A 115,343-nucleotide genomic window follows, 5' to 3' on the forward strand; every position below is an offset into this window, starting at 1 on the left:
CTCAGGATGTCCCCAAATCCAGAACAAGTTTGCCCACAGCATTGGCATACCGCCATTTTCAAGAGTGAAAAAGGCTGTGCCAAACAACCGGTCAAAGGACATCAGCGCAAGAGCAACCGTTAATACAGGGAAAGCGAACACGATAATCAAACAAGTGATTAAAGATGTCCAAGTAAACATCGGCATGCGCATAAGCGTCATACCCGGTGCACGCATCTTTAAGATCGTGACCATGAAGTTAATACCTGTTAACAGCGTACCAATTCCGGCAACCTGAAGGCCGAGAAGGTAGTAGTTCTGTCCAGGTCCAGGACTTGCCTCATTACCTGCGAGAGGCGTGTAGCTCGTCCAGCCAGCATCAGGTGATCCGCCGATAACGAAAGAAATGTTAAACAGCATCGCACCAACAAAGAATGTCCAGAAACTTAGTGAGTTCAGATATGGGTATGCCACGTCGCGTGCTCCAATTTGGAGAGGAACAACAACGTTCATTAATCCGATAAGGAACGGCATCGCCATAAAGATAATCATGATTGTTCCGTGTGTCGTAAAGATTTCATTATAATGCTGTGAGTTTAGAAACTCTGAATCCGGCAGTGTTAGCTGAACACGCATAAGCAGCGCGTCTACCCCTCCGCGGAACAGCATCAGAATGGCAGCAATGATGTACATGATTCCAAGCTTCTTATGGTCGACAGTTGTGATCCATTCTGTCCAGAGCCATTTCCACTTTTTAAAATAAGTGAGTACAAAAACAACGGCAATCGACGTTAATAAAATAGAGATTTGCGCTCCTAGAATCAACGGGTCGCCGGTTACAATAAATTCATCCCATTTCATAGTTGGTGTTTCCTCCCTTCTCAGTGAGAATCGTGTGCTGAATGATCTTCAGTCTGTTCTTCTGATTCGTCTTCTGAATGATCTGTTTCATGTTCGGAGTGGTCTTCTCCATGTTCTGAATGACCTTCTGATTTTTTAGAATGATCGATGTTCATTTCTTGATTCGGATCTAATTTCTCTAAATGATCTACTTCATCATGCTTGTGCAATTCATAGCCGGATTGCTCGCGGACTCTAACTGCATATTCTGAATCTTTTGAGTGGTCGACCCAGCCAAGATGAGTGTTAGAGAAAGTCATTTTCCCAGTTGTACCAGGAAGCATTAATTGATCATACTGATCCTGTGTTAATTCAGGAGCAGAGTCTTTCGTTTCCTCTATCCAGTCTTCGAACTTATCTTCAGGCATAGCTTCAACATTGAATGTATGTCTTTCAAAGCCTTTACCTGTAAAGTTTGCATTGCGTCCCGCATATGTTCCAGGCTCATCTGCCTGCAGGTATAGCTTAGTCTGCATTCCTGACATCGCATATTTCTGTCCGCCTAATTGAGGGATCCAAAATGCTGTCATCGTATCAGCTGATGATAGTTTAAATTCAACTGCACGATCTTCAGGTATGTTTAAGTAGTTAACTGTTTCAATCCCCTCTTCTTCATAAGAGAAAATCCATTTCCAGTCAACAGATGTTGCATGTATGACTAAAGGTGCCTTGTCTTTTGATGACTCAGGCGGTTCTTCCAGTGCATAGATTGTTTGCACTGTAGGAATGGAAAGTGCAATAACGATAAGGATTGGAATAACCGTCCATACGATTTCAAGGAATTTGCTTCCTTCCATTTCAGGCGGCTCATATTCCATATTGTCTTTGCGTTCGCGATACTTCACAACAATGAGAGTAAAGAGTACAAAAACAACAGCAAGAATGAATAGCATAAAACCTATCGACAAGAGAATAAGGTCACTTTGTGCAGCTGCAACTGGGCCTTTCGGATCTAGGATGACGAGTTCACTGCATCCGCCGAGTAAAAAAACAGAGAGTAATAGACCTAACGCTAAAAATGGTTTAAACAGCTTGAACACCAGGTTCACCTTCCTTCCTAATTAATAACTGATTCACTATAATCTGGATGCCAAAAAAGCATACCTTTAAATTATTTCAAAAAAACGATGTTTTCGTTTTCTTTTCCTCTATATGCTAGCAGAGCTAGCTTCCTGATGTGATGCCATTTCTGAAATGTCACGAGAATTTCATCAGTCGTTCAAACAAATGTCACATTTTTATCATACTTTAGTCATATTTATGTCATTCCTTTCTTTTATTGGAATTGAAAGTGCTTTTATGCAAATTTTTCTTTTTAAGGATAAGTTATACAATGGTTTGTCAAACCTTTCTTTACCCTGTATTCCCAGTAATAAAACGAACATGAGTCTTCCAAACTGTCATTGTAGATGTCTGCCGATGTAAATTTCTGTGAATGTAAAAAAGGTTCCCAGGTTTTAAACCAGGGAACCTTTTTTTAGTCAAATTTCAATTTAGACAAAGCATCCGCTAAAGCCGGATTAGAGAGCTCATCATTTTGCTTTTTCATATAATTTGCCACTTCTTTTTTGGATACTTTGCTGTTTTGAGATTTTTTCTTTCTTTCTGTAAACGCAGAAAGCTTTTCCCTGTGACCGCATCCGCAGACAAAGATCTGCCCATCGCCCTCGCCTCTGAGTTCAAGCTTTTTATGACAGACGGGACATCTTGCATTTGTTGCCCTGGACACTCCTTTGCGATACCCGCATTCTCTGTCCTGGCATACAAACATCTTGCCTTTTTTGCCGTTTACTTCAAGCAGAAGTTTTCCGCACTCCGGGCATTTACGTCCTGTGATGTTATCATGTTTGAATTTTTTATCACTGTTTTTTACTTCTTGGACGACAGCCTTCGCATAGCCTTTCATCTCCTGAATGAAAGCCTGCTTTGAAAGCTTTCCTTTTGCAATCAGCGTCAGTTTCTGCTCCCATTCCGCTGTAAGTGCAGGTGATTTTAAATCCTGCGGTACAAGATCCAGCAGCTGCTTTCCTTTTGATGTAACGAACAGCTCTTTGCCTTTCTTTTCAACTAGGAAGCTGTTAAATAATTTCTCGATAATATCCGCACGGGTTGCTACAGTTCCAAGCCCGCCCGTTTCACCAATGACCTTCTTTAAATCAGCATTTCCGGACATATATTTAGCCGGATTTTCCATAGCTGACAGAAGAGTTGCTTCGTTAAAGCGGGCAGGCGGTTTTGTTTCTCCTTTTGTCTGGACAAGGGTCTGAACTTTCAGAACGTCTCCTTTATTCAGCGCAGGCAGCTTTTGCTCAGCGAGGCCTTCCTTTTCTTCATCCGCCTCAAACTCGTAAACTTCCTTAAAGCCTTGGGAAAGAACCACTTTTCCTTTAGCAAGGAACGTTTCCTGTCCAATTTTGCATGTAAGAGTCGTTTGTTCATACTCGAAAGGAGGAGATAAAACAGCCAGGAAGCGTTTCACAACCAGATCATATATTTTTCTTTCCTTATCACTGAAGGCAGACGCAATCACTGTTTCCTCAGTCGGGATGATTGCATGATGATCAGATACTTTGCTGTCATCTACAAAAGACGGATTCCCCTTGATCGGCTTTTGAAGAATTTTCATCGCTGCTTTTGCATATGGCTTTACACCGCAGGCTTTTACTCTCTCACTGAGCGTTTCCACAATGTCTGAGCTGAGGTAACGAGAGTCTGTTCTAGGATATGTCAGAACTTTATGCTGTTCATACAGCTTTTGCATAATAGAAAGGGTCTCTTTTGCGGAATAGCCAAATCGTTTATTGGCATCGCGCTGAAGCTCTGTTAAATCGTATAGACCTGGTGAAAATGTCTTTTTGTATGCTTTGTCTGCAGAAACAATGACTGCATCCTTATCAGCAAGTCCTATAGCCAATGAGTCAATTTTTTCTTTATCAAATGTCTTGATATCCTTCGTTTTTGCATCCTGCCAAACTAAATGCAGGCCTGCGCTTGTATTTGCTTTTAATCCGTAATACGCCTTCGGCTGAAATGCCTTAATTTCATTTTCACGCTCGGCAATGATGGCAAGCGTAGGTGTTTGAACCCTCCCTGATGAGAGCTGCGCATTGTGTTTCGTCGTTAAAGCCCGGGTGGCATTCATGCCGACAATCCAGTCAGCCTCTGCCCTAGCTGCTGCAGAATGAAATAAATGTTCATATTCCCGGCCGTTTTTCAGTTTTTTGAATCCATCTTTAATAGCTTTATCCGTAACGGATGAAATCCAAAGACGTTTGATCGGTTTATGGACATGAGCCTTTTCAATAATCCACCTTGCAACAAGCTCGCCTTCCCGTCCTGCGTCTGTAGCAATGACGATTTCCGTCACATCTTTCCGGTTTAATAAAGCTTTTACTGCCTGAAATTGTTTGCTTGTTTTTTTAATCACGACAAGTTTCAGTTCCTGCGGAAGCATCGGCAGGTCTTCCATTTTCCAAGTTTTATAAGAATCACTGTAAGCCTCAGGATCTGCATGTGTCACAAGATGCCCAAGCGCCCAGGTAACAATGTGCGTACTGCCTTCAAAATATCCATTGCCTTTTTTTCCGCATTGTAAAACTCTTGCGAGATCCCTCCCCACAGAGGGTTTTTCTGCAAGAACGACAATTTTTCCCATAGTCACATTCCTCACTTTCATTCGATATTATATGGTATCACAAAATGCTGCCAAAAGAGTTGAACCACTTCGGTTAAATCTGGTCAAACTCAGAGTGATCTTCAGCAATCAAGCTCAGACGCTTCAGCATGCTTTTCATTAAATGCGGAGTCTCTCTGTGCGTCCAGACGACTGCCGAGAAAATGCTCATGGCTGCATATAGAGCATAAAGCCTCCAGAATTCAGCCGGAACTTCATCTTTAAAATAGCCGTTTATCTGGCCAACTGAAAAGGGAATGCTCACTTCTCTGCTGAAAAGAGCTACTTTATAGAAATCATGATAAGGATCCCCATAGTCATAGCGATTAAAATCGATGCAGCCTGCGTACTCCCCATTTCGGACGATGAGATTGGCTGGATGGAAATCATCATGCTGAAGAACCCGGGGCCGATCCTTCATGAAGACTAGGTTTTGATGGATGAACCTGCTTGTTTTCCTGCCATATTCTAAATGAATTCCGCTTTCTCTGTATGCTTTCAAATAGCGTTCATGCTTTGCAGAGGCCGCGTCATACCAGGAAATAGGCGATGATGGCGCTTTAATTGTATGCAGTTTTGAGAGGTCGAGGCCGGCCTCATAGCCAATTTGATATTGTTTTTGTATGGAAAGCTTGGGAAGCTCCTCTAAAGCTTCTTCTCCATCAATGTATTCAACAAGCATGTAGCAGCTATTTAAGGGCTCTATTTTCCCGAATTCAACGGGTATGGAGGATTTGATTTTTCGCTTCTCAATCTCTTTTAAAATCCCAAATTCTTTTAATTTCGCTTCGTACTTTTCCAGTTCAGCCGTACGGAGGACATATTTTTTTCCGCTTTTACAGACAGCTAAGAACTTTAAGTCGCTTGAGAAACCTTTATCTATTATTTCTATATGAGTAAATCTGTCAAAATACTTGATTAAATCTGTATCTCTCATAATCTTTGCCCCTCCGCCTTAAACCAAGTTTTCCCTTTTATGTTACCATAATTAGTGGTGATTCGTGATTTTGACAAGCAGAAAGTGAGGTACCTTGATGCATTCCGAAGTACAGCTTTATTTCCGCAAAGCAAAAGAAGAACATCTGGAGGATATGCACATGCTCCGGACAAAGATTCTCTCGGCCCTTCCAGGTGCAAAAGAAGGATTTGAACATGGTTTTCCCGTTTATTACCTGGACGGTGAGCTGCAGGTCGGCTATGCCGGCAGACAAAAAGGGCTCATGTTTTATGTAATGGACCCGAATATTGTAGCAGCCTACCATGAAGACCTGGCAACCCGAATTACAGGGAAAACCTGTATTATTATAAAAGAAACTTCGCAAACCTCAAAGCAAACCATTTTAAGATGCATCGATCATATGCTTGTAGATTTAATGAAAAAGCATGTCTTGTAGCAGCGGAACCGCTGCTTTTTTTGTTGGTCAGCGAGCATGATGCAGAAAAGGCCTGTGCCATAATGTTCCGGGTTTCCGGTATAGCTTAAAGCAAAAGGTTTTAGTATGATGGAAGAATGAATATTTTAGTATGCAGCGGAGGGTTAAGAAGAATATGAGTTTACTTACAATTGAAAAGTTAAGTCACAGTTTTGGAGACCGCACCTTATTTAAAGACGTCTCCTTCAGACTTTTGCCTGGAGAGCATGTCGGTCTTGTCGGCGCAAACGGTGTCGGAAAATCGACGATGATGAACATTATGACGAAAGAGCTGATTCATGATTCAGGCAAAGTGGAATGGACGCCAGGCGTTCATTATGGATACCTGGACCAGCATACCGTGTTATCAAAAGGAAAAACCATTAGAGACGTGTTAAGAGACGCGTTCTTGCCACTATATAAAAAAGAGGAAGAACTGAACGAAGTCATTGGACTGATGGGCAGTGCAAGTCCGGAAGAACTGGAAGAGCTGCTAGAGAAAATGGGCGAAATTCAGGACCACCTTGATGCCGGCGGATTCTATTCCCTTGATATTAAGGTAGAGGAAGCAGCACGCGGCCTTGGCCTTGATGCAATCGGACTCGACCGTGACGTTTCTGCACTGAGCGGAGGACAGCGTACTAAAGTTCTTTTAGCAAAGCTTCTGCTTGAACAGCCTGAAGTTCTTCTTCTAGATGAGCCTACCAACTATTTAGATGTTGAGCATATTCAGTGGCTGAGCCATTATTTAAAAGAATATTCGAACGCATTTTTGCTGATTTCCCATGACACTGAATTTATGAATGGCGTCGTTGATGTTATTTTCCATTTGGAATTCTCTAAGCTGACTCGCTATACAGCTACTTACGAAAAATTCCTTGAGCTTGCGGAGATCAATAAAAACCAGCACCTTCATGCTTATGAAAAGCAAAAGGATTTCATTAAAAAGCAAGAAGATTTCATCGCAAAAAACAAAGCGCGCTATTCGACTACCGGACGCGCGAAAAGCCGTCAAAAACAGCTTGACCGCATGGACCGGATTGACCGGCCTGAAACGGCGATGAAGCCGACGTTTGAATTTAAAGAATCACGCGGCAGCAGCCGATTTGTGTTTGAAGGAAAAGATGTTGAAATCGGGTACACGCACCCCCTTCTTCCAAAGCTCACCATGACGATTGAGCGCGGAGAGAAAATTGCGATTGTCGGCTGCAACGGAGTAGGGAAATCCACCCTTCTCAAAACAATCTTAGGGAAAATTAAGCCACTCGGCGGCACGATTCAGCTTGGCGATTTCCTTTTCCCTTCATACTTCGAACAGGAAGTAAAAGCGGAAAACATCACGCCGATCGATGACGTCTGGAATGCATTCCCCGGTCTTGATCAGCATCAGGTCCGTGCGATGCTAGCGCGAGTTGGCCTGAAAAATGAACATATATCCCGCCCATTAAATCAGCTGAGCGGCGGAGAGCAAGCAAAAGTCCGCTTATGCAAATTGCTTCAGTATGAAAGCAACTGGCTCCTTTTCGATGAGCCGACCAATCACTTGGACGTAACAGCGAAAGAAGAATTAAAACGTGCATTGAAGGCATATAAAGGCACAGTCATTCTCGTATGCCATGAACCTGACTTCTATGAGGACTGGATTACAAAGGTCTGGAACGTAGAGGAATGGGCAGAACAAGTATAAAAGGTTTATAAAAAGCATCCGGTATGTACTTTACCGGATGCTTTTTATTTTTTTGCTGCTGGTTTGTTTAAGCAGGGATTTCGCACTACTTCTCACGCTCTCTCCTGAAATTGCGGAATCATTCAACAGCTTTGTTTCCACTTTCCAAGCGCTTTCCTGAAATCGTGGAATCATCCATTAGCTTTGTTTCCACTTTCCAAGCGCTTTCCTGAAATTGTGGAATCATTCACTAGCTTTGTTTCCACTTTCCAAGCGCTTTCCTGTAATTGTGGAATCATTCACTAGCTTTGTTTCCACTTTCCAAACGCTTTCCTGAAATTGTGGAATCATTACTAGCTTTGATCATTTCTTAAGTCTGTTTTCGCATATATTGTTGTTTTTCATGCTAAATGTTGTCCGTTTCTTTCCGTTCCAGGAACTTGCTTTCCGCGGGGAGCATGGGAGCTTCCTCGGCGCCTGCCTGTGGAATCTCCCAATTTGCTCTATTTCCCGCAGGAGTCAAGTTTATCCCCTGCCATCCACTAAGGGTTTTTAACATTTAGTTTAATAGCAACAATATTTACGAAAATAGCCTTTCTTAGTGACGTTTTACCGGACAAACTCTGATAAGCTACACCTTTACGGACTCATGCACGGAAGCTTTCGGATGAACGTCAAGACTTCCAGTATATTCAACTGTTCCAATTTCACAGTTTTCCCCAATGTAAATGTCGGTCCCTCTTACTAATTTCGCCTTCGTGTGCTGAAGACGAATCGTATCGCCCTCAATCACTTCAGTATGAAGATACGGATCAGAATTCAAAAACCTGAACAGGCGCCGGAAGAGGTGAAACGACTTCTCGATACTCACGGTGATCGTTTCGCCGCCGATTTCTTTCACTTTTGAGTAATGATCCAAGCAAATCTCAATATTATCGGCACTAAGCAGACCGCCTACGTGAATGACTCCGCTTGAACGAAACGTCTCAGCCCCGCAATCACGAGCTGCTGTCAACATTCCGCTTACGTCGATCCGCTCAGCGTGAAGATTCCCGGATATCTTGGCAGAACCGTTCACCTTTAATTCTCCTGCTTTTACGTCTTTCAGCATTTTGGCGGACCCATTTACAGTAAGTTCATCTGCCGAAACCTCATCCTCAAGCTTTATACTGCCATTGATATTGAGCAGTTTTGTCTCTATTTTCCCCTTTAATGTGGAAGAACCGGAAATTTTGATTGTCTCTGCAAAAACCGCGCCTTCTACTTTGCCAGATCCGCCAATTTTCATGCTCTCGCATTCAATGTCCCCCGCAATTTTACCGCTTCCGCTAATAGAGACTGTCTTGAAATGCCCTCCCCCTGCAGATCCCGATCCATTTATTTTCAAATCATGCAGCTTTGTCATCTGTTCCATCCTCTCATCCCCCTATTAATGAACTGCCGATAGCCGATGCTTTAATTGGTTTACTTTGTCTTCAAGGTTTACTCTTACAAGTATTTCGGAGCTTGAATATACATGCGCAGGCGGGCTAATGATTGCCCAAATAACCACATTCTGTTTTTGAAACGCCAGCAGCTCGCTTATTTGATGCTCTTTTGCCTTATAGCTTTTCTTCATGAAATCAATCATTTCGCAGCAGCTCTCATCATCGATCTTCCCTTTAAGCTCCTCAGCGAGCGACAAAAAAAGGATGGAATGAAAATCATAGTGCTCATCTGAAGAGCTGTTCCCATATGCTTTCAACGTTTCAAGCGTCAGGATTGAACGGGCTGCAAGCACTGCTCCCGATAAGGCAACATCTGCAGGCCGCGGGGAAAAAAAGGCAGATAGATCATCAAGGGAGTATGCATCCTTCATCCCTTTGATCGCTTCAATACGCTCTAAGATTTTCTCTTTTGGGAAAAAGGTTTCCTGTCCGGTAAAGCTTGATTTTTTAATAAACCACTCCTCCGGAATGATGTTTTTCCGTTTCCACCTGTAAAGCTGCCCGTATGATATTCCTGTTGCATCCAGCAGTTCTTTTTTAGAAATAACCTCTTGTTCCACTTAAACCCTCCTTCCAAAAGAACAAAACATTGTTACGTTATAAATTAAATGTAACATAACATTGTTTTATTGTAAATAATCAAGTTGGAATTTTTTCCAATGACAAAAAAGACCGAGCCCATTTAAAGGTGCTCAGTCATCAAATCAGCGCAAGCTCTAATGCTTCCTCCGCGCTCTTCACTAAAACTTCATCCTTTTGATCGATTCCGTAGATAAGGAGAATGGCAAGGGTATAAACAGCTTTAAACCTTGCTAATGCTGCTGTTGTTTCATTTATTCGTCCATATTCTTCAAAAAAAAGCAGTCTTGCTTCGGGTGGAAGAAGGCTGTAAACAGCTGACAAATCGACTGCAGGATCCCCAATATGAGTGTCTCCCCAGTCAATAACCCCTGACAGAGATCCGTTTTCAGTTACCAGGATATTCCGAATGTGCAAGTCTCCATGAACGAGGCATTTTGCAGATGCCCAATCGACAGGTTCGAGCTGATTTGCATAGCTTTGCAGCTGTATTACATGGAGGCTTTCCGGACGAAGCCTGCAAAGCTTCTCTGCTGTTTCGCGAAGAATCGGAATTCGTTTGTTCATATCCAGCCTTCCGAGGGTATCATTTTTGACTCCTGCCAAGAGCGCTTGATCGACAGGAAATGCATGAAGAGTTCTTAAAAACCTCGCTAATGGAACGGCCATGTCAGTGCGCTGCTTCTCTGTCAGATGAGCAGGTGTTTGCCCCTGAAGATAAGAATAGCCAAGGTACGGCCATTGATAGTCTAATCCAGGGGAACCGCTGAAAATAGGCACCGGTATCGCTATTCCCATGTCAGGCAGTATCGGCAGCAAACGCTCTTCTGTTTGCAGTAAATCCACCGCAATCTGCCTTCTCGGAAATCTGAATACAAAAAGCCCATTCACTTCAAATACCGTATTGTCAAACCCTGTTCCTAGAAGCTTGGCACGAACAGGGTGAAGCTTTGGAAAATCGTTTGTGATCAGCTGTTCAGCCAGGGACTCTGTTACCGTTATTTCCGGAGACCAAGGATTTCCCACAGCATTTACCTTGGCCTTCTGCTTGCGTTTCCGCGATTGGATTGTCCTCTTTTTGCTTTTTCAGGGCGGTAAACCTGATCTTTGTTTTTAGGCTGAGATGTGTATTCGGAAGAGGGAATGTCGATTTTTTGTCTCGGAAGCTTTAACGCAATTCCCTTTTCAATTGTATGGAGGTCGTCCATATCCTTTGGCGCAGCAAATGTCACAGCCACTCCTTCATCACCTGCTCGTCCCGTTCTTCCAATCCGGTGGATATACGTTTCAGCATCGAGAGGCATATCATAGTTATAGACATGGGTTACTCCTTCTACATCAAGCCCCCGTGCCGCAACATCAGTTGCAATCAAATATTGAATTTTGGCTTCACGGAAGAGCTTCATCACCTTTTCTCTTTTTGCCTGTGAAAGATCACCGTGGAGCTCTTCAGCTTCATACTTCCGCGCCTTCATCGCATCAAACAGTCTGCCTGCTCTTATTTTCGTGCGGCAGAAAATAATAGCAAGGAAAGGACGCTGTTCGTCCAAAAAGCGGAATAGAGCTGCCTGCTTTGCCCTGTCGTTTGTTTCAACGACGAGCTGTGTTATTTTTTCGACGGTAATCTGCTTTTCCTGCACTGTAATATCTTTAGGATTTGTCATATATTGCTTGGACAAGTCTCTTACTTTATTCGTAATGGTTGCAGAAAACAGCAGTGTCTGCCGGGAATCGAAGGTTTGGGCAATGATTTCTTCAATATCCTTCTGGAAGCCTGCCTGCAGCATTTGATCTGCTTCATCAAGCACAAGCGTGGATACTTCTGAGAGATTGATCGTCTCCCTGCGTATGTGATCCAGAATTCGTCCAGGTGTCCCAACCGCAATGTGAATGCCGCGACCAAGTTTTTTTATCTGGCGCTCTACATCCTGCCCGCCGTAAATGGCGAGAACTCCTGTTTCATTCAGCCTGTCTGTAATCTTTTTTATTTCAGCTGTGATTTGAATGGCCAGCTCCCTCGTCGGAGTGACAATCAGTGCCTGAACAGCTTTTTGCTCCGTGTCGAGCTTTTCAAGGATCGGCAAAACAAATGCAAGCGTCTTTCCTGTTCCTGTCTGGGCCTTTGCAATGATATCGGCACCTTCAAGTACAGCAGGGATCGCTTTCTCCTGAATTTGAGTAGGGCTTGAAATACCCTGGTGTTTAAGGGCTTTAGTTAATCTATCGGAAATTCCTAATGCTGAAAAAGTCATTCGTTTCATGTATCCTCTCTATTATCCGTCATTGCTTAGATTCTTATTGTACACTGTATTTCATGAAAAAACCCGGACAAGTAAACCTCTATTTCCCAGAAAATAAGTTTATCTCTTTAATACAGTCATAGACAGCCCATTTTTAATTCGCAGAGAGACAAGCGGTTCGGGCTTAAGATCGTGTTTTTCACCTGCAAGCTCCAATCGATAATGCTTAAGGACTGCAGCAGAGATCATTACAGCTTCCATCATGGCAAATTGGCTTCCTATACATCCGCGCGAACCTCCTCCGAACGGAAAATAACCGTACATGGGGATTTCATCTTTCTTTTCAATTGAAAATCGGTCAGGGTTAAATTCTTCCGCATCTGCAAAATAAGCTGGATTTCGGTGCATAACATAAGGACTGATCAGAAAAATCGAACCTTTCTTAAAAGGCTCATTTAAGATTTCAGCATCTGCCTTTGCTTCCCTGAGCATAATCCATGCGGAAGGATACAATCTGAGTGTTTCCTGTATCACCTGATTGGAAAAAGGGAGATTTTTTAAATCCTCGAATTTTAAGCCATTTTCAAACAGGGCAAGCTCTCTCAGCATTGTTTCCTCAATATCTGGATGCCTGGCAAGAAGAGCAAAGACCCACGTTAATAAATTTGCGGTCGTTTCGTGTCCTGCTATTAACATTGTGACGATTTGATCCCTTATTTCTTTCTTTGATAATCCCTGGCCGTTCTCGTATTTTGTTTCGAGAAGCAAAGACAGCAGATGATCCTCTGAAGAATGGACCGGGGCTTCTTCCATTAGATAATCAGCCAGTTCATCCAGTGTTTGAACACCCCTTTTATATTTTCTGTTCTGGGAAGTAGGTAGAAAATCTGGCGGAGGAAAGGGTGTCAGCAGGGAGCTTGCTGTTTTTTCAATGATATCGTTAACTGCTTTCGTAATATGACCCGTATATTGGGAAAGTTCAACTCCAAACATGGTTTTGACAATAATCCGAAGCGTCAAATTCATCATATCTTCATGAATTGGCCTCGTTTCACCGTTTTTCCATGAACCAATCATGTCTTCTGTCATTGAATTGACAATTTCTGCATATCCAGCGATTTTTCGCTTGTGAAAGGCTGGCTGCATCATTTTCCTCTGCTGCCTGTGCTCCTCTCCATCGCTTGTTAAAACTCCGTTTCCAAGTGTTTTCCCAAGCGTCCGTGCGGAAGAACCTTTTTCAAAATACTCATCTTTTATAGTCAAAATCTGCTTAACAGCTTCTCTGGAATGAATAATGTAGGATGTGTTCCTGGAATGAGGATTTATGGCAACAATGTCACCAAGTGTATGAGTATTTAAAAGAAATCGGAGAGGGTCTTTTCGAAAAGCTAAATAATTGCTCAGCTGGCTTCCGCCTAAAGATACAGTCATATCCATGCTCCTCTATCAGATTAGTTACCACTATTATACAGCACCTCCGCCTGATTAAGCAGTTTCAAACATGCCAAAAGAGAGAGTTCTATTTTTATTTAATGAATGATAGTATAATGACTGTACATCTTATTTTTAAAGGAGGTTTGTCCTATGTCAGAAAAGAAAATGACACTTGAAGAGGCGATTAAACAAAAGCTTGCCAGCAAAAAGCAGGCACAAGCGAACGGCAATGGCAGTTTGAAAGGTTCCAATCAGACGAAAAACATGAAGAGCCAGGTTTCCAAGAAAACAAATAATCAGCGCAGAAGAATGGGTGTTTAAATGAATGGTCAAAACCGCGAAAACATTAAGCCTGGTACACCTGTTCATATTGTTCTGAAGCAAGATCAGCGCTCTGGAAAGCTTACAGGCGGTGTAGTAAAAGACATCCTGACAAAATCAGCTTTTCACCCTCACGGAATAAAAGTGCGACTTCAGGATGGACAAGTCGGCCGAGTAAAATCAATTGATTCACCTTAAGGTTTTTCAGCATACGTGATTTGCTGATAAGGATCATATACGAGGATATAAACGGTCAGCTGCCCTTTTATCACCTCAATGCTCTGTGATAGCTGGAAGCCGAAGTGTTCGTAAATCCGGACATTTTCGATTGTTTCCGTCTCCAAAACGCAGAATGTCCTCCTGATATCAGCCTCTTTCAGCGCCGCTCTAATCATTTGACTCATAAACTGCCGGCCTCTATATTTCTTATCAACTGCGACCATGTCTAGTACTAGATGTGGTTTTTGTGATTCATAAAAAGCCATTCTCTTTGAAATAATGGACAGCTTTCTCGCTTTTTTAAAAAAAGATACCAGCGGCACGTCTTTTATTAACAGCAAGCTTCTGAACATCGTCTTAAAAATGGCCTTGTAAAGAGCTGGCGTAAAGGCCTGACTTCCTGTTCTCCTTACAGCAAAGATTCCTTCTACCCGATCTGAAGTCACATATACCTCACTGATTGCATCCACAATTTCAACCGTTCCCCGGTATACGTTCTGCAAAATTCTCCGGCGTTTTCTCTCATCAGGGAAAAGGTAAAGAAATAGGGGATTATCAAAGAAAGAGTCTGCAAGCATGCTTGATGCCTTCTGGCGGTGCTTTTTTTGAAGTCTTGTTAACGCTTCGTACATGGGCGATCCCTCCTTTTTCCATGGTATGCAGAAATACGCCGTTTTAGATATCACCCTTATCTTTAAACATAGCAAAAAAGCTAACGTCGGCCGTTAGCTTTTTCAATAGATTTTGGAAAGGATCAAATAATGTGCGCTGATGTGTTGCTTCACGCCCAACTCCACTGCCTGCGCTAAGCGGGCGCTTCGGCTCACTTATTCATCTTAGAAAGAAATCCGCCGATCAAATCATCTGCTGTTTCTTCTTTTTCTTCTTCTGCTGATGAAGCTGACTCCTGCAAAGCTTTTTCCCAATCAAAATCATCCAGCCCTGCATTTTCATCAAAATCTTCTTCAGGTTCAGGTTCCTCCACTGCCGTACGGCGATTAGACGGAAAGGGAGTTTCCTGCAAATAAAGGGCCTCGTCAATATCAAGTGACCTGCTGTTAAATGAGGCAAGAAGGGAAGCTGCCCTTATTGGATCAGCAAGAATCTGATGCACGATGCTTCCAAGCAGCGCTTCAGAGTGCTCATGTTTTAGCCAGTCTCTTTGAGCTTTACTTAGTTTTTGCGGAAGCGGAATTGTGATGCTTTCCTTCTCTTTAACAAAAGAATCACTGACACCTTGTGAGACAAATTCAGCAATTTTGCTTGAGAAGTTCCTTTTTTCCGTTTCTTTCAGCTTTTGCAGCTGTTTTATTATGTGCTCAGGAGTATCGGAGGGGATGCGAAACGTGATCGCCTGCCCCCTCTGAATGCCTGATGAAGCGCCTTTGTTCATAAAACCACCCTATTATTTGGTAGTAGCTGCTTTTTTATCTTCGTTGCTTTTATCTTTGTTTGTTTTGCGGTAAAAGTCAAAAACAAGCTTATAATAAGCATTTGCCATCATCCAGATGCTTTCATTCTCATCTTCAAAGAAGTCAATGTTGTAGCCGTCAAGATTATTATTAAGCGTTTTAAGGTAATCTTTCAGCACAACTGCTCCTCCGCCGACAAAATAGCAGATCTCAGTTTGTGAATTTTTTTGCCAAACATTGCGCAGATGACGATATTGTTTTTTCGCAAGGTCTAAAAGAATGCGGTCCGTAATATCATGAACGCTTGTGCGGCTTCCTCTTACATAGATGTGATTGCGGTCTGTTTTTTTAGTGATGATTTCTACTACATCACGGCGGCTGTCAAGCTCAACACCGTGCTTAGAACGGATCTCTTCGCGGATTGCTTCTAGTGATTCAACTACGCCAAGGTTAAAGCCCTGTGCTTTATCGTCGTCTACGTTGCGGTTTTTAATGACTGCGATATCAGTAGAAAGGCCTCCGATATCCTGGATGATGATTCGCTTATCAATCAAATCTTTGTTGATGATGTTTAAATCCTTGTCCATCACTAAGTTGATATAAGCTGCAAATCCTTCTGGATACACTTTCACTTCATCAAATTTAATATTTACTTTTAAACCTTGATATTTAGGAGTAATTAAAAATTCTACCTGATGAACATTTCCCAATAGCTTAGAACGGTAACCGACATCTTTGCCTTCTTTTGCTTCTCTTAATGGAAGTCCAGTGCCAAGTGTATATGTTGCATCAATGACTTTATTATTTCTGCGGAACACTTTTTCATTTTCAGGTTTTACTGCGTCAAGGGCAATTGAAGCAAACAGCATAATCAGCGTTTGATCTTCTTCAGATTTGCTGCTGCCAGGATCAAGTTCAGAAGCATTGTCGCTTTTTGTTGCCAGTGATCCAACACGGTAAATGGCATTGTTTTCTTTTAAAGCAGGGGAGTGAACTTTAATATGGATGCCATCGAGAGGATCTTTGCTGTCTAATTCCTCAATTCCAATGACCGGACGATCTTCAATGTCTCTTGCAATGACATTCGGTATGTATAGTTGAGAGTCATATTTTCCGAAAATTGCTTTTACTGCATCGTTTCCTACATCGATTGCTGCGATTCTAGAATTACTCATGAACACCATTCCTTTCACTTCATGAATTAGTATAAAAATCCATTCTATTAAAGAGTATTAGAGATTGATAGTTTCGTCAATAGAACCAAGATGATTACATTTCTGTATACATGTATACAAATTCGTTTACATTGAAAACAAATTTGTATACAACATAAACAATTCGTATACATCCTTATATAACGGGATGCGTACACATTTGTATACATGTAAACAAATATCGCATACATCACATTACATTTTGTTTACAAGTATACAAAATCGGTATACTTGTAAACATCTCATTTAATAAGTTAATATCGGCTTTTATCCAACACCAAAATCCTTTTGTTGATCACAAAAATCAGAAGAAGAGAAACAGGGAATCCATCAATACATGTCGAACTGAGACATTTTAAAGGAGATAAACAAAGGAGAACGAAAATGACATCATTTCCGCAATTAGAAACAGACCGTTTAAGGTTAAGAAGTATTGAAAGATCGGATGCTGTAAAATTGTTTGATTATTTCTCTAAAAGAGAGGTAACAGAGTATTATGGAATGGATTCTTTTAAAACATTAGAGGAAGCAGAGACTTTGATTCATTCGTTTCAGATTGGCTATCAATCGAATAAGCTCATCCGATGGGGGATTGAACTCAAAGAAACCAATGAACTAATTGGCACATGCGGATTTCACGCGCTCTCAAAGAAGTACAAACGAGCTGAAGTGGGCTATGAAATCTCCCATCTGCACTGGCAGAAAGGCTATGCATCAGAGGCAATCGAGGCAATACTTGATTTTGGGTTTGAGGAGATGGAGATGATACGCATTGGGGCGGTGGTGATGCTTGCGAATTCCCCTTCCAGGAGCGTTCTTTTACGTTTAGGCTTTAAAGAAGAAGGAAGGCTTAGAAATTATATCATTCAAGACAATATTCCATGTGATGTAATCATGCATTCTCTCCTCAAAGAAGAATGGATAAAAAGCAGCTGCAGATAATTGCTGCTTTTTTATATTGGCTTCATTTCAGGCTGAGGAGGTCTTTCAAGCCAGCCGCTTTCAAACAACAATATAGGGTTTCTTTTAAAACAATTATTATTCTGTCTAGTGCTGTACCAAAAGAAAATCCAGTCATTATCTGACTGGATTCAGCTTTTCTATAAACACGACTTTTAAATAATTCCCCTCTTGGAATTCCTTTTTCGTTTTAAAATCATCCGGCAGGGAAAATTCTTCTTTTATTTTGTACTTTTCTCCTGTTTCTTTAAAGGCTGTGTCGATAAACCCTTTAAACTTTTTCATTGAAAACGTACTGCAGTTTGTGGATGCAACTATTACGCCATTATCTTCCGTTAGAGCAATGGTTTCCTTCAGCAGATCCTTGTAGTCCTTTGCAGCGCTGAACGTATATTTTTTAGATCTCGCAAAGCTTGGCGGATCCAGGATGACAAGATCAAATTTGAGATTTTTTTTCAAAGCATATTTGAAGTAATGAAAAACGTCTTCAACAATAATATCCTGCGATTCATAATCAACCTCATTAATGCTGAATTGTTCGATCGTTTTGCTCAGACTCCGGTTCGCCAGATCAACACTCGTTGTTTTTACAGCCCCGCCAAGAGCAGCAAACACAGAAAAGGCACCTGTATAAGAAAACAGATTCAATACGGTTTTTCCTTTTGCATAACGGTCTTTAATGGTCTTTCTTACATCCCTTTGATCAAGAAAAACACCCACCATGGCGCCGTCGTTTAAATAAACCGCAAAATTCACGCCATTTTCCTTTACGATTAATGGAAATTCCGGTCTATGTCCTTCTACAAATCCGTCCTCCTCAACAAACTTCCCTTGTGAATCGAATCGTTTTTTCTGATAAATTCCCCGTATTTCGACATTATTCTTTAAGGCTTCAAGAATGAAGGGATTAAATTGGTAAATTCCTTTACTGTACCATGTCACCAGATAGTAACCGTCAAAATAATCGATTGTTAATCCGCCGATGCCGTCCCCTTCACCGTTGAAAACCCGGAAGGCAGTCGTAGCTTCGCTTTGGAAAAGGTTCTTGCGGAACTGGATGGCAGCTTGAATTTTCTGATCAAAGAAGGATTGATTCATTTCTTCTCTTTCACTTGAAGTAAGGATCCAGCCAATGCCTTTATTCTGCTTCCCGTAATATCCCCTTCCAATAAACCGCTGCTGTTCATCAACCAGTCTGATGAGCTCGCCTTCATGCTTTAAGTTAGAAAGATTAACGACCGAATCCTTTTGAATCAGCGGGCTGCCGTTTTTCATATCCTTTACGTATTTAGGTTTTATCGTGAGCGTTGTCTCAGTTTTCATAGTTCCGTCCCATCTTTTAAAAATTTTCGTTATCTTATTTTACCCATACTACATGAAACAACTTGCAGATTCTAGAAAAGTCCTTATTCAAGAACGAATTCATACAGATCTGAAGAGCTATTTTAAAGAGATAAAAAAAAATCACAGCAAAATGTTTCTTTTCTAAAAGGCGGGGGAATAACAACGATAGAAACAAAAACCAAACACTATCTTAAGAAAGGCGGAATTTAAAATGGGCTTTATTTTATATCTTATCGTCGGCGGTTTAATCGGCTGGTTAGCAGGAGTTATTTTAGGTAAAAACGTACCTGGAGGCATCATAGGAAACATCATTGCAGGTATTATTGGAGCTTGGATCGGCGGAGAGCTTCTTGGCTCATTCGGACCAACTTTAGCAGGCATCGCCATTATCCCTGCATTGCTTGGAGCTATCATCTTTGTTTTCTTATTAAGCCTCGTATTGCGTACTATGCGCAAAAGAACTTAATCAATAGAACGGAACACCTGCTGATTGTCAGCAGGTGTTTTATTTTGTGAAAAAAACAGCACAAAAAAACCGCAGCCTTTTAAGCTGCGATCTAAGTTTTATTAATATGTTATGTTGTGCGTCCGCCGCTTTTTCGCTTATTAAGCATTTTCTTTACAATAGGATAGACGATTGGAGCGTATTTTATCGCTTTTCGAATCAGTTTCTTCAATGTAAACTCCTCCTCTTTTCTTTCTTTTTATTTTCCCAAAAAGAAAGAAGACTAAACGCCTTAAGAACCGAAGTACAGGTGGTAATGTGTTTTACAGCCCGGATTGAAGGCAGAATCGCACTTCGGACAGGAGCTGCCGCTGTCCATATATTCTTGAATCGTCAGTACATGGCGGCAAGAACCGCAAAGCACGGCTGGTATATCCCGCTCTGATTTATCCCATACTTCCGGAATGTGATCCGCAAGCTGCTCATGGCATTCATAGCAGGCATAAAATGCCTCACAGCACTTAAATTTGATTGCAATAATATCTTTGTCAGTTCCATAGTGACGGCATCTTGTATTTGCATCAAGCGCCACTCCTTTAACGGTCATTAAACGCACACTCCATTCTAAAAAAGCAATAATTTAAAGGATAAAGACCCATTCCGCCCGAAGTATCTACTTAGATAGCAAAGGAGGTATGGAAATGAATCAAAATACGTTGGAAGAAGAGATTTCTTCTCTAGAAAAGGAGCTGCTTGAAAAAAAACAGCGGCTCGCAGCACTCAGGAAAAAAGAGCCGGCGAAAAAGGCGGAAAATTATGTGTTTACGTCATCTAATGGACATTCTGTCACATTAAGTGAGCTTTTTAAAGAGAAAGATGAGCTTATCGTAGTTCACAACATGGGGAAAAACTGTTCTTACTGTACGATGTGGGCAGACGGGTTTAATGGCGTCTATCACCATATCGCCAAAAAAGCGGCTTTTGTTCTTTCCACACCTGATGATCCCCATATCCAAGATGCATTCGCCGCTGAAAGAAGATGGCAGTTTCCTATCGTCTCCACTTCTGGCACTGCTTTTAAACAAGATTTCGGTTTTGAAAAAGACGGACTTTATTATCCGGGTGTCTCAGCCTTCAAAAAAGAGGCGGATGGGTCCATATATCATGTTTCACAGGCTCCTTTTGGACCGGGCGATGATTTTTGTTCTGTGTGGCACCTATTTGACCTTCTCCCATCAGGATCGGATACCTACCGTCCATCTAAAAAAATTAATGAACATACCCCGTTTCAATTGACCGGCAATATTGCTTTTGCTGCGGGAAATTACGAAAAAGCCATTGCGTTTTATGAAACAGTAATCGGCATGACCGCCCAGTTCTCAAATGAATCAGAAACAAAATTCAGCATGAATGGAAACTTTTTTTATATCGAAAACAAAAAGCCTGATGGTGTCTCTTTTGAATTTGCCGTTAATTCTTTTTCAGAAGCTAAAGCTTCTTTGCTGCAAGCAGGCTGTACAGTAACTGAGGAAATAAGTGAAAAAAGCGTCATGGTGATGGATCCGTTCGGCCTTAAATTTCACTTATTCGAATCATAAATACGGCTTTTCACCAGAATGTTTCAGAAACAGGGCTAAATGCGCCGATTTATGGATAATCAGGTTTCCCTATAGCCTATACGAAATGAAAGCTTACAGAGGCATCTGAGCGTAAATTAACAGCATCTGAGGAAAATAGTAAGGAGAGGACAGTTTGAAAGATAAAAAGGTGATCATTACAGGTGCAAATTCAGGTATGGGGCTTGCTGCTGCAATTGAGATGGCTAAGAAGGGCGCTCATGTCATCATGGCCTGCAGGAGTTTAGAACGAGGACAGGCAACACTTGAGCAGGCGAAAAGGGAAAGCAAATCGAATGCGGTTGAGCTTATGAGGTGTGATCTTGGATCTCTTTTAAGCATAAGGGAATTTGCAAAGAAGTATAATGATAAATACCATTCTTTGGACGTATTAATCAATAATGCCGGTGTTGTGACGATAAAACGGGAGCTAACCGAAGATGGATTTGAAAGCATGATGGGCGTGAACCATCTTGGTCATTTTCTTTTGACCAGGCTGTTGCTCCCTGCTTTAAAACAATCACCGCAGGGCCGGATTATAAATGTCTCATCCGGTGCCCATAAAATCGGAAACATTCATTTTGATGACCCTTATTTAACTAAAGGTTTCACAGTTTGGAAGGGCTACTCTCAATCAAAGCTTGCCAATCTTTTATTTACCGCGGAACTTGCAAAGAAACTGCAGGGAACAGGAGTAACGGTTAACGCACTTCACCCCGGGGCAGTAGCAACAAGTTTGGGTGTTAATCGCCAGACTGGATTCGGAAAAGGTGTTTATGCTCTTTTAAAACCCTTCTTTCTGACGCCTGAACAAGGTGCACAAACAGCTATATACTTAGCAGAAAGTCCTGAAGTGGAACATGTAACCGGACACTATTTTTATAAAAGAAAAATAGAGCTTCCGGCTGAGCGCGCCAGAGATATGGATCTTGCCGCTAAGTTTTGGGAATGGAGCGATAAAGAGGCGGGAATATAGAAAAGCGGAGCCTACTGTTTAGACTCGGGCAGACCGATAAGAATTCACTTGAAAAGTTCGGTTTCCGCCTTTTTTGGTGAATTTGTTCTGACCGAGGGGCTAGGAGGTGGAGCTGGACATCGAAGCGCCAAATTTTATCCTTTTTTATATCTTTTAAAAAAAGGCTGCTGAAAAAAGCAGCCTCCACCTTATGGAATCAGCACAATTTTTCCCGTGCTTTTTCTGCTCTCAAGATAACGGTGCGCTTTTGCTCCATCTTCTAAAGCAAAGCGGGAAGGTTCAGCGATCCGCAGTGAGCCTTCTTCAATCCACCCGAATAGCTTATTCGATCTTGAGATGCGCTCTTCTCTGGACGTAAGTACATTCCAAAGATCACCGCCAGTCAGCGTTTTTGAAGTATCCATCAGCATTCTCGGGTCAATATGTACAGGGTCTCCTCCTGCCATACCGTAGAATACGACAGTTCCGCCAATGCGGGTTGCATCAAAGCTGTCCATTAGCGTTGAACCAACGGATTCAAAAACGACATCTGCTCCTTTTCCTGAAGTCAGTTCAAGGACCTTCTGCTTCCAGTCTTCTGTATAAACAAATGCTTCTTCTGCACCTGCTGCTTTAGCAATGTTTGCTTTTTCATGAGTAGAGACAAGGGCGATGACTCTGCCGCCCAAAAGGCGAATGATCTGAACGAGCAACTGGCCTACACCGCCTGCTGCAGCGTGAACAATAGCCGTATCACCCGCTTTAATCTTGTAGCTGTCAGATGTCAGATAGTGAGCTGTCAGCCCCTGCAGAAGCACTGAAGCTGCTGTTTCAAATGAAATCTCATCCGGGAGCGGAATCACCTTCTGGGAGGGCGCTGCAGCAAACTCTGCATTTGAATGAGGAACATCTGCAAACCCAACCCGGTCACCCCGTTTAATGCCGCGTACTTCACTGCCGATTTCTTCAACAATTCCTGCTCCCTCATATCCAAGTATGTACGGAGGCTCTCCCTCTAAGTGGTAGTTTCCTTTTCTGCGGTAGACATCCGCAAAATTCAGTCCTGCTGCTTTCATGCTGATTAAAACTTCGTCCGGTCCCGGAACAGGCTTTTCAAGCTCTGCCGAAGTCAATACTTCTGGTCCGCCGAATTGATTGAATACAAGTGCTCTCATTTGAACATCCCTCTCTGCTGTTTTATGCATTTAGTTTATCAGAAAAGGCCGCCTGCTATTGTTTTACTTCCACGATTACTTTTCCTTTGGCACGGCCCGTTTCAACATAATCAAGTGCTGCCTGTGTGTCTTGAAAAGAATAAGTACGATCGATCACAGGCCTGATTTTTCCGGTTTCAACCAATTCCTTAATCAATCTCAGCTGATCCCCGCTTGGCTTCATAAATAAGAATTGATACGCAGCATCATGTTTTTTTGCCAGGGAAATCAGCTTTCTGCTGACAGCCCAAAAAAGAACTGATTTTACGATTCCCATTTGATGATCCTTCGCATAAGAAGCGTCTGGAACCCCTGAAACGGAAACAATTTTTCCTCCAGGCTTTAGAACTTCGAATGATTTCTGAAGAGCTTCCCCTCCAAGTGTATCAAAAACAGCATCATAGTCATTCAGCACTTCATTAAATTTTTCTTTTTTATAATTGACGATTAGATCTGCACCCAATGACTCGGCAAGATGATGCCCTTTTTCACTGGCGGTTACCGCAACATAAGCGCCCATCTGCTTCGCAAGTTGAATCGCAAATGTGCCCAGTCCTCCAGCTCCTGCATGAATTAAGATCTTTTGCCCATTTTTCAGCTTTAAGATGTCATGAAACGCCTGCCAGGCTGTCAGCCCAACCAGAGGCAGGGAGGCGGCTTCGGTGAACGAGAGGTTCTCCGGCATAAGCGAAAGATCCTCTTCATGTGTAGAAATATATTCTGCAAACGTGCCGATTCTTGTTTTTCGCGGGCGTCCGTATACACTGTCCCCTGTTTTAAAAGCTGTAACCTTCTCTCCTGTTTTTATGACTTTTCCTGAAAAATCATTTCCCAGCACAAGCGGCATTTTATAGGTGAGTAAAGTTCTTACCTTGCCGTCTCTTATTTTAAAATCAATGGGGTTAATACTCGAAGCATATATCTCGACTAGAACATCCTTTTCTCCTATTGCCGGCATTTGCGCTTCTGTTATCATCAATTTTTGATTTTTTCCGTATTTTTTTATAGCCATAGCCTTCAATCTTTTTCCCTCACATAAGTTCTTATGTTTAATCTTTAGAACATATAGTATCTTCTTCTCAATTTACAGTCAAATAAATGGTTTTGGTCTCCTTGTGATATAATAAGCAAATTGAATCGATTATCGGAGGAAAGATATGCTTACTTTTGAACAAAAGCTTGCTGTTATTGAAACATTTAACGAATTGCAAAGAAAGAACGTTTCCCTTGGAAGAATCAACTTTCAGTTTGAGGATAGCATTTACGATAAGAAAAATGTGGTCTACCATCTTCATCCAAACGGAAATGGATTCGTATATGCTGAACATGTAAAAGGATATGCCGCGAATGATAAAGGCATGGTTAACATTCGTGATTTCACGGAAGAAGAATTGCGCAGCATCATCAAAAAATCCATTCATTCGCTTTCTGTGCAAGAAGACGAACAAGCAGAAGAATTTGAAGAAGAAAAATGGACAAATGAGGATGGACAGACTCTTATTTTGATCCAAGAAGATGATATGTGGAATGTGTATGCCGGGTTAAACCTTGATGGCACATTTACCACTTATAAGGAAGCTGCAAATTACTTGCATGAAGAAGGCTTCAAAGCTTAAGAACAAAAGCGCAGCGCCTTGGTCAGATCCGACAGGCAGATAAGAATCCGACAGAAAAGTCCGGGTCCCGACTTTTTTGGCGGATTCGTTCTGACCGAGGATCTAGGCGCCGGAGCTGGACAGAGATACCTTAATTTCATTATCCACAACCTATTTCCTTTTATAATTTCCTAAACGATAAAAAGAACCGCGGTGCACATGTGTTGTGTCCCGCGGTTCTTTCTTTAAACAAGTCTGCTCATCAGTTCTTCGATCTCACCCGGTGTTAACTCGCGCCACTCTCCGCTGCTTAAACCTTCTGCAGACAGATTCATGATCCGCTTTCTTTCAAGCCTCTCCACCCTATAGCCGAACACCTTGCACATTCTGCGGATCTGACGATTAAGTCCCTGTTTAAGAATGATGCGGAATTCAGAATCACTGATCTTCTCAACTGTACACGGTTTAGTTGTCACTCCGAGTATTTCTACTCCCTCTGACATTCCAAGAATAAAGTCATGTTCGAATGGCTTATCTACTTTGACGAGATATTCTTTTTCATGGCCATATTCAGACCTCATGATCTTATTGACGATCGTTCCATCATTTGTTAGCAAAATTAACCCTTCTGACGCTTTATCCAGCCGGCCGACAGGAAAGATCCGTTCCGGGAAAGCCACAAAATCGATGATATTTCCCTTTACATTCTTTGCTGCTGTACATGTAATACCCACTGGTTTATTTAAAACCAGATAAACGGGCATGGCTTTAGACGGGATAGGACTCCCGTCAATTAAAACGATATCTCCTTCAGTAACCGTGTCGCCGGCCTCACAGGCGACTCCATTAATGGTAATTCGGCATTCAGCAATAAGACGGTCGGTTTCACGTCTTGAGCAATAGCCTGTTTCACTTATATATTTATTTATTCTCATAGGATCGTTTCACTTTCATATTCAAAGATTCCCATCATCATAGCACAAAGGATGTTTTTTGCTCTACAGCCAAAATAAGTAAGAAGTTAGCAGTGAAAGGGTCTTTTTGCAATAATCGCCCAGCGCGTGCCTATACATAGCGAAAAAAAAGACAGCTTATAAAAAGCTGCCTCAATCTCTTAGTCTGTTTTTTTACTTTGTGTCATCTTTGGAATTAAAAGTCCGATCATCAGGATGACGCCAATGGCAATCAGGAGAATATACGTCATCATTAAGCCTGAGTTTTGGGTTGTATCAGAATTTACCGTTTCTGTCATACTCAATGATGGTTCTGCACTGCCTGAGAATAAATCCAGTTGTTCAGCTTTGGATTTAATCGTGTTTTTCTCTTTCGTATAATTAGTAAAGAGCTGTTCCTGCAGATCGTCCTTTTCGTCCCTGGACGGCTTTTCAAAGGTCAGATCTTTTTGCTCCTCCGGTATGGTAGTTCTTTTTTCATACAGTGATTCCTCGTGCAGATATTCCGTGTTTTCCTTAAGCTCTTTTTCCTCATAGACATTAGGATCCAGTTCCTCAAGGTTTGTCTCTGTCTCTGCATGTCCCTTTATCCCGCTTGTAAAAACAAAGATGAGCAGGAAAAACGAGAACCATATGACTGTTTTACACTTCATGGACATGTTCCTGATTGGCCTTTTCGTTTGAGTTTTTAAGAGCATTCACAACAAACGGCAGGATGGTAAGAACAAGGATAATGCCAATCAGCACAATCACTCCCTGAGTAAATACGTTATTTGCATCATACTGAATCGAGATGTACACCTTGGACATCGGATCTTCGTATGTGAAGTTTGGCGCGGCTAAAGCAAGCAGCGGACTGACAAAGAAGGCAACAAGACCTACACTTGCAAGCCAGCCTGCAAAATTGCCGAGCAAAAACGAAACTCTTACGATCGTTGATGCTGCAAATAACAGAAGCACCGTAAAGATTGACCATTGAATCGCGCGTTCATCTGTGAGTGTGTAAATATTTAACCCGAACACGCTGATGATGAGCCCCACAATTAAGTTTAATAGACCAAACATAGAGCCTCTTACTAATAATGGTGCTGCTTTGAAATAATGACTGAAGAATCCGATCAGCAAGCTGCTGATCAGGATGATGACAAGAATCACGACCGGCGGAACCGCTTTAGCCTGAGCAGCCGGTGCTTCTCCGCTAATTTGCAGCGGATTGGCAAGATGTTCATAAACATACCCGTTGTTCTGTCCGTCTACAAACGTATTGCCGAGTATACTGAAGACGTCATCTCTGACAAGCTGTGTTGAAGCTACATTTGTTGCCCATTTATCATTTAAAACGTCTGCTTCAGATTGAACTTCATTCACTTTTTGCTGGAGGACATCTGTACTGCTTACAACCGTCTCCTGTCTTTCTCCAAGCGAATTCATCAAGTCTGTAATCATGACTAATTCCTGGCCGATATTTTGCTGATTGACAACAAGGACAGTACCGTCCGAGTTTTCAAGCGGCATTCTGGAAGCAGTATTTTCTGATTTCTGAACTTGGCTCAGTACGCTGTTTGCGCTCTCTTCCATAGAAGCAAGATCCTCTAATATAGCTTCCTGCTGAGCACCCAGCTCCTTCCTGTATTCATCCATGAACGCAAGAGCGGAAGCCTGGACTTCTTTCATTTCTTCTTCAGTTGCCGGCAGCTCCTGATTCAGCTTGTCCCATGCGCCTTGTTCTTCTTCATTGATTGAAAGAATCGATTCTACTTTTGTTTTTTGCATTTCATCTTCAAGGACAGCATCTTTGGCTGAATCTGAAGAGGTATTCATACGCTCGGCGGCTGCCTCGTACTGAGATAAAATCGTATGGTATTTCAGCACATCGTTCATTGATGCATTTCCGATTGGCCCGCTGAACACACTCTCAAGTCTTTGCTTTCTTTCAGGGCTGAGCGAGTTCAGTATGGTTTGTTCTTGTTCAATGATGGCAGCTGAACCTGAGTTCATATTATCTGTCAGCTTGTTTATCTTTTCTGCCAGTTTGCTGTTTTCATCTTTTAGAAGCTGATTTTCTTCTAATAGTTTTGCATTTTCTTCTGTCAGCTTTTCATAAAGAGCAAGCAGTTTATCATACTCGCCTTTCCATGAGTTCTGATTTTCTTTTGACTTGATTGATTCTTCAATTGCGACAAGCTGTGCTGACATGTTTTCTAATTCAGTTATAGCTTGTGTTACTTGCTCTGGTTTAGGATCCGGAATCGTTTCTAGAATGGCCTTGAGATTCTTCAGCTGTTCTGAAACAGCAAGTATGTTTGCCCGCTCCTCTTCCATGTTAGCAGGACTTTCATTTTCACCGGGAGCTTCCGGTTCAGTGACCTCTCCGTCATCTTCAGGCGGCACTTCCTCTCCGCTGCCTGGTTCCTCAACCTGATCCTCCTGCTTAAGGCTCTCCCTAAGAGGGATAAGTTCCCCTTCAAGACGGTTCAGTGTATCCTGATTATCCTTCATAATATACATATCTACATAATTGCGATGAACAGTCTCAAGCTCTCTTGCCTGGCGTTCTGTCTGGCTGAGCCTTACACTGCCAAGGTTTTCTGCTGTTTCCTGATTCTGATCGAGCTGCTGCTGAATGTCCGTCATTCTTGATGCAAGCATGCTTCCTCGTTCGTTAAAGGATTGCTGCGTTTCATTTTGTACTTGATCTACTTCCATGGTGCCGCCCTGAATAGCCGTTAAGCTTTCCTGCTGGGCAAGCGTCAGAAGCTGCTGCTGATCTTCCTGATAGGCCTGATATTCTTCAACATACTTGACAAATGAGGCTAGACTTTTCTCGAATTGCTCAACGGAGTTTTTTCGTTCCGGCGATTCTTCTTCAGCCTGTTTCATTGTCGTTTGAAGCTGCTCAAGCATTTGTTTTTGCTGATCTAATTCCCCAGCCAAATCTTTAGAGCTTGGTTTATAGAAATTCAGCATGGCATTTTGAAACGCAATTTCCTTTTCAAGAATGCGGTCAAACTCTTCTCTTACATTCTCCATGTCCTGCGAGACATAGCTCCAGTAAAGCGAAGACATTTGCTTATTTACGCGGCCTGTAGCGTCTTCAAGTGCCCTGAGCACTCTTTGTCTGTTTTCAGCATTCAGCTGATTTTGGACCACATATTCAAATTCTGCTTTTGAAGGCTGCTGTTCATCATACGTTAAAATGTTGGCAGAAAAATTGGAAGGAATATAAATGACAGCGTCGTACTGCCCGTTTTTAAGCCCGTTAACTGCTGCACTTCTGCTTAAGATTGTCCAGTCGTACTGGGAATCCTTATCAAGAATCGCTGCAACTTCCTTGCCGAATTGAACAGGTTCACTTTCCTTATTTTCCCCTTCAGCCTTTTCCGTTCCGATGTCTTCATTAACGACAGCAATGTTTCTCGTAGCCTTCTCTTTTATTTCAAGCGGGTTGTCCCCGATGAATTGAAAGAATAGGGCAGGCACTGCTAAGATAAGCAGCACCGCAGCTATCATTTTAATCATATGCTTTCTTTGATCTGTCATGTGTAGATCTTCCTTTCAATGGCACAAAGAGGAATTTGTATTTTTGTTTCTTTGCCATTTTCCACATAATATCCAAAGCCTGGGTGTATATCGCTTTCTTTTCGGCTGTAAGGCAAGGTGTATAGGGTTTGCTCTGATTTTTTCATTAAGATGAGCGCCTGGCGGATTTGCTTGATTTCACTTGTGAATGCATCAAATCCTTTTGTCAGCTCATTGTTATTTCCTGAAACAATCACGTTAAAGCCGAGGTGGCTGTAATTTTTCATGAATCGTGTCAATCTCTCCTGCAGCATACTGTCAATAGATTGCTGGAACCTTGAATAACCGTCAACGACAAGCATGACCGGCGAGAAAGCCAGATTATTTACAACACCTTGCTGGATAGCTGTAAGATAGGTTTGTTCTCTGTCTTTAAGAAGTTCTTCAGTTGTATCCAGCCACGACGATATTTGGTCTTTCGTATCTAGATAGGCAACCTTTTCTTCAGAAGCATAGGTTGAGAGACCGCGGTCAATTGAATCGAATACGCCGATTGATTCGGCCGGCTGAAGCAGGGCTGTGTTCAGGATGACTTTAAGCACATTTGTCTTTCCTTTTTGAGTCTGGCCGAGTACGAGGCAGTGCTTCGTTTTGGCCAGATTTACACTGACAGGCTGTACAAGCTCTTCATCAAGTCCGATTGGGATAACCCCTGTTTTCTGGGCATCATCTGTGAAGTGTGTAAAGTTGATCATGGTTAGTTCAGCAGGAAGCATTGGGACCGGACGGGGAAGCTTGGCACCTTTATACTTCTCCTTCAGCATTCCAATATCATCTTTGATGGAATCTAGCAGCTCGTAATCATCCCCGCCGTCAGCAGGGAGGAAAACTTGAGAGAAATAGGCCTGATCCTTTTTAATGATGGCGCGTCCCGGAATAGGTTCAGGGGCAAACGGAACCTTGCCGACAGCCATATATGTTTCAGTCGTATCCATAAGGTAATGAAGGATTTTCGTTTTCATGCTGTTCATCAATGATTGACGGACAGACTGTACTCTTGTCGCGGTAAAAATCATATAGATGCCTAGAGACTGGCCATCACGCGCGAATTGAATCAGCTGCGTTTCAAGCTCCTGCATTTCTTCTTTCACGAGATCAAAATTATCAATGGTTATATACATTAGAGGCAGCTTGTTTTTGCTAAGTGAATTGTACATTTTGATGCTGCTGACCTCTTGCTGCTGGAACAGTTGCTTTCTTCGTGAAATCTCATCTTTTACGATTCTCATAAATTTATCGATTTTCAGCTCTTGATCGAGCTGGAAATAATCCGCTGTATGCGGCAGCTGTCTGAGCGGCAGCAGTGTGCCATTTCCGTAATCGATTACGTAGTAGTGTGCTTCTTCAGGGCTGAGTCTGGAAGCGATGCTTAAAAGCAGGAGCATCACAGTATGTGATTTTCCGTAGCCGGACGAACCGAAGATGGCAATGTTTCCGTCATCCATCAGCTGATACGAGTATGGGGTCTGGCTTTGTTTTTCAGGCTCATCAATTAGGCCAAGATAGATTTCCTCAGGCTGCCCGGAAGCATATTGATGGCGTGAAATTCTGTTTGCAAGCGGCGGCAGCCATGGGCTGTTCAGCCTGCGGATGCCCAAGGACGCCTGCAGTTCCTCAATTTTATCGACAATCACTTCAATCTCTGATTCCGTATCTTTTTTATGCTGTTTAGAAGACGCCACATTAGATAACGGCTGCAGACCAAGGTCTGTCACGATTGCGATCTCATCCTCAGACTCTGATGTTTCTTCTAAATAAGGCGCTCCGCTCCAGGCTGATTGGAAAAGCTCGTACACCTCATTATTGCCTACCTGCAGATAACCCCGTCCTGTAATGGTAATAGAGGCCGCATCTGCATTTTTCAAAATCTCTTTACTGTCGCTTGCATCCTGAACCTTAAGGGCCACTCTGAATCTCGCATTGCTCCAGATTTGGTCATCGATGACTCCGCCGGGCTTTTGTGTTGCCAGGATGAGATGCACGCCTAAGCTTCGCCCTATGCGCGCAGCACTGACAAGCTCCCGGATAAAATCAGGCTCTTCACTTTTCAATTCCGCAAATTCATCGGAAATTAAAAATAAGTGAGGAAGCGGTTCTTCCGCCTGATTGCGTTTATAAAGAGTTGTGTAATCATTTATGTGATTGACCTGATACTGATCGAACAGACGCTGGCGCCGCTTTAATTCGCTTTTGATTGATGCAAGGGCACGGGCACTGAAGTTTTTGCTGCCTTCAATGTTTGTAATGGTGCCAAGCAGATGCGGCATATTTTTAAACGGCTGCGCCATTCCTCCGCCCTTATAATCAATGAGAAGGAAAGCTACCTCATGAGGATGGAAGTGAACGGCAAGTGACAGAATATACGTTTGAAGAAATTCACTTTTACCTGAACCGGTTGTACCCGCTAATAAACCGTGAGGCCCATGAGCTTTTTCATGAAGATTCAACTCCACTACATCTTCTTTGCCTTTTAGTCCTACTGGAACTGCAAGAGACTTTGCCGATTCCCGCGTAAGCCAGTTTTGCTCAATCGGCAGATCATCCACTTCTTTTACATTCACCATCTCTAAGAAAGAAACACTTTTTGGAATCGAATTTGTCATCCCCACTTGGTGATCAAGCGTGCGCAGCATCCGGGCGAACGATTCATTTCCCTCATGCTTATGTATATCAAGCTTAAAAGGAACAGAAACAGCTTTTTTCTCTTGAATGAGAATGTCCCCTTCTTGATCATTTACATATCTCACAAGCGTATGGACGTTATCAGACAGGCTTTCCTTCGCTTCTGCGGCAAAAATAACGGATATGCCTAAATGTGAAAACTCGCCTTCTAAATATTCTAAAATAACATGATCGGAAATAAGCTGCTGATTGGTAATCACAAAAATAATGTGCGGCGCAAACCTTGTATTTTCCTTCTTTTCCTCAAGATCACGCTCACGCAGCATTTCATAAATGGACGTAAGCAGCTGGTCTCTCGTCTGCTCGTTATAAATCATGCCTTTTGCAAAGGCATGCGGAAGCTGAAAGTGCGGAAGCCATTTAAGCCATTCCCAGCTCTTATATTCTTTTTCATTAAAGATAAACACAAAGCGGACATCATGATAGCTGTGGGAAAAAGCAAGCTGACCGATTAATTGATGAAGTTCATTTTTCATGATCGCTTCTTTCCCGATCAGTCCCATTGCGCCTTGTGAAAGGTTAACACTGATTGGAACAGATTCGATTTCCCGGTAGACCTTTTCCATTTGCTGTGACTGTTCTAAGAGATCGTCCACTTCTCTGTTCGCCATATCGTTTGAGCTTAGTGAAATTTCATAGCTCGATTTAACAGTGCCTGTTCCGATTCGAAGCTCAAGAAAGTCATTGCTTTCAGGCGTTCTTTCCCAAATCCGGTCGGAGATTTCCCTCGTCATATACTTCATTTGTTCAAAGGAAGGAAAATGGTAAGACAGAACCTGGCGCTGTTTTTCAGCCACTTCCTGAAGTTCATGGCGCTTGTTTTCAAGGTATTGGGTATAAACTCTGAGTCTTCGTTCTTTCCGCTTCTTGTAATTGCCTTTTTCTCTGAAATATTGTGCGGTTGACGTAATCAGCGTCATTACAAACATAACCATTGAGACGATGATAAAAATGCCCCGGGGAGCAATAAGAGCGACAATTCCCATCGCAATCATCATGACTAGCGGCGGCAGAATAATCAGCCACAGGCTCCGTGATTGATCGTCCCCTTCCTGCGCGGGGAAAGTGAGAGAAATTTTATCTTTCGGCAGCTCATAAATCATCCGCGGCGTGCGGCGGTAGATTGGATATTTTTTGCTCATTTCCGATCTTGGTTTTTCCGAATGCGGCAGATTTGAATGAAACTCCTCTATACTCATAACCTGCAGCAAATCTTCTTCAATAAGACGGACGGTCATAAACGGCCAGAAGAGAATGTCTCCAATCTGCAATTCCGTGAGACCGTCTGCCTTCCTTCCATTCACGTAGACCGTTTCACCCTCAGGCGAAACCATCCAGTGAGTGCCTGTTTTCAGCAGGCTGACAGTTCCCTTTCCAAGAACCGGGAGGGCACTCTTATCTTTATAAATATGTGCCTCTTTACTGGCCGCTGAAAAAGAAATTTCTTTTTGAAAGCCAATATAGCAGGTCTCAGCTTTTTTAGGCGCTGGTGTTACATAAATCGTCAGCTGTTCTGAATGATCCAAAAGACGAAAAGGCACTTTTTCTTCTGCCTTTCCAATGGGTTTGTCATTCTGCAGAATGACAAACTCATCCGTTTCCTCTGCTTTTGCAACGGTAAGCGCTCCTTCAGAAAAAGGGAAATTCCTGATCGTCAGCGTGTGCTGAATCTCAGAACCGATAGAAATCGGGCGGAACGCCTCTCCGTCCGCCTGATATTGCTGATAGGATTCACCGTGAAAAACCCATAAAATACTCATGATATCACCTCCTGTTGCCTATAATGCGTCAGTCAGAACCCGATTTTGCAGGAGCGGCTGGCTTTTTCTCTGCAGCTTTCGCCTGCTCAGCTGCATCATTAGCCTCTTCTTCTGCTTTCTGCTGTTCTTCCACTTGCTCTTTCGCTTTCTGTTCTTCCTCTAACTTCTGTTCTTCTTCTTTCTTCTGGGCTTCTTGTTCTTCTTTAAACTGTTTTATTTCTGCATCTATTTTTTGAAGTTCCTGCTGCTTTTCTTCACTGTTCATTTCGGTATCCGCTTTTATTTGATCCTGGTATTTAATAAGCCCAAAAACGATCAGATCCCGGTCTTCAAGATTTCTTGCAAGATCGAGTGCTTCTTTGGCCTCGCCTCTTCCAATATGAATCCAATACTCAAGGTACTGAGGATCAGACTGGAGGGTCAGCGTGTTTTGCACGCTTTCCTTTTGGTCTTCAGTCAAAGATTCATTCACTATGTAAGACGATGCTAATTGATATTTCACAACGTTTGGCATTTCTTCAATCCTGTAGTTTGAAAGGGTGCTGACCACTTCACTGTAATCATTTTCCAGGTAGTATTCATTGGTCTCTACAAACGCTTCTTGTTTAGGGTGAAGGGAAAAAAGGGAATATGCTGAATAAACAAGTGCGGGAACAAGCAAAACAAGAAATCCGAGAGCTATGTACCGTGTAAGCTTCCATTTCTTTTCCGGAATGGATACTAGGGCTGCATTCTTGTGATCGACTTCCCACATGTTCGTTTCAATCAGGGTTAACAATTCAGAATAAGTTGCCGCTGAAAGCAATTCCCGGGATACTTGAGAAATATCTAAAGTTTCGTTGAATTTCAAATACTGTTCAAATGAATAGGTGGAATCGACAGCAGCTGCAACACAGGCTTTCAGTTCCTGCCACAGCCTGTCACTGTCCTGTTCATAAGGAGGAATGCTTTCCATTACACCGTAATGAAGAAAATAAGGCGTAAAGCTTTGATCAAATGAAATGTTTTCAGGACACACAATCAAATGAAGCCGCGTCAACGAGTGATTTTTTACCTTTTTTACCAGCTGATAGGAAAAATTCCACTTGCTTCGCTCTTCTTTTTTATTTAAACTGGAAAAACCCAAATAAGTCTCAGGCGGCTGAACATGAACCCTTAATTCATCTTCAGTCAGAGTAATTTCCCGCTTAATGGATGGATCCTTTTCTTTCAGCATTTCGATTTCTGCTGCTTGATCGAGTTTCACTTTTTCTGTTTGGAAGATGAAGGTATAGCCCTCTTCCTTCGTTATGACAGCCTCAAGCTGCTGCTCTAAATAGGTCTGTTTTTTTTCTGACATTGAGAATGACTCCTTCATAGGATTTCAAAACGATCTCCTGTTGTAATTCCGCATTCTACAAGCTTATGGTTGCCTGATAGGACAATCTGCTTATTGGGAACGCGCACCCAATACCCTTCTCGAGGTGGGTCAGAAATGCATCTTGCCTGCCATACGATATCTACTACTTTTTTGACAGAGTGATAATTTGATAGACGCAGATCAAATGTTTCTCCTGTGTAATGCTTCAAATCGATTGTCACTTCAATATACATGCCTTTTCACCTCAAAAATGAAGAAGCGCCGTCATCTGATTTAGAATGGGCGCTCCTTTCTGCACTTCATTAGATTGTCAGATCCTATTAACCGCGGATTTGGCCTGCAATGTTTGCATCAGCCTCTTGAAGAGCGTGTGCTGTCTTCTCTAATTGTCTTGAAATATCTTCTACTAAATGCTGCATGTCAACGAAAGAAGGCTTAAGCTGTTCGTATTGATCTCTGAAAGCGTTGCTTGCTTCCCCTTCCCACATAGCCTGTAATTGGCCGATCATGCTGTCAAGGCGGCCGATCATAAGGCCAAGCTCTCCACCCTCATTGTTATAACGTTTTGACATATCGACAAGTTCAGCAGGGGTAACGCGAATAATTCCTGACATTTTCATCTCTCCTTTTACACGAATTTACATTAATTGTATAAACAAAGACCATGAAGGTCAATTGTTACTTCTAGAATACTAGTAAAATGGTACATTCTATCTATTAATATGTAATGAAGGAAGAATATGACTGTATTCCTCAATTCTGTTATTAATTACCCAGTCAATTTACCCTTAAAACCTATAATAAGGAAAAAATTAATAAATTTTCCCATACGTTAAGGGGATAGTCCCATTTCTGATTCCCGGGTTATTTGTGATGGTCCAGTCTGATGAACTTTGGAGGATATATTCTCATATTATATATATGAAGAAAAATGGTGATTTTTGTAGATAAGTGATTGGCTCCGTGAATTTATTTGCCTTTATCCGACCGATTCCTTCTTCTCCTATCGAATCGTCAAATATTGAGCATTCATGTCATTTACAAAATTGGAATACTGATTCGCAAGCATATGATTGCTGTAAGCCTGCTGGCTGATGACTGCTTCATTTTCAGACTGAAGCTTGGTCAGTTGGGTGGATATTTGATCAATGAACTCTGCCGTACTGCCCGCAAGCTCCATTCTAATCATATTAGAAAGCTCAACACTTGCTGAACCAAGCGATTCAAGCTGGAAATTGAGATGATCCGCTTTGTATCTTAAATCCTTAGCAGAATCAAAAACGTGCTCCTTATAAAGCTGGTTCACACTCATTCCTCCTTATCTGAGATCAAAAATAGAGGCAATGTCCTTTTCTTCTTGAAACATCTTTTCAACCGATGTCCGTATAGAAGAAATGAGTTTTCTTCCCTTATCGAACTGATCCTGGAAATGATGGACCGTTTCATCTAAACGGTCTGAGAAAGCTGCAGGCAGCGCTGGAACTTGTTCATGAACATGAATGCTTTTCACTTCATAATCGCTTCCTATAGAAAGCAGCTTCCGATAAGACTGCGGGTTAGATTCCATATCAAATCTTAAAAATAGTTTTCTTCTAAAGTTAATATCAATAAAAGCTAGTTGATAGGCACTTGGTGTGCATCGTTAAAAGCATATACTTTTTCAAATGATCTATTCATTATAGAAATCATCTGAATTAAATTTCCACCTAACGAGTGACCAAGTCCATATTTTTTATTTTCAATTTCTATATGATTTAATTTAATATTTTTTTCCACTTCTTTACTTACTAATGAATCAAATAATTTCGCATCCCTGTATTGATTACTCTCTTTACCCGCATAAATACCTAACGAATTGTAAACCCAGTCTAAGGGACCGCCTTTTCTTCATTATCATCTAAACTTTCTTCATTCTCACTTCCTCTAGTAATAACGTATGTCTGATTAATTCCTTTTTCAGCATCATAAAAATGAATAGCTGTACCATCAAAACCAGAATCTTTGCCTTCATTCTTTAATTCCTTAAATTCTTTAAGAGAATCTGTACTGAAGATTTCAATGTTACTAGGAGGACTTTCACCCGTTTCTTCTATAATGATTTTTCTAACTTCTTCTACAGTGAACTTTTTTTTACCGCCGTATTCAAGCTCAGTCAGCCTGACCCGCAGAATGTCACTATTCAGAACTTCTTCGTTTTGCATTGGTTTCACCTCTAAAACCTACTTTGTAAAATCAATTGACTTCATGATCATCAATGCATTTTCCTCTTCACTCTTTACATCAATTTCACAAGATTGATCTGCGTCCATACAAGTAACCTCATAAAAAAATTGAATTCCTTTTTCATTCTTTTGTGTTTAATCTTTTCAAAAGATGTTTCATATCCTGCATGCTCTGATAACATATCTAAGTTAAATTCAATATTTTTAGTCGTAGGTTTGTCTTCGTAGGTAATAGTTACATATCTTGATAGGTTGCTTTCCTTTACGCCTTCCCCAAAGTTATATGTTTCAAAAAATTCTTCTTGAGAGTCATAGGACGTGGATGATATAGTTGCACTCACAGGAAACAGCATCGTATATCCCTTTGTCTTTGATTGGAATGGATAATACCCTTCTTCAACCTCTTCGCCTGAAGCGATAAATTCCCGTGTGAATTCATCTTTAAAGGCTTCTGTTTCCGGCAGAGTTGAAGCATCTGTTTTACCATTTTCTTTTTCTTTGCTCATTCCGCAACCCCCTGTAAAGATCAGCATAAAAAATAAACCAAGCTGTATTATTTTTTTCAATGGATTGGCTCCTTTCGGATATCTCGTATGTACTCCCTTATTACTACCACAATTTCCCACGAATGTTCAATATGGAACCCGAATAATGAAAAAATCACTTCTTAGTACATGTGAGAGATTCCTTATTAAATTCCAGGTGACCCCTTAATCACAGGCAATAATATGACCATTTTTCTATTAAATCTGAACATTATCTTTTCAAAAAATCACCTCCCCAATTGTTGAAAATGATTTTTTAAAAGCGCTTAATTGTGTACGGAGAAAGAAAGTGTAATATTTTTAAAAATTCTGCTTCGTTTTCTGTTATTAAGGGTAGAAAGTAGGATAACAGAAAGAACACAATGAAAAGGGGAATTCGGGATGGAACAGAATCACACAATGATGCAGTTTTTTGAATGGCATGTAAGACCAACTGGAACACACTGGAACAGGCTGAAAGAGTTAGCGCCGGAGCTTAAGGAAAGAGGCATTGATTCGGTTTGGATTCCTCCCGTGACAAAAGGCCAGTCTGGAGATGATGTCGGATATGGCGTGTATGACTTATATGATCTTGGAGAGTTCAATCAAAAGGGTTCTGTCCGTACTAAATATGGTTTGAAGAAGGAATTACTTGCTGCTATTAAAGCTTGTCACGATAACGGCATTGCCGTTTATGTGGATTTGGTTATGAATCATAAAGCAGGAGCCGATGAGACGGAATTATTTAAAGTGATTGAAGTAGACCGCGAGGACCGAACGGAAGAATTATCCGAGCCGATTAATATTGAAGGCTGGACAAAATTCAACTTCCCGGGCCGAAAAGGAAAGTATTCTTCCTTTGAATGGAATTTTGAGCATTTCAACGGAACAGATTACGATGCGAAAAACGATAAAATCGGCGTCTTTAAAATTGTCGGTGACAATAAAGACTGGAATGAGAATGTTGACGAGGAATTCGGAAATTATGATTACTTAATGTTCGCGAACATTGACTATGATAATGAAGAAGTTCAGGATGAAATGATTTCATGGGGCAAGTGGCTCGCAGATACGCTGCAGTGTGATGGATACCGCCTTGATGCCATTAAACATATCAATCATGAGTTTGTTCAGAGGTTTGCAGAAGAGCTTTATGAAGACCGCGGGGATGATTTCTTTTTTGTTGGAGAGTTCTGGAAATCCGATTTAAAAGAATGTCAGAATTTCCTTGATAAAATTGACTACAAAATGAGTTTATTTGATGTGTCCCTTCACTACAAGCTTCATGAAGCATCCATGGCAGGAAGTGATTTTGATCTCTCCACGATTTTTGAGGATACCCTTGTCGGCTCCCATCCCGAGCATGCTGTCACATTTGTTGATAATCATGACTCCCAGCCTGATGAAGCCCTCGAATCATGGGTTGAAGACTGCTTTAAGCAAAGTGCCTATGCTCTGATTCTTCTGAGAAAGCAGGGTTATCCTTGTGTATTTTACGGCGATTACTACGGAATTGATGGAGACAATCCAATCGATGGCAAAAGAGAAGCAATTGACCCCCTTCTTTATGCCAGACAGACAAGAGCCTATGGTGAGCAGGAAGAATACTTTGACCATCCGAATACAATCGGCTGGGTCAGACGCGGCGTGGATGAGTTTGAGCGTTCCGGCTGTGCAGTTGTCATTTCAAATGGCGACGAAGGAGAAAAACGGATGTGTGTCGGCGAACACCATGCAGGTGAAGTATGGGTGGACTTAACCGGCACCCGCGAAGAGCATATTACAATTGAAGATGATGGCTTTGCAACGTTCCCTGTAAACGGCCAAAGTGTTTCTGTCTGGGCCCGTCCGGATGAAGATGTTGAATAAGTAAATGAAAACAGCAGGTTCCTTGAATACGGGAACCTGCTGTTTTTTATTTAGCTTCCAAGATTATGGTTACTTTAAATAAATCTCCGTCTACATCAATCTCCAATTGCCCTCCGTGAAGCTCAACAATCGATTTGGCAATAGTAAGGCCAAGACCGGAACCTTCTGTATGGCGAGAGGAGTCTCCGCGTTTAAACCGTTCAAATAATTCATCTGTGTTTTCGCTGAGCTCATACTTGGTGACATTTTTAAAAGAGATGATGACATGCTCCCCGATTTTTTTAACGGAAAGGTACACTCTGGTATTCTCTAAAGAATACTTAAGAATATTGCCAATCAAATTCTCAAACACTCTCCACATCTTTTGTCCGTCTACAACTGCATAAACAGGTTCATCCAAGTAAGTCACCCTGAACTGCAGGGAAGACTGGCTGATGGCTTCATTGTATTCAGCAAGCGCCTGCTGCAGGAGCTGTGCAATATCTGCGTTTTGTTTCACTAGATCAATATTGCCGCTCGCCATTTTTGACGCCTCAAACAGATCATCAATCAGGATTTTCAGGCGCTGTGATTTGCGGTCGACAATTTCTACGTAGGAAGCTCTTTCCTCTTCTGAGAGATTCGGATTTTTCAGTAGTTCTGTGTAGCTGATAATGGAAGTAAGCGGTGTCCGCAGATCGTGGCTGACATTTGTGATCAGCTCCGTTTTCAGGCGTTCGCTTTTGACCTGCTTTTGCTGTGAGGTTTTTACCCCATGCTTCAGAGCATTCATATTCGAAGCAAGTGTCGCAAGGGCCGTTTTCCCATTAACCGGCAGGTCTGTTTCTAGATTGCCGAGCATAATATCATTTGAATTCTCCACTATTTTATTAAAATAGCCAATTCGTTTGAACATAAACAGCACAACCGGAAGGCCAATGAGCAAAAAAGCAGGAAAGTAGATGAGCAGGAACGCAGGTTGAACGATCACTACTGCCGCTCCAACCCCAAAGCAGAAAACAATGCCAAGCAATATCAAAAGCTGAATGCCTACCTTCTGAATCAGAAAAGCGTCTGCCACAGCCTTAGCAATCCTGTAAAGTATCGTAGTTTTCCATTCTGCCTTGAAATGGCCTTCTGTTTTAAATAGGTGAATAAGAAGGACTGCCTGAACGATGAGTGCTGCGATAAACAGCGTTCCAATAACCAAAAAGATAAAAGCATAGAGCCATTCGTATCCATACCGGAACGGATAATAGTCGATCACTCCGAACATGCATATAATGCTTCCGACAAACGCAATGCCGGTGAAGAGAATTCTCACATCCAGAGGCAGGCGGAGGTACATTTGCGCCCACTTGCTTTTCAGAATGGGTTCAAACAGCGGACGTCTTCTCAGAAGAAAAACACTGATGAAAAGAGCTGCAAGGCCGCTGAGTGAATGTCCGTAATAGAGAGCCTGTGATTTCTGAAAATCCCGGAATTCAATCATGGTTTCGCTGTCTGCGGGTGCATTTTTTGACAAGGCGATTTGTCCGGTGAATCTTGTTTCGTCCCCTCTGATTAGATCTTCCGTAATATCACTGCTTCCAAAATAATGAAATCCATCTGTTGAATTGATATAGCCTCTTGATCCCGAATAATTTTCAATATAGTACATGTCTTTTTGATTGATAAACTCCTTGGGATCATCTTTCTCAGACAATTGCAAGTTGGTGTGAACTTCTTCAGAACCGGTGCTTTTCAAGTAATAAACAAACTGATTTTTATTTGCTTCATATTCAGACTTAGGATACATATAGATTTCTTCAAAGAATTGATCGATATTCCTTTCTTTTTCTGCGATAAGCTTTTTTCGGACATGCTCATCATCTTTAAAATTCATCGTGATGTCAGCAATTTTTTTATTTTTTTCTTCCGTCAGCACTTTTTCAACTTCGCTGTTTCCATTTTCCTTAGCAGCGAAAATTTCTTCTTCATACTGACTTTCTATGTTCATGATCTGGTCGGATAAACTTCCGTATCTATATCGGTGTTCTTCAATTTCCTCTGCTGATACGGTTATGTTTTCCTTAGCTTCTTCTTTGGTCGTCCCGTTCAATTCATATAAGCTTAAAAGATTTGTAAAGTAGTTTAGCCGTTCTTGAAATTCGTTAGACTGAAAATAGTTTTTAAATAAGTACCTGTCTCCGTTTGCAGCACCTGAAAAGAGACCGCTGATTCCGTATGTCAGCAGCATCATGATGAGAAAGAACGTTAGACTACTTTTCCATTTTGTACCCAATTCCCCATACCACCTTTAAATATCTCGGATTTTTAGGATCAATCTCAATTTTTTCTCTGATTTTGCGGATATGGACGGCAACGGTTTTTTCGGCGTTGTAGCCGGGCTCATTCCAAACCCGCTCATAGATTTCGTTGATTGAAAACACGCGTCCTGCGTTCAGCATCAGCAGCTCTACGATGCTGTATTCAATGCGTGTAAGCTTTACGTTTTCGCCATGCACCGTCACTTCTTTGGCTGTTTGATCAAGGGTAAGACCATTCAGATCTACGGTCTTTTTCACACCTTCGTATGTACCAAGCGTCACATATCGCCTAAGCTGAGATTTCACTCTGGCAATCAGCTCCATCGGATTGAACGGCTTAGTTACATAGTCATCTGCCCCTACCTGCAGGCCGAGGATCTTGTCTGTATCTTCGCTCTTTGCACTCAGGATTATAATCGGAATGTTCTTTTTTTCACGGATTTTAAAAGTGGTTGAGATGCCGTCAAGACGGGGCATCATGATATCCAGCAGAATTAAATGAACAGCGTGCTCATTCAGTTTTTCAAGAGCTTCTATGCCGTCTTTCGCTTTTATGACAGTTATGTTTTCATTCTTTAAATAGATTTCAATCGCATCGCGGATATCTTTATCATCATCCACTACTAAAACGTTATAATTCGTCATTTTCTCACGCTCCTTTCAAAAGTATATCTAACTCGGGCTGATATCTATAGTCTAATAGGAAATTCTTAACTCCTTGTCTGTGTAATGTTTAAGAATTTCTTAATTTTTAAAAGAAAAGCGGAAACGGCTGTTCAGCTTAGATGTGACAATTTCTATTCTTTTCATAAAAAATAGCCCTTTTTTTAAAGGGCGTTATGAAAAGATTATTTTATTATGTTGTTCTTCTTCGTACCCGATACAAACCGGTTCCCGCTCACCCAGAATCTCCAGGGATATTCTCTTGCTTCACCGCTGTTGTCTATTCCAATTCGCGGCCCTGCAGCTGTAAGTTCAGGCTCATTGCCTTCTGCTATATACAGGGGCGCCTCCCATAAAGGACGTCCATAATCTTCTTTTACAATACCCAATGCTTTCGTCAGTTTCCCGGGACCATTTGTCAGGTCCTGCTCTCTTTTCACCGGACCGCGTCTTTGATACATCAATTCCAGCCCTTCAACCGGCTCTACCCCTCTTATTAATATTGCTTCAGGAGAATCAGCCGCTCCGCTAACAACATTTACAAGACAATGGGTATGCATGACATAAGTATACGTATAGCCGGCTGGCCCAAACATAACTTCGGTTCTTGCAGTCCGACGGTTGTTGAAGCTGTGAGCAGCATGATCGCCCGGTCCTATATAGGCTTCTGTTTCAACAATGATTCCTGAAGCAATACCCTCGGCTGTTTCTTTTACCAGTATTTTACCTAGAAGCGCCTGAGCTAATTCCAGTGTAGGCTTATTAAAAAAGGACGAATGAATAGGCTGATGCCTCATGTTGTCCACCTCTTTAAAGATTTGTCTTTAAATCATATCAAATTGAGGACTATCAAGCTAACTATTCAACGCAAAAAGGAGGCAGCCGCCTCCCTTTTCAACCCCAAATAGCGTGCAGAATTCCCAGTAACGAAAACGCAATGACATGATCCAGCACCGCTATTCCATAAACCATTAAACCTGTTAATCCAAAGAGCGCATTTTTCAAATAGGCAAGCGCAAGCAAAATGCCGATGATTAATCCTGTCATCAGCCCTGAAATCACATCGTCCGCTCCAATTGAATGAATGATGATTGCGATTAAAAATGAGCTTAGAAATGCAACGGCAGCAGATCCCGCATACTTTGCAGAATCTTTCACTTCACTTGGATTCATTCGCGTCCAGGTCTTTCCGAATAAAAATGGAGAATAGTATAAAGCTCCAAATGCCATATACAGCAATCCTCCTGCAATGACAGCTAAAAAGTTCAAATCCATAAAATGTATGATCACAATAAGACTTCACTCTCGCATTTCTTTATTTAGGTTCAATTTCAAGTGCAATGGCTGTAATTTTACAGTCCAGTTCAAACGTTCCTGCCCGTGGCACGATCTGAACAATCTCGATGGGATTGCCCAAATAACGGTAGCCGCTTTTTGGCAGCCAGAAGCTGTACAGTTCTGAATAACATTCAATCAGCAGCTTCCGATTCTTGTAATCCACCGGTTCATCAAACTCATAAACCGCATATTTCCCGCCATGAAAGGCTGACTTCTCTGCCCCATCTCCTATACTTCCAAAATCATCAATTGAAATACAGCAGTCATAGCGGCATTTTTCAGCAGGAGTGATGTAGGGGTTGTTCCTTGGAACACCAATCATCATGGTTTTCTCATGCAGCAGATCTCGTGCATGGCAAAACCGGTAGATGCTCTCCCACGTCTGTTCAATCTCTTTTGAATATTCCCCAAGACGATGTTTCAATACAATGGCACGTTCCGGAAATACCACTGTTTTTACTTTTGACAGGTCGACCCACTGAAATTCAGTGTACTCTCTTTTTTGTTTTTCTTCTTTTCTTTTACTGCTATCTTGTTTAGATTTCTTGCTGTCCAGATAGACTCTTGGAAATTTCTCTAAGTATGCACCCTCACGCCAGGCTTTTGGGCTGTGATGAAACGTTTCATGAAATGTGTATGTAAAATAAGACAGGGATGAAAAACCGCATTCGATCGCAATTTCGGTCACCGGCTTTTCCGGCTCATAGATTAACGTATGCGCAGCCTTTTCAAGTCTGTGCCTCTTTACATAATCTGCAGGTGTTTCTCCTGTAAATTCCGAGAAAAGACGATGAAAATGATAGGGAGAATAGGTGGAGACTTTCGCTAAATGAGCCAATGATAACTTCAAATACAAATTTTCTTCGATATAATTTTGAACTCTTGAAATATGGGTGCGCTGCTCGCGGTCAAATACAGTCATGCTCTTAAACTCCAATACTGTTCTTTTTAGTTGTCTATTATTCAGGATACCAGATTATGTGTGTTCTCAGTCTTTCTCTTTTTTAAACGAGTACTATGAATATACTAGATTTCTTAATATAATTAATTATCAGTTTTATTTTCAGAAAGGCGGACATCAAATGATCAGGGCAGCCGTTATCGGATTAGGTGCAATCGGACAGCGATTAATAACGAATTTTACAGACCATCCGGATATCATGATTTCAGCTATATGTGACCGGAATGCTGAAGTTACACGTGAAACATCTGAAAGACTTGGAAATGTGTCTTCATTTACTGATCATAAAAAAATGCTGGAAGAAGCAGATATCGATCTTGTGTATGCAGCAGTTCCGCCTAAATTTCATCATCAGATTGTGACGGATGTGATTGCAAAGGGCAAGCATGTTTTATGTGAAAAACCTTTGGCAAACTCGTTGGCAGAAGCAGAAAGTCTTTACATACAGGCAAAAGAAACAGGAATTATCCATGCAATGAATTTCCCTTTGAATTATAGTGCCGGAAGCAAAACCTTTGCTTCCCTCATAAAAGAGGGTTATGTTGGAAAGCTTAGACGGATTGAGTTAAAGATGCATTTTCCGGAATGGCCGCGGCCATGGCAGCAAAATGACTGGGTGGCAAGCCGTGAACAAGGCGGATTTGTGCTTGAAGTCGGCGTACACTACATTCAGCAAATTCAAAAAATCTTTGGACCTGTTCGTGTTCTGAATAAATCCATTCAGTATCCCGAAGATCCGGCTGCTTCTGAAATTGGCATTCTGGCTCAAATGGAGCTTCAAGACGGTACGCCGATTTTTATCGATGGCATGAGTCAGATTGCAGGAACAGAAGAGATCAGATTTATTGCTTACGGGACAGAAGGAACTCTAGCCTTGCTGAACTGGTCAGCACTTGAAGGAGGCAAGTATGGAGAGCCTATTCAAAGAATTGATGCAGACAGCTCACTTGCCGATTCTTTAATGGATGAGCTTGTAAAAGCACTGAAAGGCGAAGAAGCTGAGATTATTGACTTTGAGGCAGGCTATCAGGCACAGGATGTTTTGGAAAAATTAAGAGGGTAAGAAGGGTTGATAACAATGAAAAATGAAATCATTGAACGATTTGTTTCCTACGTAAAAATCGATACACAATCAAATGACAGCAGCGAAACGTGTCCATCTACTGAAGGGCAGCTGACACTTGCACGTAATCTTGTAGAAGAACTTAAAGCAATTGGTTTAGAGGATGTAAGCATGGATGAGTTTGGTTATGTAATGGCGACTCTCCCATCTAACACAGATAAACAGGTTCCAACGATCGGCTTTCTGGCACACATTGATACAGCAACCGATTTTACCGGGAAAAATGTGAATCCGCAGATACATGAAAACTATGACGGGCAGGACATCCTCCTGAACGAAACCGTTCAAGTAACCCTGTCTCCAAAGGACTTTCCTAACCTTTTGAACTATAAAGGCCATACATTGATAACAACGGACGGAACCACTCTTTTAGGAGCCGATAATAAAGCGGGCATTGCTGAAATCATGACAGCGATGGATTATTTGATCAAGCACCCTGAAATCAAACATGGCAAAATCCGAGCAGCTTTCACTCCTGATGAGGAAATCGGCCGCGGACCGCATAAATTTGATGTTGCTGCATTTGATGCGACATACGCCTACACAGTGGACGGCGGTCCTCTAGGCGAGCTGCAGTACGAAAGCTTCAGTGCAGCCGGAGCCTCTATTACCATTAACGGAACCAACATCCATCCTGGAACAGCTAAAGGGAAAATGGTGAATTCTATTAAAATTGCAATGGAACTCCAAAGCAAGCTGCCTGCTGAACAAGCTCCCGAATTAACAGAAGGTTATGAAGGGTTCTTCCATCTTCTCTCTTTCAGCGGAGATGTTGAACAAACGAAGCTAAGCTACATTATCAGAGATTTTGATAAGGAAGCGTTCCAGCAGAAAAAACATACGATAGCCGCTGTTGTTGATGAATTGAAAGAGAAATATGGAAGCGAACGCATCATCCTTGAGATGAACGATCAATATTACAATATGCGTGAAAAAATTGAGCCTGTTAAACAGATCGTCGACATTGCCTACAAAGCGATGGAAAACCTGGACATTCAGCCAATCGTTGAACCGATCCGCGGCGGCACGGATGGATCTCAGCTCTCCTACATGGGCCTTCCTACACCGAATATCTTTACCGGCGGAGAAAACTTCCATGGCAAGTTTGAATATATTTCAGTTGATAATATGCTGAAAGCAACACAGGTAATTGTAGAAATTGCTAGATTATTTGAAGAGAACGCAGCTGAATAACATGCTGAAAAAGGTAAACGCTTTGGAGAGTCCAAAGCGTTTACCTTTTTCACCTTCTGCATTCATAATGACTGAAACAGCCTTCATAATTCATTTCGTATTCCGGCACTCTTTCATGTATAATTATTCATGTTAAATAAGGCAAAATAGACCGCTTATCTATAAATATTTCTTTGTTCAAATCCGAACAAACTAAGAGGGAGAATGATATGACAAACACAATTATTCAATTTAAGCAGGTTACGAAACAATACGACAATGACCCTGCCGTCCTCAATCATGTCAGTTTTGAAATCGAGCGCGGCAAATTTTATACACTTCTTGGTCCTTCAGGCTGCGGCAAGACAACGATCCTGCGATTAATTGCCGGATTTACCGAAGCGTCTGAAGGGGAAATTCTTTTTAATGGAAAAAAAATAAACGATGTGCCTGCTAACAAACGCCAAGTTAATACGGTTTTTCAGGATTATGCGCTGTTTCCTCATTTGAACGTTTTTGAAAATGTTGCATTCGGACTGCGCATTAAAAAGATGAACAATCGGGATATTGAATCAAAAGTAAAAGAAGCCTTAAGCTTTGTAAATCTTGACGGTTATGAAAAACGGGAAATCAGGGAAATGTCTGGAGGCCAGCGCCAGCGGGTTGCGATTGCACGTGCGATTGTCAATGAGCCTGAAGTTATTCTTCTTGATGAACCTCTTTCCGCCCTGGACTTAAAGCTTCGGACTGAAATGCAGTATGAGCTGCGCGAGCTTCAGCAGCGTCTTGGCATCACTTTTATCTTTGTCACCCATGACCAGGAAGAAGCACTCGCGATGTCAGATGAAATCTTTGTTCTGGACAAAGGGAAAATACAGCAAAGCGGGACACCAACCGATATCTATGATGAGCCGATCAACCGGTTTGTTGCGGATTTCATTGGTGAATCCAATATTGTAAAAGGGACGATGCTTGAGGATTACCTTGTGGAGTTCACAGGCAGACAATTTGAATGTGTCGATCAGGGTCTGAACCCAAATGAACCAATTGAGATCGTCATTCGCCCTGAGGATTTGGAAATCACTTCACTGGAACGGGGAAAACTCCAGGTACGCGTTGATTCCCAATTGTTCAGAGGTGTTCATTATGAAATCAGCAGCTATGACAAGGATGGAAATGAATGGCTCGTTCATTCTACAAAGAAAGCCACTGTAGGAGATGAAATTGGTCTTTATTTTGACCCTGAAGCGATACACGTTATGAGATTCGGGGAGACCGAAGAGGAATTTGACCGACGCTTAGAAGCTTATGCAGATGGAGAAGAACATGGAAACTAAGCTGACCCGAAATTTGTATATGATTCCTTACGCTCTTTGGATTGCTCTCTTTGTAATTGCACCGATTGTTCTTGTTCTTTATTATTCGTTTATTGATATTGAAGGAAATTTATCGCTTGCTAATTACCAGAACTTCTTTACACCGGTCTACATGAAAATGACCTTGAGTTCATTTTGGTATGCCTTTTTGATTACAGCCCTTTCCCTGCTGATTTCCTATCCGACTGCTTATTTGCTGACTTATACAAAGCATAAGCATCTTTGGCTGCTGCTGATTATCGTTCCTTCCTGGATTAATCTATTGTTAAAAGCCTATGCTTTTCTGGGGATTTTCGGCACGTACGGTGTTGCGAACAGCTTTTTAGAAGCAATCGGCATTGGTTCTCAGCAGTTATTGTTCACCGATTTCAGTTTCATTTTTGTATCGGTTTATATCTTTATTCCGTTTATGATTTTGCCTATTTTCAATTCACTGAATGAATTAAATCCAACCCTTTTAGATGCAGCGCGTGATTTGGGGGCATCAAGCTGGACTGCTTTTTGCAGAGTCATTTTTCCGCTGACGATTGATGGCGTTAAGGCTGGCTGCCAGCTCGTCTTTATTCCTGCTCTTTCTCTGTTCATGCTGACAAGATTGATTGCAGGAAACAGAGTCATCACACTCGGCACTGCGATAGAACAGCATTTCCTTGTGACGCAGGACTGGGGTATGGGCTCTACAATTGCTGTCTTCTTGATTATTTTTATGTTTCTGATTATCTTCCTTACCGGAAATCGAAAGCGGGGTATGAAAGTTGGATAAAAAAATATCCCCTCTATCCAGGATCTTTTTAATTTTGATCTTTCTCATCCTTTATACGCCGATTTTTTTCCTTGTGTTTTATTCATTCAACAGCGGCGGTACGATGTACAACTTTGAAGGATTTACGCTGGACTGGTATAAAGAACTGTTTACAGATACAAGGCTGTTGATTATTGTGCTTAACACCCTGGTGATCGCCTTATTGTCTGCTCTTATTTCAACTATCATCGGGGTCCTTGGAGCTCTTGCCATTCACTCGTTTAAAAGCAGACAAACCAAAAACACACTATTGTCGCTGAATAATGTACTGATTGTCAGCCCTGACGTTATTATTGGCGCTTCGTTTTTAATCCTGTTTACGATGGCGGGAATCAAGCTTGGATTTTATTCGGTTCTCTTATCTCACATTGCATTCAGCGTTCCGATTGTTGTCTTGATGGTGCTGCCGAAACTGATGGAGATGAGCCCTACTTTACTTGATGCAGCAAGAGACTTAGGCGCAAGCAGCTGGAATGTCCTGACTAAAGTGACCTTGCCCTTTATTACACCGGGTATTTTTGCAGGATTCTTTATGGCGCTTACATTCTCTCTTGATGATTTTGCTGTTACCTTTTTCGTAACCGGCAATGGATTCACCACGCTGTCAGTTGAAATTTATTCACTTGCGCGACGGGGAATTTCATTGAATATCAATGCTCTATCTACCCTGCTTTTCCTATTCACAGTTCTGCTTGTCGTCGTATATTACTTCATTACGCAGAGAAATAAGCAAAGCGGATTGGGGGTAAGAAAATGAAGAAGCTGGTCCGCGTTTTCTTCGCGATTATTCTCGTGTCAGGCATCCTTTTGTATGCAGTATCCGAACTAAATTCTTCACAGGGCTACTCAAGCGGAAATACGCTTACAATTTTTAACTGGGGAGATTACATCAATTCCGATCTGGTTGACCGCTTTGAGAAAGAAACAGGCATTAAGGTCATCTATGAGACCTTTGATTCCAATGAAGCGATGATGACAAAGATTGATCAAGGCGGAACGACTTATGATATTGCCGTTCCTTCTGAATATATGATTGATAAAATGAGACAGGAAGATTTACTGATCCCTTTAGATCATTCAAAACTTCCGAACTTGAAAAATATTGATGACCGGTTTATGGATTTGCCTTTTGACCCTGAAAATAAATATTCCATTCCTTACTTTTGGGGTACGGTCGGCATCGTCTATAACCCTTCGATGATAGATGGAAAAAAAATCACGAGCTGGAATGACCTTTGGGATCCCGATCTGCGAAATGAGATCCTGCTGATTGACGGCGCAAGAGAAGTGATGGGAATGGGGCTCAACAGCCTCGGCTATTCTCTTAACGATACAAATAAGGATCATTTAGAGGAAGCAAAACGAAAGCTTGATTCTCTCACTCCAAACGTCAAAGCGGTGGTTGGAGACGAAAGCAGGATGCTGCTTGAAAATCAGGAAGCATCAATCGGTCTTGTATGGTCCGGGGTTGCATCAGAGATCATGTATGAAAACGAAGATCTCGAGTATGTCGTTCCAGTGGAAGGCTCAAATTTATGGTTCGATAACATGGTGATCCCGAAAACAGCCAAAAATACGGAAGCTGCCCATCAGTTCATCAACTTCATGCTGGATGCTGAGGTGGCCGCAGAAAACACCGAATATGTCAGCTACTCAACACCGAACAAAGAAGCCTTAAAGTACATGCCTGAAGAGATGGTAAACGATGAGCGCTTCTATCCGCCGCCTGAACTGACGGAAAAACTGGAAGTGTACGAGAACCTCGGCAAAAAGAATTTGGCTTACTATAATGAGCTGTTTTTGAAATTTAAGATGCATCCTAAATAAGAGAAAGGGAGTCCTGATGATCAGGACTCCCTTTCCGCTTTTCTTCACACCATAATCTTGCAAATATCATTCGTAAACTCAACCGGATCCTCGATTGTCAGTCCTTCAATTAGAAGAGCCTGGTTAAATAGGAGGTTCGTGTACAGCGCAAGTTTTTCCTTGTCGTTTGCCAATGCATCTTTTAGGGAAGCAAAGACATCGTGGCTGCTGTTGATCTCAAGGATTTTCTCCGCCTCAATGTTCTGGCTGTTAGGCATGGCTTTCAGGATTTTTTCCATTTCCGTCGTTACTTCGCCTTCAGTTGCGATGCAGACTGGATGAGACTTGAGGCGCTTTGAGATTCTTACATCCTTCACTTTGCCTGCAAGAATCGTCTTCATTTCTTCAAAGAGTTCTTTGTTATCTTTCTCTTCTGATTCTGCAACCTTTTCATTCTCGCCTGCTTCTATGCCTAAATCACCGCTTGAAATCGATTTGAATTCTTTTTCCTGATAGTTCATCAGCATTCTGATCGCAAATTCATCCACTTCATCCGTGAAATATAAGATGTCATAGCCTTTATCAGCCACAACCTCTGTCTGCGGAAGCTTTTCAATTCGTTCATAGCTTTCTCCTGCAGCATAGTAAATGTACTTCTGATCTTCAGGCATGCCTGAAACATATTCATCAAGTGTGATCAGCTTCTTCTCTTTTGATGAGTAGAACATAAGCAGGTTCTGAAGATCTTCTTTATTTGCTCCAAAATCACTGTAAACGCCATATTTAAGCTGTCTTCCGAAAGAGTGATAGAATGTTTCATACTTTTCTCTTTCATCTTTTAATAAGCTTTGCAGCTGGCTCTTAATTTTGTTTTTGATGTTCTTCGCAATCAGCTTCAGCTGGCGGTCATGCTGCAGGATTTCTCTTGAAATGTTAAGGGACAAGTCCTCAGAATCTGCCATTCCTTTTACAAAACTGAAATAGTCAGGAAGCAGGTCTGAGCATTTTTCCATGATCAGTACGCCATTTGAATACAGCTCAAGTCCTTTTTCAAACTCTTTAGAGTAGTAATCATACGGAATCTGCTCAGGGATGTAGAGAATCGCATTGTATCTGACGGCACCGTCCACACTGATATGGATATGTTTTAACGGCTTATCAAACCCGTAATGCTTTTCTGCATAGAAATTCTCGTAATCTTCCGAAGTGAGCTCCTGTTTATTCTTTCTCCAGATCGGAACCATGCTGTTGATTGTTTGTTCTTCGTGAATTTCTTCGAATTCTGTTTCGCTGTCTTCTTTGCGTTTTCGCTCCGTTACATCCATTTTAATTGGATAGCGGATGAAATCAGAGTATTTTTTAATGATGGCTTTTAAGCGGTATTCTTCTAAATATTCATCAAACGAATCGTCTTCTGTGTTTTCTTTGATGCTTAGAATAATCTCTGTTCCAACCTCTTCCTTCTCACAAAGTTCGATCGTATAGCCTTCTGCTCCACCAGAAAGCCATCTGTAAGCTTCTTCACTGCCGATTGTCTTCGTTGTGACCGTGATGGCATCAGCTACCATAAAGGCTGAGTAGAAACCTACCCCAAACTGACCGATAATGTCATGGCCATCCTTCAGTTCATTTTCGCTTTTAAAAGCCAATGAGCCGCTTTTCGCAATAATCCCGAGATTGTTTTCAAGCTCTTCCTTTGTCATCCCAATCCCTGTATCTGAGATTGTTAATGTTCTATTTTCTTTGTCTGCACTTACTTTTATGTAGTAATGATTTTGGTCAAATGATAGGCTGTCGTCTGTTAAAGCTTTGTAATAAATTTTATCAATCGCATCACTCGCATTTGAAATCAGCTCTCTTAAAAAGATTTCTTTTTGAGAGTAAATTGAATTGATCATCATTTCCAATAGTCTTTTAGATTCTGCTTTGAACTGCATTTTTTCCATTGTCATTCTCCTTTCAGACTTCTATTTAGCACTCTTTTTATGAGAGTGCTAACCACTAATTAAATAACATATATTCCCGTTTTGTGTCAATAACCATCTTCAGGAATTCATCAGGTAGACAAACACTGACTGATTTTGTTATATTAGTTACCTAGAGTAACCATTATCTAGGGTAACTATTTATTTGATGAGGTGTTTCCTATAAAAACATACCAAAAGTTTTTTCAGCAGCTTCTGCTGTTATACCGTCCTTTTGAAAACAGACTGAATATCGAGCTTGCCAAGCACGATTTATACAGAGCACAGTGGTCCGTTTTGCATTACTTATCCAATTACGGGACAGCTACGCTTGTTGAGCTTGCTGATTATCAAAGTGTTGAAAAGCCTACCGTGACAAGAACGATCAGCCGTCTGGAGGAACTGGGCTATGTAGAGCATGTTCCCGGCAAGGATAAGCGTGAAAAGAGAATGCAGCTTACAGACACTGGGAGAAAGGTTTACGGCGATGTCCGCGTAACAATCGATGAATATGAGCAGGAGATTTTAAAAGGAATTTCAGAAGAAGAACAGCTTGAAGTCATCCGGATTATGGGAGATATCCGGAACAATATTAGAGAGTAAGGTGATACAAACGTGAATCAGACAGCATCCAAACTATGGACGAAAGACTTTATTGTCGTGTCGTCCATTAACTTTTTCTTAACGTTAATCTTTTACTTATTAATGGTGACTATTGCGGTGTTTGCAGTAGATGAATACAGTGCCTCTACAAGCGAGGCGGGACTTGTAACCGGGATATTCATTATAGGCGCACTGATTGGCCGGCTTTTCATTGGAAGGCTTATCGTAACGTTCAGCCGGAAAAAAATCCTGTATACCGGGCTTATCCTGTTTACTCTGACAACAGCTTTTTATTTCTTTGAATTAGGCCTTGGCTTCCTTCTTATAAACCGTCTAGTTCATGGAATTACACTGGGTATGGCCAGTACAGCAACAGGCACCATCGTAGCACAGATTATTCCCGCTTCGCGAAAAGGGGAAGGCATCGGGTACTACAGCATGAGTGCAACTCTTGCAACAGCCATCGGGCCATTCATCGGACTGTACTTAAGCCAGCACGAAAGCTTTCATACGATCTTTACTTTCTGCGTGGCATTAGGCGCCAGCAATTTAATCATTGCCTTTTTCCTGTATGTGCCCCCGCTTGATGGTTCAGCAAAAAAGGCAGAAGTACGAGGATTCAAACTTTCAAATTTTGTAGAGCCAAGAGCTTTGCCGATTGCATTTATCACCCTTGCGGTGGCGTTTTGTTATTCAAGTGTCCTATCCTTTATTAATTTCTACGCAATGGACATTAACCTTGTCAGCACAGCAAGTTTCTTTTTCATCGTCTATGCGGCAGCTGTTTTGGTATCACGCCCCTTCACCGGCCGTTTAATGGACAAAAAAGGGGCAAACTTCATTATGTATCCTGCTTTCCTCTTATTTGGAGCAGGTATGTTCCTTTTGAGCACAGCTGGCACCAGCTTCATTTTCTTGCTTTCAGGCGTTCTGATCGGCCTTGGATTTGGAAACATGCAATCAACGACACAGGCGATCGCCGTAAAATTAACACCGCCTCACCGCATGGGGCTCGCCACTTCGACATTCTTTATCTTTCTTGACGCTGGTTTAGGATTTGGACCATATCTGCTTGGTTTTGTCATTCCGGTGACAGGCTACAGCACGCTGTATGTGATTTTGGGCTTTGTAGTTCTAGCCAGTTCTCTTCTTTATTACTTCCTGCACGGGAAGAGTGAAAGGACTGCGTGGGCAAAAGTTCATGCTTCTGCATCAGCATGAGAGCAGTGAGAAAAAGGACATCCCGAATGAGGATGTCCTTCTCTGTTCTATTTATTAAACATCAGAATTGACCTTTTCACCAGTCCGCCATTTTTTTGAAATCTTCTCAATATGGCGAGGTGCCGTCCGGCAGCATCCCCCTATTAAGCGAGCCCCTGATTTGTACCATTCTTCCGACTGTTGATCCAGTTCAAGGCAAGATTTCTGCCCATGCCACGTTTTAGTCTCTGGATGATAGGCTTCACCAGAATTCGGGTAAACGATAACCGGTTTTTTTGTCTGGCTGCTGATTACTTTTATGGCTTCATTCACCAATTCCAGTGGTGCACAGTTGATGCCAATTGCAGCAATTTGCCCGTTGTACCCGAAGGTATTGGCACACACCTCGAGGAGGGTGCCATCACTAATCGCTTTCTCATTTTTCAAGGAAAAGGACAGCCATGCATATGTATTGGGAAATTCCTTCAATAAAGAACTTAATACGTTTGCTTCCTGAAGGGAAGGAATTGTTTCAAATGCCAGTAAATCAGCACCTGCTTCAATCAAAGCTGATATTCTTGGACGATGAAATTCTTCTAATGTTTCATCCGTTACACCATAGTTGCCTGTATACTCCGAACCATCTGCAAGATAGGCGCCATAAGGACCAATTGATGCCGCAACCAATGGTTTTGGTCTAACAGCTCCCATTTCTTCCTTCCAAAAATCATCTCTTGCTTTTTTGGCAAGCAGCACCGTTTTCTTCATTAATTGCAAGGCTTCTATTTCTTCGATTCCCCGCTTCAAGAACCCATCAATTGTTGCCTGGTAGCTTGCCGTTATTGCACAGTCCGCTCCCGCACGGAAATAATCTGAATGAACCTGATAAATCAATTCCGGGTTTTCAAGCAAGATTCGGGCTGACCAAAGGGGATCCTCCAAATCACAGCCATGCTGCTCAAGCTCTGTAGCAAGTGCTCCATCAAGAATCATAATGGAATGGTCATGTAAAATAGCGTCAATTGGATTGATTTTCTGCTGCATATCCTTCTCCTCTTTCCTTTACATACTGAGTTAAATAGTAGCTTCCATAACAAATCAAAATAAATGGAATGCCGCAATAGAGTGCAATTCGCTGTGCAGGGTCAAATGCGATTCCAACTAATGATGCGAGACACAGCACAAAAGATGCGATCGGCACCAGGGGATAGAAAGGCGTCCGGTAAACCAGATCCTTTACTGAATGACCTTCTTTGATATATTGTCTGCGAAAGAAAAACTGTGACGCACTAATACTCATCCAGACGACCACCACAGCTAAACCAGAAATGGAGACAAGGACGATATACACTGTATCTGGTGCAATGATACTTGAGAATAAAGCCAAAGTACCGCCCAGCATGCTGAATATCACAGCATATATAGGTACACCTTGTTTTGTCACTCTTGCAAAAACGGGTGATATGGTTTTCTTATTTGAAAGAGACCAGAGCATTCTGGAAGCAGCATATAAACCTGAGTTTGCTGCTGATAAAATAGCCGTTAAGATAACGAAATTCATGATATCTGCTGCAAACGGAAGACCAATTCGTTCAAGAACAGCAACAAAGGGACTCTTTAAAACCCCTGAATCCGATGCAGGCAGCAGCGCCGACAAAACAACAATCGTTCCTACAAAAAAAAGGATCAATCTCCATAATGTTGTTCGAATCGCGATGGGTATTGTTTTTTCAGGCTCTTCCGTTTCTCCGGCTGCGACCCCTATTAATTCTGTTCCCGAATAGGCAAAGTTCACAGCAAGCATCGTCATGATCACGGCAAATGCACCATTCGGAAATAACCCTTCACTTGTAAGATTCGTAAAGAATGGAGCAAAACTAGAGTCCGTCAGCGGAATAAAGCCAACAATTGCGGCTCCTCCTAAAAGAATAAAAATTACTATGGCAACGACTTTAATCGATGCAAACCAAAACTCAGACTCCGCAAAAAACTTAACCGTCACAGCATTTAATAAAAAGATCATCAAGGCAAATACCGCGCTCCAAATCCAAACATTAATGGATGGAAACCACCTTTGCATCAGCAGCCCTGCTGCCGTGAATTCTGAACCTAACGCAACCGTCCAAGTAAGCCAATACAGCCAGGCTACTGTGTACCCTGTTCCCGGACCAATATATTTAGCGGCATAGCTGTGAAATGCACCCGTCTCCGGCATATGTACTGATAATTCCCCTAAACAAAGCATAACGAGATAAACGACCAGCGCCCCAACTAGATACGACAGGATCGTGCCAAACGGTCCAGCCTGCTGAATCGTATAACCTGTACTTAAAAATAAACCTGTTCCAATGACACCTCCAAGCGATAGCATGACTAAATGACGAGATTGCATTTTCCTCTGAAATTGCTGCTGACCTTCCATTTCTACTCCCCTTTTTTCAAATCCAAAAAAATGAAAAGCGCACTCTTTAAAAAGAGTGCGCTGCTGACAAATAAAGGTATGCTTATCTATCAGGTTCATTCACCCGCTGGAATTAGCACAGTGTCTTCTTAGACCTGCTGCTGAGGTTTCAAAGGGCCAGTCCCTCCACCTCTCTGGATAAGAAATTATTTTTTTATTACAATAGCAATCTATCGAAACAATGTCAAGATTAGTATGAATATTCCGTACAAGGCCATCTATAGCACACAAATCTGTTTTCCTATACAATAATTGTAAAAGAAACCTTATAGAGTGGTGAAATTTTTGTTCAAACTCCTTTTAATTGAAGATGATTTAACCTTGTTTAATGAAATGAAAGAAAGATTAAATCAATGGTCATATGATGTTTATGGAATCAATGATTTTAATAAAGTGATGCAGGAATTTTCAGCAGTTAAACCTGATTTGGTGATCATTGATATTCAGCTGCCCAAGTTTGACGGCTTTCATTGGTGCCGAATGATCCGATCCCATTCAAATGTGCCGATCATCTTTCTGTCCTCGCGGGATCACCCGACAGATATGGTCATGTCCATGCAGCTTGGGGCCGATGATTTTGTCCAAAAGCCTTTCCACTTTGATGTGCTGATCGCGAAAATTCAGGCCATTCTCCGCCGTGTTTATAACTACAATACTGAACAAGTAAGTCTGAAAACATGGTGCAATGCTGCTGTTGATTATGAACGAAATACGGTTACAAATGAAGCAGGCTCCGTTGAACTGACAAAGAATGAAATGTTCATTCTCAAACTTTTAATTGAACAAAAAAACAAAATAGTCAGCAGAGACAAACTCATGAACAGCCTGTGGGACGATAAACGCTTTATAAGCGATAATACGTTAACAGTGAATGTCAACCGCCTGCGAAAGCGGCTCGAGGAGATTGACCTTGGCCGTTTTATCGAGACTAAAGTAGGACAGGGCTATCTTGCGGCAGAAGAGGAAACGCTATGACCGGCTGTTTCTTAAAAGAGCGCCGCAGCTGGATTTTCTTTTTCATTTTTATTCATGTCCTGATTCTCTTTGTCTCTTTCATCGACTCAGCCATTCCATTTGAGCCTGTTTTGTATATTGTCTTCCTTTCCATGATCTCATTCTTTGTTTTCTTAACGGTTCGGTACAATAAAGAAACCGCTTTTTATAAAAGTCTGGAGGATCGGGAAAATAACCTTGATTTATCAAGCATTCCAGCTCCGGAAAGTCCATTTGAACAGTTAGTTGAAAAAACGCTCATCGAACAGGCAGAGATGCTGAAAAAAGATGCGCTGCACAGCAGAATTTCACTTGAACAGGAAAAAGATGAACTGTTATCGTGGATTCATGAAGTGAAAACCCCGCTAACTGCCATGCATTTAATGATTGAGCGCATGGAAGACGATGCAATGAAAACGCAATTGACGTATGAATGGCTGCGGATTCACCTTCTGCTTGATCAGCAGCTGCATCAAAAACGGATTCCGTTTATAGAAAACGATTTGTATATTGAAACAGTCGACTTGGAAACGGTGGTTTTTAATGAGATTAAGACGCTGCAGTCATGGTGTATTCAAAAAGGGATTGGTTTTGACATTCAGCTTGATCAAAAGGAAGTCCTTAGTGATGCGAAATGGCTGGCATTTATTATTAGACAGCTCTTAACGAATGCAGTGAAATACAGCGAGGCCTCTGACATTTCCATAAAAAGCTGGAGGCAGGACGATCACACATGGCTTGAGGTGAAAGACTTCGGCCGGGGCATTGATCAAAAGGACCTGCCGCGCATATTCGATAAAGGCTTCACATCGACCGTCAACCATCAAGATCACGCCGCTACAGGTATGGGGCTGTATCTCGCTAAAAAAGCAGCCACTCCCCTTCTGATCGATATTCACGCACAGTCAATCGTCAATGCAGAAACAGCATTTGCGTTAACTTTTCCAAAAAGGAATGACTTTGCGGCCATCATTAGCGTGTGACAAGAATGTCACATGCTTTTCTATTTTGTTCGCACAATAAAAGGAAAAGGACCTTTCTCCTTTTTATAATAAAGGTAATGAATGAAGAGGAGGAAGCAAGTATGGCGATATTAGAAGCATCAAAGCTCCATAAAAGCTACGGAAATAAGTTTAATAAACAGGAAGTCCTTAAAGGGATTGACCTTTCGATACAAGAAGGCGAATTTGTAAGCATCATGGGTGCTTCCGGCTCAGGCAAAACAACACTGCTGAACGTCCTGTCTTCGATTGATAAAGTAAGCGGCGGGAGCATTCAAATTGAAAAGAAAGAAATGACGGGCATGAAGGAAAAGGAGCTCGCTGAATTCAGAAAGCATCATCTCGGATTTATTTTTCAGGATTATAACCTTCTGGACACACTGACAGTGAAGGAAAATATTCTGCTGCCGCTTTCCATTTCTAAGGTTCCCAAGAAAGAAGCGGACCGAAAATTTCAGGCATTGGCAAATGAACTCGGCATCTGCGAGCTGAAAGACAAGTATCCGAACGAAATTTCCGGCGGCCAAAAACAGCGTACTTCTGCAGCACGGGCCTTTATACATGAACCCAGCATTATTTTTGCCGATGAACCAACAGGCGCACTCGACTCTAAATCCGCTGCTGACCTGCTGAATAAATTGACCGAGCTTAATGAAAAACGAAAAGCAACCATTGTCATGGTCACGCATGACCCTGCTGCTGCAAGCTACTGCAGCAGAGTCATCTTTATAAAAGACGGACAGATCTATACTCAGTTAAATAAAGGCGGCCAAACAAGGCAGGCATTCTTCAAAGACATCATGAAAACGCAAGGCGTTCTGGGCGGTGTTCAGGATGAACGTTAATCAGCTGATTATCAAAAATCTGAAAAAGAATATTAAGAACTACTATCTCTATATCTTCGCTCTCATTTTCAGCGTGGCGCTTTATTTTGCTTTTGTCACGCTGCAGTATGACCCTTCTATGGACGCGGTAAAAGGTTCCATCAAAGGAGGGGCGGCCATCCGGGCTGCATCTGTCCTGCTGATTGCCATTGTCACAATTTTTTTGCTCTACGCCAATAACATTTTCATTAAACGCCGCAGCAAAGAGATTGGACTGTTTCAGCTGATCGGCATGACAAAGAATAAGATTTTCCGCCTTTTAACGGCAGAAAACTTCCTGCTGTACTTTGGATCTCTTGTACTTGGTATTTTCGCAGGTTTTGCGGCATCAAAATTAGTGATGATGATCTTATTCAAAATTACTGGCGTGGATGACGTAGCTAAACTCCACTTTTCCGCCCAGGCCTTCATGCAGACACTGATTGTCTTCATCGTCATATACCTCCTCATCATGCTGATGAACTATCTGTTTATTAAAAGACAGAGCATCCTCTCGCTGTTCAGAGTGCTCTCATCAGCAGAAGAGAAAGTCAAAAAGATGTCCTTTTTCGAAATGGCCATTGGCATCCTGGGCATCATTATGATTGCGGCCGGGTACTATGTTTCCTCTAAACTTTTTGGCGGAGACTTTAAATCCATGATGGCCCTATATGGCGCCATGCTATTTATTCTTGGTTCTGTTATCCTTGGAACCTATCTTTTTTACAAAGGGTCCGTGAGCTTTATTTTCCATCTCATCAGAAAGAAAAAAGACGGCTATTTGAAAGTTGGCGAGGTTTTGTCTCTTTCATCCATCATGTTCCGGATGAAATCAAATGCCCTGCTGCTGACAATCATTACGACGGTCTCAGCACTCGCGATCGGATTGCTGTCGTTGAGCTACATCTCTTATTACTCAGCTGAAAAAACCGCTCAGAATCAAGTGCCTGCTGACTTTTCCTTTACTGAAAGCAAAGATGCTGCACAGTTTAAAAAAGCTTTGGATTCTGCTCAGATAGCATACGAGGCGGAATCTATTGATATCGTAATGGCAGAAGTGGATATCAGCGACATTTTCAGCGCCAAACTTGAAGGACTGAATTATGATCCGAGCAAGATGACACTCCCTGTCATCAGTGAAAAAGCGGCAGGAAAAGAACTTTCTAAGGATGAAACGATTTTCACAGGGTACAGCGACCTGCTGCAAAAATTCATGCCGCTTGATGATCGCGGAACCGTTACTCTTCTTGGAAAAACAACAACAATCCCGCAAACTTACTTGGGTATGGAAAAAGATTCTCCAGTGTCCTGGTATTTCACATCCGGGGGAATGCCGACAGCCATTGTCGATGATTCGGTCTTTAAGCAGCTGAAGAAGGATATGAATCCTAATGTTCAGCTGCCGGCGTCTACTTATACTGCTGTTGAAATATCGGACCAGGAAGAAGTAAAAGAAGCCAACACCATTTTCACCTCTTTAAAACTTGGTGAAAACGCCCCAAACGATTCCCAGCTTGAAGTGCTGAACAGCCAGAAGCGCAACATGGGAATGGCCATGTTCATCGTCGGCTTCCTTGGGCTGTCCTTCCTTGTCACATCAGGATGCATCCTATACTTTAAACAAATGGGCGAGAGTGAAGAAGAAAAACCGAATTACACCATCTTGCGAAAACTCGGCTTTACACAGGGAGACTTGCTGAAAGGCATACAGGCCAAACAGCTCTTCAACTTTGGAATTCCGCTAGTAATTGGATTGCTGCACAGTTATTTCGCCGTGCAGTCTGGATGGTTTTTATTTGGAGCTGAAGTTTGGACTCCGATGATTATTGTTATGGTTTTATATACGGTGCTTTACTCGATCTTTGGAGTGCTGTCTGTGCTGTATTCTAAAAAAGTGATTAAAGAGGCATTATAAGAGAACCTCCAGCTGATTGGCTGGAGGTTCTCTTATTCGTTTTGAGGTGGTCAATCATCAACTGACAGATACTTTCTCTTATTCCTTAGCTCTTAAAAACACCAAAAACCCAATTCCCGCCAATAAACAAGAAACGCCCGCCCAAGAAACAAAATCAAGCTGCTCCCCAACAAGCAGCACACCCAGCAAAGCAGCGGTTAAAGGTTCTGCCAATGCGAGCGTGACCGCTGTTGAGGACGGAACGCAGTAAAGGGCTTTAGCAAAAAGAAGGTAGGCAATGCCCGTCGCCATAATGCCCAAATGGAGACTTACCGCCAGCCCCTCAGGCTCCGCAATCCAACTCATGTCATATAGAAAGAGAAACGGAGATAAAAAGACCGCACTGAGAGTAAAAACAACCGCTACAACCGATAAAGAAGGATAATTCTGCACAAGCCGCCTGCTGACCAGCGTATAAACAGCAAAGGATAAACCGGCCCCGAGAGCCATGACAATCCCGGATGGGGCAGCACTCATTGAGTCACTATTCGTAAAGAGCAAGATACATCCAAAGATTGATAGAAAGGTTGAGTACCACCAGCCTCTTGATGGATTTTTCTTCAGCACCAGCCACTCCAGGGCACCTGACAAAAGTGGCGCGCTTCCAATAGCGATAACAGTACCGACTGCCACTCCGGTCAGTTGAACCGCTGTGAAAAATAACGGCTGATAGGCAGCCATACATAAAGCTGCCGCGAATGTCACTTTGATTGGCCAATTACGCAGATTTAACTGACCGAACATTAGAACAATAATCAATAAGGAGATACCTCCGACCGCAAGACGCGCCGCCCCGACAGCAATTGGATGGGCAGCTTCTGGAGCATAAGTCTGTGCCGTACCGGTCGTTCCCCATAATACGCCTGCGAGCAGGACCAACAGCGGAGCCATTTTTTCCTTCATCGTTTTCACCCCAATAAAAAAGAACCTATATCATCATCATAAAGAAGAACAGACCGTTTTTCTTTACCATGTTTAAGGTTCTTTTTATCCGATATTCATTTTTCTGTAGGCTTTAGGAGAAATGCCCTCGCTGCTTGTGAACCATCTCGTAAAGGAAGAAACATTCTCGAACCCTACCTCTTCGCTGATGCTTGATATTGACCAGGAAGTCCCTATTAACAGCCGCTTTGCTTCATTCATCCGCAGCTCAGAGATATAAGCCTTTGGACTTTTTCCAGTTTTCTCTTTAAACCAGGCTGAATAATAGACAGGATGATAATGTTCGATCTCCGCCAGAGTTTCCTTTTTGATCGGACGCTTATAATGCTGATGAAGATACGTAATGGAAGGAGAAAGGGACTTCTGCAGTTTTTGAGCTACATATCTTGTGAGTTCGTTCAATCCTCCCTGATGGCTGCCGGCCTCTTCCAGCAGCAAAAACCGGATGGAGGACCATTGCTGATCAAGCTTTAGGTACATACTCTCCGTTTTGCCTTGCAAATAATGAGTTGGAATGTCCAAGATCAGAAATTCATTCCTGTCCGTGGAACGATAGAGATGAGTGAAGTCTGGCGGTATGTAAAAGAATGTATCTTCACTAAGGTTGAGCTTCTGCAGGTCTGTATGAATCTCCAATGAGCCCTGCAATGGGAAGAGAAACTGCCCAAAATCGTGCTGATGCGAGTGAAATTCTCTGGAATAGGTTCTTTTTTCGCAAATGACCTGACGGCTGCTCTCCACTTTGGCTCCCTCCTTTTTATCTTATTATATAATGAACATCCAAATTGGAGTCCCCTGTAAACCAATTTCTATTAAACCTATTCAATAGATGAGGTGTTCACTCATGCAGCTTCAGCAAATTGGATATCATATTCATATCCTTCTCTTCCGATTGGCCAGGAAGAAAACATGCCTCTTCATCTGCTCGTGCAAATCCTGAAAGGAGCAGCCACAAACAAGATCCAGCGCAGCGGCTTCCATGAAGCGGATATCTGTGGACTCCTGAATGATTGGCCGAATAAGTATATTACAAAAACAATGTTAAAAAGCTGCTGAGAGATCTCAGCAGCTTTATGTGAAAAGGTGTCACTTGTATTTCCTTAACTATAAACCAGTTCTTTTTGACTTAGACCAAGCGTCTGAGCTGTTGAAGTATGAATTTCTTCAAAAAGCGCCGGGTTGTCCACTAGTGACACGCCGTAAGAAGGAATCATTTCTTTAATTTTCGGTTCCCACGCTGTCATATGCTGAGGGAAGCATTTTGCAAATACCTCAAGCATCACGTGAACGGCAGTAGAAGCACCAGGAGAAGCGCCGAGCAAGGCAGCGACTGAGCCATCAGCGGCACTGACAACTTCCGTGCCGAATTGCAGCGTTCCTTTACCGGCCTCAGTATCTTTGATTACCTGTACACGCTGACCCGCTACCACGATATCCCAGTCCTCGCTTTTGGCAGTAGGAATAAACTCCCGCAGTTCATCCATGCGCTTTTCATTCGATAACATCACCTGCTGGATCAGGTATTTGGTCAACGCCATCTCTTTTACGCCTGCCGCAAGCATCGTGACGACATTATTCGGTTTTACAGAACCAATCAAATCTAAATTTGAACCTGTTTTTAAAAACTTCGGCGAGAAGCCGGCGAACGGTCCAAACAGCAAGGATTTTTTGTTGTCGATATACCGTGTATCAAGATGCGGAACAGACATTGGAGGAGCCCCAACCTTCGCTTTCCCGTATACTTTTGCATGATGCTGCGCGACTACCTCCGGATTTTTGCATACTAAAAATAGTCCGCTTACCGGGAATCCTCCAATATGTTTTGACTCAGGAATACCGGTTTTTTGCAGCAGTGGCAGACTTCCGCCCCCGCCGCCGATAAAGACGAATTTGGCAGTGTGATGCTCGACGGTCCCGCTGTCGATATTCCGCACTTTCAATTCCCACGAACCGTCACTGGTCCGTTTCATATCCTCAACACTATGGTTGTAGTGCATTTTAACATTTTTTCTCTTTAAGTGATCAAACATCATGCGAGTTAGAGCACCAAAGTTAACATCCGTTCCAGAGTCGATTTTTGTTGCCGCTATCGGCTCTTCAGATGGACGGCCACCCATCATAAGCGGAATCCATTCCTTCAGTTTTTTAGGGTCATCGGAAAATTCCATTCCTTGAAACAGAGGATTTCCTGACAACGCTTCCAATCTCTTTTTCAAGAACGCTACATTTTTTTCCCCTTCGACAAAACTCATATGAGGAATTGGCATGATAAAGTCCTGCGGATTGCGTATCAGATTTCTGCTGACAAGATACGACCAAAACTGTCTTGAAAGCTGAAACTGTTCATTCACCTTTACAGCTTTGCTAATATCTACCGATCCGTCTGATTTCTCAGAAGTATAGTTAAGCTCACACAGTGCAGCATGGCCCGTACCCGCATTATTCCATTCATTAGAGCTTTCTTCCCCTGCGCTTGCGAGCTTCTCAAACACCTTGATATCCCATTCCGGTGCCAGCTCTTTCAGTAACGATCCCAAAGTCGCACTCATGACTCCGGCACCAATCAAGATCACATCTGTTTTGTTTTGTATGCTGCTCATAATACCCATCCTTATCCCCTGTATTTGCAAAAAACGAGCAGGCGCCTGCGTACGCATCACAAAAAGCCAGGCACCACCTTAGAACATACCTTCACTTATAACCATATCATAGTCTATTAATTATAGATTAAATTTTACTATTATCTGATAATTATAAACTATTTTATGCTTTTAAAAAAGGAAGAAGTTCCTCGAATAGGTCCCAGCTGCAAAAAAACAAGGCCGCAACTCCGCTTCTAGCATGGGTTAAGGCCTTGTTTTGCGGTTATCAGTGAACCGATTTATGTAAAATACTAACTAGACTATCATCTCTGTACAAAAAAGACTTACCTTTTAGGCAAGTCCAGCGCCTGATAATCAAGCTGATATTTTCCGCCTTCTGCAACCTCTGCATGGTAAAGAGCTTTGAGTGCAAAGTTTTTCTCAAGGCTGAGGTCTTTCATCAGTCCATTCAGCTTGTCTTGCAATTCCGGGTTTTCTTTAATCAGCTGTTTCATCTGTGATTTGAAATATTTCATACACTATTCACTCCTTTTTATTTCAGGCTGTATTCGCATAGATGGTTGTTTTCGATTTTGAATGTTGTCCGTTCCTTTCCGCTGCAGGAACTTACTTTCTGCGGGGAGCATGGGAGCCTCCTCGGCTTTTTGCCTGTGGGGTCTCCCAATTTGCTCTATTTCCCGCAGGAGTCAAGTTCCTTCCGCTGCAATCCACATAAGTTTTTAACATTTAGTCTTACAGCAACAATTTATACGAAAGGAGCCTTATTTTTTCTCAAAATCCATTCTTACATACAGTTCTTTCAGAAATATTCTGATTTATATAGAGCTGCCTTATAGGAAAATTTCATTATTAGTGAATCTGAACACAATCATAAGTCATTAATTGAAAACAAACAATATCAAAGAACAGCATTTGCAGTTATTCAAGTCGGTACTTGAGAACATGGTGATAGTTGAGGTATTCTTAACTATACAATTCTCACTTAAGGCTGTGATTAGTATGCGTATTAATAAATTTATTAGTGAATCCGGAAAAGCGTCCAGACGAGGCGCCGATAAATTAATTGAAGAAGGAAGAGTCACGATCAATGGAAGAAAAGCGAAAATAGGAGACCGGGTTGAGCCAGGGGACGATGTCCGGGTGAGCGGGAGCGCTATCCAAGTGTCTAGAAATAATGTTTACATCGCGCTCAATAAACCTGTAGGCATTACCAGCACAACAGAAAAAAACGTAAAGGGAAATATTATTGATTTGGTTAATCACCCCTTGCGAATTTACAATATTGGACGTCTCGATAAAGACTCAGATGGGTTAATCCTCCTCACAAACGACGGAGATATTGTAAACGAAATTCTGCGTGTCGAAAATGCACATGAAAAAGAATACAACGTTTCGGTAGACAAGCCGATCACTCCTGAATTTCTGGAGAAAATGGCAAGCGGCGTGAAAATCTTAGGGACTAAAACACTTCCTTGTGAAGTAGAACAGCTTTCCAAATATGACTTTAAGATCATCCTAAAACAAGGACTGAACCGCCAAATCCGCCGTATGTGCGAAGAACTCGGATACCAGGTTTTAAGACTGCAGAGAGTCAGAATCATGAATATCCATTTAGGAAACCTTCCGCCCGGCCAGTGGAGAGATCTATCGAAAAAAGAACGCACTCAACTATTCAGTGAATTAAACTACGAGCCAAAAGAATGGTAAAAACAGAGGATGAGCTGAAGCTTATTAAAAGCCCTGCTCATCCTCTAATTTTTTGCATTCGATTTGTTAGTCTTGTTACTTCTTATTTAAACGAGCGTTTAAGAATGCTCTAATTACTATTTTCCATAGATGGAAATAATAAATGGCACTTACCTTATTAAGCGTAAAAATGAATTATGGTATGATAGTTAAATTGTTTATTTGCCATGCAACACATTTATGTACATCTAAGAAAAGAGGTAATTATGGACACCATAGAATTGACTAAGCGGCATTGGCTGCTCATATTAACACTTGCTTTATTAACATTTGTACTCGGGACAAGCGAATTTGTTATCGTCGGAATCTTGACCGATATTTCCTCGAGTCTTCATATAACAAATTCAAAAGCAGGCACACTTGTTTCTGCATTTGCGATTACGTTTGCCGTTGCCACACCACTCGTCATGTCAGCAACAAGCCATTTTCCAAAGCGCAAATGGATGTTGTTTTTGATAGGAGCCTTCATCATTCTGAATGCTTTGTGCGTCATATCCTCAAGCTATATCCTGCTCCTTGGACTTCGAATGATGACTGCGATTGTAACAGGGGTTTTAATCTCACTTGCCATGATTGTTGCCAGTGAAACCATGCCGATCGCAAAACGCGGCCTTGCCATCTCATTTGTTTTTGGCGGTTTTACTCTAGCAAACGTGGTCGGAGTTCCAATAGGCACTGTCATCGCTGATTGGTACGACTGGAATGCAACCTTTTTGTTAACCACTCTTCTTGGGGTAGTTGCATTTTCAGCATCTTTCTTCGTCTTGCCTGATTTGCAAAGGCAAGCCCGAAGTTCGATGCGCGATCAATTCTCTCTGTTGACACACCCGCGAATCTTAATGGCTTTTTTCATCCCGTCTCTTGGATTTGGAGCAACGTATGCCGTTTTTACCTATCTCGTTCCAATCCTGAAACAGATGGAAGCGCCAAGCGGTTCAATCAGTCTGATCTTGTTCGGCTACGGATTTATTTCGATTTTCAGCAACATACTTGCCGGTAAAATTGCCAGCCACAATGCAATCGGACGACTCAGGTTTGTTTTTATCGTGCAAGCCATTGTCTTGATCAGTTTATATTGGACAACAAACAATTTGATTTTCGGATTGGTTAACATTGGCCTGATGTCATTAATGGCCATTCTTTTAACAACATCCACCCAGCTTTATTTGATAGACCTTGCCGGTATTTATCAGCCAAAAGCAACAGGACTCGCCGCTTCATTGATGCCAGTCGCAAGCAATGTCGGTATCGCTTTTGGCTCCGCATTAGGCGGAATCGTTTATCATCAAGGGGATTTGATGAATGTGACATGGGTCGGCGGACTGGTTGCCATCTCCGCAAGTCTCCTGACTTTCCTAAGCCATCGCTTAGACCAAAAACAAAAAGACACCACCAGTAGACAGAAGCTGCGGACGTCTTGATAGATTTGTCTAAATAAAATCAAAAAAAGAAGTACCAAGAACGGTGAGATGTTCTTTGGTGCTTCTTTTTTGATTCATTCTAATTGCCTTTTAATAAAGGAAGAATTTACATTGGAGTCTGAGCCTCAGTTCACGGATTAGATCACTTCCGGTCTCCCGCTCCAGTCAGGATGTGCGATTAAACGCGGATTAGAACACTTATATTCTCCTGCTGCAGCCGGGATGTGCGATTAAACTCCGATTAGAACACTACACATTCCTTCTACATCCTAGAAAGTGCGCTTAAATTCAAATTAGCACTTGCGCCCCTTTCGTTATGCTCTATTAATGGATTTTCTTTTAAATTGAAACAAAACATACAGCAAAATAAACCATACAGGTGTCAGCATCATCGCCGGACGGGTAGCATCCGCAACGAGCATCACGATCAGAATCAGCCCGAACAGCGCCAGCACCGCGTAGTTGATGAACGGTGCAAACGGAGCTTTGAATGCTGATGTGGCATGCAGGTCCTCACGTGTTTTCCGGTATTTAATATGGCAGATCAAAATCACGCTCCATACCCAGATAAAGCAGATGGCACTGATTGTTGTCACGATGCCGAAGGCCTGCTCGGGAATCAGCTTGCTGAGAAGTGCACCCGCTGATACGACTGCAGCTGACAGCCACAGCGCATTGCCGGGCACATGCTGCTTCGTCAGCTTCCTGAAGGAGGACGGCGCCTGGTCACGTTTGCTTAGCGTAAACAGAATCCGGCTTGTCGAAAACAGCCCGCTGTTGCACGCAGACGCGGCAGACGTCAAAACAACAAAATTAATGATTCCCGCCGCAAGCGGAATGCCGATCAGGCTGAACGTTTTCACGAAAGGACTCTCTGAAGCATTCAATTCGGTCCACGGATTGATGCTGAGCAGGACAATCAGAGCGCCGACGTAGAAAAACAAGATCCGGAGCGGAATTTTGTTGATGGCAGACGGAATGTTCTTTCTCGGATTGGACGTTTCCGCCGCCGACACACCGACCAGTTCCACCCCGACAAACGCAAACACAACCATCTGGAACGAAAGCAAAAATCCGCTCATTCCGTTTGGAAGCAGGCCGCCGTGCTCCCACAAATTGCTAACCTTAACGGTTCCTGCCTCTGTCTGGAATCCCATCACAAGCAAAATTATCCCGGCCACAATCAGCGCGAGAATCGTCACCACTTTAATCAGCGCAAACCAGAACTCCAATTCCCCAAAGAGCTTCACCGTCAGCAGATTGAGCCCGAGCAAAAGAAGCAGGCACACAAGCGCCGGAACCCACTGCGGAATGTTATACCAATACTGCACGTATACACCAACCGCAATCACATCGGCCATCGCCGTCATGATCCAGCAGAACCAATACGTCCAGCCTGTCACAAACGCCGCCCACGGCCCAAGATAATCTTCCGCAATATCCGTAAACGACTCATAGCCCGCCTTTGACAGCAGCAGCTCCCCAAGCGCCCTCATCATAAAAAACAATGCAACCCCGACAATCAAATAAGCGAAGATAATCGACGGTCCCGCAAGCTGAATCGCCTTGCCCGAACCCAAAAATAACCCCGTCCCAATCGTACCGCCAATCGCAATCAGCTGCACATGGCGGTTCGCCAAATCCCTCTTTAATTCCTGCTGTGCCATTCTGAACTCCTCCTTCTAAGATGTAAAAAATCCAATAAAAAAAGAGACTGGAAGAATCCCAATCTCTTTTTGAAGAATACCAAAATAGCATTTGCCGCCCCGTAAAAACGAGTACCCCAAACCCCAATTCCATACTCTTCTGTCCTTTTGCCTGAGATTGTGAACCCTTCGGCGCCGCCGCGGCGGTCTCTCCAGAAGCTGCTCCGGCTGTAGTGTGATCCACAGCCATCATAGCTTGCTTTATATTAAATTTGAGTATTTCTGAATAATGATTAATTGTAGGGGGTGGGGGTGGGTTTGTCAATGAATATAGGTTATCTTCCTATTAGCAGGTTTACCCACCCATTCCGCCCAGCTCATCATACGTCTTCTTACTAAATTCCTTATAAGGCGAATCCGGCATCGCCTTAAACTGTTTCACCGCTGTCCCCGCTGCCGCCAAAGCTTTTTCTGAATCCCCAAGCTTTTCATAGCAAAGAGCTTTGTACGTATTGCTCAAATAAAACTGGGACAAATCAAACGGGTGGTGATGGTAAGGCGGAACTCCCGCCTGATCCAAATAGCGGATCGCTTCTTCATATTCCCCAAGTCCGTGCAGAGCTTTCCCTTTTTCAAGATAGAACCATTCCTTGAACTTCAGGGTGGACTCAGCATCCGCCAAGTACGAATCGATGATCTCCAGGGCGGAATGGTAATCGCGCTTGACCGAAATGAGGGATTCGATGGTAAAAATGTGATAGCTCAGCCAGGAGCCTTCATCCTCTGAGAATTCAGCATACTGCTTCAATTTCAGGATGTAGTAGTTATACAGCTCTGCGTCCTCAGACATTTGGGCGGAAGCAGCCGCCAGCCGGTACAGATCATCGATCAGGTAATACGTTTTATTCTCTTTTGAAAAGGCGATCGCATCATTCATCACGCGCTTTGCAGACTCTGTGCTGCCGACTGCAAAGTAAAAAACCGCTTCATGATAATCGAGATCAAGCCGCGTAATCGGGTCGATATAGGCAAACCTTCCTTCGATCATTTTCCGCTCCAGAAGCAGAACCTCCAGCGCTTTTTCATAATGGTGACGGATAAAATGAACAATACTCCGGAACAGCCCGATGCTTGCCCGCTTTTGAGTAAGGTTCATCTGCTCATACAGGGCCGCCGCTTTATCAATTGAATTCTTCCAGTCTTTCTTCTCACGGTACAAACTGCGCCCGTAAAGGTCAAGCAGCCTTGCCGCTTCATATCCCTGATTGAGTTTATGGATATGAGGCTCAATAAGCTGAATGAGTTTTTCATACTTATCGGCTGGATCTTCCATGTTCATGCTGTATCCTTTCTCTGCCTCATTCAGCACTTCTCTCAGCTCAACCACATTCACCTCATTCACAAGCTGAGACACATCCACCTCAAGGCGCTTCGCGATATAGGCCAGGCTTTCCATGGACGGATTCGCTTTATTGTTCTCAATCAGGCTGAGCATCCCTTTCGTAAGTTCGGATCCCGCAAGCTCTGCAAGTGTCAGCTTTTTCTGCTTCCGCAGCTTTCGTATTCGTTCCCCAATCATGGTTAACACCCCAATTTTTCTAATTAGTTTAATTTTATTAAACTTTTGCTTGAAATGGAAGAGCAGAGTGCGGTATAATTTGTTTAATTAAATTAAACTTTTTTTATTTTTGGAGGGTTTTTAATGGATGAAATAAGAAAATTGAAAATGGCGACCTACCATTTGTTCACCTTCACCATCAGCAAGCTCATCTCAACGTTCGGCGCACAGGTATATGCCTTTGCCATCAGCTTCCACATTCTGCAGATCACAGGATCGGCCACAAGCTTTGCCGCAAACCTGCTCTGCAACATTCTGCCGCGGACGCTGATTTCACCCATTGCAGGCTATGTCGCAGACAAATACTCACGGAAAAAAATCGTCATCCTCGCACAGATCTCGACTACCCTTGCCATCAGCGGACTTCTTTACGTAAGCCTGATACACGGGCTCTCACTGACCGCCATCTACATCACAACCAGCATCCTTGCCATCGCATCCACTTTTTCTTCCGTCACATTCTCGTCCTCCATCACCGGCTTAGTCGACGAAGCACGCATCCAGCGGGCAATGTCACTGAACCAGATGGCCATGTCCTTCGCCTCCATTGGAAGTCCTGCAGCCGGAGGATTGTTGTATGGAGCCGTCTCAATGGAGACCTTTCTGATCATTTACATCGCCGCTTCCATCGTAGCCGTACTTCTTGAATCCACCATGAATTTCACCCTTTATGCAAAGCGAAAAACAGAAGGAAAGGCCAAAGAATCCATGTGGCAGAGCATGAAAGCGGGCGTAAGCTATTTGAAAACGAAGCAGGTGCTGATGACCCTGATCTGGCTCTGCCTAATCGTCAATTTCCTGTTCGGTGCCTTTGAGGTAGGCTACTCCTACGTCCTGATTGAAAAGTTGAACCTTGCGTCCCGGCATTTTGGATTTACCCAGGGAGCCTTCGCCGCCGGCATGCTCGTCCTATCTATCTACTTCTCAGTCCGAAAAGAAGTTAAGTACCCGTTTCTCGTCTCAAAACGCGGCATACTCGCCATCGGCATCATCCTCGGAGCCACTGCGCTGCCATTGATGATTGATCTGTCCTACTGGGCCATCTTCACCTTTTACATGATTCTCATGTTCAGCTTCGGCGCCATGATTATGATCATCAACACTCCGATTCAGGTCATGATTCAAAAAATGATCGAAGACGACTACAAAGGCCGCGTCTTCTCCCTTATCGAAACGATGGCCATGGCCCTCATGCCGCTCGGAATGATCCTATTCGGATTCCTGTACGACGCCGTACCGGGGCAGTACATCCTGATTGCCTCTGCAGCAATTCTGATCGGTGTGGTTGTCACCCTGGCAAGGCCGAGTGTGGTAAGGAAGGTGCATCCTGAGCTTGCCGGGGGAAAGAGAGTATTGTCTGAAGCTGGGACGGCTGTGTGATAGAATAACAAAAATCCAAAAATAGATGTCTATTTTTGGATTTATTGAGTGGTTCAAGGTATCTCCCGCTTTATTATCCATTAACTCCCGCCAGTTCGCGGGCATGATCTGCAAGTATGCCCTCGTTCATGTAAAAGATGCGGTCGGCAATGGCTTTTGCATCGGCGACGTCATGTGTCACAAGAATAGAAGGGATACCGGTCTTCTTTAGTTGGCGGGGAAAAGCTGCGAGTTAGTTAAGAGAAGGGGTTAGGTGTAATACAAAGTAAAAAGAAGTACCAAGAACGGTGGGGAGTTTTTGGTACTTCTTTTTTTGTATTTTTTGTATTAAGGCTATTTTGGTATTCAGGAGCAGATTGAGAATAACATAACAAAAATCACCTTTCAAACTCCAGATAAAGCATTTTGGGTGACAGGGACTGCTTAAAACTCTTCTGATTCCGCTTCCTTTACAATCTTCAGGAAGGAAGCGGGAGCAGATGCAAACGTTAATCCGTTCCAAGCATCTGAAGACAAGTAATCCTTCATAATTGGCAAACAGGCATCCAAATCGTTTATCCGATGTCCAATAACCGGGTCTGTAAGCAAGGAAAAACCAATATCACTGTACAGCTTGATGGCCCGCAGGCTACCGGGGTGTGTATGAAGAAAAACAGGATAGTCTTCTTTTCCTGCTTGTTGTTTCATCACAGCCGTCAACAATGCTCTTCCAAGACCTTTCCCTTCCTGTTCTTTCACTATTTTAAACCAATGGATAGTGGAAATTTTTCCGTAAGCTTTCCAGATGAAACAAGTTCCGACCGGACGATTCTCCTTGTCACAAATGAAGAGGCATCGTTTAAAAAATTGCTCTTCCTTTCCTCCATAAACTTGTTGAAAAAATTGATTCATAAATCCGTCATAGCTTGCAGCATCTTCTGCAGAATCAAACTGCATCCTTTTCCAAATCGCTAATTCCTCCGGCCTGCAGCATCGCAAAGTATAATCAGCAGGTATATCTGAAAAAGCCTCTCGGCGGACCTCTTTGCATATCATAAACAAACTCTTATCTTCAATTTTTTCCAGCAAGTACTTTTCTCCTTTCTCGTTTTTTATTCATTTTATCAGTAATGACCTAGTAGATGTTCAGTATTTTTTTCGGCGGTTTTCTTGAACTATCACCCGAAGAATCGGAAAAAATAATAAGTGGGAATGTAATGGGCGTTTACAATGTCACACGTGCTGTTCTCCCTGAAATGACTGAAAGAAAAACAGGGGATATTGTGAATATCTCATCCTCAGCCGGACAAAAAGGAGCACCTGTCACCAGCGCCTACAGCGCTTCAAAATTTGCAGTATTAGGTTTGACTGAATCATTAATGCTAGAAGTACACAAACACAATATCCGTGTTACTGCCCTTACTCCGAGCACAGTAGCCACTGATTTAGCCTATGATACTAACCTTATCAATGGAGATCCGGAAAGGGTTATGCATCCAGAGGACCTCGCTGAACTCATTGTTTCCGGATTAAAACTAAACCGCAGAGTATTCGTAAAAACAGCTGGATTATGGTCGACGAATCCATAAAATATTTATTCATATAAAATAAAAAGGATAGATGAACAGGAGCGTGATAACTGTTTTAATCTATCCTTTATGTATTTATCCCAATGTGACCTTGGATTTGGAACAAGGTAAGCCGCCTTTACGGATCTGTCTCAATTCTGAAACTGATTTTTCTTTTTAAAACACACGGCGCACCAATCACTGTGATCCTTATAATTCCCCCTCTACACTCGGTTTGAATTTATAGCTGTTGAAATGCAGGATTTGTGCGCTGACTTTTACCTCTGTAAGAGATTCCCGATCAAGGTAAAAGGCGGGGTTCTCCTTTAATTTTTGAAACTGCTTCGGGTGCTTTCTGTACCATTTCTCTCCTGCATTCAGGATATCCAGTTTGTTGTCCAACCCTTCATAGTAGACGGCTTCGACTTTTGCTTTTACAGCTTCTTCTATCTGCTTTTTCAGAGATTTCAATGTCAGGTCCTGCTGTATTTTTTCCAGGAGATCCGCACTGACGGAAACTTCTATAGAGAACTTTGGCATTTCTGCCGTTTCATCGTACTTGATTTTCATCTTCGGCTCCCCTAGCTTGACGGCAGCTAGAAGCTTCCCATCCTTTTCCACCCTTTGATCAATAGAGATTCCCTTCTCCGTCAGCCAATTAATGATGACTGCATGCTCTAAAGGAATGTCTTTTTTATATTCCTGGTGCTGAAAGGCGGAAAATCCATTGAGATACAAGACCGGATAGTCCTTATCGGCTTTCCAGCTGCTTTCATCAATTTTTACAGATGGAATTTTTGCCGTCCCCATCGGTTCATAATAGTCCCGCAGAAAATCCATCATCGTAATCGCTTTTAATTCATTCTCTGCCATTTGACTGAGTTTCTCCTTAAAAAGAACGGTGTAAATGGCAGGGTAATTGAAAAGAGCCGGTATATTTAAGACTTCCTCAATTTTCTCTTCCGTTGTAAGTACCTTCATGGTCGGCCGCAGGGAACGGTTTCTTCCGACTTCCTCCAGTATTTCGGCTGACTTGCTCTGAATGAGGCGGTTTGTTAACAACAGGGTATTGACATGGCCGAAGTAAAGGGGCGGTTCGGATTTCCCGTAGAGCTTGCTAACGGCCAGATTCATGGTTTCTCCTCTTGCCGTGGCGATAAAAATAGGAACTGGATCCACCGACTTTGCACCCTCCTGCTTTGCGACATTGGCAAAATTCAGCCCTTGTAGGTATACCACATATTCGTTCTCTGCCTCATCAAAATCCATGCCAATTGCCACAATGTAGGTAAGATCTTGGATATTTTTCACCCCTGTACATCCTGTAAGAAATAGTACACAGCTGAGAATGACTGCTTTCACCTTGGCCATTATGACTGGTCCCCCCTTGTGGGATCGTTCGGACTGGTGGAGGTCGTTCGGGCTTTATAAAACTGGATGGGTGCCTTAAGGAATGATTTAATGCCCTCCTTCAAGCTAATAGGAGCCAATGAACCAAAGTATGGTGCGCCAAAGGACGTCAGGGTTGAAAAATAAAATACGATTAAAATAAACCCTAACACTACGCCAAACAATCCCAGGAAGGTACTAAGGATGATTGCGCCGAATCTTACGATGGTAATGGCAGAGCTAAGCGATTGATTTACCAGGGTGAAGGAGGAAATATAGGTAATGGCCGCAACGACCAGCATTGTCGGCGAAGTCAAACCAGCCCTGATGGCAGCATCCCCCACAATCAAGCCTCCCAGAACGGCGACTGTCTGCCCAATTGCGCGCGGCAGACGCACTCCCGCTTCGTTAAACAGTTCAAAAAGAAAGAGAATGACAAACATTTCAATGGGTGCTGATAATGGCAGTCCGAACCTTGAGACAGAGATGGTTGCCACAAGAAGATAAGGAATCTGCTCAATGTTAAAGGCGGAGAACGCAATCCAGATGCTCGGCAAAAAGCCGGATACGGTGATTCCTATGACTCTGATGATTCGCTCCAACGACACATAAGCGTAGTTGATATACGAGTCTTCAGGAGATTTGGTCTGCAGCAGCAAATTGATTGGCGCATACGAGACAGTGGGATTGCCATCGACCAGTAGGGCAAATCTGCCCTGGTTTAATACCTGTACCACAAAATCTGGTCTTCCAGTAAAATCCATCGTTGGAAAAACAGAATATGGCGTGTCCCGGACGGTGGATTCCAGTTCATGAATACTTGTCAAAAGATCTAACTCTACCTGATTCAATCTTTTACGAACTTCATCGAGTACGTTTGGATCAATGACATCATCCAAGTACATAAGGGCCACTTTTGTATTGCTTCTTTTTCCGATTGTAAACTTCTCAAGGCAAAGCGAAGTTGTATTGAGCCTTCTTCTGATTAGGGAGATATTCGTTCGGATATCTTCTACAAACCCATCCTTTGGTCCTCTGATGGACGTTTCCAGCGACGATTCCTCCGGCTGGCGCTTCGGGAAATCGCCTGCTTGAATACTTAAAATCCTATCTTCGATAAGGAACAGCACTTTGCCTTCAAAAAGCAGCTGAGACAGGTCGTCTTCCGCCTGACAAGTAACATCCTCTGCCTGAAATCGTGCCTTGATCGTCTGCACTACGGTTCCTTCATGGGCTTCTCCAAGTTTCGGCAAGATCGATTGGTTCATAAAATTGCTGTCAATTAAGGTATCCAGATAAATGAGTTCAAAGCTGCCGATAACCGTTTCGTGCTGCTTCCAAACCAGATCCTGACTTTTCGAGAATTTCTCCTTCAGTCCCGCTGCTTTCTCTGCTATGCTCTCCTCACCCTGAGGAGTCGATCCTTGTGTCATTGCCATGCTTTTCATCCCTTTTTTTGATTACGAATATGAGTAGCGCTGATAGTAGTATCTGGATTAAAAAGAATGCCATGCATGCCGGTAAAAAGTAGTGATAAATGACTTGAGTAAACGAATAAGTGTCCACATCGATCATAATCGCTGCAAATAAGATCAGATACATGATGATGACTAGCTTGGCATTCAGGCGGTAATGCTGTTTTTTCTTTGTTAAAAAAACTCCAAGCAAATACATGAACAAGCCTATACGGATGACAGCTCCGCTCAGCCACTGATACAAAGCAAAAAAATCAAGATGGGAGATGTAGTCCCCAATTTTCAGGATACGCCACTGTTCATAGGCTGGATAGCGGAAGGTGACTGCTTCCGTTGGCCCGAATTCCATAATGGCAGCGGTAAGAGGACCGAGAATCAACCCGATCAGGATGATCAGAAGCACAAGCAGCTGATAGAACTTGATCCGTGCTTGGGAAAAGGGCTGCAGGAGGATGACCAGGTAGATTTCAAGCAAACCTGACAGCGTGTAGATTGTCCCTTTTATAACAGGCTCATAACCATCTGCAAGCAAAGGAAACAGAAGCTGCGGGTCCTTCACACTGGTGTTTGTAATGGCTATGAAAATGCCAAAAAGAATGACCAGCGGCAGAAGAAAGCCGCTGGATATCGCCATCGTTTTTATTCCGGCCCAAGTAACGGCACAGCAGACAATAATAAGCATGATATTAATCATCAATAAAGAGGCATCCGCGAGAAAATAAGCGTTCAGCCAAATGACAAGATCCTTAAAGGTCAAATACGAACTGCAAAACAAAAAAAGAACGACCGGAAGCGATAAAATGGCGGAGAATACCTTGCCAAATCGATTCCTGACCATACTGAAAAAACCTTCATCCGGACAATTTTTCACAATGTAGGAAACAAGCCATAAAAAGAATAAGGCCACCGGACAGCACAAAAGGACACTCAACCAGCTGTCCCTTCCTGAAGCGGTCAGCAGATTTGGGATGAGAATCACATGATTAAGAAGGCCAGTGGATAATATCAGGAGCGTAAACAGCTGTCTCGGTATAAGGATTTTCGTTAAACTTTGCATAGGCATCTCCAGGTTATACAGATTTACCTTTTTATGGTTGCCGAAGGGTTGGTTTATTATGTGAAAAAGAAGAACTAAGAACGTTGGAGTGTTCTTTGGTCCTTCTTTTATCATCACTATTCTTACATAAATTTCCTCACTATCTGCTTCTCCTATTTACAACATGGTTTTTCGTGAGCCACATAAATGAGTTTTTCTACTAAAGCCAATTAATTGTCTATAGCGAATAAGTTTATAATGATTTTTTTGGAGGATATAGGAGTTTGAGTGGAATAACTTTAAATGATTTAGAAAAAAACTTAAAAGTGTAAGAGTTGAAGGCTTTATTATTAAACAGGGGAATAAGCAAATATTGAAAACTTGATGATTAAGAAGGTTCAAGACAAACCCGCTAAGGTATATTCTATTACCAAGAGTATCATTTCTATTTTTTCTCTAGATATTTCTGGATTAATAAATTTTAAGAAAAATACAATTTAGCCGTATGTTATTCCTATGTACAAGTGAACTACGGCTTACCTCCATCGCCTTTCATAATAAATCAGTTTCCCATAACCCAAGCCGGCCTTTTGCTGGGATACGTTCATTCAAGATCTTCATGTCTTGAACCTCCCAAGCATATCCTCCCACATTAAAGTCTCCCAAAAAATAATCATTTCCTGATACGATTTGTCCATTTTCCAGGACTGCTGATGTCTGATTATTTTCAGTTATCTTCAGACAATTTTCAAGCCGGCCTACAGCAATGATCATTCCGGTCGGAAGGGTTTCTTCTGTATATCCATGCTTACCGAGCAGCGAACGGATGGCCACATGCCTGCAGGCAGCCTTATCTATTTTTTTACTTGTATGAATGGCCAGCGGCCCGCGATAATTTGTTTTCCATGACCTTGTTTCAAATTCATTCTCTCGAAGCACAAAAAGACTTGCCCAAGGCTGAATCATAGATAATACCTTCATTCTCCCGGCCACCAATCTATAAAGTTTCGTTTGTCTTATCGTGTCCGTAGAGAAGAATATTATTAGCAAAAAGGTTTAATTGGAATTCGGAAACCAGATTTATTGAAATTTCACATTTTCCCGTCCTTCAATATTTGGTTTTAAGTGAACTGGTCATAAAACCTAACCACTAGTCCAGTAACAAATATCGTTTTTTAACTAGATATTATCACTCAAATGAGGCTGATTATATTTGCACCTGACCCTCAGCGCACTAATACGTTAACGTGGTGAGGGTCAGGCCCTCACTATCACGTTTAAGATTATTATGAAAAGGTAGGAGCAGGGAATTCATCAATTCTCATACGAAGTAAACTATATGGTTTTTCCCGCAGGTCTCTTCCATAATGAAATCTCGCCTGCCGGTGTAATTGATTCACAATGACATATAAGTATTGATCGGGGCCAATCGAAAAAGTATCCGGCCATAAAATTCTCGGGTCATGTGCGATGGTTTCCATTGCGCCATTCGGCAATATCTTCCGGATACTGTTGTTTTCATAGTCTCCCGCATAAACGGTTCCTTTTGCGCCGGTGATCATTCCATCAGACGCACCTTTTTCCCCCCAATACTGCACATATTGGGATAAATTCATGTCCTGTATCCTACTGTCTCTTAGGGCTTCTGTTGAAATTGAGAACAGTTGACGGCTGGTTAGCGGAGCATAAAATAAAACCTTTCCATCAGGAGAAATCGCTAAACTATCGGAAGCCAATCTAAATGGGAAAGTCGAGCCGTCCGGGTTTCGATTCATCAAAATTTCACCTTCTACTTTCGGTAAAAAATAGGGATCAGGTGAAGTTGATATTGCCCCATTTAACCGTCTAAACGCGTCCCCATTTTCTAAATCTACGACGATAATAGCCCCTGGCCCTCTGGAAGAAGAATCCGTTATATATGCATAGCCTGCTCTTCCAACCCGAAAATCCAAACGGACATCATTCAGATAAGTTGTTGGCAAGACAACATCTTCTGTAAAGGTATATACTCTCCTTATTGTATTCGTGCTTAAATCAACAGCAACTAATTTTGCTCCCCCTTGAATAGGTTCAGAAAAATTTGGTGCCCCTGTATCTAGTACCCAAAGTGTTCCTCTTCCATCAGCAACGATACTTTGGACACTGACGAAAGACATCGTAATATTTCCAGTGTTAACCAAATTTGTTTCTAAACTGGGATAAGGCTGCAATTCACCCTCAACAATTTCCGTCACAGTAAATTGAACGTCGTCTCCCCATTTCGGAAAGCAAACAAAAATACGACCGGTTTCGGAAACGCTGACACCTGTAGGCATAGCCCCATAAAAAGCATGCACCAGTTCAAACTGCCCAAAATATTTTTCCATAGGTAACATAGGTTGCATGATATCCTCCTCATCAAATCCGAACGGATATCAACTATATATGATGAAATTTTTTTGTAGTGCCTGGTTCTTGATAAATTTTTCTATCGTGATGGATGCTGTGGATTTCAACTTCCCATTATTAAAAATGCTGGTTTTATTAACGCTAGAATGAAATTATTTAAGAACCTCATTCACTTATGATACGGTTCACCCCGATTAATCCGAAAAGCCCTATAAACTTGCTCCACTAAGATAAGTCTCATTAATTGATGCGGAAACGTCATCTTCGAAAAAGACAGCGTATCATTCGCTCTCTTCATAACCTCATTACTCAACCCCAGCGATCCACCAATCACAAACGCCACTTTACTCTTACCATATGTAGCTAAACGATCTAAATCAGCAGCAAGCTGCTCAGACGATTTCATTTTCCCTTCTATCGCCAGCGCAATGACATGAGTGTCATCCGAAATCTTCGAAAGGATGCGCTCGCCTTCTTTTTGCTTCACCATTTCCATTTCGGATTCGCTGAGGTTTTCAGGTGCTTTTTCGTCCGGGAGTTCGATGATATCTACTTTTGCGTATGGTGTTAAACGCTTTAAAAATTCGTCGATTCCTTGTTTTAGATATTTCTCTTTTAACTTTCCGATTGTACAAATTGTTATATTCACAGGCTATCCCCACTTAAGAACAGATTACCAACAGATTTTATCCACATTTGTGCACAACTTATCCACATTTAGTGTGCGAATATTAGTTCCCCACTATATATACAGCAGGGTTTGTGCACAATTCACAGGTTGTGGATAACTTGTTGATTTCTCTGATTTTTTCGATTTCTGGCGCAATTTCATGCTCGTCTACATACATATCTATCGCTAATTCGATGTGTTCTTCACAGCATTTCATAGTATTCCTCCGTTTATCCACAATGTGGATTTATTCGTACAAAGAAAAAACAGGAGAAACTTACCCCTCCTGTTCTTCTCCAAGCTTCAGCTTCACTGATTGTTTTTTCCCTTCGCGGTAAAAAACAAGTTCTACACTTTCTCCAACAGCTTTCTTATATAACTGTTTTCGAAGGTCGATGATATCTTTTAATTCTTTACCGTCAAATTCCGTTATGACATCCATCTCTTTCAGTCCAGCCTGGCCTGCCGGTGATACTGGATTCACACTCATGACCACTACACCTGACTTTACTTTTTCCGGAAGCTTCAGCGTTTGCTCCCAATGGTAGCTTGATACTTCATTCAATGATCGCATGCCGATGCCAAGGAATGGGCGTCTTACTTCACCATACTTTTCTAAGTCATCAATGATTGGAGCAGCAAGATTAATTGGAATCGCAAGCCCGATGCCTTCTACGGCTGATTGAGCAATTTTCATTGAGTTGATGCCGATTAATTTTCCGTCAATATTCACGAGCGCTCCGCCGCTGTTTCCAGGGTTGATGGCTGCATCTGTCTGAAGAACTTCTGCGTTCCAGTCAACCTCGCCGTCATTATTGGAATCAACGGGAATCGCTCTTTCTGTACCGGAAATGATGCCCTGTGTGACAGATCCTGAAAATTGAAGGCCTAAAGGATTACCGATGGCAATGACGGGTTCTCCAGGCTTCACATTGTCTGAATTTGCAAATTCCGCAACCTGCTCCACAGGTTTGCTTTCTGTTCTGAGAACAGCCAGATCCATCAGCTCATCGCTTCCAAGGACTTCAGCAGGTACACGGGTTCCATCACTTAAGCTAAGTTCAATCTGAGTGGCTCCGGCGATGACATGATAGTTGGTGACTACGAAAGCATTGCCGCCTTCTTTTTTGTAAATGACACCTGATCCTGTTCCCGCTTCGCCTTTTTCATTCCAGAAGCCGGCTTCCTGTATATTCACCACGCCAACAACTGCTTTTGAGACTTTGTCGACAGCCTGCGTAACAGCTGTGCTTACATCGACTGAAATGTTTTTGGAAGGTTCGGTTTCGTTCGGAGTCTGGTCCTCGCCAGTTTCCTCGTCGTCATCTCCTAAAGCCAGGTCATATGGAAGGATGTCCATATTCGCAAGCACCGGAATGGAGAAAATGACGAGAAGCCCTCCTAAAATAGCGCCAAGGAGGCCTGGCAGGAACTTTCCGCCCCGGTTTCCTTTTTGTTTTCGACTATTCTGTTCATAGTCCTGATCGTAATACCCCATCGCTTTTTCACCCATCCTTTCACACAAACAAACCCTGTATGAATAGTGTGTATATCTTAGCAATATTATACTCAAGGATATCCAAAAAAATCTATTTTTATATCAGACAGTCACGAGGGGTGTTGGGTTTTTAGGATCTGTATCGTACAGTTCAAACTGTTCGCCGGACATGAACCCTTTGCTTGCAAGCGTCTGCTGTACAGACATTTTGGCTAGCTCTTTCATATTGTTGTCTTTACTTAAATGTGCCAGGTAAATTCTTTTTGTTTTGTCTCCGATCACATCAGTCATTGCAAGGGCAGCATCTTCATTTGATACATGGCCGACATCACTCAGAATCCGGCGTTTTACACTCCACGGATAGTGACCCATTCTGAGCATGTCCACATCATGGTTGCTTTCAAAAACAAAGGCATCCGCGTTATCAATGATCCCCTTCATTCTGTCACTGACGTATCCTGTATCCGTAATTAATGCCAGCTTCTTGTCTTCATGATGAAAAGCATAAAACATCGGCTCAGCAGCATCGTGTGACACGCCAAACGATTCTACATCGAGTCCTCCAAATGATTGAACGGTGCCCGTCGGGAAAATAAACTTCTGATCGGGATGAATGGCTCCGATCAATCCTTCCATTGCATGCCACGTTTTCTCATTTGCATAAATCGGCAGCTTGTACTTTCTTGCAAGAATCCCTAAACCTTTAATATGATCGCTGTGCTCGTGGGTAACAAGAATACCGGATAACTGATTGATCTTTTTTCCAATCAGCTGAAACAGCACTTCCATTTGTTTACCGCTGAATCCCGCATCAACGAGCAATGAATGCTGATCTGTTTCTATATAAGTGGCATTGCCCGTGCTTCCGCTTGCGAGAACACTGAATTGCAAGCTCATCGTTTCTCACTCCAATTTTTCATTAGAACGGATCACTTGTCCTTCTAATGCATTTACGTAATAATCCTCTTTTTCATTCACAACGATATGCCATGTCGGTGCCAATATCTGTTCTCCTGATAAGGGAAAAGGTGTATAGTAGCCAAATTGCACATCTGTTACTTTGCTGTTTGGCTTTAAATCATTTTTATTGTAGAGAGCCTCCAGTGCCTTAAGGGCAGGGAGGGTGTCCTGTCTTTCTTCCAGATCCTCAATATTTTCAAGCATGGTCTGCTCATAGCTGACAATCTGATTCTTATCATTTAGATAAAGGGTCAGCATTCCGATGTTCTGATCGGTAGAAAGATCCTGAAAGACCATTCTATCATTATATGTTTGAATGTAGACGATTGTATTTTTTACCTTATCCGTCTTCCATAGCGCATATTGATCTCCGTAAAGGATGTTCTCGCGGACAATCTGATTCAATTTACTCTGGGTATTGGTCTCAGGCAGTCCAATCGGCTTTTCAAATTCAGCTTTTAATCCGGTGAGGTTATTTTCAACATTAAGAATCTCCTGATTGGATAAAGACTTCAGTTCTTCTTCAGAGAAAACCTTGCTTTCAGCTGAAATGTAAGCACCTTTTTCATTTCCTTTAGGAAGCTCTACATAAGTAATTCCTTCGGCTGCAAGCTGTTCTTCAACTGTTGCTTTTTGAATCACATCATACCTGCTGTTTGTAATGATAATATTAAAATATTGAATCGCTAAAAACGTATTCAGAACGAGAAATGCCAGTATAAAAATGGATTTCGTCTTACTCCAATCCATCGCTGTTACCTCCAAGCGTATCATTTCCTGCCTGCAGCTTAACAAATTGGCCGCTTTCGGTTTCTACGTACCAGTACGGCTTAACGGCAACAATTCTCGGCTCTGCTGTTGCAGACATTTCATAAGCAGGAAATACCCGCTTCACATTTTCTTTTTCAATTGTCTTTCTCTGCTCAAGCAGATTGATGACTTCTTTGCCATTTGGCATTTTCACTGCATTTGGAACAAATTCTGCATCCAAATCATATAGAGGGCGCAAATAGGTCGCAATTTCATTGTTTCCCCATCGCATCGAAATCTCAGTAGGTCCAAACGTGTTAGTGTTATTTTCAAACACGGGAACAGAGTCAACCATCAGACGGAATGAGACGAGCTGGCTGTCGGAATCCATGTTGAAAAACTGATAATCATCTGTCCAGCCGCCATGATTATTTAAGAACTCTATGCTTTGTTTCATAGCTTTTCCCCGTTCAATAAACATGCTCGGATCAATGGTCGGATTAACAAATCTTAATCTCTCCTGGCTTGGATAAACGGTCAGCAGGCTTGTTCCATCTGTATAGACGTTTTGGGTAGGTTTCATTTCTCTTCTTACATAGCTTGGATTTGTAAAGAGCGCCTGTTTAAAATCCTCACCGCTGATCGAATTAATAATATACTTCATCTGGTTCAATTCAATCTTGCCCTCTGGCAAAAGCAAGTTCTTATCTTCTGAAAAATCGATTGAAATGTATGGATCCAAGTTTTCCTTTTTTTCAATGATGGAAGCAATGATGGTTCTTGCATTTTCATTGCTGATAGATGCCTCATATACGAGTCTTTGTTCGACAGAAACAAAAATGATTTTTTGCGGCTGATTGGCTTTTGCCTGAGGCAGGACAATCCGGTCAAAAGAAGAGTAGATGGTTTTCTGCGATTTATATTGAAAGATAGATTGAAAGATTTCAAACGGAATTTTGTCACTGAAAACAAATTCTATTTTTTTCGATTCGCTTTTCCCATTCAGCCACTCATCAAGCTGATCAGACGTGTATCTGCTTGAAACATTTTTCACTTCGCTGATATTCCAGTTACGCAGCTGATTCCACAGGAAATCAATATTTTCAGCTTTAAACGTTCCGTAATGTTCGGCGTTTTGATGGACGAACATCTGATAAGGGCGGATCACGTTAGCCGGCTCATTTTTCACTTGACTGATAGGTGCATTTTCTAGATACTGGCTATTTTGTATGAAGTCATAGTTAGGCTTAAAGGTCCACAGGTTATAAGTAAAAAACACACTGCAGCAGACAAGCAGCACTAATATGACTGTTTTTGCTTGTTCACGTTTCATCCCAATCATCCTCTTGATCCCGGGTAAATGGAAGAGTAAACAAGATCGTTGTTCCTTTGCCTTCCACACTTTTTGCCCATATTTCCCCATCATGCGCGCCAATCATCTCTTTTGCTATAGCAAGGCCGAGACCTGTTCCCCCGAGCTTTCTTGTCCGCGCTTTGTCCACACGGTAAAACCGCTCAAATATTTTGTTCTCGGTTCCTTTTGGAATTCCCATTCCCTGGTCTGTTACGCTGATTTGAAGCTTATCCTCTTGCACTTCAACCTTAAACGTAATCAGACCGCCCTCTGGCGAATATTTGAGGGCATTTGAAATAATATTATCCAGCACTTGTGTAATCTTATCCGGATCAATGTCCACATACAGTTTTTCGTCAGGGAGCTTGCGCAAGAAGGTCACGTGCTGTTCCTTTGTCATCTCAAACCGGTCAATAATTTGATTAAAGAAATTAGTAAAGTTAATCCATTCTTTATTGATGCGGTAATCTTTGCTGTCCAGTTTTGAAAGCTGCAGCAAATCATTTACAAGACGAATCATCCGTTCTGTCTCATTTTGAGTGACGTTTAAAAACTGAGGAGCAATTTCTTTATCTTCCCAGGCTCCATCGGCAAGTGCTTCCAGGTAGCTGCGCATCGTCGTAAGCGGCGTTCTTAGTTCATGAGATACGTTAGCTACAAATTCGCGTCTTTCCTCATCAATTTTTTCCTGTTCCGTAATATCATAAATGACAGCAATCAGACCATTATTTCGTTTCTGCTCTTTTTGAATAACAGAGAAGTTTACTCTCAGGATGTATGGCTTATCCTCAGTGCTTGCATCTAAAATAAGGGAGTCCTGCTGCTCAATTAAACTATCAAACGTATACTCGTCTTCAATTCCGAGTATTTTCGTAATCGGCACCTCATAAACGGTTTCACGTGAAACGTTAAGCATTTCCAAGGCCGGATTGTTGACCAAAATGACTTCCCCGGTCCGGTTCGTTGCGATGACGCCATCCGTCATATGCGCAATAACAGATGCTAGCTTTTTACGTTCTCCTTCAGTAGAGGCCTGAGCTTCTTCAAGTTTATCTGTCAGATTATTAAACGTAACTGCAAGCTGGCCAATTTCATCCTCGCCGTAAACTCTGACTTTCCTTGAAAAATTACCCTTGGATAACTCAATTGCCTGCTTTCTCATATCAGACATTGGCCTGGTAATCGTACGCGCAAGAAAAACACCTAATGCTGCGGTGATTGCCAAGGAAATACCGGTTCCTGTGGCTAAGATTCCATTGATAACCCTCATCTGGGAAAATACTTCTTCCATCGAAGCTACAAGATACAGTGCTCCGATGGTTTCTTGGTCAATATTTTTAATAGGAGTTGAGGAAACCCATACACGCCTGCTTGTGTCACGTTCTATATAGACTTTTTCATCCGGTTTTTCGAATACAAGCGTCCGTTTTACAAGAACTTCTGTCGTCCGTTTTCCAATAATATCGCTATTATTAGGATCAGACGTAGCAATCACACGGCTATTTTTATCAATGACTCTGATTTCCTGGATTTCATCCTTTGCAAAGTCCTTTAATATCGCAGTGATGTCTTCCTCAAGTGTAGGAAGGGTGCCTGATGGATCTTCTGTCCGCTCTTTCGTCATTTCCTGTTCAATGCTGTAATTAATAAAATTGATTCTTTGCGTAATGGAGGTATTGAAGTTCTCTGTTAAAGATCTTTCTAGCTGCTGCACAAAATAAACTCCGATGATCTGCATAGCAATCATAATCAGGAGCACATAAACCATTACAAATTTGAAATGGATCGATCTAAAAAAACCTACTTTATTCATGAAACCTACTCCTGTTCAGGGTTTCGCAAGTAATACCCGACACCTCTTCGTGTCACAATCCAAGTCGGATGACTCGGGTTATCTTCGATTTTCTCCCTTAGTCTGCGCACGGTCACATCTACAGTGCGGACGTCACCAAAATAATCATAGCCCCAAACGGTTTGAAGGAGGTGTTCACGCGTCATAACTTGTCCAATATGTTTAGCTAAATAATGAAGCAGCTCAAACTCACGATGAGTCAGTTCAATCGTTTCACCGCGTTTAGAGACGACATAGGCATCCGGATGAATCGTCAATGAGCCGATTTCAATTTCATTTTTATCTGATTGCTGTTCTGGAGGAAGAGCCTGCAACCTTCTTAAATTCGCTTTTACACGCGCTAAAAGCTCTCTCGTGCTGAAAGGTTTAGTAACATAGTCATCTGCCCCCAGTTCAAGTCCAAGCACTTTATCGATTTCAGAGTCTTTCGCTGTGAGCATGATAATGGGGATTTCATATTTTTTTCGGACTTCACGGCATACTTCCATTCCGTCCTTATTCGGGAGCATAATATCTAAAAGGATGAGATCAGGCTGAATTTCTTCTACCATTTCAACTGCTTCATTTCCATCGTAGGCACAAAATACTTCATAGCCTTCTTTTTTTAAGTTAAATTGCAGAATGTCTGCAATCGGCTTTTCATCATCAACAACTAAGATCTTCTTTTCCATGGCCAATCGCCCCTTTTACATTAGGTGTTTCTTTCCTTATTCTTAATTTACCACTTCTACTAAACAGATTCACCTTTTCAAGGCGTATTTCTTTTTAGCTATTTCCTAAATGTGCTGCGGTAAAACAGCTGCAGCGTGAAAAGAGGTTCATCATGAACTATTGAAAACTTACTGCTAAAAATTATTTCATGCAGTAAAGACAAAAACCCGGCATTTTGCCGAGCTGAAATAAGGAAAACCTCTAGCAAAGCTAGAGGTTATTTTTTCAAGTAATTAAGCGGATTTTTCAAGCTTCCATTTTGGTAAACTTCGAAATGCAAATGAACGCCTGTTGAACGTCCAGTAGATCCCATTACACCAATTTTTTGGCCTTGGGATACAGTTTGACCTACAGAGACAGAAATAGAGTTTAGATGTGCGTAAACTGTTTTCATGCCATTGCCGTGGTCAATCTCGACTTTGTTTCCATATGCGCCTGAATTTGCTGCATAAACAATTTTCCCATTATCGGCAGCTTTAATCTTACGATCACTTACACCTGCGATATCTATTCCTTTATGCATTTTGCCCCAGCGGGTTCCAAGCTTGCTTGTTACAGTTCCGCCGACAGCAGGCCATGCTAAAGATCCGTTGCCGCGTGAAGGAACGACTTTCGTGCCTTTAACGATAATTTCTTTTACCGGCTCAGTCAGTGTTTCATCCTTTGTTGTATCACGTTTCACTTCATTGCCGTTTTCTTTATAAACAATATAATTTAAGAGCTTTTGACCGTCTTTGCCTTCTTGTTTCGTTTTCTTGTCGCCTTTGAACATAGAAGAATCTTCGATCACTTCTGTTTCATAGGCAATTGCTTCTTTCTTAGATACTTCTTCTTTTACAAGAACATTTGTAAATGGTTTATACTCTTTTACATTCAGTTCGTCACCAGGTTTAATGACATCTTCATCTTCTAAACTTGGATTGAGTGCAAGAAGTTCTTCTACAGTAAGTTTATATTCAGAAGCTACTGTACTGAGTACATCGGCACCACCGACTTTGTGTTTTTTCTCTTCAAGTGTTCCTTTTTCTAATAGCTTTAAGCCTTCCTCGGCCGTAATCAGCTTATCGGGAGAAACTTTTTCTTCTGAAACTGAAACTTTATCAGAAAAGGAAACGTCTAATATACGAGATTGATTTTCTTTAATAGGCTGCAGAGGCACGGTGGAATCTTTCATCGTATCAAGCTGCTTTAAAACGTCCTCGGAAACATATTTGCCTTTAAATTTATTCAATACACTTTCGGCTTCTTCTTTATTTTTGAAGTAAGCAACGTTTTGATCGTCTACTTTAATGGCTGCAGCTTCTGCTACAACATCCATTTCTGCATTGAGCTTATTTACTGTTTCTTCGTTGTTTGAAACAGGACGAAACATTTGCTCAGGGATCATTTCAATTTCTTCAACCGTTAATTGATAATCTTTATAGTTCTTTTTGGCCTCTTCAACTTTCTGCTTTGAAAGGTCATCAATTAACTGCTGACTGTCGACTGTACCAATTCTTTCTCCATCTAAATAAACATGATATACCGTTTCAAGCTTTTCTTCCGCAGATGCAGATCCAATGCCAAATGACAGTGCTCCGGCAATTCCCAAACTAAAAAAAGCCTTCTTCATTATGCTGTTTTTTGTATACTGAACGTTGTTTCCAACGAATCCATTTATGCGCTTAAACACGATTTAATTTCCTCCCAATTAACCACTGCTAAGTACTTTATCTATCATTTTATAAGCAAATAGTTCTATTTCGACAAAATTCTATTTTTTTACCACTATATTAAATTAGCATATTATCAGAAAATTACCTAGTCATTTTGCAAAATGTAACATTTCTGTATTATTGGTGACATAATTTACTGTTTCCTGTAAATATATGCCCATACAAGCAGGATTTCTCATACTGCAAAGGTAACAAAATAAAAAGACATGCATCCTAAAAGGATCATGTCTTTTTTGAGTGGCTCGGGACGGAATCGAACCGCCGACACAAGGATTTTCAGTCCTTTGCTCTACCGACTGAGCTACCGAGCCATGTTTATGTAATCTTTTCACAATGTTATGTAAAACGTTGTTTAACACCGGACCTTTATTATTATAATTCATGATTCGCGGAAATACAAGGAAATTATTTAATATAAAGAAACTCGTTAAAGGGTAATGCAGGAGATACTGATAGAATCACTATTTAAACTGATAGAAACTGTTTTTCACTTATAGAACTTTACAATGATCATAGATGATGTACTTGAGTATCTTCGGCAGTACTGCAATCTAAAAAAAACGAAAGGAGACAAGCCCCTTTCGTTTTTTGCTTAGCTATATACGCTTCTTACAACGTTTGTTTGTGTTCTGTCAGGTCCCACTGAGAATACTGAAAGAGGGATGCCTGTAAGCTGTGATACACGCTCGATGTAGTTACGTGCGTTTTGTGGAAGCTCGCCAAGGTCACGGACGCCTGTGATGTCTTCTGTCCAGCCTGGAAGCTCTTCATAGACAGGCTCACACTCAGCAAGTACTTTAAGGCTTGCAGGGAAAGATTCCATGATTTCGCCTTTGTATTTGTATGCTGTACAAATCTTCAATGTTTCGATGCCAGTTAAAACATCAATGGAGTTTAATGATAAATCGGTAATTCCGCTGACACGGCGTGCATGACGGACAACAACGCTGTCAAACCAGCCTACGCGGCGTGCGCGGCCTGTAGTTGTACCGTATTCACGGCCGACTTCGCGGATATGATGTCCGATTTCGTTATCGAGTTCAGTAGGAAACGGGCCGTCTCCAACACGTGTTGTGTATGCTTTAGAAACACCGACAACATGGTTGATTTTCGTTGGTCCTACACCAGAACCGATTGTTACTCCTCCCGCTACCGGGTTTGAAGAAGTAACAAATGGATACGTACCTTGATCGATATCAAGCATAACGCCCTGAGCACCTTCAAATAATACGCGTCTGCCTCCGTCAAGAGCATCATTCAAAACAACAGCTGTGTCGCAAACGTACTTCTTGAACTGCTGACCATACTCATAGTACTCATCAAGGATTTCTTCAATCGTAAATCCTTCTGTTTCGTAGTACTTTTCAAGCATGCGGTTCTTTTCTTCAAGGTTTCTAGTTAATTTTTCTTCGAAAGCCTCACGGTCCAATAAGTCAGCGATGCGGATTCCTACGCGTGCTGCCTTGTCCATGTATGCAGGGCCGATTCCTTTTTTAGTCGTACCGATCTTGTTGGCGCCTTTGCGTTCTTCTTCTACTTCATCAAGTTTTAAATGGTAAGGAAGAATAACATGCGCACGATTGCTGATGCGAAGATTGTCTGTGCTTACTCCGCGCTCATGAAGATAAGCAAGCTCCGTAATAAGAGCTTTCGGGTCTACTACCATTCCATTGCCGATTACACAGGTCTTTTCACTGTAAAAGATACCTGATGGAATTAAGTGGAGCTTATATGTTTCACCGTTAAATTTTATCGTATGTCCAGCGTTATTCCCGCCTTGATAACGAGCGATAACCTCTGCATTTTCTGAAAGGAAGTCGGTAATCTTTCCTTTACCTTCATCTCCCCATTGTGTTCCAACTACTACTACTGAAGACATTAATGTGCACCTCCGGTTTTTTGCAACTCTTTCTCTTTTCGCACGATCAAACAAGCTAATTTTACCAGCAAACGAATCGAAAGTCAACGAAAAGACGAACATTAATAAGATTACATTTTAATTTCGTTCGTAATAAATCGTGATTGTGATTGATTTTGTTCATCTTTACATAGATTCCCCTCGTTTTAGGCTTTCATTCCAGAGGGAAGGATGTGTGCCGTAGTTTGGAGAGCGTTTGACAATTGTAGTTGTAATAATAAGTGGAGATCTGTTCTTATATAAGTGGGTCATAACCAAGTTTACAGCACATTATCATGGCGCCTGCATAAGATAAGTGCTCCATGATCGCATTTGCAGCACTTAATGTGGGTTACAGCATGTGGGGAAGTGCTTCATAACCGAGTTTGAGACACTTAATGTGGGTTACAACACGTGGGAAGTGTTTCATAACTGAGTTTGCTACACTTTATGTATGTTACAACACGTGGGAAGTGTTTCATAACTGAGTTTGCTACACTTTATGTAGGTTACAACACGTGGGAAGTGCCTCATAACCCAGTTTGCAGCACTTAATGTAAGCTACAACAACAGTTTAGTGCTTCATTACCGAATTTACAGCACTTAATGTAAGCTACAACAACAGTTTAGTGCTTCATTACCCAGTTTGCAGCACATTATCAGGGCGCAACACCGAGAAAAGTGCTCCACAACTCAATTCACTGCACTATCACCTAAATAAATCCCCTATCATCGCTTATCATCATCTATCTCCACAAAAAAAAGCTGTCTGCAGCGACAGCTCTAAGCACCTGGCGGAACGCCGGCATCATCGAATCGCCGTTCCAGGTTAACGAATTTATTGTATTCTTTTACGAAAGCAAGACTGACCGTTCCGACTGGACCGTTACGCTGTTTTGCAATGATAATTTCGATAATATTTTTATTTTCGGATTCCTTGTCGTAGTAATCATCACGATATAAGAAAGCAACAATATCCGCATCCTGCTCGATACTTCCTGATTCACGGATATCTGACATCATAGGACGCTTGTCCTGACGCTGCTCAACTCCGCGTGATAGCTGGGATAAGGCGATAACAGGCACTTTTAATTCCCTTGCGAGCGACTTAAGTGTCCTGGAAATTTCAGATACTTCCTGCTGACGGTTATCTTTATTTCGTCCGCTTCCCTGAATCAGCTGCAGATAGTCAATCAGAATCATGCCAAGGCCGCTTTCCTGTTTAAGGCGCCGGCATTTTGCACGGATTTCGCTTACCCGGATACCTGGTGTATCATCAATAAATATCCCTGAATCCGACAAGCTTCCCATCGCCATGGTGAGCTTGCCCCAGTCTTCCGGAGTTAAGTTACCAGTACGCAAATTCTGTGCATTAATATTGCCTTCTGCACAAAGCATCCTCATGACAAGCTGATCTGCCCCCATCTCAAGACTGAAGATCGCGACGTTTTCATCTGTTTTCGTGGCCACGTTTTGCGCGATATTCAAGGCAAAAGCGGTCTTACCAACTGACGGACGGGCAGCTACGATAATCAGATCATTTCGCTGAAATCCCGCTGTCATTCTGTCGAGCTCTGTAAAGCCCGTGGCTATTCCGGTAATGTCGCCTTTTCTTGTGTGGAGCAATTCAATGTTATCGTACGTTTGAACAAGAACATCTTTAATATTCTGGAAAGCTCCTGCGTTTTTCCGCTGTGAGACCTCCATGATGTTTTTTTCTGCTTCATTTAATAAAACATCCACTTCATCTTCACGGGAATAACCGTCTTGAGCAATCGTTGTAGCTGTTCGGATCAATCTCCGCAAAATCGACTTCTCTTCTACGATTCTTCCGTAATATTCGATATTGGCAGCAGTCGGTACCGCATTTGCCAAATCACTTAAATAAGATACTCCGCCGATTTCCTCTAATAAATTGGCATCCGCAAGCTCGGAGGTTACTGTTACTAAGTCAACAGGCTCCCCTTTATCCGCAAGCTTCAGCATCACATTGTAAATCTTCTGATGAGATGCTCTGTAAAAATCTTCTGGAATCAGAATTTCAGAAGCGGTGATTAAAGATGCGGGTTCTAGAAAAATCGCTCCGAGTACAGCTTGCTCCGCCTCAATATTTTGCGGGGGAATCCGATCATCAAACATTTCATTCATGATGATCACCGTCCTTTTAGTTTAATTAAAAAAGTGTAAGCGCCTTGGTCAGCGCAGGCATGGCAGATAAGGATCCGACAGAAAGTCTGGATTGGACTTTTTTGCGGAGCCGTTCTGACCGAGAAGTCAGGCGCTTTTGCTGGATAAGAAAAAATGTGATGCTGCGAAAAGAAGCAGCATCCATTCACACATCACATTTTACATATGATTATTTTTGTTCTGTTACATGCACCTTAACAGTGGCTGTTACTTCCGGATGCAGTTTTACCGGCACATTTGTATAACCTAGAGCACGGATCGCATCTGGAAGGTCAATTTTACGTTTATCCACTTTATGGCCATGGGATTTCAGGAGCTCATCAGCAATTTGCTTGCTTGTAATGGATCCGAATAAGCGGCCGCCCTCGCCTGATTTCGCCTTAAGCTCAACCGTTAAGCTTTCTAGCGTTTCTTTTAGCTCCACAGATTTTGCAAGCTCTGCTGCAGCTTCTTTTTCTTCTTTATTCTTTTGGCCTTGAAGCTTGCTGATTTCTGCCTGATTGGCCTCAATCGCAAGTCCTTGCTTAATTAAAAAGTTATGTGCGTAGCCGTCAGCTACATTTTTGACTTCCCCTTTTTTTCCTTTACCTTTTACATCTTTTAAGAAAATAACTTTCACGACTTAGTTCCTCCTTCTAAATACTCTTCAATCGCATGTTTTAATCTATCTTCCGCTTCAAGCAGCGATATATGCTCAAGCTGTGTAGCGGCATTTGTGAGGTGACCTCCGCCGTCTAAGGCTTCCATGATCAGCTGCACATTGATATCCCCAAGGGAACGGGCACTAATGCCGATTGTGTGCTCATTTCTTCTTGCAAGAACGAATGACGCCACCACACCGCTCATTGCCAAGAGCGTATCTGCTGTTTGAGCAATGATGACCTGATCAAAATAGTCCTCTGAATCAGCATCTGATTTTGCAATGGCGATGCCATCTTTAAGCATATTGGTATTTTGAATGATCTTTGACCGCTTTACATAGTGATCAATATCTTCTCTCATGAATTTTTGCACGAGAATCGTGTCAGCGCCTTTAGATCTTAAATAAGAGGCTGCATCAAATGTACGGGAACCCGTTCTGAGAGTAAAGCTTTTTGTATCCACTATAATCCCCGCGAGCAAGGATGTCGCTTCAATCATGTTCATTTTCAAACGTTTTGTCTGATATTCCAGGAGTTCTGTCACAAGCTCTGCTGTTGAAGAGGCATAAGGCTCCATATAAACGAGCAAAGGATCCTTTATGAACTCCTCACCCCGGCGGTGATGATCAATCACAACAACATTGTCGACTTTATTCAGCAGCTTTTCATCGATGACAAGCGAAGGTTTATGGGTGTCCACAACAATCAGAACGGTGTCATCTGTTGAGATTTCCAGAGCTTCCTCTCTTGTAATAAAACGGGACCACAAATCTGAATGCTGCCTTACTTCCTGAATCAGCCGCTGCACGCCTGTATCAATCTCATTTTGATCAAGAACAATAAAACCTTCTTTTTCATTGACCTGAGCTACTTTCAGGATGCCGATGGCTGAGCCTATTGAATCCATATCAGGGTATTTATGTCCCATAATGATGACTTTGTCGCTTTCTGAAATGATTTCAGTCAGCGCATGCGAGATAACCCTTGCACGCACTCTCGTTCTTTTTTCCATCGGATTCGTCTTGCCGCCATAGAACTTCACTTTTCCGTTCGTCTGCTTAATGGCAACCTGATCTCCGCCGCGTCCCAGTGCGAGATCAAGACTTGATTGAGCCAAATCCCCAAGCTCAGTAAGAGACGGCACACCGGAGCCTATACCGATGCTCAATGTGAGGGATATATTTTGAACTGTCGTCTGTTCTCTTACTTCGTCAAGAATCGAAAACTTTCCTTTTTCAAGCTTTATTAAAATATTTTCATTAAGAATGGCCATGAACCGCTCTGATGACGTTCTTTTCAGGAAGATGCCATTGTCTGTTGCCCATTTATTCAGCAATGAGGTTACTTGACTGTTAATGGTGCTTTTAGTCTGATCATCCAGGCCTTGAGTGACTTCATCATAATTATCCAGAAAAATAAGGGCAAGCACTGTGCGCTCATCCTCATACTGCTTTTCAATTTCTGTCTGCTCGGTTACATCAAAGAAATACAGCAGTCTTTCCTCGCGCTTGATGATGACTTTAAACTTCCGTTCGTGGAGAGTAATGGTTTCCGTATCAACCTCCTGCTTCACAAGGGGTACCAGTGACTCGGCTACATCATACATCGACCTGCCGACCAATGTGTCTTCATGAAAGCAGGAAGTCAGAAACGGATTTGTCCATTCAATATGGTAATGTTCGTTAAATAGCATAATTCCGATTGGCATTTCCATTAAAGCTTCTTCTCCAACCCGTTTTAAACGGTAAGAGAGAGTAGAAATGTAGGTTTCCATCGCGCTCTTAAGCTTTTTATCGGCAATTTTCAAAAGAAATAAGATCCCGCCTAATAGAAAGACGCCGGCAACGCCGAGCATCCATTGATAATAAAAGACAATGATGATGGCAATCGCGGTCAGTCCGATTAAGGCAAATAGGGGATACCTGATAAACGGTTTTTCATAAAAACTGGGCATTTTTGTTTCAGCTCCTCAAACAACAGTGAAACATACGAAAGATTACGGCTTACTCCTGCTGCGCACTGTATGAATCTAGTTTATGCGCAATTGTGCTATTTCTTCACGCGACCCCTTAAATTAAAAGCTAAATCAATTATACCTAAGATTCGCACAAGATACATCAGGATCGGCAGAATCAAAGAAAGAATGACCGCTGTAACTGGTATAGCTTTCGAATATTTTTTCACATGACTGTAAAAGAAAATAAAAGAGAAGCCCTGTACAACCAACAGCACCTGCAGAACAAACAGCAAGTTTACAGCAGCAATATAAAGAAAGCTTCCTGTATCCAGATTTAAAAATAATAAGAAACTGACAATCAAGTAATACCAGACAATGCTTGAAGGCAGTTTCCACTCTCGGAATGGCTTCAGCGGCATCAGCTGGATTTTCAGTCTTTTTAGGACGGGAACCGTCACAGCATGAGAAAGTAAAGCAAAGATAAAGGAAACACTTACAAGCAAACTTGGAATTAAGTAGCCTATGTACTTCATTTGCTCTTCTAATTGATTAATCGCTGCTTCATTTGCTTCTTGACCAATTGCAGCCATCATTGATTTTGCCATTTCAATCGTTTCATTCATGCCGCCTGTTGCTTCTTCAATTGGATCGATTTGAAAAAATGCCGCAGAGGCTGCATACATGACGACAAAGCTGATAAGAAATGCAATTGTGCCCCCGATCAAAGCGCCGGCTGTTTGCCTTTTCTGATAAAAGTAACCCATTACGATTCCGCTCAGGGCATATGTTAAAGTTAATGGCAAAGCAAACAAAGAACCAACTATCAACGTAATAAAGATCGAAGCGGCCATTAAAGTCAAAGCAGCTTTGATCCCATGTCTCACCGTATAAAGGATAAACGGCAATGGCAAAAAGACCATTAAAAATGCCCCGAACAGCGGCAGATAAAGTGTCATCAATGTTAATACAGTAAAGAGCGCAAGTAATATCGCACCTTCTGTCAGTACGTTAACCCTTTTCACAGTTTCACCTCTTTTATACTTCCAAGCTTATTTTAAATGAACCGTGTGTGACAAATCAAATGGATCAGAACACTTATCCTTTAATCCGCAAATAGATCTCAAAATAATAAAAAAGCAGCAAGGAATCCTCACTGCCTTTTTCATCTTATTATTCGCCAGATACGTATGGAAGTAAAGCCATTTGACGAGAGCGTTTAATAGCAATCGTTAATTTACGTTGGTATTTAGCGCTTGTTCCTGTTACACGACGAGGTAAGATTTTACCACGCTCAGAAACGAATTTTTTAAGCAAATCTACATCTTTGTAATCGATGTGAGTGATTCCGTGTGCAGTGAAGTAGCACACTTTACGACGTTTTGCACGTCCACCTTTGCGTCCGCCTGCCATAGTTATTTCCTCCTTCCATTATGAGATGCTCGTACTATATGTTTTAAAACGGTAAGTCATCATCAGAGATATCAATCGGCTTTCCATCATTAGCGAATGGATCGTCATCAAAGTTCGAACGGCCTTGATTACGCTGATTCTGATTTTGATTTTGGTTTTGACTGAATGGATTTTGCTGACCGCCTTGGCCGCCTTGTCCACCCTGGCCGCCGCCATAATAATTGTTGTTTCCGCCACCGCCGCCGCTGTTTCCACTGCCGCTTTTAGGTTCAAGAAACTGTACGCTTTCTGCAACCACTTCGGTTACATAAACACGTTTGCCAGTCTGGTCTTCATAGCTGCGCGATTGAAGACGTCCATCTACTCCTGCCAAACTTCCTTTTTTAAGGAAATTTGCAACATTTTCAGCCGGACGGCGCCATACGACGCAGTTAATGAAGTCCGCTTCTCTTTCACCCTGCTGGTTTGTGAAGGCGCGGTTTACAGCTAATGTAAAAGTAGCAACTGCTGCTCCAGCTGGTGTGTAGCGCAGTTCTGGATCTTTTGTTAGTCTGCCGACTAAAACAACCCGATTCATCATCAGAATCATCCTTTTTTAAAGATATCTAATCTATATGAATTACACTTCTTTTCTAGTTACCATGTGACGCATGATGTCTTCGCTGATTTTCGCTAAGCGGTCAAATTCTTGAACAGCTTCCGGCTTTGATGCTACTTGAAGAAGCATGTAGTAACCGTCACGCAAATCGTTGATTTCATAAGCAAGGCGACGTTTGCCCCACTCTTTTGTTTCTTCAACTTCCGCACCATTGTCAGCTAAGATCGTGTTGAAACGCTCAACAAGAGCTTTTTTAGCCTCATCTTCAATGTTTGGACGGATGATATACATGATTTCGTATTTATTCATCTCTTACACCTCCTTTTGGTCTAAACGGCCCTAAACGGGCAAGGAGCAATTAAACAATTCAATTACTCACAAGTTTAAATTATAGCAAACAAAACGACTTTAAGCAACCGAATTAAACATTAAAACGGAAATGAATGACGTCGCCATCTTTTACAATGTACTCTTTTCCTTCTAATCGCACTTTTCCTGCTTCTCGTGCAGCTCCCATCGTTCCTGCATTCAGCAGATCTTCATAGGAAACTGTTTCCGCGCGGATAAAGCCGCGTTCGAAGTCAGAGTGAATAACGCCGGCACATTGCGGAGCCTTCATTCCTTTTTTAAATGTCCACGCGCGGACTTCCTGTACACCCGCTGTGAAATATGTCGCAAGACCAAGAAGATTGTATGAAGCTTTAATAAGCTGATCAAGACCTGATTCTTCAATGCCAAGCTCTTCAAGGAACATTTCTTTTTCCTCTCCGTCAAGTTCAGCAATTTCAGACTCTATCTTCGCACATACAACAATCACTTCTGCTTTTTCATTTGCAGCAAATTCGCGAACTGCTTTTACATATTCATTATTAGAAGCATCAGCCACTTCATCTTCAGATACATTAGCTACATACAAAACAGGTTTGCTTGTAAGCAAATGAAGGTGCTTGACAATTTTCATCTGTTCATCCGTGAATTCCACTGAACGGGCAGGTTTGTCGTTTTCAAATGCATCTTTCAGCATTAACAGAACCTCGTGCTCATAAACAGCCTCTTTGTCTTTTTGCTTAGCAAGCTTGCCCACACGCTCAATACGCTTGTCTACAGACTCCAAATCCGCTAAAATCAACTCAAGATTGATCGTCTCAACGTCATCAATCGGATCTACTTTTCCTGAAACGTGAGTAATGTTGTCATCTGCGAAACAGCGTACAACGTGACAAATCGCATCTACTTGACGAATATGTGAAAGAAACTTGTTTCCAAGTCCTTCTCCTTTACTTGCACCCTTAACAATCCCTGCAATATCCGTAAATTCGAATGCAGTAGGAACTGTTTTCTTTGGTTTCACAAGATCTGTAAGCTTTTGAAGACGCTCATCCGGCACTTCTACAATCCCTACGTTAGGATCTATTGTACAGAACGGGTAGTTGGCAGATTCTGCACCAGCCTGTGTAATGGCGTTAAAAAGGGTTGACTTTCCTACGTTCGGAAGTCCAACAATACCAGCGGTTAAAGCCATGGTTATTTCCACTCCTCTATATGAACAATATATAATCGATTAATCCGAATTCTAACCAATCTTCAACAATTATAGATAGTAACGCATGAAATGACAAGCTTAAGAGGGGAGGTCGTGAATGGTTAAAATCTGTTTTAACCCACTAAAAAAAGGGGGAAACCAACCGAAAAACAAGGTTTCCTCCCTAAATAAACCAATTTTAATCCATAAAACATTTATTCTTCATGCTTGACCAATCTTTTTTTCATTTTCCGGGCGAAATCCCGTCTCGGAATCATCACGCTGTGAGCGCAGCCTTCGCATTTTATGCGGATATCCATGCCCATTCTGATGATTTTCCAGCGATTCGCACCGCATGGATGAGGTTTTTTCATTTCGACAACGTCATTTATGCCAAATTCCTTGTCCACTATTCACTCATCCTTTCCTTTTGTTTAGCACCCTCATCCTGCCTTGTGTACATAACCATGCGAGGGAATGGAATTTCAATGCCATGCTCATCAAGCCTCATCTTAATTTCTTTTCTCAGCACACGGGATATATGAAAATGCTTCATAGGAAGGACTTCACTGACTACCCGCAAGACAACTTCAGACGGACCTAGGTTTTGGACGCCAAGCAATTCAGGCGGTGCAACCATTTCTTCATATTTATCCGGCAGCTCAAGCAAGAGATCTTCAATGACTCTTTCCGCTTTCGGAATATCTCCCTCATACGCGATACTGACATCTACAAAAGCGACGCTGTTATTGACCGAGAAATTCGTCACTTCCGTAATATTTCCATTCGGAAGGATATTGATTTCCCCTGTCCAGCTCTTGATTTTTGTCGTACGAAGTCCAATTTCTTCTACCGTTCCTTCAAATTGGCCGACACGGATCATGTCGCCTACTGAAAACTGATCTTCAAAAATAATGAAGAATCCGGTAATGATGTCCCTGACTAAATTTTGTGCACCGAATCCGACAGCAAGCCCGACAATTCCCGCTCCCGCGAGCAGAGCCTTCACATCAAAACTCAGCGTCTCAAGAATCATCAGCAGGGCGACAAAATAAACGAGGTATGTCAGTACATTATCAAGCAGCTTGACCAGGGTATTTTCCCGGCGCTCTGAAATGCGGAGCGGCGACTTTGTTCTCAGCATGAAAATCTTCCCGATGACGACATTACCAACGCGAATCAGGATTGTTGCAAGAATCATAATGCCAATAATCTTCAGCAGACCTAGACCGAAATCCAGCCATAAATCTTCGTTAAGAAGAGAGGCACCCATTTTATCGATAAGCTTATTTATAAAATCCACATCAGATCAACCTTTCTTTTAGAAAGAAATACACGTTGCAATCATAAAGATAGGTTTTATTTTAACAACTTTTCAAAGCAATTTACAGTGCTTAGCAAAAACTCTTATTATCTCTTAAATATGTATAGATTTCTATATTCTTCCGTATACTGTTACTACTATATTGAAGGAGTGAAATGATGAATTTTAAATCCGGCTTTTTAAAACCGCAGCGTGACCGAATTTATTATGAAGATGAGCATGCGGCTGAACATTTATCATCAGAAATGAAACTCCTTCTTTCTGTACGGAAACCAATCGTAGTCCTGTGTATTGGCACAGACCGCTCAACCGGTGATTGTTTAGGTCCATTAGTAGGCACTAAGCTTATTGATGCCGGTCTTAAGCATTTTCATGTTTACGGAACGCTCGAGCATCCTGTGCATGCTGTTAACCTTGAAGAAACCATCCAAAAAATAGAACAAACGTTCGATAACCCGTTCATCCTGGCAATTGATGCATGCCTTGGAAGACTAAAAAGTGTAGGGAGTTTTCAGGTTGGAGCGGGTCCGATCAAGCCTGGCGCAGGTGTAAACAAAGTGCTTCCCGAAGTGGGAGACATTCATATTAATGGAATCGTCAACGTCAGCGGGTTTATGGAATTCTTTGTTCTGCAGAATACAAGACTGCATCTTGTTATGACAATGGCTTCTATTATTGCAAAAAGCATTATTCTAGCTGATCAGCAGATCGAACTTAAAAAAATCTCTACAAAGACGAAGAGCTCCTGGCTTAAACATGCCAAGGATGTGAACATCAACTAAACAATATTCATGAAAACAATAATGACTGTCACAACTGCCAGGCTCGGCAGCAGATTCGCTACACGGATTGCTTTTATGGCAAGCATATTGATTCCAATAGCAAAGATCAGGATCCCGCCAACAGCCGTAATCTCAGAAATGAGATCTTTAAGCAAAGAATCCGGTACATACTGATGAATCACATTCGCAAACAATGCGATGGCGCCTTCATAAATAAAAACAGGAACCGCTGAAAGAAGAACGCCGATGCCAAGCGTGCTTGAAAGAACCATGCTCGTAAAGCCATCAATCATGGACTTTGTGTACAAAATATCATGATCCTGTCTCAACCCGCTATCGAGAGAACCTACAATTGCCATGGCTCCAATGACAAAAATAAGGGTAGCTGACACAAAGCCTTGTGCAAAATCCCCGGTCTGATTTTTGCTCAGTTTTTTCTCAAGCCAATAACCCACTTGATGCAGTTTCTTCTCAATATCAATCGCTTCTCCAATGACAGCTCCAAAAACGAGACTGATAATCACAATAAACAGCTGTTCACTTTCCAGTGCCATATCAAGGCCTAATACCATCACAAAAAGACCTATGCCTGTCATGACTGTTTGTTTCATAGATTCCGGTATTCTGCGAAGCAATAAACCTAAAAGAGAGCCTATGATAATCCCAGCTGCATTTACTAAACTGCCTAATAACACCACTTAAATCCCTCTTTCCACTTAAAAGCGCTAGCATTCAGCTCCAGCAGGCCGCTCCTGTGACGGCAGGTAGGGCCTATGCTGAAGCTGGACATTTTTATCGTTTTTTAAAACATAAAAAGAAGCCATCTATGCTGTCAGATGGCCGCTTAAGATGATTGCTCAGCTTCAAGCAACTCTAAAATTCTTTCCAAATCCTCTTTTGAGAAAAATTCAATTTCGATTTTCCCTTTTTTCTTCTGCTGCTTAATCGTAACAGAAGTCCCGAAATATTCACGCAGGTAAGATTCTCTTTCTCTAATGAAAATGTCCTGACTGCCAGCTTTCTTTTTCGTTTCACGTGAAACATTTTCATTTAACTGCTGCACGAGGAGCTCAACTTGACGGACATTAAGCTGCTCTTTCATAATTTTTTCAGCTAAAGGCTTCAGCTTGTCTTTTTTCTTCAATCCGAGCAATGTTCTGCCATGGCCCATTGAGATCTTGCCTTCAGAAATAAGTGTTTGAATGTCTTCAGGAAGGGACAGTAATCTTAGATGATTGGCAATATGCGGTCTGCTTTTGCCCAGACGCCTCGCAAGCTCTTCTTGCGTAATATGCAAATGATCCAGCAGGGACTGGTAGGCTGCTGCTTCTTCGATTGGAGATAAATCTTCACGCTGAAGATTTTCAAGAAGGGCAAGCTCCATCATCTGCTGCTCTGAGAGCTCTCTTATGACGGCCGGCACTACCTGGAGGCCCGCTGCCTTTGCTGCGCGAAAACGGCGCTCGCCAACGACAATCTCATAGCCTTTAATACTTTTACGGACAATAATCGGCTGAAGAATCCCGTGCTGAAGGATGGATTCTTTCAGTTCTTCAATCGCTCCTGGCAAAAATGTTTTGCGGGGCTGATAAGGATTTGGACGCAGATCTTTGATTTTAATTTCCTGCAGCGTTTCGTCTTTGCTTACTTCCATATTCGTAAACAAAGCATTGATTCCTTTACCTAACCCTTTAGCCATTAACAACCACTTCCTTTGCCAATTCTAAGTATACGTCAGCGCCCCTTGAGCGCGGGTCATAAATAATAATCGGCTGTCCATGACTTGGTGCTTCGCTTAAACGGACGTTTCGGGGAATAATTGTTTTGTATACTTTATCGCGAAAATATTTTTTGACTTCTTCAATAACCTGAATTCCTAAATTGGTACGTGCATCAAGCATTGTTAAAAGAACGCCTTCTATCATTAAATCGGTATTTAAATGTTTTTGAACCAACCTCACAGTATTCAGCAGCTGACTCAATCCTTCAAGTGCATAATATTCGCATTGAACAGGAATCAGCACAGCATCTGAGGCTGTTAAGGCATTGATTGTCAGCAATCCTAAAGACGGAGGACAGTCAATAATCATATAATCATAATTATGTTTTACTTTTTCAAGCGCACGTTTCAGACGGACTTCTCTAGAAATGGTTGGCACAAGTTCAATTTCGGCACCCGCAAGCTGGATGGTAGCCGGAATTGCATCCAAATTTTCGACAGCAGTTGGCATAATGACTTCTGTTACATCGACATCATCAACTAAAATATCATAAACACAATGTTCTACATCGGCTTTTTCAATTCCTATACCGCTTGTCGCATTTCCTTGTGGGTCAACATCGACGAGAAGAACTCGTTTTCCTATATATGCTAAGCACGCACCAAGATTAACGGAAGTTGTCGTTTTTCCGACTCCGCCTTTCTGGTTCGCAATGGCAATAATTTTCCCCACAATGTCACCTGCTTTCACTAAACATGAACTCTATCATGCTCTCTATTTTATCATGAAACTTTGCCAATGGTTTGAACTTTTTTGCAATTTATAAAAATGCGCTTACATGTTAGAAAAGCGGAATCGCCTGGTTAGCGCAGGCAGACAGATTTTTATCATTTCGTTGACAAAGAAAAAACTCTCTACTGGAATGGTAGAGAGCTACTTTGGTATTTTTATAGTGAATTGAATGTATTCTTCAAATTCTTCTTCTTCAGCATTTATTTTTACGCCAGTATCCTGAACCATTGTCAAAGATTGACGGATGGTATTCATCGCAATACGGGTATCCCGGCTGAATGCTTTGCGTTTTGGTTTAGCTTTTGGGCTTGTTTTCTCAAGCATTTTGACCACGCGGTCTTCTGTTTGCTTGACGTTTAACTGCTTTTCAATGATTTCAGAGAGCAGTGTAATTTGCGGATCTGGTTTCTTCAAAGGAATAAGTGCTCTTGCATGTCTCTCTGTAATTTTCTTTTGGAGCAAGGCATCCTGAACTTCCTGAGGAAGCTTTAACAGCCTGAGTTTATTGGCAATGGTGGACTGTCCTTTTCCCAGACGCTGGGCAAGGGCCTCTTGAGTCAAGTCGTGAAGTTCCAGCAGCTTTGCGTAGGCAACAGCTTCTTCAATCGCTGAAAGCTCCTCTCGCTGAAGGTTCTCAATTAAAGCTACAGAAGCTGTTTCTGTGTCATTGAAATCCTTCACAATAGCTGGAATTTTTTCCCATCCGAGTTTTTGGACAGCTCTAAACCGTCTTTCCCCGGCAATAATTTCATATCTTCCATCAACCTGACGTACAACAATCGGCTGAATAATCCCGTGCGTACGTATCGTAAGCGATAACTCTTCTATTTTTTCATCCGCAAAAACTGTACGCGGCTGAAAGCGATTAGGCACGATTTCCTCCACGGAAATCTTTTTAACCTCATCAAATACTGAATCATCAATTTCTTCTGTTTCGATTACTGCTGTTTTTTCTGCTGTATCTTCTTTTTCTCCCAAACCGAAAAAACGAGAGAATGGATGCTTCATGAGCCTACACCACCTTTAGAAACTGCCATCATATTAATTCTCTTTCAAGTCTCTATATTCCTGCATGCAAAACGAACTTTCCACTTAATGTTTTTCTATTCTAATGGAAGTTTATTAGGCGTACCCGGTTTACGCGGATATTTTGCAGGTGTTGATTTTTGTTTATGAATAATAATGATTGAGCGCTCACTTTCCTCAAGAGGCAGCTCAAAGGCATACTTTTCCTTCACTTTTCCTCCAAGCGTGCTGATTGCTTTTTCAGCTTTCATCATCTCTTCCTCAGCTGATGCAGCTTTCATTGCAACGAAGTGACCACCTGTTTTAGCAAGCGGGAGGCAAAGCTCGCTCAAAACAGATAAACGCGCTACAGCCCGTGCCGTTACAACGTCATATGTTTCTCTGAATGCTTTGTTTTTCCCAAATGTTTCTGCTCTGTCATGGTAAAGAGATACGTCGGAAAGGTTCAGTGATTTCGTCAGATGATCTAAAAATGTAATTCTCTTTTGAAGAGAATCCACTATCGCAATTTTCAGATGCGGAAAGCAGATTTTAATCGGCAGGCTGGGAAACCCTGCGCCTGCCCCTACATCGCAAATGGAGAGCGGTTTTGTAAAATCAAAATAGAAAGCAGCAGAAATAGAATCATAAAAATGTTTCAGATAAACTTCTTTTTTCTCTGTAATCGAAGTTAAATTCATTTTCTCATTCCACTCTACAAGCAATTCGTAGTAAGTCTCAAATTGCTTCAGCTGCTCAGCGGAAAGCGAGATTCCCTTTTCCTCAAGACTGGATTTAAATAAAGAAATGTCCATACTCATAACCTTTCTGATCTGCTTTATTCGTTAGAAACTCGAGCAATTCTTCCTTGCTCCATATACACGAGAAGGATGGATATATCTGCTGGATTTACTCCTGAAATGCGGGATGCCTGCGCCATTGAAAGCGGTCTGACTTCCTTAAGTTTCTGGCGTGCTTCAGAAGCGATGCCTGAAATCGCATCGTAATCAATATTTTCCGGGATTTTTTTATTTTCCATTTTCTTCAGCTTTTCAACCTGCTGAAGGGACTTTTCAATATAGCCTTCATATTTAATTTGAATTTCAACCTGTTCGGCTATTTCTCCGGAAATATTTTCATCAGCAGGTGCTAGAGCATGAATATGCTCATAATTCATTTCAGGGCGTTTAATAAGATCTGATGCACGGATTCCGTCTTTCAGTTCACTGCCGCCTGCACTTCGGATTAATTCCTGTGTCTGCTCATTTGGTTTGATGATGACAGAGTTCAGACGTTTTTTCTCTGCTTCAATTGCTTCTTTTTTAAGCAAAAATGCGCTGTAGCGTTCTTCTTTGATAAGTCCAATCTTACGTCCAATATCCGTTAAACGCAAGTCGGCATTGTCATGACGAAGAAGCAGGCGATATTCCGCTCTGGACGTTAATAAACGATACGGCTCATTTGTGCCTTTTGTGACAAGATCGTCTATTAATACTCCGATATAAGCATCCGAGCGGCTCAAGATGACTTCTTCTTTGCCAAGAGCTTTACTCGCTGCATTAATTCCAGCCATTAAACCTTGTCCTGCTGCTTCTTCATAGCCCGACGTGCCATTGATTTGTCCCGCAGTAAAGAGACCTGGAACCTTTTTAGTTTCGAGGGTTGGCCATAGCTGAGTAGGTACGATTGCATCATATTCAATCGCATAGCCTGCACGCATCATTTCCACTTTTTCAAGGCCGGGTATGGATGCAAGAATTCTTCGCTGTACATCTTCCGGAAGACTTGTTGATAATCCCTGAACATATACTTCCTGTGTATTTCTGCCTTCTGGCTCAAGGAAAATCTGATGACGGGGCTTATCATTAAAACGGACGACCTTATCTTCAATTGAAGGACAGTAGCGCGGTCCCGTTCCTTTAATCATACCTGAATACATTGGCGAACGATGAAGATTATCGTCGATGATTTTATGCGTTTCTTCACTTGTATAAGTCAGCCAGCATGGAAGCTGATCGGTAATATATTTTGTCGTTTCATAGGAAAAAGCGCGGGGAACGTCGTCACCTGGCTGAATCTCTGTTTTGCTGTAATCAATTGAATGACTGTTTACACGCGGCGGTGTTCCTGTTTTAAAACGGACCATATCAAGGCCAATTTCCTGCAGATGCTCTGATAATTTAATAGAAGGCTGCTGATTATTAGGTCCGCTTGAATATTGAAGTTCACCTAAAATAATTTTCCCTCTTAAAAATGTTCCAGTAGTCAGAACAACTGTTTTCGCACGATATTCCGCACCCGTTTGAGTAATAACGCCTCGGCATTCTCCGTCTTCAATGATAAGACGGTCGACCATGCCCTGAAGCATTGTAAGATTCCGTTCATTTTCCATCGTTTTTTTCATTTCATGCTGATACGTAAATTTATCCGCCTGAGCACGCAGCGCACGTACAGCCGGTCCTTTGCCTGTATTCAGCATTCTCATTTGAATATGTGTTTTATCGATATTTTTGGCCATTTCTCCGCCTAAAGCATCGATTTCACGCACAACGATTCCTTTTGCCGGTCCGCCTACTGATGGATTACAAGGCATAAAAGCAACCATATCAAGATTTATTGTCAAGGCAAGTGTTTTAGCGCCCATTCTCGCAGAAGCGAGGGCGGCCTCAACCCCTGCATGGCCTGTACCGACAACAACTACATCATAATCACCTGCATGATATCCCATGGTATGAACCTCCTTTATATTTTAAGCTATTTTCCCAAACAGAACTGTGCAAACAGCTGATCAATCAAGCTTTCATGGACAGCATCTCCGATAATTTCGCCAAGCAGCTCCCACGTACGTGTAAGATCGATTTGTACAAGATCAATCGGCACTCCCGCATCAATCGCGTCAAGTGCATCTTCAATCGTTCGTTTTGCCTGTGAAAGCAAAGCAATATGCCTTGTGTTTGAAACATATGTTAAATCCGAAGAGCCAACGCTGCCTTCGAAAAACAGCGAGCTGATGGATTCTTCAAGCTGGTCAATTCCCTGTTCTTCAAGGAGAGAAGTCGTAACGACAGGTGAACCTTTTGCAAGCTCTCTCACCTGTTCCAAATCTATTTTTCCAGGAAGGTCTGTTTTATTTACGATCACAATGACGTCCATGCCGCTGATAGCTTCAAACAGCTGCTCATCCTCTTTTGAAAGAGCCTCACTGTAGTTTAAAACGAGCAGGATAAGGTCGGCCTTTTTCAGTACCTGTCTTGATTTCTCAACACCGATCCGCTCAACAATGTCCTCTGTCTCCCTGATGCCGGCTGTATCAACCAGACGAAGAGGCACGCCTCGGACGTTTACATATTCCTCAATAACATCCCTTGTCGTTCCCGGTATATCTGTTACAATCGCTTTATTTTCATGAATCAGACTATTCAGCAGCGAAGATTTTCCAACATTAGGTCTGCCTACGATAACCGTTGAAAGACCCTCTCTTAAAATCTTGCCCTGCTGAGAGGTTTGAAGCAGCTTTTCAATCTCATTTTTGACGAGCGTTGCTTTTTCAATCAGCATGCTGTGCGTCATTTCTTCTACATCATCATACTCAGGATAATCTATGTTTACTTCCACATGGGCAAGTGTCTCAAGAATTTCCTGGCGCAGACGCTGAATCAGCTTTGATAGTCTGCCTTCCATCTGTCCAAGAGCAACATTCATTGCACGATCTGTTTTTGCCCGTATTAAATCCATCACAGCTTCAGCTTGAGACAAATCAATCCGGCCATTTAAAAACGCTCTCTTTGTAAATTCTCCAGGCTCTGCAAGCCGGGCACCATGGTTTAATGCAAGCTGCAGGACACGGTTTACCGTTACAATCCCGCCGTGGCAGTTTATTTCTACTATATCTTCTCTCGTAAATGTCTTAGGACCTTTCAAAACAGACACCATGACTTCCTCTACGATTTGGCCCGTATCAGGATCTGCAATATGCCCGTAATGAATCGTGTGCGTTTTGACCTCTGTCAATTTCTTTCCTGAAGGACCTGAATACAGCCTGTCCGCAATGCCGATTGCATCGTCCCCGCTCAATCTTACGATGGCAATGGCTCCTTCTCCCATCGGTGTGGATATTGCTGCAATTGTATCGAATTCCATGCGTTTCACCCCGCTTCTTTCAAAATAAATCTATATAGAAATTTCCCATTATTTACGCAGTCAAATTTATAAGATATCATAGTTATTTCTTAATGGAAAGAAAAAAATATCGAATTATCCACAGACTGAAATTCCGCACAATTCTCTTATTATCATTTTAACTTATCCACATGTTAATAACAATATTTCCAACTGGAAGGTTTCTAAGCCCTTAAGCACGAAAGAATGCACAAAAAAATCCCGCTGATCAAAGATCAGCGGGGTTCGTGTTACTATTTCGGAGCAATCACCAAATGACGATTAGGCTCTTCTCCGACCGAGTATGTTTTAATCTTATGCTGCTGGTTAACCAGCGCAGCATGGATAATCTTACGTTCATATGAAGGCATCGGTTCTAAAGGAACCTCTCGTTTTGTACGAACAGCCTGGTGTGCAAGCTTCTGAGCAAGCTGAACCAGCGTTTCTTTGCGGCGGGTTCTGTAGTTTTCAGCATCAACTGTAATATGCAGGTAGTGATTAGAATGACGATTTGCCGCGAGCTGTGTCAAATATTGCATGGAATTAAGTGTTTGTCCGCGCTTTCCAATTAAGAGCGCTACCTTTTCTCCTTCAATTTGAAACGTCACATTTTTGCCTTCTTGAATCATTTCAACTCTTGCATCGACATTCATATTTTTGATCACTTCTGTCAGAAAACGATGTGCTTCTTCAGCAGGATTCGGGCGTTTTACGGCTTTTACCATTGCAGGCTTTGCGCCGAAAAGTCCTAAAAATCCCTTTTTCCCTTCATCAAGAACGGTAATTTCAACTTCTTTATCACTTGCATTCAGTTGTGTTAAAGCGGATTGTACTGCTTCTTCGACGCTAAGTCCGGTAGCAGTTATTTCTCTCACTTTTTCGTTCCTCCCGATTTTAATAGTGCTTTCGCTCTAATATCAGGTCCGTAGATGATCATTGTCTGCACGATCATGAAAAGATTTCCGACTACCCAATATAAGGATAGTGCAGCTGGGAAGCTGACAGCAAAGACGACGATCATAATTGGCATGATATATAAAAGCATAGCCATTTGCGGATTTTGATTTGCTGTTCCTGCCATTGTCAATTTTTGTTGAATGAATGTTGTAATACCAGCGATGATCGGCAGAAGGAATAATGGATCACGTGATCCAAGGTCAAACCACAGGAAGTTGTGATCTGCGATTGCTTCTGTTCTCATGATGGCATGATAAAAACCGATCAGGATTGGCATTTGAACTAATAATGGAAAACACCCTGCAAGAGGATTTACTTTATTCTTCTGGAATAAAGCCATTGTTTCCTGCTGGAGTTTTTGCTGTGTTTTTTGATCTTTAGAACTGTATTTTTCACGAAGCTTTTGCATTTCTGGCTGCAATTCCTGCATCGCTTTTGAGTTTTTAATCTGTTTAATCATTAAAGGCAAGATCGCAAAACGAATGATCAGCGTTACAATAACGATTGACAGTCCGTAGCTATTACCCATTAATTCTGCAAAATAGATGATCAGCCATGACAACGGATACACAATGTAGTGATTCCAGAACCCCTGACTTTCCTCTGTGATTGGCTGGTTCACTTCTGTACATCCCGTAAGAAGCATCATGATGCTCACTAAGCCAAGCACTAACAATATTCTCCTTTTCAACCGGTATTCCTCCTAACAAAATATCTAAACCTGCAAGTTCTGCCGACTTTATTCAACATTTATTTTAACATCTTTCAAAAACGAAAACGTCTTTCATTTTTCATTTTCTATGTATTTTTTATGGAGTTTTCACGCTGCGGTCTTGCTCTGTGGACTTTTGTTTTTCTGAAAAGGTGCAGTAGACTGCTTTTCACTTCATGATAGTCCATTTCGGATGCCGGCTTTCTGGCAATTACTATATAATCAATGCCTGTTTTTAAGCTGTCCTTTTCTTCAAGAAAAACTTGGCGGACGAGACGCTTAATTCTGTTTCTTGTCACGGCATTTCCTATCTTTTTACTGACTGATAAACCTAAACGGAATTCTTTTTCTTCAGGCTGATTCAGCATGTAGATCACAAATTGTCTATTTGCCATCGACTTTCCATGCTTGAATACTTTTTGGAAGTCTTCGTTTTTTTTGATGCGGTTTTTCTTTTTCATATCCTCACTCCGGATCCTTGCCTGAATTCTTCAGCCTTCTGAGAGCTTTTCCATCATTATTTCTTTAACAATATCTATTTAAACAGCTGTTTTGAAAAACATGGCCCAACCATAAGCGGATTGGGCCATGTAAAAAAGACCACTGATATTTTTCAGTGGCCTATGCTGATAATACTTTTCTTCCTTTAAGACGACGTGCAGCTAGCACTTTACGTCCGTTTTTAGTGCTCATGCGAGCGCGGAAACCGTGAACTTTACTATGTTTACGTTTATTTGGTTGATAAGTTCTTTTCATTATAGACACCTCCCTGAGGAATTGCTGTTAAAGACAGTCTTACTAATTATAGAGAGTGACCTAGTGAATTGTCAACCACATGTCAAAAAGATCTTATGAGGAAACATGGTTTCTCCATTATTTATTGTTTCTCATGGCTGTGTCCTCACTAATTTTTTGCTTTGCGTATATTCATTCTACGCAGGTCCCGGTCGTGCTCTTTTCCTTAGGATCTTTTGGAATCGAGTGAGTTTTTTATACATTCATCCGTGGATCTCCGCTGCATTCACTTGCTTTCCGCTTTAAACTTCTTTCCAAAGCATCAAACTTTACAAAAAGAGCTTTTCTCAAATAAAAACTTTTCACATTTATATGGATCTTATCACTATTAAAAAATCCAAGAATAAATTTTAAGAGAAAAACCAGAACCATTTTTTGATGTACAAATCTGTCAAACATCATAGACTGTGCATAGTTTTTTCGACATATTTTTTATCCACACCTGTTATCGACAGGTTTCACACAGAACAAACATATGTGGACAATTATTCTCAACATAGAGACGGATATGTGGATAAGTTTTTTAAAACCATTGCGCCGCTTCGTTTAATTTGATATTATATTTGTGTTTTCACTCTGAATATTGGAACGTCAATATCCGGTTTATCCACACACTGTGGATAACATGTGGAAAGATTATAAACACCCTGTTAAAAAACTTGTCCACATTTAACGGTTTATGTCGAAAAGACGTTTTTCTACTATATTATATGTTTATGCACATTTTGTTCGTTTTGCATTTTTATTCACGGACATCCAGCCGTTGTACAAAACATGTACACGTTCATTTTATAGAAAAAGGAGGGAGATGCCTCATATGGAGAATATTGATGAATTATGGAGCAAGGCTTTATCAGAAATTGAAAAAAAGCTGAGCAAGCCCAGTTTTGAAACATGGCTTAAATCCACTAAAGCTCATGCTCTTAAGGGAGATACATTAACAATCACTGCACCCAATGAATTTGCGCGTGACTGGCTTGAATCCAGGTATCTGCATTTGATTGCCAATACCATATATGAGCTTACAGGCGAGGAATTGCTGATAAAATTTATCATTCCCCAAAATCAGAATGAAGCTGATTTTATGCCGAAATCACCTATAAAGCCGATGACTAAAGAGGAAGAACAGATTGAGCTTCCGCAAAACATGCTGAATCCGAAGTATACATTTGATACATTCGTAATCGGTTCAGGGAACCGTTTTGCCCACGCAGCTTCTCTGGCTGTAGCCGAAGCACCCGCGAAGGCGTATAATCCGCTATTCATTTACGGGGGAGTCGGACTTGGAAAAACGCATTTAATGCACGCCATTGGCCATTATGTGATTGATCACAAGCCTAACGCGAAAGTTGTTTATTTATCATCAGAAAAGTTTACAAACGAATTTATCAATAGTATTCGTGACAACAAAGCGAAAGACTTCCGCAATAAATACCGAAGTGTCGACGTGCTGCTTATAGATGATATTCAATTTCTTGCAGGTAAAGAACAAACTCAAGAGGAGTTTTTCCATACGTTTAATACGCTCCATGAAGAAAGCAAGCAAATTGTGATCTCAAGCGACCGTCCTCCAAAAGAAATTCCAACCCTGGAAGACCGTCTTCGTTCCAGGTTTGAATGGGGTTTAATAACAGACATTACACCGCCTGATCTTGAAACAAGAATTGCCATCCTCAGAAAGAAAGCAAAGGCTGAAGGTCTTGATATTCCGAATGAGGTTATGCTCTACATCGCCAATCAAATCGATTCCAATATCCGTGAGCTTGAAGGGGCACTCATTCGAGTTGTAGCTTATTCATCTTTAATCAATAAGGATATAAATGCCGATCTCGCAGCAGAAGCACTGAAGGATATTATTCCAAGCTCTAAGCCGAGAATGATCACGATTGCAGACATCCAGCGCATGGTCGGTCAGCATTTCAGTGTAAAGCTAGAAGACTTTAAAGCAAAGAAACGCACGAAATCAGTCGCGTTCCCAAGGCAAATTGCCATGTATCTTTC

Annotated in this window: 105 protein-coding genes, 1 tRNA gene, 2 pseudogenes and 2 riboswitches (2 of these 110 only partly in view); of the genes and pseudogenes, 28 read left to right on the forward strand and 80 right to left on the reverse strand. The window is 42.0% G+C overall.

All coding sequences use genetic code 11. The features are described 5' to 3' along the window. The 4 genes from qoxB to E2R53_RS17140 all read right to left on the reverse strand — a co-directional run. Positions 1-840: the 5' end (the start) of a cytochrome aa3 quinol oxidase subunit I gene (qoxB, locus tag E2R53_RS17125; protein WP_133312905.1), read on the reverse strand. 1,107 nt of this gene lie to the left of the window's left edge; the window shows 840 of its 1,947 coding nt (coding positions 1-840); it begins with the start codon at positions 838-840; its stop codon lies off the left edge, out of view. 20 nt (positions 841-860) lie between these two features. Next, positions 861-1,919 carry a cytochrome aa3 quinol oxidase subunit II gene (gene qoxA, locus E2R53_RS17130; RefSeq protein WP_286166261.1) on the reverse strand — a complete coding sequence of 353 codons (1,059 nt, stop codon included), beginning with the start codon at positions 1,917-1,919 and terminating at the stop codon, positions 861-863. A 437-nt stretch (positions 1,920-2,356) separates the two neighbouring features. Continuing rightward, the gene (locus E2R53_RS17135; RefSeq protein ID WP_133312907.1) at positions 2,357-4,534 is read right to left on the reverse strand and encodes a DNA topoisomerase III; all 2,178 of its coding nucleotides are present in this window, start codon (positions 4,532-4,534) and stop codon (positions 2,357-2,359) included. A 73-nt stretch (positions 4,535-4,607) separates the two neighbouring features. Continuing rightward, positions 4,608-5,489, reverse strand: coding sequence for an aminoglycoside phosphotransferase family protein (locus E2R53_RS17140; protein ID WP_133312908.1), 882 nt, complete (start codon positions 5,487-5,489; stop codon positions 4,608-4,610). A 97-nt stretch (positions 5,490-5,586) separates the two neighbouring features. On the opposite strand from E2R53_RS17140, the gene E2R53_RS17145 reads away from it, so the two are divergent. Together E2R53_RS17145 and E2R53_RS17150 are read left to right on the forward strand one after the other, a co-directional pair. Continuing rightward, positions 5,587-5,946 (forward strand): DUF1801 domain-containing protein, encoded by a 360-nt coding sequence (locus tag E2R53_RS17145; protein ID WP_133312909.1) that lies wholly within the window; start codon positions 5,587-5,589, stop codon positions 5,944-5,946. 154 nt (positions 5,947-6,100) lie between these two features. Then, complete coding sequence (locus tag E2R53_RS17150; protein ID WP_133312910.1) at positions 6,101-7,651, forward strand: ABC-F family ATP-binding cassette domain-containing protein; 1,551 nt, start codon at positions 6,101-6,103, stop codon at positions 7,649-7,651. Between the two features lie 610 nt (positions 7,652-8,261). On the opposite strand, the gene E2R53_RS17155 is transcribed toward E2R53_RS17150, so the two are convergent. The 5 genes from E2R53_RS17155 to E2R53_RS17175 form a co-directional block, all read right to left on the reverse strand. Continuing rightward, positions 8,262-9,044 carry a polymer-forming cytoskeletal protein gene (locus E2R53_RS17155; protein ID WP_133312911.1) on the reverse strand — a complete coding sequence of 261 codons (783 nt, stop codon included), beginning with the start codon at positions 9,042-9,044 and terminating at the stop codon, positions 8,262-8,264. Between the two features lie 15 nt (positions 9,045-9,059). After that, positions 9,060-9,677 (reverse strand): DUF4004 family protein, encoded by a 618-nt coding sequence (locus E2R53_RS17160; RefSeq protein WP_133312912.1) that lies wholly within the window; start codon positions 9,675-9,677, stop codon positions 9,060-9,062. A gap of 139 nt (positions 9,678-9,816) precedes the next feature. Further along, positions 9,817-10,722 (reverse strand): phosphotransferase, encoded by a 906-nt coding sequence (locus tag E2R53_RS17165; RefSeq protein WP_165971021.1) that lies wholly within the window; start codon positions 10,720-10,722, stop codon positions 9,817-9,819. A 5-nt stretch (positions 10,723-10,727) separates the two neighbouring features. Beyond that, positions 10,728-11,957, reverse strand: coding sequence for a DEAD/DEAH box helicase (locus E2R53_RS17170; protein ID WP_353653483.1), 1,230 nt, complete (start codon positions 11,955-11,957; stop codon positions 10,728-10,730). Between the two features lie 99 nt (positions 11,958-12,056). Beyond that, the gene (locus tag E2R53_RS17175) at positions 12,057-13,367 is read right to left on the reverse strand and encodes a cytochrome P450 (RefSeq protein WP_165971022.1); all 1,311 of its coding nucleotides are present in this window, start codon (positions 13,365-13,367) and stop codon (positions 12,057-12,059) included. A gap of 153 nt (positions 13,368-13,520) precedes the next feature. On the opposite strand from E2R53_RS17175, the gene E2R53_RS23355 reads away from it, so the two are divergent. Continuing rightward, on the forward strand, positions 13,521-13,691 hold the full coding sequence (locus E2R53_RS23355) for a hypothetical protein (RefSeq protein ID WP_165971023.1): 171 nt from the start codon (positions 13,521-13,523) through the stop codon (positions 13,689-13,691). Then, the gene (locus E2R53_RS17180; RefSeq protein ID WP_133312915.1) at positions 13,692-13,889 is read left to right on the forward strand and encodes a YwbE family protein; all 198 of its coding nucleotides are present in this window, start codon (positions 13,692-13,694) and stop codon (positions 13,887-13,889) included. Here the strand turns inward: E2R53_RS17180 and E2R53_RS17185 are convergent. From E2R53_RS17185 to E2R53_RS17195, 3 genes are all read right to left on the reverse strand, one after another. Next, positions 13,886-14,542, reverse strand: coding sequence for a GNAT family N-acetyltransferase (locus tag E2R53_RS17185; RefSeq protein WP_133312916.1), 657 nt, complete (start codon positions 14,540-14,542; stop codon positions 13,886-13,888). The two genes, E2R53_RS17180 and E2R53_RS17185, sit on opposite strands and share 4 nt — an antisense overlap. Positions 14,543-14,733: 191 nt before the next feature. Then, the gene (locus E2R53_RS17190; RefSeq protein ID WP_133312917.1) at positions 14,734-15,303 is read right to left on the reverse strand and encodes a hypothetical protein; all 570 of its coding nucleotides are present in this window, start codon (positions 15,301-15,303) and stop codon (positions 14,734-14,736) included. Between the two features lie 12 nt (positions 15,304-15,315). After that, a complete protein-coding gene (locus E2R53_RS17195; protein WP_133312918.1) occupies positions 15,316-16,497 on the reverse strand; it encodes a ParM/StbA family protein in 1,182 nt (393 codons plus the stop codon). A 423-nt stretch (positions 16,498-16,920) separates the two neighbouring features. Between E2R53_RS17195 and E2R53_RS17200 the strand changes: the two genes are divergently transcribed. After that, positions 16,921-17,478, forward strand: coding sequence for a GNAT family N-acetyltransferase (locus E2R53_RS17200; RefSeq protein WP_133312919.1), 558 nt, complete (start codon positions 16,921-16,923; stop codon positions 17,476-17,478). 135 nt (positions 17,479-17,613) lie between these two features. On the opposite strand, the gene E2R53_RS17205 is transcribed toward E2R53_RS17200, so the two are convergent. Then, positions 17,614-18,819, reverse strand: coding sequence for a class I SAM-dependent rRNA methyltransferase (locus E2R53_RS17205; RefSeq protein WP_133312921.1), 1,206 nt, complete (start codon positions 18,817-18,819; stop codon positions 17,614-17,616). Positions 18,820-19,051: 232 nt separating this feature from the next. Here E2R53_RS17205 and E2R53_RS17210 point away from each other — a divergent pair, with 232 nt between their 5' ends. Beyond that, complete coding sequence (locus tag E2R53_RS17210; RefSeq protein WP_133312922.1) at positions 19,052-19,306, forward strand: GlsB/YeaQ/YmgE family stress response membrane protein; 255 nt, start codon at positions 19,052-19,054, stop codon at positions 19,304-19,306. Positions 19,307-19,577: 271 nt separating this feature from the next. On the opposite strand, the gene E2R53_RS17215 is transcribed toward E2R53_RS17210, so the two are convergent. Continuing rightward, positions 19,578-19,892 (reverse strand): CHY zinc finger protein, encoded by a 315-nt coding sequence (locus E2R53_RS17215; protein WP_206197397.1) that lies wholly within the window; start codon positions 19,890-19,892, stop codon positions 19,578-19,580. 94 nt (positions 19,893-19,986) lie between these two features. Between E2R53_RS17215 and E2R53_RS17220 the strand changes: the two genes are divergently transcribed. Together E2R53_RS17220 and E2R53_RS17225 are read left to right on the forward strand one after the other, a co-directional pair. Then, complete coding sequence (locus tag E2R53_RS17220; protein WP_133312924.1) at positions 19,987-20,883, forward strand: DUF899 family protein; 897 nt, start codon at positions 19,987-19,989, stop codon at positions 20,881-20,883. Between the two features lie 154 nt (positions 20,884-21,037). Continuing rightward, on the forward strand, positions 21,038-21,877 hold the full coding sequence (locus E2R53_RS17225) for an SDR family oxidoreductase (protein ID WP_133312925.1): 840 nt from the start codon (positions 21,038-21,040) through the stop codon (positions 21,875-21,877). 188 nt (positions 21,878-22,065) lie between these two features. Here the strand turns inward: E2R53_RS17225 and E2R53_RS17230 are convergent, their stop codons facing one another. Beyond that, a complete protein-coding gene (locus E2R53_RS17230) occupies positions 22,066-23,031 on the reverse strand; it encodes a quinone oxidoreductase family protein (protein WP_133312927.1) in 966 nt (321 codons plus the stop codon). 55 nt (positions 23,032-23,086) lie between these two features. Then, a complete protein-coding gene (locus E2R53_RS17235; RefSeq protein WP_133312929.1) occupies positions 23,087-24,091 on the reverse strand; it encodes an NADP-dependent oxidoreductase in 1,005 nt (334 codons plus the stop codon). Between the two features lie 136 nt (positions 24,092-24,227). Between E2R53_RS17235 and E2R53_RS17240 the strand changes: the two genes are divergently transcribed. Further along, a complete protein-coding gene (locus E2R53_RS17240; RefSeq protein ID WP_133312930.1) occupies positions 24,228-24,686 on the forward strand; it encodes a hypothetical protein in 459 nt (152 codons plus the stop codon). 224 nt (positions 24,687-24,910) lie between these two features. On the opposite strand, the gene E2R53_RS17245 is transcribed toward E2R53_RS17240, so the two are convergent. The 12 genes and pseudogenes from E2R53_RS17245 to E2R53_RS17295 all read right to left on the reverse strand — a co-directional run bounded on the left by E2R53_RS17245 (position 24,911) and on the right by E2R53_RS17295 (position 37,787). Continuing rightward, positions 24,911-25,600, reverse strand: coding sequence for a pseudouridine synthase (locus E2R53_RS17245; RefSeq protein ID WP_133312931.1), 690 nt, complete (start codon positions 25,598-25,600; stop codon positions 24,911-24,913). 179 nt (positions 25,601-25,779) lie between these two features. Beyond that, complete coding sequence (gene essA, locus E2R53_RS17250; protein ID WP_165971024.1) at positions 25,780-26,271, reverse strand: type VII secretion protein EssA; 492 nt, start codon at positions 26,269-26,271, stop codon at positions 25,780-25,782. Next, positions 26,261-29,158, reverse strand: coding sequence for a type VII secretion protein EsaA (esaA, locus tag E2R53_RS17255; RefSeq protein ID WP_133312934.1), 2,898 nt, complete (start codon positions 29,156-29,158; stop codon positions 26,261-26,263). The genes essA and esaA overlap by 11 nt, the downstream gene beginning before the upstream one ends. Beyond that, positions 29,155-33,639, reverse strand: coding sequence for a type VII secretion protein EssC (gene essC / locus E2R53_RS17260; RefSeq protein WP_133312936.1), 4,485 nt, complete (start codon positions 33,637-33,639; stop codon positions 29,155-29,157). The genes esaA and essC overlap by 4 nt, the downstream gene beginning before the upstream one ends. Before the next feature lie 28 nt (positions 33,640-33,667). Then, a complete protein-coding gene (gene essB / locus E2R53_RS17265) occupies positions 33,668-34,978 on the reverse strand; it encodes a type VII secretion protein EssB (protein ID WP_133312937.1) in 1,311 nt (436 codons plus the stop codon). Positions 34,979-34,992: 14 nt separating this feature from the next. Beyond that, positions 34,993-35,232 (reverse strand): EsaB/YukD family protein, encoded by a 240-nt coding sequence (locus E2R53_RS17270; RefSeq protein WP_070878854.1) that lies wholly within the window; start codon positions 35,230-35,232, stop codon positions 34,993-34,995. Positions 35,233-35,319: 87 nt separating this feature from the next. Next, entirely contained in the window at positions 35,320-35,613 is a 294-nt protein-coding gene (locus tag E2R53_RS17275) for a WXG100 family type VII secretion target (RefSeq protein WP_070878855.1), read from the reverse strand. A gap of 389 nt (positions 35,614-36,002) precedes the next feature. Then, positions 36,003-36,305, reverse strand: a complete 303-nt coding sequence (locus E2R53_RS17280) for a hypothetical protein (protein WP_133312938.1) — start codon at positions 36,303-36,305, stop codon at positions 36,003-36,005. A gap of 12 nt (positions 36,306-36,317) precedes the next feature. Beyond that, a complete protein-coding gene (locus tag E2R53_RS17285; protein ID WP_133312939.1) occupies positions 36,318-36,509 on the reverse strand; it encodes a hypothetical protein in 192 nt (63 codons plus the stop codon). Between the two features lie 104 nt (positions 36,510-36,613). After that, positions 36,614-36,856: pseudogene (locus tag E2R53_RS23780) on the reverse strand (DUF6792 domain-containing protein); the annotation flags it as partial. Between the two features lie 11 nt (positions 36,857-36,867). Next, a complete protein-coding gene (locus tag E2R53_RS17290) occupies positions 36,868-37,200 on the reverse strand; it encodes a DUF6792 domain-containing protein (protein ID WP_133312941.1) in 333 nt (110 codons plus the stop codon). Positions 37,201-37,274: 74 nt separating this feature from the next. Then, complete coding sequence (locus tag E2R53_RS17295) at positions 37,275-37,787, reverse strand: hypothetical protein (protein WP_133312943.1); 513 nt, start codon at positions 37,785-37,787, stop codon at positions 37,275-37,277. Positions 37,788-38,147: 360 nt separating this feature from the next. On the opposite strand from E2R53_RS17295, the gene E2R53_RS17300 reads away from it, so the two are divergent. Continuing rightward, a complete protein-coding gene (locus E2R53_RS17300; RefSeq protein ID WP_133312945.1) occupies positions 38,148-39,614 on the forward strand; it encodes an alpha-amylase in 1,467 nt (488 codons plus the stop codon). A 46-nt stretch (positions 39,615-39,660) separates the two neighbouring features. Here E2R53_RS17300 and E2R53_RS17305 read toward each other — a convergent pair whose 3' ends face one another. From E2R53_RS17305 to E2R53_RS17325, 5 genes are all read right to left on the reverse strand, one after another. Next, positions 39,661-41,877 carry a sensor histidine kinase gene (locus E2R53_RS17305; RefSeq protein ID WP_133312946.1) on the reverse strand — a complete coding sequence of 739 codons (2,217 nt, stop codon included), beginning with the start codon at positions 41,875-41,877 and terminating at the stop codon, positions 39,661-39,663. Continuing rightward, positions 41,855-42,547, reverse strand: coding sequence for a response regulator transcription factor (locus tag E2R53_RS17310; protein WP_133312948.1), 693 nt, complete (start codon positions 42,545-42,547; stop codon positions 41,855-41,857). Before E2R53_RS17310 ends, E2R53_RS17305 begins: the two co-directional genes overlap by 23 nt. A 203-nt stretch (positions 42,548-42,750) precedes the next feature. Then, positions 42,751-43,362, reverse strand: a complete 612-nt coding sequence (locus E2R53_RS17315; protein WP_133312949.1) for a DNA-3-methyladenine glycosylase — start codon at positions 43,360-43,362, stop codon at positions 42,751-42,753. Positions 43,363-43,459: 97 nt separating this feature from the next. Next, on the reverse strand, positions 43,460-43,855 hold the full coding sequence (locus E2R53_RS17320; protein ID WP_133312950.1) for a DUF1761 domain-containing protein: 396 nt from the start codon (positions 43,853-43,855) through the stop codon (positions 43,460-43,462). A 25-nt stretch (positions 43,856-43,880) separates the two neighbouring features. After that, on the reverse strand, positions 43,881-44,825 hold the full coding sequence (locus E2R53_RS17325) for an AraC family transcriptional regulator (protein ID WP_133312952.1): 945 nt from the start codon (positions 44,823-44,825) through the stop codon (positions 43,881-43,883). A 160-nt stretch (positions 44,826-44,985) separates the two neighbouring features. Between E2R53_RS17325 and E2R53_RS17330 the strand changes: the two genes are divergently transcribed. The 6 genes from E2R53_RS17330 (at position 44,986) to E2R53_RS17355 (ending at position 51,165) form a co-directional block, all read left to right on the forward strand. Then, positions 44,986-45,927, forward strand: coding sequence for a Gfo/Idh/MocA family protein (locus E2R53_RS17330; RefSeq protein ID WP_133312953.1), 942 nt, complete (start codon positions 44,986-44,988; stop codon positions 45,925-45,927). A 15-nt stretch (positions 45,928-45,942) separates the two neighbouring features. Continuing rightward, positions 45,943-47,181 carry a peptidase T gene (pepT, locus tag E2R53_RS17335; protein WP_133312955.1) on the forward strand — a complete coding sequence of 413 codons (1,239 nt, stop codon included), beginning with the start codon at positions 45,943-45,945 and terminating at the stop codon, positions 47,179-47,181. 209 nt (positions 47,182-47,390) lie between these two features. Further along, complete coding sequence (locus tag E2R53_RS17340) at positions 47,391-48,497, forward strand: ABC transporter ATP-binding protein (RefSeq protein WP_133312957.1); 1,107 nt, start codon at positions 47,391-47,393, stop codon at positions 48,495-48,497. Continuing rightward, on the forward strand, positions 48,487-49,299 hold the full coding sequence (locus tag E2R53_RS17345; protein WP_133312958.1) for an ABC transporter permease: 813 nt from the start codon (positions 48,487-48,489) through the stop codon (positions 49,297-49,299). The genes E2R53_RS17340 and E2R53_RS17345 overlap by 11 nt, the downstream gene beginning before the upstream one ends. Next, a complete protein-coding gene (locus E2R53_RS17350) occupies positions 49,292-50,095 on the forward strand; it encodes an ABC transporter permease (protein ID WP_133312960.1) in 804 nt (267 codons plus the stop codon). Before E2R53_RS17345 ends, E2R53_RS17350 begins: the two co-directional genes overlap by 8 nt. Next, positions 50,092-51,165, forward strand: a complete 1,074-nt coding sequence (locus tag E2R53_RS17355; protein ID WP_133312961.1) for an ABC transporter substrate-binding protein — start codon at positions 50,092-50,094, stop codon at positions 51,163-51,165. Before E2R53_RS17350 ends, E2R53_RS17355 begins: the two co-directional genes overlap by 4 nt. A 44-nt stretch (positions 51,166-51,209) precedes the next feature. Here the strand turns inward: E2R53_RS17355 and htpG are convergent, their stop codons facing one another. Continuing rightward, positions 51,210-53,090, reverse strand: a complete 1,881-nt coding sequence (htpG, locus tag E2R53_RS17360) for a molecular chaperone HtpG (protein ID WP_133312963.1) — start codon at positions 53,088-53,090, stop codon at positions 51,210-51,212. A gap of 201 nt (positions 53,091-53,291) precedes the next feature. Between htpG and E2R53_RS17365 the strand changes: the two genes are divergently transcribed. Both E2R53_RS17365 and E2R53_RS17370 read left to right on the forward strand, forming a co-directional pair. After that, positions 53,292-53,711, forward strand: a complete 420-nt coding sequence (locus E2R53_RS17365; protein ID WP_133313109.1) for a MarR family winged helix-turn-helix transcriptional regulator — start codon at positions 53,292-53,294, stop codon at positions 53,709-53,711. A 12-nt stretch (positions 53,712-53,723) separates the two neighbouring features. After that, positions 53,724-54,932, forward strand: a complete 1,209-nt coding sequence (locus E2R53_RS17370; protein ID WP_133312964.1) for an MFS transporter — start codon at positions 53,724-53,726, stop codon at positions 54,930-54,932. A gap of 54 nt (positions 54,933-54,986) precedes the next feature. Here the strand turns inward: E2R53_RS17370 and mmuM are convergent, their stop codons facing one another. Further along, a complete protein-coding gene (gene mmuM, locus E2R53_RS17375) occupies positions 54,987-55,955 on the reverse strand; it encodes a homocysteine S-methyltransferase (protein ID WP_133312965.1) in 969 nt (322 codons plus the stop codon). After that, positions 55,930-57,333: an S-methylmethionine permease gene (gene mmuP, locus E2R53_RS17380; protein WP_133312967.1), complete on the reverse strand. Its 1,404-nt coding sequence runs from the start codon at positions 57,331-57,333 to the stop codon at positions 55,930-55,932. The genes mmuM and mmuP overlap by 26 nt, the downstream gene beginning before the upstream one ends. 79 nt (positions 57,334-57,412) lie before the next feature. Then, a riboswitch (SAM riboswitch) is annotated at positions 57,413-57,517 on the reverse strand. Between the two features lie 140 nt (positions 57,518-57,657). Here mmuP and E2R53_RS17385 point away from each other — a divergent pair. The 4 genes from E2R53_RS17385 to E2R53_RS17400 all read left to right on the forward strand — a co-directional run bounded on the left by E2R53_RS17385 (position 57,658) and on the right by E2R53_RS17400 (position 62,144). Continuing rightward, complete coding sequence (locus E2R53_RS17385; RefSeq protein ID WP_133312969.1) at positions 57,658-58,347, forward strand: response regulator transcription factor; 690 nt, start codon at positions 57,658-57,660, stop codon at positions 58,345-58,347. Beyond that, a complete protein-coding gene (locus E2R53_RS17390) occupies positions 58,344-59,348 on the forward strand; it encodes a sensor histidine kinase (protein WP_133312970.1) in 1,005 nt (334 codons plus the stop codon). Before E2R53_RS17385 ends, E2R53_RS17390 begins: the two co-directional genes overlap by 4 nt. A gap of 101 nt (positions 59,349-59,449) precedes the next feature. Beyond that, positions 59,450-60,211 carry an ABC transporter ATP-binding protein gene (locus E2R53_RS17395; protein ID WP_133312972.1) on the forward strand — a complete coding sequence of 254 codons (762 nt, stop codon included), beginning with the start codon at positions 59,450-59,452 and terminating at the stop codon, positions 60,209-60,211. Then, on the forward strand, positions 60,201-62,144 hold the full coding sequence (locus tag E2R53_RS17400) for an ABC transporter permease (RefSeq protein ID WP_133312974.1): 1,944 nt from the start codon (positions 60,201-60,203) through the stop codon (positions 62,142-62,144). Before E2R53_RS17395 ends, E2R53_RS17400 begins: the two co-directional genes overlap by 11 nt. 78 nt (positions 62,145-62,222) lie before the next feature. Here E2R53_RS17400 and E2R53_RS17405 read toward each other — a convergent pair whose 3' ends face one another. The 4 genes from E2R53_RS17405 to E2R53_RS17425 all read right to left on the reverse strand — a co-directional run bounded on the left by E2R53_RS17405 (position 62,223) and on the right by E2R53_RS17425 (position 66,243). After that, on the reverse strand, positions 62,223-63,086 hold the full coding sequence (locus E2R53_RS17405) for an EamA family transporter (RefSeq protein WP_133312976.1): 864 nt from the start codon (positions 63,084-63,086) through the stop codon (positions 62,223-62,225). A gap of 84 nt (positions 63,087-63,170) precedes the next feature. Next, positions 63,171-63,866 (reverse strand): AraC family transcriptional regulator, encoded by a 696-nt coding sequence (locus E2R53_RS17410; RefSeq protein WP_133312977.1) that lies wholly within the window; start codon positions 63,864-63,866, stop codon positions 63,171-63,173. Between the two features lie 359 nt (positions 63,867-64,225). Further along, the gene (locus E2R53_RS17420) at positions 64,226-65,725 is read right to left on the reverse strand and encodes a malate:quinone oxidoreductase (protein WP_133312980.1); all 1,500 of its coding nucleotides are present in this window, start codon (positions 65,723-65,725) and stop codon (positions 64,226-64,228) included. Between the two features lie 326 nt (positions 65,726-66,051). Then, positions 66,052-66,243, reverse strand: a complete 192-nt coding sequence (locus E2R53_RS17425; RefSeq protein WP_133312982.1) for a hypothetical protein — start codon at positions 66,241-66,243, stop codon at positions 66,052-66,054. A gap of 484 nt (positions 66,244-66,727) precedes the next feature. On the opposite strand from E2R53_RS17425, the gene rluF reads away from it, so the two are divergent. Beyond that, on the forward strand, positions 66,728-67,435 hold the full coding sequence (gene rluF / locus E2R53_RS17430) for a 23S rRNA pseudouridine(2604) synthase RluF (protein ID WP_070878879.1): 708 nt from the start codon (positions 66,728-66,730) through the stop codon (positions 67,433-67,435). 245 nt (positions 67,436-67,680) lie between these two features. Next, positions 67,681-68,895, forward strand: coding sequence for an MFS transporter (locus E2R53_RS17435; RefSeq protein ID WP_133312983.1), 1,215 nt, complete (start codon positions 67,681-67,683; stop codon positions 68,893-68,895). 314 nt (positions 68,896-69,209) lie between these two features. Here E2R53_RS17435 and E2R53_RS17440 read toward each other — a convergent pair whose 3' ends face one another. Next, complete coding sequence (locus tag E2R53_RS17440; RefSeq protein WP_133312985.1) at positions 69,210-70,562, reverse strand: amino acid permease; 1,353 nt, start codon at positions 70,560-70,562, stop codon at positions 69,210-69,212. A 129-nt stretch (positions 70,563-70,691) separates the two neighbouring features. Beyond that, positions 70,692-70,767: riboswitch (glycine riboswitch) on the reverse strand. 129 nt (positions 70,768-70,896) lie between these two features. Next, positions 70,897-72,120, reverse strand: coding sequence for a helix-turn-helix domain-containing protein (locus E2R53_RS17445; RefSeq protein WP_133312987.1), 1,224 nt, complete (start codon positions 72,118-72,120; stop codon positions 70,897-70,899). Positions 72,121-72,243: 123 nt separating this feature from the next. Between E2R53_RS17445 and E2R53_RS17450 the strand changes: the two genes are divergently transcribed. Next, on the forward strand, positions 72,244-73,539 hold the full coding sequence (locus E2R53_RS17450; protein ID WP_133312988.1) for an MFS transporter: 1,296 nt from the start codon (positions 72,244-72,246) through the stop codon (positions 73,537-73,539). Between the two features lie 423 nt (positions 73,540-73,962). On the opposite strand, the gene E2R53_RS17455 is transcribed toward E2R53_RS17450, so the two are convergent. Continuing rightward, a complete protein-coding gene (locus E2R53_RS17455; RefSeq protein WP_133312990.1) occupies positions 73,963-74,607 on the reverse strand; it encodes a GNAT family N-acetyltransferase in 645 nt (214 codons plus the stop codon). A 68-nt stretch (positions 74,608-74,675) separates the two neighbouring features. On the opposite strand from E2R53_RS17455, the pseudogene E2R53_RS17460 reads away from it, so the two are divergent. After that, positions 74,676-75,107, forward strand: a pseudogene (locus E2R53_RS17460) (SDR family NAD(P)-dependent oxidoreductase); the annotation flags it as partial. 189 nt (positions 75,108-75,296) lie between these two features. On the opposite strand, the gene E2R53_RS17465 reads toward E2R53_RS17460, so the two are convergent. From E2R53_RS17465 to E2R53_RS17590, 26 genes are all read right to left on the reverse strand, one after another. Next, the gene (locus tag E2R53_RS17465; RefSeq protein ID WP_133312992.1) at positions 75,297-76,457 is read right to left on the reverse strand and encodes a Ger(x)C family spore germination protein; all 1,161 of its coding nucleotides are present in this window, start codon (positions 76,455-76,457) and stop codon (positions 75,297-75,299) included. Then, positions 76,457-77,914: a spore germination protein gene (locus E2R53_RS17470; protein ID WP_133312993.1), complete on the reverse strand. Its 1,458-nt coding sequence runs from the start codon at positions 77,912-77,914 to the stop codon at positions 76,457-76,459. The genes E2R53_RS17465 and E2R53_RS17470 overlap by 1 nt, the downstream gene beginning before the upstream one ends. After that, complete coding sequence (locus E2R53_RS17475; RefSeq protein WP_133312994.1) at positions 77,880-79,007, reverse strand: GerAB/ArcD/ProY family transporter; 1,128 nt, start codon at positions 79,005-79,007, stop codon at positions 77,880-77,882. The genes E2R53_RS17470 and E2R53_RS17475 overlap by 35 nt, the downstream gene beginning before the upstream one ends. A gap of 531 nt (positions 79,008-79,538) precedes the next feature. After that, positions 79,539-79,967 carry a 2-oxoglutarate dehydrogenase E1 gene (locus E2R53_RS17480; protein WP_133312996.1) on the reverse strand — a complete coding sequence of 143 codons (429 nt, stop codon included), beginning with the start codon at positions 79,965-79,967 and terminating at the stop codon, positions 79,539-79,541. Positions 79,968-80,272: 305 nt separating this feature from the next. Continuing rightward, positions 80,273-81,370, reverse strand: coding sequence for an L-dopachrome tautomerase-related protein (locus E2R53_RS17485; protein WP_133312998.1), 1,098 nt, complete (start codon positions 81,368-81,370; stop codon positions 80,273-80,275). Positions 81,371-81,543: 173 nt separating this feature from the next. Further along, the gene (rlmH, locus tag E2R53_RS17490; RefSeq protein WP_133312999.1) at positions 81,544-82,023 is read right to left on the reverse strand and encodes a 23S rRNA (pseudouridine(1915)-N(3))-methyltransferase RlmH; all 480 of its coding nucleotides are present in this window, start codon (positions 82,021-82,023) and stop codon (positions 81,544-81,546) included. Between the two features lie 82 nt (positions 82,024-82,105). After that, on the reverse strand, positions 82,106-82,261 hold the full coding sequence (locus tag E2R53_RS17495; protein ID WP_070878890.1) for a CxxH/CxxC protein: 156 nt from the start codon (positions 82,259-82,261) through the stop codon (positions 82,106-82,108). A gap of 60 nt (positions 82,262-82,321) precedes the next feature. Then, complete coding sequence (locus tag E2R53_RS17500) at positions 82,322-83,542, reverse strand: S1C family serine protease (protein ID WP_133313001.1); 1,221 nt, start codon at positions 83,540-83,542, stop codon at positions 82,322-82,324. A 102-nt stretch (positions 83,543-83,644) separates the two neighbouring features. Further along, complete coding sequence (locus tag E2R53_RS17505) at positions 83,645-84,439, reverse strand: MBL fold metallo-hydrolase (RefSeq protein WP_133313003.1); 795 nt, start codon at positions 84,437-84,439, stop codon at positions 83,645-83,647. A 6-nt stretch (positions 84,440-84,445) separates the two neighbouring features. Continuing rightward, positions 84,446-85,252: a two-component system regulatory protein YycI gene (locus E2R53_RS17510; protein WP_133313005.1), complete on the reverse strand. Its 807-nt coding sequence runs from the start codon at positions 85,250-85,252 to the stop codon at positions 84,446-84,448. Beyond that, positions 85,239-86,585, reverse strand: a complete 1,347-nt coding sequence (locus E2R53_RS17515) for a YycH family regulatory protein (protein ID WP_165971025.1) — start codon at positions 86,583-86,585, stop codon at positions 85,239-85,241. Before E2R53_RS17515 ends, E2R53_RS17510 begins: the two co-directional genes overlap by 14 nt. Beyond that, entirely contained in the window at positions 86,575-88,419 is a 1,845-nt protein-coding gene (walK, locus tag E2R53_RS17520; protein ID WP_133313009.1) for a cell wall metabolism sensor histidine kinase WalK, read from the reverse strand. The genes E2R53_RS17515 and walK overlap by 11 nt, the downstream gene beginning before the upstream one ends. Before the next feature lie 5 nt (positions 88,420-88,424). Next, a complete protein-coding gene (gene yycF / locus E2R53_RS17525) occupies positions 88,425-89,129 on the reverse strand; it encodes a response regulator YycF (protein WP_070878896.1) in 705 nt (234 codons plus the stop codon). A gap of 257 nt (positions 89,130-89,386) precedes the next feature. Further along, positions 89,387-90,841, reverse strand: coding sequence for a peptidoglycan DD-metalloendopeptidase family protein (locus tag E2R53_RS17530; RefSeq protein WP_286166269.1), 1,455 nt, complete (start codon positions 90,839-90,841; stop codon positions 89,387-89,389). Between the two features lie 281 nt (positions 90,842-91,122). Then, a tRNA-Phe gene (locus E2R53_RS17535) sits at positions 91,123-91,195 on the reverse strand. 281 nt (positions 91,196-91,476) lie between these two features. Continuing rightward, entirely contained in the window at positions 91,477-92,763 is a 1,287-nt protein-coding gene (locus tag E2R53_RS17540) for an adenylosuccinate synthase (RefSeq protein ID WP_133313011.1), read from the reverse strand. A gap of 801 nt (positions 92,764-93,564) precedes the next feature. Continuing rightward, positions 93,565-94,929: a replicative DNA helicase gene (dnaB, locus tag E2R53_RS17545; RefSeq protein WP_070878898.1), complete on the reverse strand. Its 1,365-nt coding sequence runs from the start codon at positions 94,927-94,929 to the stop codon at positions 93,565-93,567. Between the two features lie 208 nt (positions 94,930-95,137). Next, positions 95,138-95,587 carry a 50S ribosomal protein L9 gene (rplI, locus tag E2R53_RS17550; protein ID WP_133313013.1) on the reverse strand — a complete coding sequence of 150 codons (450 nt, stop codon included), beginning with the start codon at positions 95,585-95,587 and terminating at the stop codon, positions 95,138-95,140. Then, a complete protein-coding gene (locus E2R53_RS17555) occupies positions 95,584-97,563 on the reverse strand; it encodes a DHH family phosphoesterase (RefSeq protein ID WP_133313015.1) in 1,980 nt (659 codons plus the stop codon). The genes rplI and E2R53_RS17555 overlap by 4 nt, the downstream gene beginning before the upstream one ends. Before the next feature lie 95 nt (positions 97,564-97,658). Beyond that, a complete protein-coding gene (locus E2R53_RS17560; protein WP_133313017.1) occupies positions 97,659-98,588 on the reverse strand; it encodes a YybS family protein in 930 nt (309 codons plus the stop codon). A gap of 148 nt (positions 98,589-98,736) precedes the next feature. Next, complete coding sequence (rpsR, locus tag E2R53_RS17565) at positions 98,737-98,976, reverse strand: 30S ribosomal protein S18 (protein ID WP_029282950.1); 240 nt, start codon at positions 98,974-98,976, stop codon at positions 98,737-98,739. 43 nt (positions 98,977-99,019) lie between these two features. Then, entirely contained in the window at positions 99,020-99,556 is a 537-nt protein-coding gene (gene ssb / locus E2R53_RS17570; RefSeq protein WP_133313019.1) for a single-stranded DNA-binding protein, read from the reverse strand. 39 nt (positions 99,557-99,595) lie between these two features. After that, complete coding sequence (gene rpsF, locus E2R53_RS17575) at positions 99,596-99,883, reverse strand: 30S ribosomal protein S6 (RefSeq protein WP_070878903.1); 288 nt, start codon at positions 99,881-99,883, stop codon at positions 99,596-99,598. A 112-nt stretch (positions 99,884-99,995) separates the two neighbouring features. Continuing rightward, entirely contained in the window at positions 99,996-101,096 is a 1,101-nt protein-coding gene (ychF, locus tag E2R53_RS17580) for a redox-regulated ATPase YchF (RefSeq protein ID WP_133313020.1), read from the reverse strand. A 215-nt stretch (positions 101,097-101,311) separates the two neighbouring features. Next, positions 101,312-101,509, reverse strand: a complete 198-nt coding sequence (locus tag E2R53_RS17585; RefSeq protein ID WP_070878905.1) for a DUF951 domain-containing protein — start codon at positions 101,507-101,509, stop codon at positions 101,312-101,314. Continuing rightward, a complete protein-coding gene (locus E2R53_RS17590) occupies positions 101,506-102,399 on the reverse strand; it encodes a mechanosensitive ion channel family protein (protein WP_435796796.1) in 894 nt (297 codons plus the stop codon). Before E2R53_RS17590 ends, E2R53_RS17585 begins: the two co-directional genes overlap by 4 nt. Before the next feature lie 179 nt (positions 102,400-102,578). Between E2R53_RS17590 and yyaC the strand changes: the two genes are divergently transcribed. Continuing rightward, complete coding sequence (gene yyaC, locus E2R53_RS17595; RefSeq protein WP_133313112.1) at positions 102,579-103,202, forward strand: spore protease YyaC; 624 nt, start codon at positions 102,579-102,581, stop codon at positions 103,200-103,202. On the opposite strand, the gene E2R53_RS17600 is transcribed toward yyaC, so the two are convergent. The 11 genes from E2R53_RS17600 to rpmH all read right to left on the reverse strand — a co-directional run bounded on the left by E2R53_RS17600 (position 103,199) and on the right by rpmH (position 113,303). Beyond that, positions 103,199-103,900, reverse strand: coding sequence for a DUF554 domain-containing protein (locus tag E2R53_RS17600; RefSeq protein ID WP_133313021.1), 702 nt, complete (start codon positions 103,898-103,900; stop codon positions 103,199-103,201). The two genes, yyaC and E2R53_RS17600, sit on opposite strands and share 4 nt — an antisense overlap. A gap of 146 nt (positions 103,901-104,046) precedes the next feature. Continuing rightward, entirely contained in the window at positions 104,047-104,901 is an 855-nt protein-coding gene (locus E2R53_RS17605) for a ParB/RepB/Spo0J family partition protein (protein ID WP_133313023.1), read from the reverse strand. Then, positions 104,894-105,655 carry a ParA family protein gene (locus tag E2R53_RS17610; protein ID WP_133313025.1) on the reverse strand — a complete coding sequence of 254 codons (762 nt, stop codon included), beginning with the start codon at positions 105,653-105,655 and terminating at the stop codon, positions 104,894-104,896. Before E2R53_RS17610 ends, E2R53_RS17605 begins: the two co-directional genes overlap by 8 nt. Positions 105,656-105,856: 201 nt before the next feature. Next, complete coding sequence (noc, locus tag E2R53_RS17615; RefSeq protein WP_133313027.1) at positions 105,857-106,723, reverse strand: nucleoid occlusion protein; 867 nt, start codon at positions 106,721-106,723, stop codon at positions 105,857-105,859. A gap of 95 nt (positions 106,724-106,818) precedes the next feature. Further along, the gene (gene rsmG, locus E2R53_RS17620; protein WP_133313113.1) at positions 106,819-107,535 is read right to left on the reverse strand and encodes a 16S rRNA (guanine(527)-N(7))-methyltransferase RsmG; all 717 of its coding nucleotides are present in this window, start codon (positions 107,533-107,535) and stop codon (positions 106,819-106,821) included. Between the two features lie 23 nt (positions 107,536-107,558). Beyond that, on the reverse strand, positions 107,559-109,448 hold the full coding sequence (gene mnmG / locus E2R53_RS17625; protein WP_133313029.1) for a tRNA uridine-5-carboxymethylaminomethyl(34) synthesis enzyme MnmG: 1,890 nt from the start codon (positions 109,446-109,448) through the stop codon (positions 107,559-107,561). A gap of 26 nt (positions 109,449-109,474) precedes the next feature. Further along, positions 109,475-110,860: a tRNA uridine-5-carboxymethylaminomethyl(34) synthesis GTPase MnmE gene (gene mnmE, locus E2R53_RS17630; protein WP_133313031.1), complete on the reverse strand. Its 1,386-nt coding sequence runs from the start codon at positions 110,858-110,860 to the stop codon at positions 109,475-109,477. A gap of 272 nt (positions 110,861-111,132) precedes the next feature. After that, entirely contained in the window at positions 111,133-111,753 is a 621-nt protein-coding gene (gene jag, locus E2R53_RS17635; protein ID WP_133313033.1) for an RNA-binding cell elongation regulator Jag/EloR, read from the reverse strand. Further along, positions 111,750-112,526 (reverse strand): YidC family membrane integrase SpoIIIJ, encoded by a 777-nt coding sequence (gene spoIIIJ / locus E2R53_RS17640; RefSeq protein ID WP_070878915.1) that lies wholly within the window; start codon positions 112,524-112,526, stop codon positions 111,750-111,752. The genes jag and spoIIIJ overlap by 4 nt, the downstream gene beginning before the upstream one ends. A 107-nt stretch (positions 112,527-112,633) precedes the next feature. Continuing rightward, a complete protein-coding gene (rnpA, locus tag E2R53_RS17645; protein ID WP_070878916.1) occupies positions 112,634-113,008 on the reverse strand; it encodes a ribonuclease P protein component in 375 nt (124 codons plus the stop codon). A 160-nt stretch (positions 113,009-113,168) separates the two neighbouring features. Then, on the reverse strand, positions 113,169-113,303 hold the full coding sequence (gene rpmH, locus E2R53_RS17650; RefSeq protein WP_070878917.1) for a 50S ribosomal protein L34: 135 nt from the start codon (positions 113,301-113,303) through the stop codon (positions 113,169-113,171). A gap of 856 nt (positions 113,304-114,159) precedes the next feature. Here rpmH and dnaA point away from each other — a divergent pair. Then, on the forward strand, positions 114,160-115,343 hold the 5' portion of the coding sequence (dnaA, locus tag E2R53_RS17655) for a chromosomal replication initiator protein DnaA (protein WP_070878919.1). 166 nt of this gene lie beyond the right edge of the window; only the first 1,184 of its 1,350 coding nucleotides appear in the window; its start codon is at positions 114,160-114,162; the stop codon falls past the right edge of the window.

It is taken from the genome of Peribacillus frigoritolerans (assembly GCF_004358755.1).
Classification (GTDB): domain Bacteria; phylum Bacillota; class Bacilli; order Bacillales; family Bacillaceae; genus Bacillus_P.

Coding starts and splice junctions, on each gene's coding strand:
- E2R53_RS17135 (WP_133312907.1), bottom strand. CDS start 4,534: ATGGGAAAAATTGTCGTTCTTGCAGAAAAACCCTCTGTGGGGAGGGAT.
- E2R53_RS17140 (WP_133312908.1), bottom strand. CDS start 5,489: ATGAGAGATACAGATTTAATCAAGTATTTTGACAGATTTACTCATATA.
- E2R53_RS17145 (WP_133312909.1), top strand. CDS start 5,587: ATGCATTCCGAAGTACAGCTTTATTTCCGCAAAGCAAAAGAAGAACAT.
- E2R53_RS17150 (WP_133312910.1), top strand. CDS start 6,101: ATGAGTTTACTTACAATTGAAAAGTTAAGTCACAGTTTTGGAGACCGC.
- E2R53_RS17155 (WP_133312911.1), bottom strand. CDS start 9,044: ATGGAACAGATGACAAAGCTGCATGATTTGAAAATAAATGGATCGGGA.
- E2R53_RS17170 (WP_353653483.1), bottom strand. CDS start 11,957: ATGAAACGAATGACTTTTTCAGCATTAGGAATTTCCGATAGATTAACT.
- E2R53_RS17175 (WP_165971022.1), bottom strand. CDS start 13,367: ATGACTGTATCTTTAGGCGGAAGCCAGCTGAGCAATTATTTAGCTTTT.
- E2R53_RS23355 (WP_165971023.1), top strand. CDS start 13,521: ATGTCAGAAAAGAAAATGACACTTGAAGAGGCGATTAAACAAAAGCTT.
- E2R53_RS17180 (WP_133312915.1), top strand. CDS start 13,692: ATGAATGGTCAAAACCGCGAAAACATTAAGCCTGGTACACCTGTTCAT.
- E2R53_RS17185 (WP_133312916.1), bottom strand. CDS start 14,542: ATGTACGAAGCGTTAACAAGACTTCAAAAAAAGCACCGCCAGAAGGCA.
- E2R53_RS17190 (WP_133312917.1), bottom strand. CDS start 15,303: ATGAACAAAGGCGCTTCATCAGGCATTCAGAGGGGGCAGGCGATCACG.
- E2R53_RS17195 (WP_133312918.1), bottom strand. CDS start 16,497: ATGAGTAATTCTAGAATCGCAGCAATCGATGTAGGAAACGATGCAGTA.
- E2R53_RS17200 (WP_133312919.1), top strand. CDS start 16,921: ATGACATCATTTCCGCAATTAGAAACAGACCGTTTAAGGTTAAGAAGT.
- E2R53_RS17205 (WP_133312921.1), bottom strand. CDS start 18,819: ATGAAAACTGAGACAACGCTCACGATAAAACCTAAATACGTAAAGGAT.
- E2R53_RS17210 (WP_133312922.1), top strand. CDS start 19,052: ATGGGCTTTATTTTATATCTTATCGTCGGCGGTTTAATCGGCTGGTTA.
- E2R53_RS17215 (WP_206197397.1), bottom strand. CDS start 19,892: ATGACCGTTAAAGGAGTGGCGCTTGATGCAAATACAAGATGCCGTCAC.
- E2R53_RS17220 (WP_133312924.1), top strand. CDS start 19,987: ATGAATCAAAATACGTTGGAAGAAGAGATTTCTTCTCTAGAAAAGGAG.
- E2R53_RS17230 (WP_133312927.1), bottom strand. CDS start 23,031: ATGAGAGCACTTGTATTCAATCAATTCGGCGGACCAGAAGTATTGACT.
- E2R53_RS17240 (WP_133312930.1), top strand. CDS start 24,228: ATGCTTACTTTTGAACAAAAGCTTGCTGTTATTGAAACATTTAACGAA.
- E2R53_RS17245 (WP_133312931.1), bottom strand. CDS start 25,600: ATGAGAATAAATAAATATATAAGTGAAACAGGCTATTGCTCAAGACGT.
- essA (WP_165971024.1), bottom strand. CDS start 26,271: ATGAAGTGTAAAACAGTCATATGGTTCTCGTTTTTCCTGCTCATCTTT.
- esaA (WP_133312934.1), bottom strand. CDS start 29,158: ATGACAGATCAAAGAAAGCATATGATTAAAATGATAGCTGCGGTGCTG.
- essC (WP_133312936.1), bottom strand. CDS start 33,639: ATGAGTATTTTATGGGTTTTTCACGGTGAATCCTATCAGCAATATCAG.
- essB (WP_133312937.1), bottom strand. CDS start 34,978: ATGTCAGAAAAAAAACAGACCTATTTAGAGCAGCAGCTTGAGGCTGTC.
- E2R53_RS17270 (WP_070878854.1), bottom strand. CDS start 35,232: ATGTATATTGAAGTGACAATCGATTTGAAGCATTACACAGGAGAAACA.
- E2R53_RS17275 (WP_070878855.1), bottom strand. CDS start 35,613: ATGTCAGGAATTATTCGCGTTACCCCTGCTGAACTTGTCGATATGTCA.
- E2R53_RS17290 (WP_133312941.1), bottom strand. CDS start 37,200: ATGCAAAACGAAGAAGTTCTGAATAGTGACATTCTGCGGGTCAGGCTG.
- E2R53_RS17300 (WP_133312945.1), top strand. CDS start 38,148: ATGGAACAGAATCACACAATGATGCAGTTTTTTGAATGGCATGTAAGA.
- E2R53_RS17310 (WP_133312948.1), bottom strand. CDS start 42,547: ATGACGAATTATAACGTTTTAGTAGTGGATGATGATAAAGATATCCGC.
- E2R53_RS17315 (WP_133312949.1), bottom strand. CDS start 43,362: ATGAGGCATCAGCCTATTCATTCGTCCTTTTTTAATAAGCCTACACTG.
- E2R53_RS17325 (WP_133312952.1), bottom strand. CDS start 44,825: ATGACTGTATTTGACCGCGAGCAGCGCACCCATATTTCAAGAGTTCAA.
- E2R53_RS17330 (WP_133312953.1), top strand. CDS start 44,986: ATGATCAGGGCAGCCGTTATCGGATTAGGTGCAATCGGACAGCGATTA.
- pepT (WP_133312955.1), top strand. CDS start 45,943: ATGAAAAATGAAATCATTGAACGATTTGTTTCCTACGTAAAAATCGAT.
- E2R53_RS17340 (WP_133312957.1), top strand. CDS start 47,391: ATGACAAACACAATTATTCAATTTAAGCAGGTTACGAAACAATACGAC.
- E2R53_RS17345 (WP_133312958.1), top strand. CDS start 48,487: ATGGAAACTAAGCTGACCCGAAATTTGTATATGATTCCTTACGCTCTT.
- E2R53_RS17355 (WP_133312961.1), top strand. CDS start 50,092: ATGAAGAAGCTGGTCCGCGTTTTCTTCGCGATTATTCTCGTGTCAGGC.
- htpG (WP_133312963.1), bottom strand. CDS start 53,090: ATGGAAAAAATGCAGTTCAAAGCAGAATCTAAAAGACTATTGGAAATG.
- mmuM (WP_133312965.1), bottom strand. CDS start 55,955: ATGCAGCAGAAAATCAATCCAATTGACGCTATTTTACATGACCATTCC.
- mmuP (WP_133312967.1), bottom strand. CDS start 57,333: ATGGAAGGTCAGCAGCAATTTCAGAGGAAAATGCAATCTCGTCATTTA.
- E2R53_RS17390 (WP_133312970.1), top strand. CDS start 58,344: ATGACCGGCTGTTTCTTAAAAGAGCGCCGCAGCTGGATTTTCTTTTTC.
- E2R53_RS17395 (WP_133312972.1), top strand. CDS start 59,450: ATGGCGATATTAGAAGCATCAAAGCTCCATAAAAGCTACGGAAATAAG.
- E2R53_RS17400 (WP_133312974.1), top strand. CDS start 60,201: ATGAACGTTAATCAGCTGATTATCAAAAATCTGAAAAAGAATATTAAG.
- E2R53_RS17405 (WP_133312976.1), bottom strand. CDS start 63,086: ATGAAGGAAAAAATGGCTCCGCTGTTGGTCCTGCTCGCAGGCGTATTA.
- E2R53_RS17420 (WP_133312980.1), bottom strand. CDS start 65,725: ATGAGCAGCATACAAAACAAAACAGATGTGATCTTGATTGGTGCCGGA.
- E2R53_RS17425 (WP_133312982.1), bottom strand. CDS start 66,243: ATGAAATATTTCAAATCACAGATGAAACAGCTGATTAAAGAAAACCCG.
- rluF (WP_070878879.1), top strand. CDS start 66,728: ATGCGTATTAATAAATTTATTAGTGAATCCGGAAAAGCGTCCAGACGA.
- E2R53_RS17435 (WP_133312983.1), top strand. CDS start 67,681: ATGGACACCATAGAATTGACTAAGCGGCATTGGCTGCTCATATTAACA.
- E2R53_RS17440 (WP_133312985.1), bottom strand. CDS start 70,562: ATGGCACAGCAGGAATTAAAGAGGGATTTGGCGAACCGCCATGTGCAG.
- E2R53_RS17445 (WP_133312987.1), bottom strand. CDS start 72,120: ATGATTGGGGAACGAATACGAAAGCTGCGGAAGCAGAAAAAGCTGACA.
- E2R53_RS17450 (WP_133312988.1), top strand. CDS start 72,244: ATGGATGAAATAAGAAAATTGAAAATGGCGACCTACCATTTGTTCACC.
- E2R53_RS17465 (WP_133312992.1), bottom strand. CDS start 76,457: ATGGCCAAGGTGAAAGCAGTCATTCTCAGCTGTGTACTATTTCTTACA.
- E2R53_RS17470 (WP_133312993.1), bottom strand. CDS start 77,914: ATGGCAATGACACAAGGATCGACTCCTCAGGGTGAGGAGAGCATAGCA.
- E2R53_RS17475 (WP_133312994.1), bottom strand. CDS start 79,007: ATGCAAAGTTTAACGAAAATCCTTATACCGAGACAGCTGTTTACGCTC.
- E2R53_RS17480 (WP_133312996.1), bottom strand. CDS start 79,967: ATGAAGGTATTATCTATGATTCAGCCTTGGGCAAGTCTTTTTGTGCTT.
- E2R53_RS17485 (WP_133312998.1), bottom strand. CDS start 81,370: ATGCAACCTATGTTACCTATGGAAAAATATTTTGGGCAGTTTGAACTG.
- E2R53_RS17495 (WP_070878890.1), bottom strand. CDS start 82,261: ATGAAATGCTGTGAAGAACACATCGAATTAGCGATAGATATGTATGTA.
- E2R53_RS17500 (WP_133313001.1), bottom strand. CDS start 83,542: ATGGGGTATTACGATCAGGACTATGAACAGAATAGTCGAAAACAAAAA.
- E2R53_RS17505 (WP_133313003.1), bottom strand. CDS start 84,439: ATGAGCTTGCAATTCAGTGTTCTCGCAAGCGGAAGCACGGGCAATGCC.
- E2R53_RS17510 (WP_133313005.1), bottom strand. CDS start 85,252: ATGGATTGGAGTAAGACGAAATCCATTTTTATACTGGCATTTCTCGTT.
- E2R53_RS17515 (WP_165971025.1), bottom strand. CDS start 86,585: ATGAAACGTGAACAAGCAAAAACAGTCATATTAGTGCTGCTTGTCTGC.
- walK (WP_133313009.1), bottom strand. CDS start 88,419: ATGAATAAAGTAGGTTTTTTTAGATCGATCCATTTCAAATTTGTAATG.
- yycF (WP_070878896.1), bottom strand. CDS start 89,129: ATGGAAAAGAAGATCTTAGTTGTTGATGATGAAAAGCCGATTGCAGAC.
- E2R53_RS17540 (WP_133313011.1), bottom strand. CDS start 92,763: ATGTCTTCAGTAGTAGTAGTTGGAACACAATGGGGAGATGAAGGTAAA.
- dnaB (WP_070878898.1), bottom strand. CDS start 94,929: ATGAATGAAATGTTTGATGATCGGATTCCCCCGCAAAATATTGAGGCG.
- E2R53_RS17555 (WP_133313015.1), bottom strand. CDS start 97,563: ATGCCCAGTTTTTATGAAAAACCGTTTATCAGGTATCCCCTATTTGCC.
- rpsR (WP_029282950.1), bottom strand. CDS start 98,976: ATGGCAGGCGGACGCAAAGGTGGACGTGCAAAACGTCGTAAAGTGTGC.
- ssb (WP_133313019.1), bottom strand. CDS start 99,556: ATGATGAATCGGGTTGTTTTAGTCGGCAGACTAACAAAAGATCCAGAA.
- rpsF (WP_070878903.1), bottom strand. CDS start 99,883: ATGAATAAATACGAAATCATGTATATCATCCGTCCAAACATTGAAGAT.
- ychF (WP_133313020.1), bottom strand. CDS start 101,096: ATGGCTTTAACCGCTGGTATTGTTGGACTTCCGAACGTAGGAAAGTCA.
- yyaC (WP_133313112.1), top strand. CDS start 102,579: ATGAATTTTAAATCCGGCTTTTTAAAACCGCAGCGTGACCGAATTTAT.
- E2R53_RS17605 (WP_133313023.1), bottom strand. CDS start 104,901: ATGGCTAAAGGGTTAGGTAAAGGAATCAATGCTTTGTTTACGAATATG.
- noc (WP_133313027.1), bottom strand. CDS start 106,723: ATGAAGCATCCATTCTCTCGTTTTTTCGGTTTGGGAGAAAAAGAAGAT.
- rsmG (WP_133313113.1), bottom strand. CDS start 107,535: ATGGACATTTCTTTATTTAAATCCAGTCTTGAGGAAAAGGGAATCTCG.
- mnmG (WP_133313029.1), bottom strand. CDS start 109,448: ATGGGATATCATGCAGGTGATTATGATGTAGTTGTTGTCGGTACAGGC.
- mnmE (WP_133313031.1), bottom strand. CDS start 110,860: ATGGAATTCGATACAATTGCAGCAATATCCACACCGATGGGAGAAGGA.
- rnpA (WP_070878916.1), bottom strand. CDS start 113,008: ATGAAAAAGAAAAACCGCATCAAAAAAAACGAAGACTTCCAAAAAGTA.
- rpmH (WP_070878917.1), bottom strand. CDS start 113,303: ATGAAAAGAACTTATCAACCAAATAAACGTAAACATAGTAAAGTTCAC.